This is a genomic window from Caulobacter sp. Root487D2Y (assembly GCF_001427165.1).
In the GTDB taxonomy this organism is placed as follows: domain Bacteria; phylum Pseudomonadota; class Alphaproteobacteria; order Caulobacterales; family Caulobacteraceae; genus Caulobacter.
Genome location: NZ_LMFD01000010.1, coordinates 702,894 through 816,214, shown reverse-complemented (window position 1 = coordinate 816,214; position 113,321 = coordinate 702,894). Strand labels below are relative to the sequence as shown.

Annotated in this window: 103 protein-coding genes, 1 tRNA gene and 2 pseudogenes (2 of these 106 cut by a window edge); 60 read left to right on the top strand and 46 right to left on the bottom strand. The window is 68.9% G+C overall.

The features are described from left to right. From sseA to ASD38_RS13595, 6 genes are all read right to left on the bottom strand, one after another. Positions 1-748, bottom strand: the 5' portion of a protein-coding gene (gene sseA, locus ASD38_RS13620) for a 3-mercaptopyruvate sulfurtransferase (protein ID WP_056460618.1). It extends 113 nt beyond the left edge of the window; 748 of the gene's 861 nt are visible here — the first part of the coding sequence; the start codon lies at positions 746-748; its stop codon lies beyond the left edge, outside the window. Between the two features lie 99 nt (positions 749-847). After that, positions 848-1,420: a peptidoglycan recognition protein family protein gene (locus ASD38_RS13615; protein WP_056460615.1), complete on the bottom strand. Its 573-nt coding sequence runs from the start codon at positions 1,418-1,420 to the stop codon at positions 848-850. A 102-nt stretch (positions 1,421-1,522) separates the two neighbouring features. Next, the gene (locus ASD38_RS13610; RefSeq protein ID WP_056444277.1) at positions 1,523-2,521 is read right to left on the bottom strand and encodes a cysteine synthase A; all 999 of its coding nucleotides are present in this window, start codon (positions 2,519-2,521) and stop codon (positions 1,523-1,525) included. Positions 2,522-2,637: 116 nt separating this feature from the next. After that, the gene (locus tag ASD38_RS13605) at positions 2,638-2,919 is read right to left on the bottom strand and encodes a hypothetical protein (protein ID WP_056461435.1); all 282 of its coding nucleotides are present in this window, start codon (positions 2,917-2,919) and stop codon (positions 2,638-2,640) included. Positions 2,920-3,084: 165 nt separating this feature from the next. Then, the gene (locus ASD38_RS13600; RefSeq protein WP_056460612.1) at positions 3,085-4,320 is read right to left on the bottom strand and encodes an SAM-dependent methyltransferase; all 1,236 of its coding nucleotides are present in this window, start codon (positions 4,318-4,320) and stop codon (positions 3,085-3,087) included. A gap of 88 nt (positions 4,321-4,408) precedes the next feature. Beyond that, positions 4,409-5,845 carry a cryptochrome/photolyase family protein gene (locus ASD38_RS13595; RefSeq protein WP_082560765.1) on the bottom strand — a complete coding sequence of 479 codons (1,437 nt, stop codon included), beginning with the start codon at positions 5,843-5,845 and terminating at the stop codon, positions 4,409-4,411. A gap of 62 nt (positions 5,846-5,907) precedes the next feature. On the opposite strand from ASD38_RS13595, the gene rfaD reads away from it, so the two are divergent. The 4 genes from rfaD (at position 5,908) to ASD38_RS13575 (ending at position 11,044) form a co-directional block, all read left to right on the top strand. Then, complete coding sequence (rfaD, locus tag ASD38_RS13590) at positions 5,908-6,909, top strand: ADP-glyceromanno-heptose 6-epimerase (protein ID WP_056460606.1); 1,002 nt, start codon at positions 5,908-5,910, stop codon at positions 6,907-6,909. Positions 6,910-7,135: 226 nt separating this feature from the next. Then, a complete protein-coding gene (locus ASD38_RS13585; protein ID WP_056460603.1) occupies positions 7,136-8,623 on the top strand; it encodes a hydroxymethylglutaryl-CoA synthase family protein in 1,488 nt (495 codons plus the stop codon). A 12-nt stretch (positions 8,624-8,635) separates the two neighbouring features. Next, positions 8,636-9,838 (top strand): acetyl-CoA acetyltransferase, encoded by a 1,203-nt coding sequence (locus tag ASD38_RS13580; RefSeq protein ID WP_056444258.1) that lies wholly within the window; start codon positions 8,636-8,638, stop codon positions 9,836-9,838. 51 nt (positions 9,839-9,889) lie between these two features. Continuing rightward, on the top strand, positions 9,890-11,044 hold the full coding sequence (locus tag ASD38_RS13575; RefSeq protein ID WP_056460600.1) for a DUF3089 domain-containing protein: 1,155 nt from the start codon (positions 9,890-9,892) through the stop codon (positions 11,042-11,044). Positions 11,045-11,057: 13 nt separating this feature from the next. Here the strand turns inward: ASD38_RS13575 and ASD38_RS13570 are convergent, their stop codons facing one another. The 7 genes from ASD38_RS13570 to tcyJ form a co-directional block, all read right to left on the bottom strand. Then, positions 11,058-11,435, bottom strand: a complete 378-nt coding sequence (locus ASD38_RS13570) for a DUF6285 domain-containing protein (RefSeq protein WP_056460598.1) — start codon at positions 11,433-11,435, stop codon at positions 11,058-11,060. Next, a complete protein-coding gene (locus ASD38_RS13565; RefSeq protein WP_056460596.1) occupies positions 11,432-12,409 on the bottom strand; it encodes a phosphotransferase family protein in 978 nt (325 codons plus the stop codon). Before ASD38_RS13565 ends, ASD38_RS13570 begins: the two co-directional genes overlap by 4 nt. Positions 12,410-12,429: 20 nt before the next feature. Further along, positions 12,430-14,505 (bottom strand): ATP-dependent DNA helicase RecG, encoded by a 2,076-nt coding sequence (gene recG / locus ASD38_RS13560; protein WP_056460593.1) that lies wholly within the window; start codon positions 14,503-14,505, stop codon positions 12,430-12,432. A gap of 146 nt (positions 14,506-14,651) precedes the next feature. Then, positions 14,652-14,954, bottom strand: a complete 303-nt coding sequence (locus ASD38_RS13555; protein WP_056444247.1) for a hypothetical protein — start codon at positions 14,952-14,954, stop codon at positions 14,652-14,654. Positions 14,955-15,017: 63 nt separating this feature from the next. Beyond that, positions 15,018-15,758, bottom strand: coding sequence for an amino acid ABC transporter ATP-binding protein (locus ASD38_RS13550; protein WP_056444244.1), 741 nt, complete (start codon positions 15,756-15,758; stop codon positions 15,018-15,020). Then, positions 15,755-16,411, bottom strand: a complete 657-nt coding sequence (tcyL, locus tag ASD38_RS13545; RefSeq protein WP_056444241.1) for a cystine ABC transporter permease — start codon at positions 16,409-16,411, stop codon at positions 15,755-15,757. The genes ASD38_RS13550 and tcyL overlap by 4 nt, the downstream gene beginning before the upstream one ends. A gap of 28 nt (positions 16,412-16,439) precedes the next feature. Beyond that, positions 16,440-17,240: a cystine ABC transporter substrate-binding protein gene (gene tcyJ, locus ASD38_RS13540; RefSeq protein WP_056460590.1), complete on the bottom strand. Its 801-nt coding sequence runs from the start codon at positions 17,238-17,240 to the stop codon at positions 16,440-16,442. Between the two features lie 171 nt (positions 17,241-17,411). On the opposite strand from tcyJ, the gene ASD38_RS13535 reads away from it, so the two are divergent. After that, positions 17,412-18,599, top strand: a complete 1,188-nt coding sequence (locus ASD38_RS13535; RefSeq protein WP_056460587.1) for a M48 family metalloprotease — start codon at positions 17,412-17,414, stop codon at positions 18,597-18,599. Positions 18,600-18,783: 184 nt separating this feature from the next. Further along, positions 18,784-20,019, top strand: coding sequence for an amidohydrolase family protein (locus ASD38_RS13530; RefSeq protein WP_056460584.1), 1,236 nt, complete (start codon positions 18,784-18,786; stop codon positions 20,017-20,019). A 33-nt stretch (positions 20,020-20,052) separates the two neighbouring features. Here ASD38_RS13530 and ASD38_RS13525 read toward each other — a convergent pair whose 3' ends face one another. Next, a complete protein-coding gene (locus ASD38_RS13525; RefSeq protein WP_056461432.1) occupies positions 20,053-21,168 on the bottom strand; it encodes a beta-ketoacyl-ACP synthase III in 1,116 nt (371 codons plus the stop codon). A gap of 306 nt (positions 21,169-21,474) precedes the next feature. Here ASD38_RS13525 and ASD38_RS13520 point away from each other — a divergent pair, with 306 nt between their 5' ends. Beyond that, on the top strand, positions 21,475-22,008 hold the full coding sequence (locus ASD38_RS13520; protein WP_056444228.1) for a porin family protein: 534 nt from the start codon (positions 21,475-21,477) through the stop codon (positions 22,006-22,008). 66 nt (positions 22,009-22,074) lie between these two features. On the opposite strand, the gene ASD38_RS13515 is transcribed toward ASD38_RS13520, so the two are convergent. Both ASD38_RS13515 and ASD38_RS13510 read right to left on the bottom strand, forming a co-directional pair. Then, complete coding sequence (locus ASD38_RS13515) at positions 22,075-22,494, bottom strand: DUF805 domain-containing protein (protein WP_056460581.1); 420 nt, start codon at positions 22,492-22,494, stop codon at positions 22,075-22,077. A gap of 169 nt (positions 22,495-22,663) precedes the next feature. Then, a complete protein-coding gene (locus tag ASD38_RS13510) occupies positions 22,664-23,152 on the bottom strand; it encodes a DUF805 domain-containing protein (RefSeq protein ID WP_056444221.1) in 489 nt (162 codons plus the stop codon). Between the two features lie 179 nt (positions 23,153-23,331). Between ASD38_RS13510 and ASD38_RS13505 the strand changes: the two genes are divergently transcribed. After that, a complete protein-coding gene (locus ASD38_RS13505; RefSeq protein ID WP_056460578.1) occupies positions 23,332-23,748 on the top strand; it encodes a hypothetical protein in 417 nt (138 codons plus the stop codon). 20 nt (positions 23,749-23,768) lie between these two features. Beyond that, a complete protein-coding gene (locus tag ASD38_RS13500; RefSeq protein WP_056461429.1) occupies positions 23,769-24,680 on the top strand; it encodes a sterol desaturase family protein in 912 nt (303 codons plus the stop codon). On the opposite strand, the gene ASD38_RS13495 is transcribed toward ASD38_RS13500, so the two are convergent. Both ASD38_RS13495 and ASD38_RS13490 read right to left on the bottom strand, forming a co-directional pair. Then, entirely contained in the window at positions 24,677-25,135 is a 459-nt protein-coding gene (locus ASD38_RS13495) for a response regulator (RefSeq protein WP_056444212.1), read from the bottom strand. The two genes, ASD38_RS13500 and ASD38_RS13495, sit on opposite strands and share 4 nt — an antisense overlap. Before the next feature lie 17 nt (positions 25,136-25,152). After that, a complete protein-coding gene (locus ASD38_RS13490) occupies positions 25,153-26,196 on the bottom strand; it encodes a sensor histidine kinase (protein ID WP_235523858.1) in 1,044 nt (347 codons plus the stop codon). A gap of 1,137 nt (positions 26,197-27,333) precedes the next feature. Here ASD38_RS13490 and ASD38_RS13485 point away from each other — a divergent pair. Beyond that, complete coding sequence (locus ASD38_RS13485; RefSeq protein WP_056439996.1) at positions 27,334-27,528, top strand: hypothetical protein; 195 nt, start codon at positions 27,334-27,336, stop codon at positions 27,526-27,528. Between the two features lie 82 nt (positions 27,529-27,610). Continuing rightward, a complete protein-coding gene (locus ASD38_RS13480) occupies positions 27,611-27,997 on the top strand; it encodes a ribonuclease domain-containing protein (RefSeq protein WP_056460572.1) in 387 nt (128 codons plus the stop codon). 33 nt (positions 27,998-28,030) lie between these two features. On the opposite strand, the pseudogene ASD38_RS13475 reads toward ASD38_RS13480, so the two are convergent. Together ASD38_RS13475 and ASD38_RS13470 are read right to left on the bottom strand one after the other, a co-directional pair. Further along, positions 28,031-29,111 (bottom strand): annotated as a pseudogene (locus tag ASD38_RS13475) (NUDIX hydrolase). Then, positions 29,035-29,676, bottom strand: a complete 642-nt coding sequence (locus ASD38_RS13470; protein ID WP_156390702.1) for a YfbR-like 5'-deoxynucleotidase — start codon at positions 29,674-29,676, stop codon at positions 29,035-29,037. The pseudogene ASD38_RS13475 and the gene ASD38_RS13470 overlap by 77 nt, the downstream one beginning before the upstream one ends. A 165-nt stretch (positions 29,677-29,841) precedes the next feature. Between ASD38_RS13470 and ASD38_RS13465 the strand changes: the two genes are divergently transcribed. Then, complete coding sequence (locus tag ASD38_RS13465) at positions 29,842-30,657, top strand: universal stress protein (RefSeq protein ID WP_056439988.1); 816 nt, start codon at positions 29,842-29,844, stop codon at positions 30,655-30,657. A gap of 34 nt (positions 30,658-30,691) precedes the next feature. Continuing rightward, on the top strand, positions 30,692-31,063 hold the full coding sequence (locus ASD38_RS13460) for a hypothetical protein (RefSeq protein ID WP_056439986.1): 372 nt from the start codon (positions 30,692-30,694) through the stop codon (positions 31,061-31,063). A 218-nt stretch (positions 31,064-31,281) separates the two neighbouring features. On the opposite strand, the gene ASD38_RS13455 is transcribed toward ASD38_RS13460, so the two are convergent. From ASD38_RS13455 to ASD38_RS13430, 7 genes are all read right to left on the bottom strand, one after another. Beyond that, positions 31,282-32,076 carry a hypothetical protein gene (locus ASD38_RS13455; protein ID WP_056439985.1) on the bottom strand — a complete coding sequence of 265 codons (795 nt, stop codon included), beginning with the start codon at positions 32,074-32,076 and terminating at the stop codon, positions 31,282-31,284. A gap of 86 nt (positions 32,077-32,162) precedes the next feature. Further along, positions 32,163-33,032 (bottom strand): AAA family ATPase, encoded by an 870-nt coding sequence (locus ASD38_RS13450; protein WP_056439983.1) that lies wholly within the window; start codon positions 33,030-33,032, stop codon positions 32,163-32,165. A gap of 100 nt (positions 33,033-33,132) precedes the next feature. Continuing rightward, positions 33,133-33,300 (bottom strand): hypothetical protein, encoded by a 168-nt coding sequence (locus ASD38_RS24320; protein ID WP_200941416.1) that lies wholly within the window; start codon positions 33,298-33,300, stop codon positions 33,133-33,135. 77 nt (positions 33,301-33,377) lie between these two features. Continuing rightward, a complete protein-coding gene (locus ASD38_RS13445; protein ID WP_056439982.1) occupies positions 33,378-33,764 on the bottom strand; it encodes a hypothetical protein in 387 nt (128 codons plus the stop codon). A 105-nt stretch (positions 33,765-33,869) separates the two neighbouring features. Then, positions 33,870-34,466, bottom strand: a complete 597-nt coding sequence (gene pseH, locus ASD38_RS13440) for a UDP-4-amino-4,6-dideoxy-N-acetyl-beta-L-altrosamine N-acetyltransferase (RefSeq protein ID WP_056460569.1) — start codon at positions 34,464-34,466, stop codon at positions 33,870-33,872. Continuing rightward, positions 34,463-35,182, bottom strand: coding sequence for a cytidylyltransferase domain-containing protein (locus tag ASD38_RS13435; RefSeq protein ID WP_056439978.1), 720 nt, complete (start codon positions 35,180-35,182; stop codon positions 34,463-34,465). The genes pseH (ASD38_RS13440) and ASD38_RS13435 overlap by 4 nt, the downstream gene beginning before the upstream one ends. Positions 35,183-35,276: 94 nt before the next feature. Beyond that, entirely contained in the window at positions 35,277-37,073 is a 1,797-nt protein-coding gene (locus ASD38_RS13430) for a tetratricopeptide repeat protein (RefSeq protein ID WP_056439976.1), read from the bottom strand. Between the two features lie 183 nt (positions 37,074-37,256). On the opposite strand from ASD38_RS13430, the gene flbT reads away from it, so the two are divergent. The 14 genes from flbT to ASD38_RS13360 all read left to right on the top strand — a co-directional run bounded on the left by flbT (position 37,257) and on the right by ASD38_RS13360 (position 51,204). Continuing rightward, positions 37,257-37,652 (top strand): flagellar biosynthesis repressor FlbT, encoded by a 396-nt coding sequence (flbT, locus tag ASD38_RS13425; protein ID WP_056439974.1) that lies wholly within the window; start codon positions 37,257-37,259, stop codon positions 37,650-37,652. Next, entirely contained in the window at positions 37,642-38,004 is a 363-nt protein-coding gene (gene flaF, locus ASD38_RS13420; RefSeq protein ID WP_056439972.1) for a flagellar biosynthesis regulator FlaF, read from the top strand. Before flbT ends, flaF begins: the two co-directional genes overlap by 11 nt. A gap of 247 nt (positions 38,005-38,251) precedes the next feature. Then, complete coding sequence (locus ASD38_RS13415) at positions 38,252-39,070, top strand: flagellin (protein WP_056460567.1); 819 nt, start codon at positions 38,252-38,254, stop codon at positions 39,068-39,070. Positions 39,071-39,390: 320 nt separating this feature from the next. Beyond that, a complete protein-coding gene (locus tag ASD38_RS13410) occupies positions 39,391-40,068 on the top strand; it encodes a flagellin (RefSeq protein ID WP_056460564.1) in 678 nt (225 codons plus the stop codon). Between the two features lie 109 nt (positions 40,069-40,177). Next, entirely contained in the window at positions 40,178-40,498 is a 321-nt protein-coding gene (locus ASD38_RS13405) for a hypothetical protein (protein WP_056436332.1), read from the top strand. Between the two features lie 171 nt (positions 40,499-40,669). Further along, a complete protein-coding gene (locus ASD38_RS13400; RefSeq protein WP_056436335.1) occupies positions 40,670-41,509 on the top strand; it encodes a flagellin in 840 nt (279 codons plus the stop codon). 59 nt (positions 41,510-41,568) lie between these two features. After that, positions 41,569-42,123: a UDP-4-amino-4,6-dideoxy-N-acetyl-beta-L-altrosamine N-acetyltransferase gene (gene pseH / locus ASD38_RS13395; RefSeq protein ID WP_056436338.1), complete on the top strand. Its 555-nt coding sequence runs from the start codon at positions 41,569-41,571 to the stop codon at positions 42,121-42,123. Between the two features lie 121 nt (positions 42,124-42,244). Then, the gene (locus ASD38_RS13390; protein ID WP_056460561.1) at positions 42,245-45,085 is read left to right on the top strand and encodes a hypothetical protein; all 2,841 of its coding nucleotides are present in this window, start codon (positions 42,245-42,247) and stop codon (positions 45,083-45,085) included. Positions 45,086-45,180: 95 nt separating this feature from the next. Beyond that, entirely contained in the window at positions 45,181-45,852 is a 672-nt protein-coding gene (locus tag ASD38_RS13385; protein ID WP_056460559.1) for a hypothetical protein, read from the top strand. A gap of 15 nt (positions 45,853-45,867) precedes the next feature. Next, a complete protein-coding gene (locus ASD38_RS13380; RefSeq protein WP_056436346.1) occupies positions 45,868-46,257 on the top strand; it encodes a hypothetical protein in 390 nt (129 codons plus the stop codon). 140 nt (positions 46,258-46,397) lie between these two features. After that, positions 46,398-46,892: a single-stranded DNA-binding protein gene (ssb, locus tag ASD38_RS13375; RefSeq protein ID WP_056460557.1), complete on the top strand. Its 495-nt coding sequence runs from the start codon at positions 46,398-46,400 to the stop codon at positions 46,890-46,892. Between the two features lie 327 nt (positions 46,893-47,219). Next, positions 47,220-49,478 (top strand): TonB-dependent receptor, encoded by a 2,259-nt coding sequence (locus ASD38_RS13370; protein ID WP_056460554.1) that lies wholly within the window; start codon positions 47,220-47,222, stop codon positions 49,476-49,478. Between the two features lie 154 nt (positions 49,479-49,632). Beyond that, entirely contained in the window at positions 49,633-50,355 is a 723-nt protein-coding gene (locus ASD38_RS13365) for a TetR/AcrR family transcriptional regulator (RefSeq protein ID WP_056436356.1), read from the top strand. A gap of 48 nt (positions 50,356-50,403) precedes the next feature. Continuing rightward, on the top strand, positions 50,404-51,204 hold the full coding sequence (locus ASD38_RS13360; RefSeq protein ID WP_056436359.1) for an SDR family oxidoreductase: 801 nt from the start codon (positions 50,404-50,406) through the stop codon (positions 51,202-51,204). Between the two features lie 40 nt (positions 51,205-51,244). Here ASD38_RS13360 and ASD38_RS13355 read toward each other — a convergent pair whose 3' ends face one another. Further along, positions 51,245-52,579, bottom strand: a complete 1,335-nt coding sequence (locus tag ASD38_RS13355) for a glycoside hydrolase family 1 protein (RefSeq protein ID WP_056461426.1) — start codon at positions 52,577-52,579, stop codon at positions 51,245-51,247. Between the two features lie 77 nt (positions 52,580-52,656). After that, positions 52,657-55,704, bottom strand: a complete 3,048-nt coding sequence (locus ASD38_RS13350; RefSeq protein WP_056436365.1) for a TonB-dependent receptor domain-containing protein — start codon at positions 55,702-55,704, stop codon at positions 52,657-52,659. A gap of 199 nt (positions 55,705-55,903) precedes the next feature. On the opposite strand from ASD38_RS13350, the gene ASD38_RS13345 reads away from it, so the two are divergent. After that, the gene (locus ASD38_RS13345; protein WP_056436370.1) at positions 55,904-56,581 is read left to right on the top strand and encodes a TetR/AcrR family transcriptional regulator; all 678 of its coding nucleotides are present in this window, start codon (positions 55,904-55,906) and stop codon (positions 56,579-56,581) included. A 13-nt stretch (positions 56,582-56,594) separates the two neighbouring features. On the opposite strand, the gene ASD38_RS13340 is transcribed toward ASD38_RS13345, so the two are convergent. Further along, positions 56,595-57,920, bottom strand: a complete 1,326-nt coding sequence (locus tag ASD38_RS13340) for a spinster family MFS transporter (protein WP_056460552.1) — start codon at positions 57,918-57,920, stop codon at positions 56,595-56,597. Positions 57,921-58,179: 259 nt separating this feature from the next. Between ASD38_RS13340 and ASD38_RS13335 the strand changes: the two genes are divergently transcribed. From ASD38_RS13335 to ASD38_RS13320, 4 genes are all read left to right on the top strand, one after another. Then, entirely contained in the window at positions 58,180-59,850 is a 1,671-nt protein-coding gene (locus tag ASD38_RS13335) for a carboxylesterase/lipase family protein (protein ID WP_056460550.1), read from the top strand. 12 nt (positions 59,851-59,862) lie between these two features. Further along, a complete protein-coding gene (locus ASD38_RS13330) occupies positions 59,863-61,446 on the top strand; it encodes an AMP-binding protein (protein ID WP_056460548.1) in 1,584 nt (527 codons plus the stop codon). A 74-nt stretch (positions 61,447-61,520) separates the two neighbouring features. Beyond that, positions 61,521-62,726 (top strand): DUF3089 domain-containing protein, encoded by a 1,206-nt coding sequence (locus ASD38_RS13325; RefSeq protein WP_235523836.1) that lies wholly within the window; start codon positions 61,521-61,523, stop codon positions 62,724-62,726. Positions 62,727-62,935: 209 nt separating this feature from the next. Continuing rightward, on the top strand, positions 62,936-63,973 hold the full coding sequence (locus ASD38_RS13320; RefSeq protein ID WP_327020135.1) for a fatty acid desaturase family protein: 1,038 nt from the start codon (positions 62,936-62,938) through the stop codon (positions 63,971-63,973). Here ASD38_RS13320 and ASD38_RS24190 read toward each other — a convergent pair. Beyond that, a complete protein-coding gene (locus ASD38_RS24190; protein ID WP_056460545.1) occupies positions 63,932-64,699 on the bottom strand; it encodes a DoxX family membrane protein in 768 nt (255 codons plus the stop codon). The two genes, ASD38_RS13320 and ASD38_RS24190, sit on opposite strands and share 42 nt — an antisense overlap. A gap of 144 nt (positions 64,700-64,843) precedes the next feature. On the opposite strand from ASD38_RS24190, the gene ASD38_RS13310 reads away from it, so the two are divergent. Next, entirely contained in the window at positions 64,844-65,656 is an 813-nt protein-coding gene (locus tag ASD38_RS13310; RefSeq protein ID WP_056436389.1) for a helix-turn-helix transcriptional regulator, read from the top strand. On the opposite strand, the gene ASD38_RS13305 is transcribed toward ASD38_RS13310, so the two are convergent. The 3 genes from ASD38_RS13305 to bioF are packed head-to-tail and all read right to left on the bottom strand — an operon-like array spanning position 65,653 to position 68,398. Further along, positions 65,653-66,573, bottom strand: coding sequence for a Gfo/Idh/MocA family protein (locus ASD38_RS13305; RefSeq protein ID WP_056436392.1), 921 nt, complete (start codon positions 66,571-66,573; stop codon positions 65,653-65,655). The genes ASD38_RS13310 and ASD38_RS13305 overlap by 4 nt on opposite strands. Continuing rightward, positions 66,570-67,244: a dethiobiotin synthase gene (bioD, locus tag ASD38_RS13300; RefSeq protein ID WP_056460543.1), complete on the bottom strand. Its 675-nt coding sequence runs from the start codon at positions 67,242-67,244 to the stop codon at positions 66,570-66,572. Before bioD ends, ASD38_RS13305 begins: the two co-directional genes overlap by 4 nt. Then, positions 67,244-68,398 (bottom strand): 8-amino-7-oxononanoate synthase, encoded by a 1,155-nt coding sequence (gene bioF / locus ASD38_RS13295; protein WP_056460541.1) that lies wholly within the window; start codon positions 68,396-68,398, stop codon positions 67,244-67,246. Before bioF ends, bioD begins: the two co-directional genes overlap by 1 nt. 74 nt (positions 68,399-68,472) lie before the next feature. Here bioF and ASD38_RS13290 point away from each other — a divergent pair, with 74 nt between their 5' ends. From ASD38_RS13290 to ASD38_RS24185, 3 genes and pseudogenes are all read left to right on the top strand, one after another. Further along, positions 68,473-69,765, top strand: coding sequence for an adenosylmethionine--8-amino-7-oxononanoate transaminase (locus tag ASD38_RS13290; protein WP_056460539.1), 1,293 nt, complete (start codon positions 68,473-68,475; stop codon positions 69,763-69,765). 12 nt (positions 69,766-69,777) lie between these two features. Continuing rightward, positions 69,778-70,674 carry a DMT family transporter gene (locus tag ASD38_RS13285; RefSeq protein ID WP_056436404.1) on the top strand — a complete coding sequence of 299 codons (897 nt, stop codon included), beginning with the start codon at positions 69,778-69,780 and terminating at the stop codon, positions 70,672-70,674. After that, positions 70,675-70,793: pseudogene (locus tag ASD38_RS24185) on the top strand (hypothetical protein); the annotation flags it as partial. It abuts the gene before it with no gap. Here ASD38_RS24185 and sodC read toward each other — a convergent pair. Continuing rightward, positions 70,792-71,310 (bottom strand): superoxide dismutase[Cu-Zn], encoded by a 519-nt coding sequence (gene sodC / locus ASD38_RS13280; protein WP_056460537.1) that lies wholly within the window; start codon positions 71,308-71,310, stop codon positions 70,792-70,794. The pseudogene ASD38_RS24185 and the gene sodC sit on opposite strands and share 2 nt — an antisense overlap. A gap of 112 nt (positions 71,311-71,422) precedes the next feature. Between sodC and gyrA the strand changes: the two genes are divergently transcribed. Together gyrA and coaD are read left to right on the top strand one after the other, a co-directional pair. Continuing rightward, positions 71,423-74,206, top strand: a complete 2,784-nt coding sequence (gyrA, locus tag ASD38_RS13275) for a DNA gyrase subunit A (RefSeq protein WP_056460535.1) — start codon at positions 71,423-71,425, stop codon at positions 74,204-74,206. Positions 74,207-74,256: 50 nt separating this feature from the next. Beyond that, positions 74,257-74,745: a pantetheine-phosphate adenylyltransferase gene (coaD, locus tag ASD38_RS13270; RefSeq protein WP_056436411.1), complete on the top strand. Its 489-nt coding sequence runs from the start codon at positions 74,257-74,259 to the stop codon at positions 74,743-74,745. 12 nt (positions 74,746-74,757) lie between these two features. On the opposite strand, the gene ASD38_RS13265 is transcribed toward coaD, so the two are convergent. Further along, positions 74,758-76,131: a sensor histidine kinase gene (locus tag ASD38_RS13265; RefSeq protein WP_056460533.1), complete on the bottom strand. Its 1,374-nt coding sequence runs from the start codon at positions 76,129-76,131 to the stop codon at positions 74,758-74,760. 234 nt (positions 76,132-76,365) lie between these two features. Between ASD38_RS13265 and ASD38_RS13260 the strand changes: the two genes are divergently transcribed. From ASD38_RS13260 to ASD38_RS13250, 3 genes are all read left to right on the top strand, one after another. Continuing rightward, on the top strand, positions 76,366-77,181 hold the full coding sequence (locus ASD38_RS13260) for a peptidylprolyl isomerase (RefSeq protein WP_056460531.1): 816 nt from the start codon (positions 76,366-76,368) through the stop codon (positions 77,179-77,181). Then, positions 77,181-78,029, top strand: a complete 849-nt coding sequence (locus ASD38_RS13255) for a peptidylprolyl isomerase (protein ID WP_056460529.1) — start codon at positions 77,181-77,183, stop codon at positions 78,027-78,029. Before ASD38_RS13260 ends, ASD38_RS13255 begins: the two co-directional genes overlap by 1 nt. A gap of 125 nt (positions 78,030-78,154) precedes the next feature. Next, a complete protein-coding gene (locus ASD38_RS13250) occupies positions 78,155-78,622 on the top strand; it encodes a peptidylprolyl isomerase (protein ID WP_056436800.1) in 468 nt (155 codons plus the stop codon). Positions 78,623-78,744: 122 nt separating this feature from the next. Here the strand turns inward: ASD38_RS13250 and ASD38_RS13245 are convergent, their stop codons facing one another. Then, on the bottom strand, positions 78,745-79,722 hold the full coding sequence (locus tag ASD38_RS13245; protein ID WP_056460527.1) for an endonuclease/exonuclease/phosphatase family protein: 978 nt from the start codon (positions 79,720-79,722) through the stop codon (positions 78,745-78,747). 40 nt (positions 79,723-79,762) lie between these two features. Further along, complete coding sequence (locus ASD38_RS13240; protein ID WP_056460526.1) at positions 79,763-80,362, bottom strand: hypothetical protein; 600 nt, start codon at positions 80,360-80,362, stop codon at positions 79,763-79,765. Between the two features lie 130 nt (positions 80,363-80,492). Here ASD38_RS13240 and queA point away from each other — a divergent pair, with 130 nt between their 5' ends. Together queA and tgt are read left to right on the top strand one after the other, a co-directional pair. Beyond that, positions 80,493-81,626 carry a tRNA preQ1(34) S-adenosylmethionine ribosyltransferase-isomerase QueA gene (queA, locus tag ASD38_RS13235; RefSeq protein WP_056460524.1) on the top strand — a complete coding sequence of 378 codons (1,134 nt, stop codon included), beginning with the start codon at positions 80,493-80,495 and terminating at the stop codon, positions 81,624-81,626. After that, positions 81,626-82,741 (top strand): tRNA guanosine(34) transglycosylase Tgt, encoded by a 1,116-nt coding sequence (tgt, locus tag ASD38_RS13230; RefSeq protein WP_056436431.1) that lies wholly within the window; start codon positions 81,626-81,628, stop codon positions 82,739-82,741. Before queA ends, tgt begins: the two co-directional genes overlap by 1 nt. Before the next feature lie 4 nt (positions 82,742-82,745). Here tgt and ASD38_RS13225 read toward each other — a convergent pair whose 3' ends face one another. Both ASD38_RS13225 and ASD38_RS13220 read right to left on the bottom strand, forming a co-directional pair. Next, positions 82,746-83,582, bottom strand: coding sequence for a DUF3626 domain-containing protein (locus tag ASD38_RS13225; protein WP_056460522.1), 837 nt, complete (start codon positions 83,580-83,582; stop codon positions 82,746-82,748). A gap of 48 nt (positions 83,583-83,630) precedes the next feature. Continuing rightward, a complete protein-coding gene (locus ASD38_RS13220; RefSeq protein ID WP_056460520.1) occupies positions 83,631-84,356 on the bottom strand; it encodes a hypothetical protein in 726 nt (241 codons plus the stop codon). A gap of 126 nt (positions 84,357-84,482) precedes the next feature. On the opposite strand from ASD38_RS13220, the gene ASD38_RS13215 reads away from it, so the two are divergent. The 8 genes from ASD38_RS13215 to ASD38_RS13180 all read left to right on the top strand — a co-directional run bounded on the left by ASD38_RS13215 (position 84,483) and on the right by ASD38_RS13180 (position 92,191). After that, a tRNA-Lys gene (locus ASD38_RS13215) sits at positions 84,483-84,557 on the top strand. 261 nt (positions 84,558-84,818) lie between these two features. After that, a complete protein-coding gene (locus tag ASD38_RS13210; protein WP_056460518.1) occupies positions 84,819-85,460 on the top strand; it encodes a hypothetical protein in 642 nt (213 codons plus the stop codon). Continuing rightward, the gene (locus tag ASD38_RS13205; protein ID WP_056460517.1) at positions 85,457-86,767 is read left to right on the top strand and encodes a hypothetical protein; all 1,311 of its coding nucleotides are present in this window, start codon (positions 85,457-85,459) and stop codon (positions 86,765-86,767) included. Before ASD38_RS13210 ends, ASD38_RS13205 begins: the two co-directional genes overlap by 4 nt. After that, positions 86,754-87,710, top strand: a complete 957-nt coding sequence (locus ASD38_RS13200) for an AAA family ATPase (RefSeq protein ID WP_056436445.1) — start codon at positions 86,754-86,756, stop codon at positions 87,708-87,710. Before ASD38_RS13205 ends, ASD38_RS13200 begins: the two co-directional genes overlap by 14 nt. A 38-nt stretch (positions 87,711-87,748) precedes the next feature. Beyond that, positions 87,749-89,065: a DUF58 domain-containing protein gene (locus ASD38_RS13195; RefSeq protein WP_235523835.1), complete on the top strand. Its 1,317-nt coding sequence runs from the start codon at positions 87,749-87,751 to the stop codon at positions 89,063-89,065. Next, positions 89,065-90,075: a stage II sporulation protein M gene (locus ASD38_RS13190; RefSeq protein WP_056436448.1), complete on the top strand. Its 1,011-nt coding sequence runs from the start codon at positions 89,065-89,067 to the stop codon at positions 90,073-90,075. The genes ASD38_RS13195 and ASD38_RS13190 overlap by 1 nt, the downstream gene beginning before the upstream one ends. Continuing rightward, a complete protein-coding gene (locus tag ASD38_RS13185; protein ID WP_082554601.1) occupies positions 90,075-90,983 on the top strand; it encodes an RDD family protein in 909 nt (302 codons plus the stop codon). Before ASD38_RS13190 ends, ASD38_RS13185 begins: the two co-directional genes overlap by 1 nt. A gap of 95 nt (positions 90,984-91,078) precedes the next feature. After that, positions 91,079-92,191 carry a hypothetical protein gene (locus ASD38_RS13180; protein ID WP_156390701.1) on the top strand — a complete coding sequence of 371 codons (1,113 nt, stop codon included), beginning with the start codon at positions 91,079-91,081 and terminating at the stop codon, positions 92,189-92,191. A gap of 5 nt (positions 92,192-92,196) precedes the next feature. Here the strand turns inward: ASD38_RS13180 and ASD38_RS13175 are convergent, their stop codons facing one another. Beyond that, positions 92,197-92,934 (bottom strand): hypothetical protein, encoded by a 738-nt coding sequence (locus tag ASD38_RS13175; protein ID WP_156390700.1) that lies wholly within the window; start codon positions 92,932-92,934, stop codon positions 92,197-92,199. A 2-nt stretch (positions 92,935-92,936) separates the two neighbouring features. Next, positions 92,937-93,740, bottom strand: a complete 804-nt coding sequence (locus ASD38_RS13170; RefSeq protein ID WP_056460513.1) for a hypothetical protein — start codon at positions 93,738-93,740, stop codon at positions 92,937-92,939. Positions 93,741-94,606: 866 nt separating this feature from the next. Here ASD38_RS13170 and cysT point away from each other — a divergent pair. Genes cysT through ASD38_RS13155 form a run of 3 tightly spaced genes read left to right on the top strand, consistent with a single transcriptional unit; the run spans position 94,607 to position 97,395 of the window. After that, positions 94,607-95,491, top strand: coding sequence for a sulfate ABC transporter permease subunit CysT (gene cysT, locus ASD38_RS13165; RefSeq protein WP_056436808.1), 885 nt, complete (start codon positions 94,607-94,609; stop codon positions 95,489-95,491). Further along, a complete protein-coding gene (gene cysW, locus ASD38_RS13160) occupies positions 95,488-96,351 on the top strand; it encodes a sulfate ABC transporter permease subunit CysW (protein WP_156390734.1) in 864 nt (287 codons plus the stop codon). The genes cysT and cysW overlap by 4 nt, the downstream gene beginning before the upstream one ends. Before the next feature lie 24 nt (positions 96,352-96,375). Next, positions 96,376-97,395 carry a sulfate/molybdate ABC transporter ATP-binding protein gene (locus ASD38_RS13155; RefSeq protein WP_056436492.1) on the top strand — a complete coding sequence of 340 codons (1,020 nt, stop codon included), beginning with the start codon at positions 96,376-96,378 and terminating at the stop codon, positions 97,393-97,395. A gap of 28 nt (positions 97,396-97,423) precedes the next feature. Here the strand turns inward: ASD38_RS13155 and ASD38_RS13150 are convergent, their stop codons facing one another. From ASD38_RS13150 to ASD38_RS13135, 4 genes are all read right to left on the bottom strand, one after another. Then, the gene (locus ASD38_RS13150) at positions 97,424-98,602 is read right to left on the bottom strand and encodes a DUF418 domain-containing protein (protein WP_056436495.1); all 1,179 of its coding nucleotides are present in this window, start codon (positions 98,600-98,602) and stop codon (positions 97,424-97,426) included. Positions 98,603-98,664: 62 nt separating this feature from the next. After that, a complete protein-coding gene (locus tag ASD38_RS13145) occupies positions 98,665-99,651 on the bottom strand; it encodes a transglutaminase family protein (protein ID WP_056436498.1) in 987 nt (328 codons plus the stop codon). A 25-nt stretch (positions 99,652-99,676) separates the two neighbouring features. Further along, complete coding sequence (locus ASD38_RS13140; protein ID WP_056460508.1) at positions 99,677-100,612, bottom strand: alpha-E domain-containing protein; 936 nt, start codon at positions 100,610-100,612, stop codon at positions 99,677-99,679. A gap of 34 nt (positions 100,613-100,646) precedes the next feature. Continuing rightward, entirely contained in the window at positions 100,647-102,170 is a 1,524-nt protein-coding gene (locus ASD38_RS13135; protein ID WP_156390699.1) for a circularly permuted type 2 ATP-grasp protein, read from the bottom strand. A 257-nt stretch (positions 102,171-102,427) separates the two neighbouring features. Between ASD38_RS13135 and ASD38_RS13130 the strand changes: the two genes are divergently transcribed. The 6 genes from ASD38_RS13130 to astB form a co-directional block, all read left to right on the top strand. After that, positions 102,428-104,212 carry an autotransporter assembly complex protein TamA gene (locus ASD38_RS13130; protein WP_442857031.1) on the top strand — a complete coding sequence of 595 codons (1,785 nt, stop codon included), beginning with the start codon at positions 102,428-102,430 and terminating at the stop codon, positions 104,210-104,212. Then, complete coding sequence (locus tag ASD38_RS13125; RefSeq protein WP_056460505.1) at positions 104,209-108,399, top strand: translocation/assembly module TamB domain-containing protein; 4,191 nt, start codon at positions 104,209-104,211, stop codon at positions 108,397-108,399. The genes ASD38_RS13130 and ASD38_RS13125 overlap by 4 nt, the downstream gene beginning before the upstream one ends. A gap of 205 nt (positions 108,400-108,604) precedes the next feature. Next, on the top strand, positions 108,605-109,861 hold the full coding sequence (locus tag ASD38_RS13120; protein ID WP_056460502.1) for a hydrolase: 1,257 nt from the start codon (positions 108,605-108,607) through the stop codon (positions 109,859-109,861). Positions 109,862-109,863: 2 nt separating this feature from the next. After that, positions 109,864-110,868, top strand: a complete 1,005-nt coding sequence (locus ASD38_RS13115) for an arginine N-succinyltransferase (RefSeq protein ID WP_056460501.1) — start codon at positions 109,864-109,866, stop codon at positions 110,866-110,868. Further along, positions 110,865-112,316: a succinylglutamate-semialdehyde dehydrogenase gene (gene astD, locus ASD38_RS13110; RefSeq protein WP_056460499.1), complete on the top strand. Its 1,452-nt coding sequence runs from the start codon at positions 110,865-110,867 to the stop codon at positions 112,314-112,316. The genes ASD38_RS13115 and astD overlap by 4 nt, the downstream gene beginning before the upstream one ends. Further along, positions 112,313-113,321 carry the 5' portion of an N-succinylarginine dihydrolase gene (gene astB / locus ASD38_RS13105; protein ID WP_056460497.1) on the top strand. The gene runs 335 nt beyond the window's last position, so 1,009 of the gene's 1,344 nt are visible here — the first part of the coding sequence; the start codon lies at positions 112,313-112,315; the stop codon falls past the right edge of the window. Before astD ends, astB begins: the two co-directional genes overlap by 4 nt.

The following is a 113,321-nucleotide window of genomic DNA, read 5'->3' as shown; positions in this document are numbered from 1 at the left end:
GGGAGACCACGGCCGCCGTGATGCCCGAGCCGCAGGTGGTGGTGATCGGCTTGTCGATGTCGACCCCGGCCGCCGCGAACACCGCGGTCAGCTTGTCGGCCGACAGCAGGGTTCCGTCGGGGGCCAGCAGGGCCGACAGCGGCACGTTGCGCGAACCGGGGATGTGGCCGCCGCGCAGGCCGGCGCGGGGCTCGGGATCCTGGCCGGTGAAGCGGCCGGCGGAACGGGCGTCGATCACCTGCTCGCGCCCGGTCTCCAGGTTGCGCTTCATCTGGTCGATCGAGCGGACGATGTCGGCCTGGAAGCGCGGGGTGAAGTGGCGCTCCTGCGGGGCGACGGGCAGGTCCTCGACCGGCCGGCCCTCGGCGATCCACTTGGGCAGGCCGCCGTCCAGCACCACCACGTCCTCGTGGCCCATGGCCCGGAACTCCCACCAGACCCGAGCGGCCGGCAGGATGCCGCTGGTGTCGTAGACGACGATCCGCGAGCCGTCGCCCAGGCCCAGCTTCTTGACCCGCGAGGCGAACTTGATCGGACTGGGCAGCATGTGCGGCAGGTCCGAGGTCTCGTCGGCGATCTCGTCGATGTCGAAAAACACCGCGCCGGGAATGTGGGCCAGGTCGTATTCGGCCCGCGGGTCGCGCTTGGCGGCGGGCATGTGCCACGAGCCGTCGACGATGCGGACGTCCGGCGCGTCGAGGTGATCGGCCAGCCAGGCGGTCGAGACGAGCGGATCGGCAGGGGTCATGACAAAAGCCTTTCGGGGTCTGACTCGCCCCTTCTAGAAGGCGGGCAAGATCACGCGATCGGCGTTGTGGGGCAAGCCATCCTACGGTTTGAAAAACCCTTAGGGGTGAGCCTCGGTGAGGCTGTGCTCCTGAGCCTCCTGCTCGATCTTGTCCTGAACGCGCTGGATGACCTCGAGCTTCTTGACGTTCTTGCCCGGACAGGCGTGCGTCGTCTTCGGGTCCTCGCGATGCAGGCGCATGGTGTTGGGGTCCAGGCCCAGCACGGCCGAGAGGGTCGCCATGGCGGCCACGACATTGTCGCGCACCTTGGCCCCGCGGCCGGTGTCGAACGCGTCCTTGTCGAAGTCGCCCAGCATCTCGACGCCCAGGGCCACGCTGTTCCAGCTGGGCGAATGGACGCCCGACACGGTCAGGGGCGTGAACACCCAGATCTGCTTGTCATCGACGAACAGGTGCGGGCCCGCGCTCCATTTCTGACTGTCGCGGTAGTAGGCCTCGAGATTGGCGATGTGTTGCTGGGTCAGGCCCTGCGGGCGCTGGTCCAGGGACGGCACGCCGGTATTGTGGAGCACGATGAAGTTGGGCCGCCAGGTCGACCACTTCAAACTCGCGCAATAGGTTTCGAAAGCCTCGGGCGTGAAGCTCTTGCCGACAATACCCTTCCAAGCCATCAGGCCCTCCCGGTGCGACTTCGAGTCGATCCTGCACCGGGCGGTTGAATTCTGCAACTTTTCGGTCAGTGACGGCGCGACGCCCTCATGCCGAGCTTGGCCTTACATCCAGGGCGGGGTCGGCAGACCCTTCTCGGCCAGGAAGGCGGGGTTGAACAGCTTGCTCTGGTAGCGCGAGCCGTGGTCGCAGAGGATGGTCACGATGGTGTGGCCGGGGCCCATGGCCTTGGCCATGCGCACGGCGCCGGCCACGTTGACGCCGGTCGAGCCGCCCAGGCACAGGCCCTCGTGCCGCACCAGGTCGAAGACCTGCTCCAGCATCTCCTCGTCGCTGATCCGGAACGGAAGGTCGACGGCCAGGCCTTCGAGGTTGGCGGTGATCCGGCCCTGGCCGATGCCCTCGCTTATCGAGGTCCCCTCCGACTTCAGCTCGCCGTCGGCGTACCAGCTGTACAGCGCCGCGCCGTGCGGGTCGGCCAGGCCGATCTTCACCGACGGTTTGCGGGCCCGCAGGGCGGCGGCGACGCCGGCCAGGGTGCCGCCCGAGCCGATCGCGCAGATGAAGCCGTCGACCCCGCCGTCGGTCTGCTCGAAGATCTCCGGCCCGGTGGTCTCGAAATGGGCCTGGCGGTTGGCGACGTTGTCGAACTGGTTGGCCCAGATCGCGCCGTTGGGCTCGGTCCTGGCCAGTTCCTCGGCCAGGCGGCCCGAATAACGGACATAGTTGTCGGGGTTGGAATAGGGGACGGCGTCCACCTCGACCAGCTCGGCGCCGAGCAGGCGGATGGCGTCCTTCTTCTCCTGGCTCTGGGTGCGCGGGATGACGATGGTGGTCTTGTAGCCGAGGGCCGAGGCGACCATGGCCAGGCCGATGCCGGTATTGCCGGCCGTGCCCTCGACGATCCGGCCGCCGGGCCGCAGCAAACCTCGCGCCTCGGCGTCGCGGATGATGCCCAGGGCCGCGCGGTCCTTGACCGACTGGCCGGGGTTCATGAACTCGGCCTTGCCGAGAATCTCGCAGCCGGTGGCGTCGCTGGCGCGGTTGAGGCGGATCAGCGGCGTGTCGCCGATAGCATCCAGGACACTGGTCTTTACGGTCATCTGCTCATTCCGGCCGCGCGGGAGGTCGGGATGGTAGATCGTGATGCGCGGCTCACAAGCAAGGCCAGTTTTCCTGAAGGCGTCGCCCGCGGTTTCAGGGTTTGCGAAGGCGGGCTTCAGTCGATCCGCTGGGTGATGATCACGTTCAGCAGGGCCAGGTTGCCGTTGACGGTGGCCGCCGCGCACCAGGCGCCGTGCAGGCCTTCCACCTCGACCAGGTGGTTTTCGATGGCGTCGACCATGATGCCCTCGGCCACGGGGAAGGACGCCTCTCCCAGCAGCTGTTCCTCCTCCAGCTCGCGGCACCAGGCGGCGACCGCGTCGGTCGGCGCCTGCGCCTCGAACTGGGTGATGTAGGTGCCGCCGTGGAAATCCAGGACCAGGGTGTAGAGGTTCATCGGGCCGACCTCGGTTACGCGTTCGCACAGCTTGCGCACACCAGAGGTCGGGACGCGCGCTTCCGTTTGCTAGGGCGTGACAGCCGAAAGTGGATGCCGGTTTCGGCGCCTGTCACGCTCTACGTGTTTGAGCTAGAGCCTTACAGGCTCTAGGGGACGGCTCCGCTAAACCCGGGAAAGCCCCAGCTGGATCACATTGGTGCGTTCGGTCCGGAAGCCGGCCTCGCAATAGCTGAGATAGAACCGCCACAGCCGCCGGAACCGCTCGTCGAAGCCCTGGCCCTTGATGTCGTCCCAGGCGGCCTCGAACCGGGCGGCCCATTCGGCCAGGGTGTCGGCGTAGTTCTGGCCAAAGCGCGTGACGTCGGTCCAGGCAAGGCCGGCGGCGTCGGTCTCCTGGCGCAGGCGGGCCTCGCTGGGCAGCATGCCGCCCGGGAAGACGTAGCGCTGGATGAAGTCGGTGTGGGTGCGATAGCGGGCGAACAGCTCGTCGCGGATGGTGATGATCTGCAGGCCGGCCCGGCCGCCGGGCGACAGCACCTGGCGGATCTTGCCGAAATAGGTCGGCCAGTATTCCTCGCCCACCGCCTCGAACATCTCGATCGAGGCGACGCTGTCGAACTGGCCCTGCACGTCGCGATAGTCGACCAGCCGGATGTCGGCCTTCTCGGCCAGGCCCTGGTCGAACAGGCGCTGCCTGGCGAAGTCGTGCTGGGCCTGGGAGATGGTGATGCCGGTCACCTTGGCGCCGACCTCCTTGGCCGCGAACTCGGCGAAGCCGCCCCAGCCGCAGCCGATCTCCAGCACGTGCTGGCCTGGCTTGAGGGCGATCGACTGGGCCAGGGCCGCGTACTTGGCGCGCTGGGCCTGGTCCAGCGGCTGGCTGGGCGCTTCGTACAGGGCCGAGGAATAGGTCATGCTGGGGTCGAGCCAGCGCGCATAGAAGCTGTTGCCCAGGTCGTAGTGGGCGTGGATGTTCTTGCGCGACCCCTGCCGGTCGTTGCGATGGAACAGGTGATAGAGCTTGTTGATCGTGTGCATGAGCGGGTTGCCGCGCACCAGGGCGGTCAGCCGGTCGAAGTTCAGCGAGAAGGCCTCCAGCACCGCCGACAGGTCGGGCGTGTCCCACTCGCCGGCCATGTAGCCCTCGGCGAAGCCAATGCCGCCGGACGCCAGGGCCCGGCGGATGAATCGATAGTCGTGGACGCGGATCACGGCCTCCGGACCCGGCGCCTTGCCGACGATCCGCAGCGCCTTGCCCGAGGGCAGGACGAAGGTCAGGTTTCCCGCCGTCCAATTCTCCACGGCGAGGCGGAGGGCGGTGCGGAAGGCGGCCGGAGCGCGACGCAGTTCCGGATCGCGGGCCGTGGCCAGCCAGGTCGAAGGCAGGATATCGGTCATCGACGGTCCATCCCTAACGCGAGAACGAAAGTAAGAACTCTCGGAACCGACCTGTAAATGGGGGGGACCACCCAGCCGTGCGAGAGACCTAGTCTCCCCTAAGGCTGCGATAGGCCTCAAGCGCGCGTTCGCGCGCCGCCGAATGCCCCACGATCGGTTCCGCATAGATACGCTTGGCGGCCGCGCTTGGTTGCGGTGAAGCTTTCCAGGGCTCATGGATCAGGGCGTCGGGCAGGTCGGCCAACTCCGGAACCCAGCGGCGGACATAGGCGCCGGCGGGGTCGAACTTCTGGCCTTGGGCGATCGGGTTGAAGATCCTGAAATAGGGCGCGGCGTCGGCCCCGCAGCCCGCGACCCACTGCCAGTTGCCGGCGTTGTTGGCGAGATCCGCGTCGACCAGGGTGTCCCAGAACCAGGCCTCGCCCTCGCGCCAGTCGATCAGCAGGTGCTTGACCAGGAACGAGGCCACGATCATCCGGACACGGTTGTGCATGAACCCGGTCGCCCACAGCTCGCGCATCCCGGCGTCGACGATCGGATAGCCGGTCTCGCCGCGGCTCCAGGTCTGGAAGGCGGCGTCGTCGCGAATCCAGGGAAAGCGGTCGAACTCCGGCCGGAAATTCGCCTTCGGCAGGTCGGGGTCGTGGAACAGGATCGAATGGTTGAACTCCCGCCAGCCGATCTCGGACAGGAACTTATCGACCTGACCCTTGGGCGCGTCGCCGGCCTCGGCGGCGGTGCGGGCCGCGACCCACACCTGGCGCGGGCCGATCTCGCCGAAATGAAGATGCGGCGACAGGCGCGATGTCGCCTCGACCCCGGGCAGGTCGCGCTGGCGGTCATGGGCCTGGACTGGTCCCGACAGGAAATGGTCCAACCGCGCGCGGGCGCCGGCCTCGCCGGGCGTCCACAGGTCGAAGCCCTCGGACCAGTCGGGCTTGGTCGGATGCAGGCCCCAGTCCTCCAGCGACTCGGCGCGCGGCCAGGACTCCGGCGCGGTCAGGCGCTCGGGCGCCGGCTCGAGGTGGACGTGATGCAGCTGCTCGCGAGCGGCCCGCCAGTAAGGCGTGAAAACCTTGTAGGGCTGGCCCGAACCGTTCTTCACCGTCCAGGGCTCGTTCAGCAGGCCGGCGTTGAAGCTCTCGCAGGCGATCCCGTCGTCCTTCAGCCAAGCCTTGATTTCGCTGTCCCGATCGATCGACGCGGCGTCGTACAGCCGGTTCCAGACCACGGCCGCCGCTCCCGTATGGGCGACGACGTCCTCCATCACCGCGCGGGCCGGTCCGCGCCGCAGGATCAACCGCGAGCCGATCGTCCGCAGGGACCCGTCCAGGGCGGCCAGCGACTTGTCCAGCCACCACGCGGTCGCGCCGCCCATCGGGCGCGCGCCGGGCGTCTGGTCCAGGATGTAGAGCGGGATCACCGGCCGGCCGGTCGCCGCCGCCGCCACGAGGGCGGGATTGTCGGCCAGGCGCAGGTCGTGGCGCAGCCAGACGATGATGGGGCCGTCCTGATCGATCCGCACGTTCACTCCGACGCCCAACCCAATACCTTGCCCCCACCGCCCCCTGTGCCATAACGCCTGACATGTCCAGACGCGTCATCCTCGTCACCGGCGGCGCCGGTTTTATCGGCTCCAACATCGTGGCCAAGCTGTGCGAGGACGACAGCCTCGACGTGGTGGTCTGCGATTGGCTGGGCGAGGCGGCCGAGAACAAGTGGCGCAACCTGGCCAAGTCGCCGATCGCCGACTTCGTGCCGCCCGAGGACCTGTTCGAGTGGCTGGCCGAACGCGGCGAGGAGGTCGAGCTTGTCATCCACATGGGCGCGGTCTCCTCGACCACCGAACCGGACGCCGATCTGATCGTGGAGTCCAACTTCGTGCTGTCGCGCGACCTGTGGCGCTGGTGCGCCCTGCACAAGCGCCGGCTGATCTACGCCTCGTCGGCGGCCACCTATGGCGACGGCCAGCAGGGCTTCGACGGCAAGGACGATCTCGACAGCCTCAAGGCCCTGCGGCCGCTGAACGCCTACGGCTGGTCCAAGGCCTTGTTCGACATCTACGCCGTGCGCGAAGCCGCCCGCGGCCACGCCCCGACCCAGTGGGTGGGACTGAAGTTCTTCAACGTCTACGGCCCCAACGAGGACCACAAGGCCGGCATGAAGTCGGTGGTCTGCCAGATCTGGCCCAAGGTGGCGGCGGGCGAGGGCGTGCGGCTGTTCAAGTCGCATCACCCCGACTACGAGGACGGCGGCCAACTGCGCGACTTCGTCTATGTGCGCGACGTGGCCGACGTGGTCGCCTGGCTGGCCAAGAGCCCGCACGTCAACGGCGTCTACAACCTGGGTTCGGGCAAGGCCCGCTCGTTCAAGGCCCTGGCCGAGGCCACCTTCCGCGCCGTGGGCCGCGAGCCCGACATCGACTATTTCGACATGCCCGAAGTGCTGCGCGGCAAGTACCAGTACTTCACCGAGGCCGACATGAGCCGCCTGCGCGCCGCCGGCTACAACGCGCCGATGACCTCGCTGGAGGACGGCGTGGAGGACTATGTGGCGGGGTTCCTGAACACGGATGATCCGTATCGGTAGCTCCGCCGAACGCCCCCTCCGTCACGATGCGTATTCGCATCGCGCCACCTTCCCCGCGATGCGGGTGAGGAGAAGGTCGGCGCGCCATCGGCGACGCGACGGAGGGGGCGTTCGGGCGTCCGCGAATCTCAGATCCCTGACGCCACGTCACACTTGCCGACCCTTTCCGCCGGCGTAAGCTGATCGCCGATAACTCGCCGGGACAGGCGCAGATCGGGAGTGGAACATGGTCGGCATCGCCGCCTGGGGCGCCTATGCGCCGCGCCTTCGCCTCAGCCGCAAGGCGGTGACCGAGGCCAACGCCTGGGTCGCGCCGAACCTGCGCGCCAAGGCCAAGGGCGAGCGGTCGATGGCCAACTGGGACGAGGACGCCCTGACCATGGCGGTCGAGGCGGCCCGCGACGCCCTGGGCCCGGACGACGACCGCTCGGCCGTCGACGCCGTCTATTTCGCCTCGACCACGGCGCCGTTCGTCGATCGCCAGAACGCCGGGATCGTCGCCGCCGCCCTGACGCTGGAAAAGGCCGTCGCCTCGGCCGACGTCACCGGCTCGCAGCGCTGCGGCCTGACCGCCCTGGGCCAGGCCCTGGCGGCGGTGAAGGGCGGGGCGAGCAAGCGGGCTTTGGTGGCGGCCGGTGAGCACCGGCGGGCCCGCGCGGCGTCCAGCCAGGAGCTCGACAACGGCGACGGCGCGGCGGCCTTCGTGGTCACGGCCGAGGGCGGGGCCGCCGAGTTCCTGGGCCGGGGCAGCGTCACCGACGACTTCGTCGACCACTTTCGCGGGGCCGACAGCGACTTCGACTACGGCTGGGAGGAGCGCTGGATCCGCGACGAGGGCATCGTCAAGCTGGTCCCCCCGGCCATCCGGAAGGCTTTGGAGGATTCCGGCCTAAACGCTTCGGATGTCACGCATTTCTGCTTTCCGTCGACGTTCCCCGGCATGGCCGCCAGCCTGGCCAAGGCGGTCGGGATCGCGCCCGAGGCGGTGCGCGACAACCTGGCCCTGACCCTGGGCGAAGCCGGCTGCGCCCACGGCCCGCTGCTGCTGGCCCATGCGCTGGAGCAGGCCAAGCCCGGCGAGGTCGTCCTGGTCGCCCAGTTCGGCCAGGGGGCCGAGGCGCTGGTGTTCCGGGTCGGGAACGAGGCCGGAAACGCCCGCCCGGCGCGCGGCGTCACCGGCTCCCTGGCCGATCGAAAAGGCGAGGACAACTATCTGAAGTTCCTCACCTTCAATGGCCTGGTCGAATGGGACAAGGGCATGCGGGCCGAGAAGGACAACAAGACGGCCCTGACCACGCTCTACCGGAACCAGGACATGATCCTGGGCCTGGTCGGCGGCCGCTGCCGCGAGACCGGCGTGGTCCAGTTCCCGCGCACCCGCATCTCGGTGGCGCCGAACAATCCCGGCGTCGACACCCAGGAGCCGTACCGCTTCGCCGAGCGCAAGGCGTCGGTCCTCAGCTACTCGGCCGACTACCTGACCTTCTCGATGAGCCCGCCCAACCACTACGGCATGATCGTCTTCGAGGGCGGCGGGCGGATCATGATGGACATCACCGATGTCGAGCCCGGCGAGGTCGACAGCGGCCTGGCGGTCAGGATGGTGTTCCGGATCAAGGACGTCGACGAGAAGCGCGGCTTCGCCCGCTACTTCTGGAAGGCCGCGCCGGACCGGGCGGCGATGGCGGGCGACAGCGCCCTGGCGGCGGAATAGGAGAGAGCGACCATGGCCAAGGGCATCCGCGACAAGGTCGCCATCCTGGGGATGGGCTGCAGCAAGTTCGGCGAGCGTTGGGACGCCGGCCCCGACGACCTGATGGTCGAGGCCTATATCGAGGCCATGGCCGACGCCGGCATCGAGCCCAGCCAGCTGGACGCGGCCTGGTTCTCGACCCATGTCGACGAACTGGGCACGGGCAAGGGCGGCACGCCGCTGTCGATCGCCCTGCGCCTGCCCAACATCGCCGTCACCCGGGTGGAGAACTTCTGCGCCTCGGGCTCGGAAGCCTTCCGGGGCGCGGTCTACGCCGTGGCGGCGGGGGCCGCCGACATCGCCATCGCCGTGGGCGTCGAGAAGCTGAAGGACACCGGCTACGGCGGCCTGCCGGTGGGCAATCCCGGCACGCTGGCGCCGCAGATCATCCCCAACGGCTCGGCCCCCGGCAACTTCGCCCAGCTGGCGTCCGCCTACCGCGCCAAGCACGGCGTCTCGCGCGAGGACCTCAAGCGGGCCATCGCCCATGTCTCGGTCAAGAGCCACGCCAACGGCGCCAAGAACCCCAAGGCCCACCTGCGCAAGGCCGTCACCGAGGAGCAGGTGCTGAACGCCCCGATGATCGCCGAGCCGCTGGGCCTGTTCGACTGCTGCGGCGTGTCGGACGGCGCGGCCGCCGCCATCGTCACCACGCCGGAGATCGCCCGGGCGATGGGCAAGCGGAACCTGACCCTGGTCAAGGCCCTGCAGCTGTCGGTCTCCAACGGCTATGAGAGCCAGTACAACGGTTGGGACGGCAGCTACTTCCACACCGCCCGCATCGCCGCCGGCAAGGCCTATCGCGAGGCCGGCATCGAGCGGCCGCGCGAGCAGATCTCGATGATGGAGGTGCACGACTGCTTCTCGATCACCGAGCTGGTGACCATGGAGGATCTGTTCATCTCGCCCGAGGGGCAGGGCTGGCGCGACGTGCTGGACGGCTTCTACGACGCCGACGGCGGCCTGCCGTGCCAGATCGACGGCGGGCTGAAATGCTTCGGCCACCCGATCGGCGCCTCGGGTCTGCGCATGCTCTACGAGATGTATCTGCAGCTCCAGGGCCGCGCGGGCGAGCGCCAGTTGAAGGACCCGGTGTTCGGCATGACCCACAATCTGGGCGGCGCGCCGGCCAGCAACGTCTGCTCGGTGGCGATCATCGGGCAGGAAGGGGCATAAGGCTTTCCGCTGCGTCTCGCGCCGCGCGCCAGCTTCGTGTAACCAAGGCCCATGGCCGACCGTTTCAAGGGTTTCAAGCGCTGGATCTTCGCGGGGGCGGTGCTGTTCCTGGCGCTGGTCCTGGCGGCGGCCTTCTACTGGCGCTACGACATCCTGCGCACCACGCTGGACCCCAAGATCCCGTTCCAGACCTACGATCCGCCGCCGGCGCCGAACTACGCCAACCCCGGGGCCTGGGCGTTGCTGCCGCCGCACGGCGCGGCCGGCCGGGGATCGGCCGACGTCTTCTTCGTCCATCCCACCAGCTATGACGGCGGACGCGATTGGAACGCGCCCTACGACCAGCCCAAGGCGGCGCGCGACCTGGCCCGGGTGATGCTGCCCAACTACGCCGCGCCGTTCGCGCGGGTCGGGCGCATCTTCGCGCCGCATTATCGCCAGGCCAGCCTCTACACCTTCCTGACGCTGCGCGACGACGCCCGGGACGCCCGACGCTTCGCCTATGACGACGTCCGCGACGCGTTTCGCCACTATCTGACGCACGACAACGGCGGGCGGCCGATCGTGCTGGTCGGGGTGGAGCAGGGCGGCATCCTCGCCGATCGCCTGCTGAAAGAGGAAATCGCGCCGAACGCGGCGCTGAGGAGCCGTCTGGCGGGGGTCTATCTGATCGAGACCGTGGTTCCGGCCGACGCGTTCGGCCCAGGCGCGGTCGTGCCGGCCTGCGCCCGCCGCGACGAAGCCGGCTGCGTGGTCGCCTGGGCCTCGCTGACGGACGGCGACTTCCAGCGCGTCCAGGAGCTGAACAACCGGTCGCTGGTCTGGAACGGCGGCGACGAACTGGTGACCCTGGATGGTCGCACGCCGCTCTGCGTCAACCCGCTGCTGGGGGCCCGCGACGAGACCCGCGCCCCGGCCAGGGCGAACCTGGGGGCTGTAAACGCCACGGGGTTGGAGTGGGACTCGCGGCCGGCCCTGCTCAAGCGCCAGGTCTGGGCCCAGTGCGAGGACGGCCTGCTGCACACCGGCCGCCCCAGGTCCCCGTCGCTGCGCGACAGCGGCTCGTGGACCGACCGCCGCAAGGTCGACGGCTTCAACCTGTTCTGGGCCGACATCGAGGCGGACGCCCTGGCGCGGGTGGCGGCGTTGAAAAAGCGGACCGATCAGACCCCCATTCCGGGAACGCCTCCGCAGAAGGCGGGATGACGGTGAACGCGATCTAGCGAGGCGCTTCCAGCGCCGCCAAGCCAGAATATCCCGGCTGGTCGATGGCGATCTGGTCGATCACGCAGGCCCGCAGATGCGCCAACACCACCGGATCCAACGGCGCCAACCGCCCATCGCCTAGCCGCGCGCAAAGCTCGGCGTTCAGCGTCTTGAAATCGCCCTCTAGGCCCAGCAGGGCGCTCAGCCGCGTCACGGCCGCCGCCTCCGCCGACGGTCCCAGGGCCGCCTCACGCTCCAGCGTCGCGCGGGCGTTGTCGGCGACGCGGGCGATGAAGGCGGCGCGAGCGTCGCCGGCCAAAGTCGCTTCGGGCCCGGTCTCGACGGCAGCCAGGGCCTCACGCAACTCTCCGGCGGTCGGATGGGTGATCATGCGGCCCGCTCCATCAGCAGCGCCAGGTCGATCTCGGTCTCGCTGGCCCGCCGGCCGATCATCGCCCGCTCGATCGAACGGTCCGCGCCCGAGGCGAAGCTCAAGTACATCATCAGGCACATGACGCCCCATTTCAGCGAGCCCAGGGCCTGCCAGAACAGCAGCCGATCCAGCGACACCGGCGCGCCGCCGGCCGCCGCGTGGCCGTCCAGCAGGTCCTGGTAGTCGCCGAACCCGCCGACGGGCTTGCGCCATTGCCCGAAGCGCCAGGAATTGACGCAGATCCAGCCCAGGTCCTCGGCCGGGTCGCCCAGGTGGGCCAGCTCCCAGTCCAGCACCCCGACCAGACCCGCCTCTGGCGAGATCATCAGGTTGCCGTTGCGAAAGTCGCCGTGCACCAGCACCGGCCGCTCCAGCGGCGGGGCGCGACCGGCCAGCCAGCGGAAGGCGGCCTCGAACACCGGCCGCTTCGCGTCCGACTGGCGGTAGACCGCCTCGTAGCGAGCCAGCTCGCTGGCGGCGTCGGAGGTCTCCAGCGGCGGCAGGCCGTCCAGCGGCGTGGCGTGGATCGCCGCCAGCACCTGGCCGCAGCGCCGCGCCAAACCGGGACGGACGCCGGCGAAGGCCTCGTCGCGGACGATGCGCTTGCCCAGGGTCTCGCCCGCCAGCCGCCGCATGACATAGGCCTCGCCCAGGCCGTCGGCGGGTTCGCAGACATGGACGACCTCGGGCACGGGCGCGCCTTGGGGGGAGACCGCGGCGAGCAGGGCGGCTTCGGTGGAAAGCGGCAGGGCGGCGGCGCTCATCGATCCGCCGGGCGGGCGGCGACGCAGGATCAGCGGCGTCCCGTCATCGAGATCGAACGCCCAGGTCTCCTGACTGGCCCCGCCCGACAGCCGCCGGGCGCCGATCGTGGTCGTCGCGCCGGGCGACAGGCGAGGGGCCAGGGCGGAAAGAGCGGTGGAGACATCCATGGTCGCCAGCCTCCTTCGCCTCACCCAGCGTCATTCAAGGGGGATGCCGCTTTCCAGTCGAACAGCTCTTGCAGCGTCCGCACCGCCTGGCCGCGCGGCGAGGTCAGGTCCGGGTCGCGGGCCAGGATCAGCCGGGCGTCGTCGGCGGCCACGGCGATCAGGTCGCGGTGGGCGACCGGATCGGCCAGCCTGTAGGCCGGGAAGCCGCTCTGCTTGAGGCCCAGCGGGTCGCCGCCGCCGCGCAACTCCAGGTCCTTCTCGGCGATCTCGAAGCCGTCGTCGCTGCGGCGCAGGATGTCCAGCCGCTGCTGGGCGGTCTCCGACAGCGGCGGGTCGTAGAGCAGCACGCACGAGCTCTCGCGGGCGCCGCGACCCACTCTCCCGCGAAGCTGGTGAAGTTGCGCCAGGCCGAAGCGGTCGGCGTGCTCGATGACCATGATGCTGGCGTTGGGCACGTTGACCCCGACCTCGACCACGGTGGTGGCGACCAGGACCGAGACCTCGCCGTCGACGAACGCCTGCATGACCGCGTCCTTCTCCGCGGCCGGCATCTGGCCGTGGACCAGGCCGACGCTGGGGCCGATGGCCTGGCGCAAGCTGGCGGCGCGCTGCTCGGCGTCGCGCAGGTCGATCTTCTCGGACTCCGAGACCAGCGGGCAGATCCAGAAGGCCTGGGCCCCGGCCTGGGCGGCGGCCTTCAGCCGGGCGATGATCTCGGGGATGCGCGGAGTCGGCGCGGCGCGGGTGGCGACCGGCGTGCGGCCTGGCGGCTTCTCGTCGATCCGCGAGACGTCCAGGTCGCCGAACACCGTCAGCTCCAGGGTGCGCGGGATCGGCGTGGCCGACATGGCGACCAGATGCGCGCCGTCTCCCTTTTCCTGCAGGCGCTTGCGCTCGTTGACCCCGAAGCGGTGCTGCTCGTCGATGATCGTCAGGCCCAGGGCCTGGAACGCGACGTCGTCCTGGAACAGGGCGTGGGTGCCCACCGCCACGGCGGCCGAGCCGTCGGCCAGCTTGGCCAGTTTCGACGCCCGGGCCGAGCCCTTGTCGCGGCCGGTCAGCAGGATCACCGCCAACCCGTGCGCCTCCAGCGGCGGGGCCAGGGTCTCGTAGTGCTGGCGGGCCAGGATCTCGGTCGGGGCCATCAGGGCCGACTGCAGGCCGCTGGAGGCCGCGTCGGCCATGGCCAGCATGGCCACCACGGTCTTGCCCGAGCCGACGTCGCCCTGCAGCAGCCGGCCCATCCGTTCGCCGCTGGCCATGTCGCCGCGCACTTCGGACAGGGCGCGGATCTGGGCGCCGGTCAGCTTGAAGGGCAGGGCCTTCTCGACCGCGTCCGACAGCGGGCCGGCGACGATGCGGGGGGCCGGGTGGGCGCGCTTGCCGGCCTTGCGCTGAGCCAGGGCCAGCTGGTGGGCCAGCAGTTCGTCATAGCCCAGGCGCCGGCGGGCCAGAGACATCGGCGACAGGTCGATCTCGGCCTGCGGATTGTGCAGCAGCGCCAGGGCCTCGCGCCAGGCCGGAAAGCCGCTCTTGGCCAGCCAGGCCGGGTCCTGCCACTCCGGCAGGCCAGCGGCGCGCTCGAGGGCCTCCTGGGCGAACTTGCGGAAGGTGCGCGAGGGCAGGCCGGCCGTGGCGGGATAGACGGGCTCGACCGGCGGGATCTCGCCGGCCTTGTCGGCGTCGAGCAGGTAGTCGGGATGGGCGATCTGGATCTCGCTGCCGTAGCGCTCGACCTTGCCGCTGACCGCCCGCTTGGCGCCGACGGGGTGCTGGCGCTCCAGGTGCGGGCCATGGCCCTTGAACCAGGTCAGGGTGACGAAGCCGTGCTCGTCCCAGGCGCGGATCCGCCAGGGCTGGCCCGCGCGCTGCGGCGGCAGGTGGGCGTCGATGGTCACCAGGAAGGTCTGGACCTGGCCGTCGACCGCGCGGTCCGAGGTGGTGGCCGTGCGGCGGATCAGGCTGGTCGGCGGCGTGAACAGCACGTCGCGGACGATCGGCCCCGCCAGGCGCTCGACCAACGGCGCGACACGCGGCCCCACGCCCTTCAGCGTGGAGACCGGCGTGAACAGCGGAAAGAGAATCTCGGGGCGCATGCTGACGCCACCATAGCGAAGCCTGCGTCAGTTGTGGACGCCGGGACCGTTCTCTTTTCGTGCTGGATTTTCGGGAGGAAGCTCGACCGTAAGAGGTCGAGCGGATCCCGGGGCGACGCTTCTGTCGGCCGGGAAACCGAAAGGGCCTAGTCGCCCTTGTTCATGACCGGCCGCACGGCCGCCACGATGTCCTGCAGCTCGTCCGAGCGCGAGGCGCCCGAGACGTTCAGGCGGGTGTAGAGGTGTTCGGCCTTGTGCTTCAGAGCGGCCTCGGAGAAGCGGGCGCCGGCTCCGTGCAGATTGTTGGCCTCGCCCGCGTAGATGATGGTTCCGTGCGCGTCGACGAACACGAAATTGCCAGCGATCGTCGTCCGAGGATCGCGATCCTCGGCCAGCTTGTAACGGTAGACGGCGCCCGATGCGCCTTGCAGATCGATATAGGGTTTCACTGGGACCTCGCCTCAATGCACACGGCGTCGGCGGCGAGGAGGTGAGGGGCGCCGGAGGCCAAATTATGACCTAAGGCCGCTCACCTTGCTGAGGAATCGCCGCGTGCGATCTTCCTTAGGCGATCCCAGCACGGCGGCGGAAGGGCCTTGTTCAATTATAACGCCGTCATCCATGAACAGCGTCCGATCGGCCACATCGCGCGCGAACTCCATTTGGTGGGTCACGATGACCATCGTGCGCTTCTCGGCGGCCAGGTCGCGGATCACCGTCAGCACCTCGCCGACCAGTTCCGGGTCCAGCGCCGAGGTCGGTTCGTCGAACAGAATGACCTCCGGATCCATGGCCAGGGCGCGGGCGATGGCGCAGCGCTGCTGCTGGCCGCCGGACAGTTCGCGCGGATAGGCGTCGACCCGATGGGCCAGGCCCACCTTGGTCAGCATGGCCCGAGCCTTGTCGTAGGCCAGGGGCGGCTTTTCGCCGCGCACCACGATCAGGCCCTCGGCGACGTTCTGCAGGGCGGTGCGGTGCGGGAAGAGGTTGAAGCTCTGGAACACGAAGCCGACCCGGCCCTTCAGGGCGCGGGCCAGGGGCGGCTTGGCGCCGGCCGTGACGCCGGCCACGGTCAGGGTCCCGCCGTCGATCAGCTCCAGCCCCGCCAGACAGCGCAGCAGGGTGCTCTTGCCCGAGCCGCTGGGGCCGATGACCGCGACCACCTCGCCGGGCGCGACGGTCAGGTCCACGCCGTTCACCACGGCGGTGTCGCCGAAGCGCTTGATCAGGCCCTTGGCGTCGATCGCGCTCATCGGCGGCCCTCCGCCTGGCGTTCCAGCCGGGTCTGGCCCAGGGCCAGGACGCTGGAGAGGATCCAGTAGAGGGCGGCGGCCGCCAGATACATCGCGAAGATCTCGTAGGTGCGGGCGGTGATCAGCTGGGCCTGGCGGAACAGCTCGGGCACCTGGATCGTCGCGGCCAGGGAGGTGTCCTTGACCAGGCTGATGAAGCTGTTGGAAAGGGGCGCGACGGCGGTGCGGGCGGCCTGGGGCAGGATCACCCGGCGCAGGGCCTGGCCGCGGCTCATGCCCAGCACGCTGGCGGCCTCCCACTGGCCCTTGTCGACGGCGGCGATGGCGCTGCGCAGGATCTCGCCGGCATAGGCCCCGATATTGATCGAAAAGCCGATCCCGGCCGCCAGCAACGGCGGCAGCTGGATGCCCAGCTGCGGCAGGCCGTAATAGATCAGGAACAACTGCACCAGCAGCGGCGTGCCGCGGATCGCCGAGACATAGACCGCCGCCGGCCAACGCAGCAGCCGCGTGCGCGACAGCCGCATCAGGGCCAGGCCGAAGCCGATCACCAGTCCCACGCCCATGCCGATCAGGCTGAGCAGCACGGTGTAGCCGGCGCCTTTCAGCAGCAGCGGGGCGGATTGGGCGACGAGGTCGAGGGCGGGGCTCATGCCCTGCCTCCACTCGGAAATCTCATGGTCACTTCGTCACGTCCTGCCCGAACCACTTGATCGAGATCGCCGCCAGCTGGCCGTTGGCGCGCAGGGCCTCGATGGCCTGGTCGATCGTCACCTTCATGGCCGGGTCGCGCAGCATGGCCACGCCCATGCCCTGGCTGGCGAACGGCGGGCCCGAGGCGACGAAGTCGGGCGTGGTCTTGACGAAATCGGCGGCCACCAGCCGGTCGTTGAGCACGGCGTCGATGCGGCCGGCCTTCAGGTCCTGGTACTTGGTCGGGTCGTCGTCATAGGTGCGCACGACGGCGGTGGGGGCGTTCTTGCGCAGCCATGTCTCGTAGTTGGTGCCCAGGCCCACCCCGACCTTCTTGCCCGCCAGGTCGGCCGGAGCCGCGATGCCGGTCTGTCCCTTCCTGACGATGATCTGGATGCCCGAAATGGTGTAGGGCCGCGAGAAATCGTACTTGGCCGCCCGTTCCGGCGTGATGGTGATCTGGTTGATGACCACGTCGATGCGCCTGGATTCCAGCGCGCCCAGCAGGCCGGCGAACGGGGAGGGGTGGAACTCGGCCTTGACCCCCATCTGGGCGGCCAGCGCCTTGGCGAAGTCGACCTCGAAGCCGGCCAGCTGGCCGTCCTTGTCCTGGAAGTTGAACGGCGGGTAGGTGCCCTCCAGCCCGATGCGCAGGGTCTTGGTCGCCTCCACCCGCTTGAGGCCGCTCTCGGCGCCGTCGCCGGCCTTGCCGCCGCAGGCGGCCAGGACGGCCGCCGCCGCGCCGAAGCCAAGGGCGATCAGGAGTTCACGACGAGCGGGGAATCGCATGCGAGCCTCGGAAGACAAAATCATCGGCGCATTTCTATACGCCCCGCGCGCCGCCGCCAGAGGCAAGCGTCGCCGAGGGCCCGCCAAGTCCAACCTGACCGCGATTTAACCTGACGGCGGGCTCCCGCTCTGGCTTCCTGCGAGGCCGTGAAGTTCGCCAGGGGGATTCTAGTGGTTCTGTTCGATCCGGCCGCCGCCACCGCAGCCTATCTGGCGCAACTGCCGCCCGAGGCCCACGCCAAGGCCACGGCCTACACCCAGGGCGGCCACTGGCTGCTGCTGTGGGGTTTCCTGGTCTCGGTCCTGGTCTCGTTCCTGATCGTGCGCAGCGGCGTGCTGGTCGGGCTGCGTCGCCGGCTGGAGCGGCGCAAACCCCGGCCGGTGGTGGTCAGCCTGGTGGTCGGCGTCGTCTATCTGCTGGTCGACAGCCTCCTGAGCCTGCCCTGGGCGGCCTATTCCGGCTGGTGGCGGCAGAAGCAGTACGGCCTGACCAGCCAGGCTTTCGTCGGCTGGTTGGGCGAGGCGGCGATCGGCACCGTGATCAGCGCGGTGGCGTTCGGCCTGTTCCTGGCGGCGCTGTACGCCCTGATCCGCAAGACGCCGCGCACCTGGTGGCTGTGGAGCGGCGGGCTGACGGCGGTGTTCATCACCATCATGATGGTGCTGTCGCCGATCTATATCGAGCCGATCTTCAACCACTACACGCCCGCGCCGGCCGGACCAGTGCGCGACCAGGTGGTCGCCATGGCCAAGGCCAACGGCATCCCGGCCGACAAGATCTTCGTCTACAACGGCTCCAAGCAGTCCAACGCCTACACCGCCAACGTCTCGGGCCTGTTCGGCTCGGCGCGGGTGGCGATGAGCGACACCATGTTCAAGCAGGGCGCCGACCTGGCCGAGGTGCGCGGCGTCGTCGGCCACGAGATGGGTCACTACGCCCACTATCATTCGCTGTGGATCGCCGGCGTGATGAGCGTCCTGGCGGTCATCGCCTTCTTCCTGGTCGACCGCCTGTTCGCGCCGGTCGCCGCCCTGATGGGCGCCGACACGGTCAAGGGCCTGGCCGATCCGGCCGGCCTGCCGGTGCTCAGCGTGATCCTGGCGGTGCTGTCGCTGCTGGGCACGCCCCTGACCAACAGCCTGATCCGCATCGCCGAAAGCGACGCCGACCGCTACAGCCTGGAGCATTTCAACGAGCCGGACGGCCTGTCCAAGGCCCTGGTCAAGACCATCGAGTATCGGGCCGCGACGCCCGGCCGGATCGAGGAGGTGCTGTTCTACGACCACCCGGCCGTGGGCAATCGCATCCGCCGGGCCATGGACTGGAAGGCGGCGCATCCGAAGGCGCCGTCAGCGTGACGATCAGCAGGGCGGGCCGACCCGCCGGCAAGCCGACGCATAGCGCGGCCTTGAAGCGGCAGGCGGCGCCGGGATTCCGATCGCCCCCGTCTGCCGCTACGGTCTGAATTCCGACGCGAAAATGACGGCTCCGCCGTCCGCGCCGATCGAGAATCTGGGCGAACTTTATTGAAGAGATAGAGACATGGTCCGACTGACTTTGATCGCCGCGCTCATGACGCTTGCCTCGACGACGGCGAGCGCGGCCGACCTCGCCATCGTGCACGCCAGGATCTACGCCTCGCCCGGCGCGCCGCCGATCGCGGATGGTTCGGTGATCGTTCGTGACGGCCGCATCACCGCCGTGGGCAGCGCCGCCAAGGTTCGTCCCGGGCACGACGCCCAGGTCATTGACGGCCGCGGCCTGGTGGTGACGGCGGGTTTCTGGAACAGCCACGTCCATTTGATGGGGCCGGCCTTCAGCGCCTCCAAGGGCGTCGATCCGGCCATCGCCTCCCGACAACTGGAGACGATGTTCACCCGCTGGGGCTTCACCACGATCTTCGACATCGCCTCGCTGCCGGGAGATGCGATGGCGCTACGTCGGCGAGTGGCCGCGGGCGAGATCCGTGGGCCCAACATTCTCACGACCGACGCCCCGTTTTATCCGAACAACGGCATGCCCGGCTACGCCAAGGAGATCCTGGCCGGCGCGCCGTCGTTCGAGGTCGGCTCGCCCGAGCAGGCGGCGGCGCGGGCCCGGCGCCAACTGGCGGCCGGAGCCGATGGGGTCAAGATCTTCGCCGGCTCCGCCGTCGGCGGGACCGTCGGCGTGCTTCCCATGCCGCTTGACGCGGCCAAGGCCGTGGTGGACGAGGCGCACCGCGTCGGCAAGCCGGCCTTCGCCCATCCCTCCAACCTGGAGGGCATCAACGTCGCCATAGCCTCCGGCGCCGACGTACTAGCCCACACCACGCCCGACGGCGGCGCCTGGCCGGCTGACACGGCGGCCCGCCTGAAGGCCCGCCATATGGCCCTGATCCCCACCCTGACGCTGTGGCAGGTGGAGCTGAAAAAGGGCGACGCCTCGCCAGCCGAGATAGACCGTTTCATGCGCGTGGCGCAGACGCAGCTGAAGACCTATTCGGACGCCGGTGGCCAGATCCTGTTTGGGACGGACATCGGCTATACCGACGCCGCCGACACGACGGACGAATATCGTCTGATGGCCGCGGCGGGCCTGTCATGGGGCCAGATCCTGGCCTCCCTGACCACCGCGCCGGCGGGGAGATTCGGCTTTCCGAGCAAAGGCCGGATCGCCACCGGGCTGGACGGCGACTTAACCGTTCTATCCGCCGATCCCGCAGCGGACGTGGGGGCCTTCGCCCAGGTCGCCTACACCCTCCGCGGCGGCCAGATCATCTATCGCTCAAAGCCCTAGCGCGCTGAGACCGGGATCGGCGAGACCCGACCCTCACCGTTTCCTGACGAACACCGTGCCCGCCGAATAGCCCGCGCCGAAGCTGCAGATCAGGCCCGTCTCGCCCGCCACGAAGTCGTCGTTGGCGGTGTGGAAGGCGATGATCGAGCCGGCCGAGCTGGTGTTGGCGTAGGTGTCCAGGATGATCACGTTCTCGCCAGGCTCGGGATCGCGGCCCAGCACCTTGCGACCGATCATCTCGTTCATGTTGATGTTGGCCTGGTGAAGCCACAGGCGCTTGAGGCCCGTCGGGTCCACGCCGATGTCGCCGGCGTGCTCGACGATCATCTCGCTGACCATCGGCACCACCTCGCGGAACACCTTGCGGCCTTCCTGCACGAACAGCTTGTCCTTGGCGCCGATCCCCTCGGGGGCGGTGCGGTTGAGGAAGCCGAAATTGTTGCGGATGTTGTTGGAGAACTGCGTCTTCAGCCGCGTGCCCAGGATCTCCCAGCCGCCGCTCGCCTGGCTTTCCTCCTCCAGGATCACGGCCGTGGCCACGTCGCCGAAGATGAAGTGGCTGTCGCGGTCGGTGAAGTTCAGGTGGCCCGAGCAGATCTCGGGATTGACCATCAGCACGGCCTTGGCGCTGCCGGTGGCGATGAAGTCGGCCGCCGTCTTGATGCCGAAGGTGGCCGACGAGCAGGCGACGTTCATGTCGAAGGCGAAGCCATCGATGCCCAGCGCCTGCTGCACCTCGATGGCCATGGCCGGATAGGCTCGCTGCATGTTCGAGGCCGCGCAGATCACCGCGCCGATCTCGCTGACGGGCTTGCCCCAGCGAGCGATCGCCTGTTTGGCGGCCTCGACGGCCATCTCGGCCAGGATCGAGATCTCTTCGTTGGGCCGCTCGGGCAGGATCGGGCGCATGACCTCGGGGTCGATGATCCCCGACTTGTTCATCACGTAGCGGGCCTTGATGCCCGAGGCCTTCTCGATGAATTCGGGCGAGGAGGGGGCCAGCGCGACGACCTCGCCGGCGGCGATCGCCTCGGCGTTGGCGGCGTTGAAGCGCTCGACATAGGCGTTGAAGGCTTCGACCAGCTCGGTGTTCGAAACGCTGAACGGCGGGGTGTAGAGCCCCGTGGCGACGATGACGGCTTTAGGCAAGGCGGCGGTCCCGGTGACGCTGGCGCGCCCTCCCAAAGGTGGGGGGCGTGTCTTTCGGTGTTGCGCGATCAATAGCACGCCTGACGCGGGCGTCACCTTTCCCCGCGCGGCAGGGAAGCCACACCCCGCCGGTTTCGGCCGGAGGAGGGGGAACAAATCCGCGCCGCCACAATCGCCACGGACGTGTCGAGCGCGACACGCAATGGCCTCAAACGAGCCCGCCACGGTCCAAAGGCGGCCCCATGGCAAGGCTACAGGTCAGGCCGAGGCGCTCCCCCAGCCTCGCCAGTACCAAGGAGTACAACAATGAAAACTCTCATGTCGGCGGCCGCTCTGGCCGCCCTTTCGGTCGCCGCCGTTCCCGCCCTGTCGCACGCCCAGGACACGGGGGTCTACGGGACCCTCGGCTATGCCGGCTCCCGCGCCGAGGGCGCCGACACCGGCGCGGTGCAGGGCCGCCTGGGCGCCAGGCTGACCCCGCACTTCGGCGTCGAGGGCGAACTGTCCGGCGGCGTCAAGGACGACAATATCGACCAGGCCGGCGTCCGGTCCAACATCGAGCAGACCCACCAGGCCGCGGTGTATGGCGTGGGCTTCCTGCCGGTGACCCCGAACATCGACCTGATCGGCCGGGTCGGCTACGGCAACAGCCAGTTCAAGCAGACCCTGGCCGGGGTCGAGAACAAGTTCGACGCCGACAGCGTCAACTACGGCGTCGGCGCCCAGTACAAGGTCGACGACAAGAACGGTGTGCGCCTGGACTACACGCGTCAGCAATACCGCGACAACGACGCGGCCGACGCCAACGTGGTGTCGGTGGGCTACGCCCGGAAGTTCTAGGCTCGGGAACCAGAACGAGAGACGCGCGCCTCGTGGAGGGGGCGCGCGTCTTGGTTTTCGGCGGCGCTAGCTGAAGACGCTGGCGGCGGCCTCGCCCGCGCCCTTCGGATCGGCCCCGAACCGATTGGGGCCGGTCGTGCCGGGCAACAGGTAGAAGACCAGCAGCACCAGGCTGCCGATCACGGGAAGCAGGCCGATCAGCAGCCACCAGGCCGAGCGGTTGGTGTCGTGCAGGCGCCGGAAGGTCACGGCGAGGCCGGGAATCAGCATGCCCAGGCAGAACAGCGAGAACAGGCCGGCCAGCGCGACGCCCACGCCGTTCATTTGGGTGTAGCCGGTCGGTTCGAGATTGCCGGTCACGCCCATAAGGACGAAATAGACGATCTCCACGAGGAAGATGAACAGGCCGAACAGCCAGAACTCCGAGCGGCGGGCGCGGCCGGAGAAGTCCGCGTACTTCTTCAGCGGCTGGAACATCAACGACATCCGAAACTCCCTGAAAAGTCGCCCGCTTCCTGGAGGGCGCTAGACCCTGGGCAGGAAATCGCGCGGCGTAAACACCTAAGGCTGACCTCGCGCCGCGGACGAAGGTCGAGACGCAAACGGCGCGCCGATCACGGCGCGCCATTCTTTTTTCCGTCGATCGCCGTGGATTCTAGACGGCGGGCGGAGCGGGTTCCACGCCCGGCGCGTAGTGGTGGTGGTGCACCACCGCGGGCCCGTTTCCATAACCCTCGCGCCCCTTGGGATCGGCCCCGTAGCGATTCGGGCCGGGCGTACCGTCGAGCAGGGTGAAGATAAAGACCACGAAACCGCCGAACGGGATGAAGCTCAGCAGCAGCCACCATCCCGACTTGTCGCTGTCGTGAAGACGCCGGACGCTCACCGCGAGGCTGGGAATGAACAGGCCCAGCCCGACGACGATGAAAAGCAGGCAGATCAGGCCGACCGCGGCGTTCATTGCAGGGTTGTTCGCGGCGCTTTCGGCGCTCGCGCCGCTCACGCTCGCCAGCCCGCCGACCAGGGCGAAAAGGACCATGAAGCCAAACATCAGCAGGACCTGAAGCAAGACGAACAGCCAGTATTCCGACCGTCGTGCGCGGCCTTCGAACTGGGCGTACTTGCGAAGCGCCTCGAACATCATGGTTAGTTTCCCCCGAAAAGCGCGGAACGCGCTTTGACAACTCTACCTGGAACCTATGGTCAGGCTTGGGAGGGGTAAAGCCGATTCCGACGCCCGCCGCGCCGCGACCGCACGTCGCCCTTGACGCTGGGAGCCCGGAGCGTGACGCTGGCGTCAAGATTTCGGGAGGAAGCGTCGCTTTGGACAAGGCGCTGTTGATTCAACTGCTGGGCTCGGCCGTGGCCGTGAGCCTGCTGGTGGCCATAGCGGCCTGGGCGCGGATTCCACGTCCGACCCCGCCGCTCGACGCGCGGAGCGCCCGCGCCCTGCTGGCCGAGGAGTTTCCCGACGACCCCGTCGACACCCTGTGGATCGCCGCCGACGGCGCGGGCCTGATCGCCCGCTCGGGCGAGCGGGCCCTGGTCGCCTGGCGCAAGGGCGACGGCTACGTGGCCCGCGACCTGGCCTGGAGCGCGGCCCTGGCGGCCAAGACCCACAACGGCTTCGTCGTCGTGAAGACCGCCGACGGCGCGCCGCGCCTGGCCCTGAAGGACGGCGTCTGGCCGCCGCCGCAGTTGGTTTCCCCCAACTTCGTCTCCGGGGAGGCCGCCGCGTGAAGACCTTCGACCCCGTGCAGATGGCCATCCCGTTCTTCGTCCTGGCCGTCATCCTCGAGATCGTCCTGGCCCGGATGGGCAAGGCCGACGCTCGCTACGAGGCCAAGGACACCGCCATGTCCCTGACCCTGGGCCTGGGCAGCAGCATCGCCGGGGCCATCCTGGGCGGGGCGATCTTCGCCGCCACGGTCTGGGTGTGGCAGCACCGGATCTTCACGATCCCGATGACCGCGATCTGGGCCTGGGTGATCCTCTTTTTCGCCGAGGACCTGACCTACTATTGGTTCCACCGCATCGCCCACGAGCGGCGGTTCTGGTGGGCCAGCCACGTCAATCACCACACCTCCACCCACTACAACCTGTCGACGGCGCTGCGGCAGACCTGGACGGGCGGGGTGGTCGGCACCTGGCTGCTGTGGCTGCCGCTGTCGTTCCTGGGCTTCCCGCCGGCCATGGTGGCCATCCAGAAGGGGATCAGCCTGATCTACCAGTTCTGGATCCACACCGAGGCGATCAAGCGCATGCCCAAGTGGTTCGAGGCGGTGTTCAACACCCCGTCGCACCACCGGGTGCACCACGCCCGCAACGCCCGCTATCTGGACGCCAACTACGCCGGCATCCTGATCATCTGGGACCGGCTGTTCGGCACCTTCATCCCCGAGGTCGACGAGGAGCCCTGCCGCTACGGGACGGTCAAGAACCTGGCCAGCTTCAACCTGTTCACCAACGTCTTCCACGAGTTCGTCGGCATGGCCAAGGACGTGGCCGGTCATCCCCGCCACGCCCTGGGCTACATCTTCGGCCCGCCCGGCTGGAGCCACGACGGCTCGCGCGACACGTCCCACACGCTGAAGGCCAAGTGGCGGGCACGGCTGGAGCGGGAAGGGGAGGCGGCTTCGCCCTTGAACCAAGAGCCCGCGCCGCGTTCCTAGGCCGCCGGGGCGAGGCCGAAGCCGGCGTCGTCGAACACTTCGAGCCGCTCGGGCCTCGGCAACGAGGCGTCGCCCCCCAGCCGCGCCAGGAGATAGGCCACGGCGAGCACCATGTCGGCGGCGTCATAGGGCTTGGGCAGCGAACCGATCGCCACGGTCTTGGCCGACCTGGCCCGGCTGACCTGCCCGCTGATCAGCAGGACCGGAATGCCCAGCGCCTTCAGATGTTCGGCGAGTTCGATGCCGTCGTCGCGCCCCGCGAGCCTGATATTGACCAGCGCCAGATCCGGCTTTTCAGCCTTGGCGACTTCCAGCGCCTCGGCGTGGCGGTCCGTCAGGTCGAGGACCTTGTATCCCGCGTCGTGCAACTCGTCGCGCAGGATCATCGCCACCAGCGCCTCGTCCTCGACGATCATCAGGGTCTTGTCTGTCTTGCCGTTTTGCCGCGCGGTCATGGTCGTTCCTCTCGTGGTCAGCCGCGGATCGCGTTGGGCTTGGGACGGGCCGCCGCGAGCGGCTCGCCGGCCGTTTCGGGCTCGTCCTGCACCAGGGCGATCTGGGTATGCTTGATGGAAACCTGGGTCCCAGGATGCTCCGGCGTCACTTCGACCGAAGCGTTCAACTGGCCGGCCAGCGCCCTGACGATGTTCGTGCCCAAACCCGTTCGCCTTGGCGTCGCCAGCGAGATGCCGACGCCGTCGTCGCGCACGCAAAGGACCCAGTTGGGTCCATGGAAATTGTAGTCGACCGTGATCTTGCCGGACCGCCCATCGGGAAAGGCGTGTTTCAGCGCGTTGATGACCAACTCCGTGACGATGAGACCCAGGCTGACCGAGACCCTGGCGTCGACCACCCCTTCACCGCCTTCGACGGTCAATGAAATCTGGTCGACGTCGCCGATCATCGAAGTCGCGATGTTTTCGCAAAGGTTCCTGAAGTAGGCCTGCACCTCGATGTCGCCGTCTTCGGAGGTGGACAGCAGCCGTTCGAGGGCGGCGACGGACATCACCCGATGGTGGGCGTCCTTGAGATGGCCGCGCGTCTCGTCCGACCTGGTCTTTCGCGCATTCTGCAGCAGGACGCTGGCGATGATCTGCAGGCTGTTGGCGACCCGGTGCCGGACCTCTTGCAACAGCACGCTGTTTTCATGCAGCGCGTCTTCCTTCGACACGGCGTCGGCGCGCATGTCGGTCACGTCCGACACCGCGACGAGGATGCGCGTCTGCTCGAGATCCAGATAGGTCAGCCGCCTGGCCTGAACGATGAGGTGGCGAACCGGACGCCAGGGCCGGTCGAGATCGATGTCGCGGGCGCCCGGGGTCCCTTCACCGGCCAGGGTCGCGGTCATCAGGGACCTCAGCGCCGGACTGTCCCATTCGCCCGCGTCCAGAGCGTAGAGCGGTTGGCCAGTCAGCTCCGCCGCATCGGCGCCGAAGACCTCGCAGAACGACGTGCTCGCCGCGATGACGGCGAGTTGGTCGTCCAGCAGCAACAGCGGCGCGGGCGAAGAGGTCACGACCGCCAAGGTCAGGCTCAGGGCCACATCTTCGGAAGTCGGCTTTCGAGCAGGCATGGTCAGCCTTCGGAGGTACCGGAGGCTCGCGGAGCGAAAGCCAGGGGCCGGGAGGTCGCGAGGCCGAAACAGACGTGAAAGGACGACGGCTCGGGATGGGTCGCGTGAGTTCATAACGGCTGTCTGACCCCGAGGTTGCGCCTGACCTCGGCCGCTCCGCCCGGCCAGGCTTCGTTCACTATCGATGGCCGGCGCCTGGGGGCGCTGGTCGCATGTGACGGTTGGTTTCGAGAGGCCAATGCACCAGGCGGAAATGTCCCCCGGAGGGGTTCAAAAACTTATCCCCATCGCTCCCGGCGTGTTTCTCCAACGAAAACAACGTCGAAAATCCACTTATCCTCCCTCTCTCCCGCCACGGCATAATCAGACCATCTCGAGGCGATGGGGAGGGCGCTAAGGCCTGCGACCTTCGCGGCCTTGGGGTGCGGTCGAGCGGGCGCGCTCGTCGGCGGGGGGCGGCGTCTCTTCGGGGACGGCGGTCGNCAACGTCGAAAATCCACTTATCCTCCCTCTCTCCCGCCACGGCATAATCAGACCATCTCGAGGCGATGGGGAGGGCGCTAAGGCCTGCGACCTTCGCGGCCTTGGGGTGCGGTCGAGCGGGCGCGCTCGTCGGCGGGGGTCGGCGTCTCTTCGGGGACGGCGGTCGCCAACCTCATCCATCTGGTGCCGGCCGGGCCTGAACACAGATACGGCGTTGGATGAGGGCCGGCGGCGCGACAGGCCTGGAGTGATCCAGGTGTTCCGGGACCGGGCGACGCGAGCCCGGCCCGCCCGTCGGGGGCCAAGACCGGCGAGGCCTGAACAGGGCCGATCGCCGGATCGCTCCTGGATAACGATCGCGCGGAGCGTCGGTCCTGGTCGAAACGGTATTTCTTCACAAAGCTTCCGGGCCTGGCCCGGCGCTCCGCGTCCCTCCCCGAACTTCANGGATAACGATCGCGCGGAGCGTCGGTCCTGGTCGAAACGGTATTTCTTCACAAAGCTTCCGGGCCTGGCCCGGCGCTCCGCGTCCCTCCCCGAACTTCAGCGGCCCGCCGCGTGAGGCGGCCTGGCCGTGTCCGCAAGAGGAGACCTGTCATGCCCCGTTCCCGCACCCGAGCCCGCCTCCGCGCCGCCCGCCCGCCGCTCACCGACAGCACCGACCCGATGGACGACGACAGCGGGCGCACCCCCGCGCGGATGGCCTATCTCCGCCGCAGCATCATCAAGCGGCTAAGGATGGCCGCGGCGAGCCGGGCGGCGAGGGCGGCGGCGCCCTTGAGCGAGGACTGACAACGAGGTGGGGACACGTTGACTTAACGCGAGTTGAGGTCGCAACTCTACCTTTGGGGGAAAAGCCCCAAGGGAGGCTTCAATGAAGATCCGGATGATGACGGCCGTGGTCGTGGCGTTATGCGCCCTAAGCAGCGGCGCGGCGCAAGCCCGGGCCACGATCAAGCCCTGCGGCGCGCTGGGCAAGGACGCCCTGGAGGTCGCGCGCAACTTCAAGTCCTGCGTCACGTCCAACGTGGCCTGCGCCGCGGTGGCCGGCCGCCAGGCGTTCGGCAACGCCGAGAAGATCCTGCCCGCCGCCGCCAAGAACCAGGCCTATCAGGAGGCTCGCGTCGGCGCCGACCGCGCGGGGGCCGGCGGCGTGCGCCGACTGGTGTTCCTGGTCGGCGGGACCCCGCCCGCCAAGCAGAGCGTGGTCAGCCAGTACTATTCCGACGATCATTACAGGACGTTCTGCCTGGTGAACTGACTCGGGCGAGCGCGGTCGTTCGCGCGTCCGCCCTCAGTCCCGCAGCAGAGGCAGGCTCAGCCCGGTGGCTGGCCGCGCCGTCAGGATCTCGCGACGGAAGCGGAACAGCTCGGCGGGGCGGCCGCCGGTGTCGGCGTCCTGGCGGCCCAGGCCCTCGACCAGGTCCTCGCGCTCGACCACGCGGCGGAAGTTCTGCTTGTGCAGCGGCACCCCGGCGATGGCCTCGACCGTGCGTTGCAGGGCCGACAGGGTGAACTCGGCCGGCATCAGCTCGAACACCACCGGACGGTACTTGATCTTGCCCCGGATGCGCGACAGGCCGGTGGCCAGGATGCGGCGGTGATCGGAGATCATCGGCTCGCCCAGGGCGGCCGACAGGGCGGCGGGCTCGGCCGGGTCGTGGCCGTCGGCCCGGGCTCGGTCGCGGGCGGCCTCGGGGGCCAGGCCGGCCTCGTAGAGCAGTTCGTAGCGCTCCAGAACCCGTTCCTCGTTCCACGGCGCGCCGTCCAGGGCGAAGGCCAGCCGTGCGCGAGACCATTTGCCGGCGTCCTCGCCCGCCCAGCGGCGCAGGGCCGGGGCGATGGCCTGGTCCAGCAGGGCGGGGCGGCCGTGGCGCCAGTCCTCCCACGGGAAGAAGGCCGACCACGGGGCCCAGGCGGTGTCGGGAACCTGGGTCTCGACGGCGGTGGGGGTCAGGCCCAGATAGCCGACCGAGACGACACGGGCCGCCCCGGCCCCCATCTCGGCGCGCGGCGCGTCGCGGCCCTCGTCGCCGAACGTGTAGAGCTGCTCGACATAGCCCAGCTGGAAGCGGGTCTGCTCGGTGACGAAGGCCCGCAGGCCCAGCTCGAAGGTGCGGTGGCCGGCCGGGTCGAACGGGCCGAACGGCAGGCCGGGCAGGGGGCTGGCCACGTCGGTGACGGCGTCGTGCGGCCGCACGGTCAGCACCACGGCCTCGCCGTCGCGGATGGCCACCACCACCGCCGACAGGCCGATGACGACCGAGGTGGACGCCCCCTTATGGTCCAGAGGGTCGGTCATTCGGTCTCGAACGCCGCGCCGGGCGCGGATTCGAAGCCGGCCGCGCGGGACAGCACGTGAAAGCGCTGAACATAGCGGGCCTGGGCCTCGAACGGCGGCAGGGGCAGGATCTTCAGGTCGTAGCCGGGCGGCGGCGGCCCGAAGATCGCCAGGGATTCGGCGTGCTCGAACCCGGCCAGCTGGGTGGCCTCGAAGAAGGCGCAGGCCCGGTCGGCCTGCTTGATCAGTTTCTTGATCATCGGCGGCGTCTTCGGCGGCAGGCCGAAGCGGATGTGGATGGCGTCCTCCAGCCGGGCCTCGAAGTCCTTGTAGCTGACGCCCAGGGCCGCCTTGAACGGGCTGATCATGTCGCCGATCACGTACTCGCTGGCGTCGTGCAGCAAGGCGGCCAGCCGCCATTTCGGCTCGAGGTCGGGGCGGATGTGGGCGGCGATCTCCTCGACCACGACGCTGTGCTGGGCCACCGAGAAGCCGTGCTCGCCGGTGGTCTGGCCGTTCCAGCGCGCCACCCGGGCCAGGCCGTGGGCGATGTCCTCGATCTCGATGTCCATCGGCGAGGGATCCAGCAGGTCGAGCCTGCGTCCCGACAGCATGCGCTGCCACGCCCGGGGCGGAGTTTTATGCAGCCCTTTGGCCACGAGATCGTTCCTTACGGTGAAGGTGCAGGCCTTACCGAGTCTGGACTGGCCCATTGGTTGACAAAGATCAATGAGGGGCGGGTCGTTGCTTGTGGATATGGACCTGTGGAAACGCCTTCGCCGTTTGGAAGGCTTGGCCATTGAGGCATGAGTGAGAGGTCGATCATGAGCTGGGCGAGAATCATGGCGCCGTTGGCAGGCGCGGCCAGCGACCGGGGGCTCCTGGAGTCGGCCAGGGTGCTGGCCGAGGGCTTCGACGCCCAGCTGGTCTGCGTCCACGCCCCGGCCGACATGGCCGACCTGATGCCCTGGATGGGCGAGGGCTTCATGGGCGGCGTGCAGGTCACGGCCCTGGAAAGCCTGAAGGAAGCCGCCATCGAGGGCCACCACGCGGTCGACAAGATGGTGGCCGAGCTGGGCTATGCCCGCAGCACGGCGATCAGCCTGGACTCGCCGGTCTGGGCGGGCCTGGCCATGGAGGGACGGCTGTCGGACGTGATCGTCTTCGACAGCGCCGCCGCGCGCGGCAAGGGCCCTCTGGCCGAGGCGTTCCAGCAGATGATCGCCGACGAGCAGCGGCCCGTGGTCGTCGCGCGTCCGGGGTTGAAGGTCGGCGGAACCGTCATGGTGGCGTGGGACGGCGGCAAGGAGGCCAGCCGGGCCATGCGCACCGCGCTGCCGCTGCTGCAGAAGGCCGCCAAGGTCGTCGTGGCCGGCGCGCCGGGCGCCTCGTCGCGGAGTTTCGCCCTGGAGCGCCTGATCGAATTCCTGGCCGCGCGCGGCGTGACGGCCACGGCCAAGCTCGTGGAGGGTTCGGGCGGCGACGCAGCGAGCCTGCTGCTGGGGGCGGCCAAGGAGGTCGGGGCCGACTTCCTGGTGGCCGGCGCCTTCGGCCATCCGCGCCTGCAAGAGTTTATCTTCGGGGGCACCACCCGAAGCCTGCTGAACAGCGACGGGCCCTCGCTGTTCCTGTCTCACTAGAGTGTTGTTTTCGTCGAAGAAGGAGGACGTTCGAATGTCCCTGTCACGCATCGTCATGCGCCTGGCCCGCAATCCCGGCACCGAGTTCGCGGGGGGCGACGATCACCGGGGCTACGCCCTGACCGCGCCGCTCACCGCGGATGGCCTGCTGGACGCGGCCGCCTACGCCAAGGCCAAGGACGAGTGCGTGGTGCGCCGCTTCGCCCCGGACGAGGAGGCCGCCGACGGCCGCCTGAACCGTCGCGGCGAGCGCTGGTTCTTCGACTATGACGAAAGCGAGGAGATCGACGACGAGCCCGTCCACCGCCTGGGCCAGCACCGCTTCGCCCTGGGCGAATACGTCACCGTCACCGACGAGGACGGCCGGCCGCTGACCTACAAGGTGATGGAGGTGACGCCGGTCTGAGGGCGCGTTGGCTGCTAGCATCTGCGCTTCGACCTTTTCCCGCCACCTCTCAGCCGTCCCCGGGCCTTGTGCCCGGGACCCCTCTATCCGTCGCAAGTGCGGAAGAGTGGCGCGCCAGCGCGCCATTGCGCTTCACCGTCAGCTGAACCAGGGGTCCCGGGCACAAGGCCCGGGATGACGGTGTGAAGAGGGAATGGGTTCTCGCCATCGGGAAGGGATCAGCCGCCGACGTTGTGTCTCACCAGCGTCTTCATGTCCTCGAAGATGTCGTGGTCGCTGCCGTCGCGGCCCTTGGCCTTGACCACGGCCACGGCCAGCGGACCGCCCTTGGGGCCGCGGGCTTCGTAGCCGACGACGCGGTAGCCGCTGGCCGCCTTGTCGCTGGCCAGGATCAGGGTGGCGCGCACGCCGTCGCCGCCGCGGCGCTGGCGGATCTGGGCGCCGTCGTCGGTGGCGTGGATCTCGGTGTCGCCCTCGTCGTCGTTGCTGGAGTTGACGCTGACCGTCGAATTGTCGCCCCGCTCGGTGACGTTCTTGGCGACCTTCACCTCGGCCGAGCCGTCGTTGGCGTTGATCGTCAGGCCGCCGATCCGGATGTCGGCGCCCTTGTCGTGGGCGTCGATCTTGACGCCGGGCAGGCGGATGCGGGCGCTGTCGTGGCCTCGCGTCCCGGGCGGCGGCGGGGGCGGGGGCGCCTTCATGGCCGGCATCAGGGTCTTCAGGTCGGCCTCGATCGGCGCCAGGGCGGCCTCGGCGTCGCCGCCGTTCAGGGCGACCAGGCTCAGGGTCACCTCTGCGTTCTGGCCGGCATAGAGGCAGCTCTGGCCGTCGGCGGCGGCGCTGACGCGGGTCAGCTCGCCCTGCCGGTCGGGGCAATCCAGCCGGCTGATCGCCCGTAGCGCCGCGTGCTTGCCGGGCGGCTTGCGCTCGTCGTGCTTGACGTCGATCTTGGGTGAGCAGGCGGCCAGCGAGCAGGCGGCCAGGCTCAGGGCCAGCAGCGGCAGGTGTCGCATCAGAGGAATCTCCCGTTCGGCGCGAACGTGATCTGGCGGCGGTCGGAAATCCAATGAAATCGCGGTAACGGCCGCTACTGTCCCGCCTACTGGCCTGGGCGGGCCCCCGAACCCTCGCGGCGGGCCAGGAAGGCCAGGCGCTCGAACAGGTGGACGTCCTGCTCGTTCTTCAGCAGGGCGCCGTGCAGCGGCGGGATCAGCTTGGTCGGATCCTTCTCGCGCAGGGTGGTCTCGTCGATGTCCTCGACTAGCAGCAATTTCAGCCAGTCCAGCAGCTCCGAGGTCGAGGGCTTCTTCTTCAGGCCCGGCACCTTGCGCATGTCGTAGAAGATCCGCAGGGCCTCGGCGACCAGCTTCTGCTTGATGCCCGGGAAGTGCACGTCGACGATGGCCTGCATCGTCGCCTCCTCCGGGAAGCGGATGTAGTGGAAGAAACAGCGGCGCAGGAAGGCGTCCGGCAGCTCCTTCTCGTTGTTCGAGGTGATGATGATGATCGGCCGGACCTTGGCGGCGATCGTCTCGTTGGTCTCGTAGACGTAGAACTCGTTGCGATCGAGCTCCTGCAGCAGGTCGTTGGGGAACTCGATGTCGGCCTTGTCGATCTCGTCGATCAGCAGAACGGGGCGGGACGGAGCCTCGAAGGCCTCCCACAGCTTGCCCTTCTTGATGTAGTTGCGGACGTCCTTGACCCGCTCGTCGCCCAGCTGGCTGTCGCGCAGGCGGGTCACGGCGTCATACTCGTAGAGGCCCTGCTGGGCCTTGGTGGTCGACTTGATGTGCCAGGTCAGCAGCGGCGCGTTCATCGCCTTGGCCACCTCGTAGGCCAGCACCGTCTTGCCGGTGCCGGGTTCGCCCTTGATCAGCAGGGGACGTTCCAATGCGACGGCGGCGTTGACGGCCACCTTCAGGTCATCGGTTGCGACGTAATCGGCGGTGCCTTCGAAGCGCGAGCTCATACGGTTTCCTGACGGCGGCTCCAGCGAACCGCCTCGAACAGTTGTTCAAATCAGGACTAACCTACAGACCAACGGTCGGCCGGATCAAGCCGGCTTGTGGTCACGCTTCGTCGCGGGGTTTCAACGGCTCGGACGGCGGTTTGCGGTGGCGGCGGGCGACCGACGGAGGATCGCTGGCCGGAAAGCTATCCTCCAGCCCCTCTTCCAGCTGATCCTCGAGGTTTTCGACCTGGTCGTCGATGTCGGAGTCGGGCTTGGCGTCGGACATGGTCGCTCTCCAGTCACCCTCCGAATCTAGGCGTCGAACGATCCGGTTTCAATCTTGGCCGGGCCGCCATGGCGGCCTCAGCTTTCGTCGGCGTAGCCGAGGGATTCGATGTCGTCGTCCGCCAGTTCGGTGGATTCGAAGTCGGCGGCGCTTGCGTCGTCGTCCGAGACGGCGCTCTCGAGATCCTCGTCGTCGCCGGCGATCGCGCTGAGCGGCTCGCGCTCGATGTCCAGACCCTCGTCGTCGCGTTCGCCTTCGAGGTCGTCGTCGAGATCGTCGGCGTCCTCGTCGTCGAAGTCGTCGAAGTCCTCATCGTCCTCGTCGTCGTCGCCCTCGACCTGGGTGACGTCGTAGACGTCGTCCAGCTCGTCGAAATTGGCGATGTCCTCGCCGTCGTCGGTCAGGTTGGTCTCGTCCAGGACCTCGGCGCCGTCCTGGTCGTCGCGGTCGATGTCGGTGGGCATGGCGGGCTCCCTGAGACCTAGAAGGGCGAGGGCGGCGCGCCCTCGCGGTCCCGGAGTCAACCCGCCGTTCGCGACGATTGTTCCGTGAATTTCAGGTGAAGGCCCCTAGGCGAAGGGGAGGGCGTAGCCCTTGGCCGTCAGGCGCTGGGCCATCTCCTCGCGGCGGGCCGGCCAATCCTGGGCCAGCAGACCCAGCCCCACCACGTCGGCCGGCGCGCCGTCCTTGACCACGTGGTGGCGGAACAACGCCTCGCGCTGGAAGCCGTAGCGCTCGTGCAGCTTCCAGACGCTCTCGTTGGACAGCAGCACCTCGCACCACAGCTTGTCGAAACCCAAGGTCCCGAAGACGTATTCGATCATCCAGAATTCGATATAGGACCCGACCCCCAGGCCGCGCACGGACGGGCTGGCCAGGTAGTAGGCCCAGGCGCATCGGCGGTTGCGCGTGTCGATATCGGCCAGATTGGCCTGGCCCACCGGCTCGCCGTCGACCTCGATCACCCAGTAGCGTCGCCGGGCGTCGCCGGCCATGCCGTCGAACCAGCGGTCATGCTCGGCCTGGCCGATCTTGTGGTCGGAATACATGAAGGCCGCGACCTCCGGACTGTTGCGCCAGTCCAAGAGCCTTTGACGGTCGCCTTCGGTCACGTCGCGCAGGACAATCTTGTGCAAGAGGGGGGCGTGCGAGGCTTGCGTGGTCATACGCGGCGATCTCCCCCCAAGGCGGCCAGGTCCGGCCGGTTTCGCACGAAGGCGCGGACGTCGTCCGAGGTAAAGGTCGGATTGGCCGCGTAGAGTCCATCGTACACGGCGCGAACGAAGTCCAGATCGTCGGGCCGATCCACCGTCCAGCGCACGTCGCCTTCGTCCGCGGTCTGTTCCAGGCCCTCGATCTTGAAGCGGTTGGGATGACGGTACAGGAACGGCGTGACGTGCTCGTGATCGTACGGATCGACGGTCTCGCTGGCGGCGATCTTCAGCGCCACGGATTCGAAGACCTCGACGTCCAGCCCCTTGGCGAAACTGCGTCGGACCGGCGTGTTGGACGTGTAGTCGGCGTTCGAGCGCTCATGAAGGGCGAGGGTCTGGTCGATCACCTCCGGATCAGCGAGGGGGCAGTCGGCCGTGAGGCGCACGACTGTGCGGATCGGTCCGAAGGCTTCGATCGCGCCGATATAGCGGGCCAGCACGTCGTCCAGCGGTCCGCGGAACACGGAAACGCCGGCGGCGATCAGGCAAACGGCCAGCGGGTCGTCGCTGGCCTGGTCCGAGGTGGCGACGACGATCCGTTCCAGCCGGGCGGCGCGCTTGAGCCGCTCGATCTGCCGCAGGATCATCGGCGCCCCGGCCACGTCGGCCAGCACCTTTCCGGGGAGTCGCGTCGACGACATGCGAGCTTGAAGTATGGCGAGCGGCAATGGCGTACCCAAGGTTAGGACGGAATCTCGAAGCTCGAACACCGGTGTCCGTCTACCGCTGAAATACGGTGGGCTCGTGGCGAAGCCTTATGGGTCAACCGGTCGGGAAGCGCTCGCGCAAGGCGGCCCCGACATTCTGCATGGTCGGATTCCAGTCGTTGTAGTCCGGCGTGATGAAGCAGCGGGTCTGGGGGTACCAGGGATAGGTCTGGGCGCCGAGGCGGGTCCAGGATGAGGCGCCGGTCAGCATCCAGATCGGCGCGCCGCACGCTCCGGCCAGATTGGTGGTGGCGTTCGAGAAGCCGACGATCAGGTCCATGGCGCAGCACAGGGCGGCGACGTCGTCGAGGTCGTACTTCAGGTCGATGCCCGGCGGCTGCCAGATGTCGACACCGAACTCCTCCTTGGCCAGGGCGATCTCCTCGCTGCAATCGCCGTACTGGAGATTGACGAAGGTGAGGCCCGGAACCTCGAAAACCGGCCGCCACAGCATGAAGGGCGAAAACTGCCGGGCGCGTTCGCCGTTCAGTTTCAGGCTCTTCCACAGCAACCCGATCTTGGGGCCCGCGGGCGCGCTTTCCAGGACTCGCCGCCAATGCTGGACGCGGGCCGGATCGGCCTGGAGGAAGTTCGGCCGGTCGGGGAACGAGGCCACGCTGGGACGGAAGACCTCAAGCAGGACGCCCATCGGCGTCCAGAAGTCGACGCCGCTCCAGTCCTCGATCTCCGGCGCGCCGCGATAGACCCGGCCCTCGTACGAGACCGTCTTGTGCGGGAAGACGTCGGCCTTGGGGAACGAGCGCTTGAACAGCGGGACCAGCCGACGTTCGACGGCCAGGGTGAGCTTGCCGTCGGACCCCAGGGCCTCGATCACGTCGGGCAGCATGTTGGCGAACATGACCTCGTCGCCCAGGCCCTGTTCGGCGCAGATCATCAGGGACTTGCCGGCCAGGGCCATGCCCGGCCGCCAGCGCGGCGCCTCGATCGTGAAGCGCGGAGCCTCGACCAGGTCCTTGGAGAACCGGGCCTCGTAGATCCTCCAGCCTTCCTCGACGCGGCCCAGCGCGAGCAGGATGGTGGCGCGCCCGAACTGCATCGTCGCCAGGTCTTCGGCTGATTCGACCGCGGCGATCGCCAGGTCGCAGTCGGCCAGGGCGCCCTCGACGTCGCCGAGGTCGATCTTGGCGTAGGCGCGATTGTGGTAGGCCTTGCCGAAATCCGGGGCCAGCCGCAGGGTTTCGTCGAAGAAGGTCAGGGCCGTCTTGCCGTCGCCCAGGCTGCACATGATCGTGCCCAGGGTGTTCCACAACAGCGGCTGCTCGGGATTGTCGTTGATCGCCGGGCGCAGGACCTCGATGGCCTCCTCGCAGCGATTGAGGTCGCGCAGGGCGCAGGCCAGGTTGTTGACGGCCTCCAGGTCGCCGGGGCGGGCCTTCATGTAGTGCATGAAGAACTTGGCGGCGATCTCCGGCATGTCCATGCGGAAGGCCAGGCGTCCCAGGTCGCCGGCGACGGCGCCGTGGTCGGGCAGCAGCTTGAGCGCGGCTTCGTAGCAGCGCATCGAGCCGGCGAAGTCGCCGATCTTCTCGCGGGCGATGCCCAGCACGTGCCAGGCCACGCCCAGCTTGTCGTCGCGCTCCAGGGCCTCCAGCGCCAGCTTTTCGCCCTTGGCGAAATCGCGGTTCTGCATGGCGTGGATCGACTGGGCCAGCAGCCGGGCGGTTTCCTGGTTGCGGACTTCGTTGGTCAGACGGTCCAGCCGCGCCAGGGCTTCGGTGGAGGCCGAGTCGCCGGCCGCGGTCTTGAAACCGAGGTTAACGGCCTGGGCGACGGATTCCTGGGCGATCGCCAGGGCGCTGGCCGAGATCTGGGTGTCGCGACTGCTGGACATCTATTGAAGCCTTGGCGATTGGAGAGAGTCATCCTCTGGGTCAGTATGCTTAATTGTATCCTAAGCTGCGGCTCACGGTCGCAGGCTTGGCAAGGGGACGTTAACCGCCTCCGCCTAGCTTCTGCTCCGAACCGTCATTCCCGGCGGGTGGGGCGACGCAGCAATGCAAGAGGGAGCGGCCTTGTGCCATTGAAGCTGTCGCTGAAACCCGGCGAGAAATTCGTGCTGAACGGCGCGGTGGTCCAGAACGGCGACCGTCGCGGCGTCTTGGTGCTTCAGAACAAGGCCTCGGTGCTGCGTGAGAAGGACATCATGCAGCCCGACGAAGCCACCACGCCGGCGCGTCGGATATATTTCCCGGTCATGATGATGTACCTGGATGAGGCCGCCGCCGAGCGCCAGTACGAGGAATTCGCGACCCGCCTGACCGAATTCATGGGCGTGGTGCGCAATCCCGACGTGCTGAGCGACTGCATCGCCATCTCCAAACACGTGATGGCCCGCGAGCACTACAAGGCGCTCATGCTGAGCCGTAAGCTAATCGAATACGAAGATCAGAGGTTGGGGCATGTCTCTTAGGGCCTATCAGCAGACGGCGACGCGGACCGAAAACCCGCGCGAGATGGAATATCGTCTGTTCGGCCAGGTCACGCGCGCGCTGCTGGCCGCCTCCGAAGCGCCGGCCGACGACATCGCCACGCGCATCGACGCCCTGGACTGGAACCGGCGCGTGTGGTCGGCCCTGGCGACCGATTGCTCGCTGCCGGAAAACACCCTGCCGGTGCAACTGCGCGCCAGCATCATCTCGCTCAGCCTTTGGGTCGGCCGCCACTCCAGCGCCGTGATGCGCAAGGAGGAGAATTTCGAGCCGCTGATCGAGATCAACCGCATGATCATGCAAGGCCTGGCGGGTCGCGCCGACGTCGGCTGACCCTGACCGGGGAGGGCGCTTTCGTCCCCCGGCAAACCTTTCCGGAAAAACCTGCCGCCCGGCGAATTCTGCATTCGCCGGGCGGTTTCGTATCTGGGGTTACGACAGAATATATCCAGTAAAATCAGCGATCTAAAAATCTCGCCAAGCTGGCGCCGAGTGGCCCGGCGCTTGCGATGGGTTCCGTGGGCAAAACGCCCGACCGGCAAAACGCCGGGGCAATCCTCCCAAAATGGCGAGAACCACCATGCTGAACTCGATCAACACCAATGTCGGCGCGATGATCGCGCTGCAAAACCTGAACACCACCAACTCGGAGCTCCAAAGCACCCAGCAACGCATCAACACCGGCAAGAAGATCGCCAACGCCAAGGATAACGGCGCGATCTGGTCGATGGCCAAGATGCAAAGCACGACTTCGAGCTCGCTGAACGCGGTGAAGGATTCCCTCCAGCGCGGTCAATCGACGATCGATGTCGGCCTTGCCGCTGGCGACACCATCACCGATCTGCTCGGCAAGATGAAGGAAAAGGCCCTGGCCGCTTCCGACACCTCGCTGAACACCGCTTCGTTCAACGCCCTGGTTTCGGACTTCACCTCGCTGCGTGACCAGATCACCAAGGCTGTCACCAACGCCAAGTTCAACGGCGTCAGCCTCGTCGACGGCACCACCACCAAGCTGCAGTTCCTCAGCAACTCGGACGGTGTCGCCTACACGGTGAACGCCAAGACCCTGTCGCTCGTCGGCCTGGGTCTGACCGCTACCTCGTCGTTCACCACGGCGGCCGCGGCCAAGACGATGATCACCACGATCACGTCGGCCATGACCACGGCGACGAACAAGTTGGCGAACCTGGGCACCAGCTCGACCGGCCTGGACATGCACCTGACCTTCACGGGTAAGCTGCAGGACAGCCTGGACGCGGGTGTCGGCAATCTGGTCGATGCGGACCTGGCCAAGGAAAGCGCCAAGCTGCAATCGCTGCAGACCAAGCAGCAACTGGGTGTTCAAGCCCTGTCGATCGCCAACCAGACGCCTCAGTCGATCCTTTCGCTGTTCAAGTGATCGGCGACTAGGCTTCAAGAAGCGATCAAAGCCGGACGGCCCAAGGGCCGTCCGGCATTTCTTTTTAAGGGACCAAGGTTCGTTGAGTTATCCGAGCCTGGACCTCAAATTGCCCGGCAAATTTTACCTAGACCGGGCCGCGCTCGGCAAATAGTGCCGATCAAATACATGGTAAACAAAGGTATAACGTTGATATTTCAAGGCGTTGACCATTTCTGCCTAGTCGGCAGTTTTGGCCCGATCTTTGCTGCCTAGGTTCTCGAGCAAAATGCTCCCGGCAGTCAAAATGACGTCGGAACCCTTGAATAGGAAAAGTCGCGATGCCGCTGAATAGCATCAACACGAACGCTGGCGCGATGATCGCGCTGCAAAACCTGAACGCCACCAACAGCGAGCTGGGTGTTACGCAACAGCGTATCAACACCGGCAAGAAGGTCGGTAACGCCAAGGACAACGGCGCGATCTGGGCGATGGCGAAGAACCAATCGACCACCGCCAATTCGCTGAACGCCGTGAAGGACTCGCTGCAACGCGGTCAGTCGACCATCGACGTGGCCCTGGCCGCCGGCGACACCGTCACCGACCTGCTGGGCAAGATGAAGGAAAAGGCGCTCGCCGCTTCCGACACCTCGCTGAACACCGCTTCGTTCAACGCCCTGAAGTCCGACTTCGACAGCCTGCGCGACCAGATCACCAAGGCCGTCACCAACGCCAAGTTCAACGGCGTCTCGATCGCCGACGGCTCGACCACCAAGCTGGCCTTCCTGGCCAACTCGGACGGTTCGCTGGGCACCAGCTCGACCGGCCTGGACACCCACCTGACCTTCGTCGGCAAGCTGCAAGACAGCCTCGACGCCGGCGTGGGCAACCTGGTCGACGCCGACCTGGCCAAGGAAAGCGCCAAGCTGCAGTCGCTGCAAACCAAGCAGCAGCTGGGCATCCAGGCGCTCTCGATCGCCAACCAGTCGACCGGCTCGATCCTGAGCCTGTTCCGATAGGAACGAGAAGGGGGCGGGCCTTCGGGTCCGCCCCCACCTTCCGCTGGGACCTTGGTCGTAGAGGAGGGGTAACCAGAGGCGCCGCCGTAATCCGGCGACGACAGGAGTAATGGAAACAAAAGCCGCACTCACACCGTCGATACCAGAACCGTCCGCGCCGACTCCGGTCGCCACCTTCACCGTCCCGGGGCAGCCCGCGGGCGGTCATGACGTTTCAGGCCCCAAGGAAAAGCCCGCCACCGCCGCGGGACCCCAGCCGGGCGACCTGCGACTGGTGATCGAGGAGGACCCGGTCTCCGGCGCCTACGTCTACAAGACGGTGGACCGCCGGACCGGCGATGTTCTGCAGCAGTTCCCGCGTGAGGACGTGCTCCGCTTCAAGCAGGCCGAGCATTACGATCCGGGCGAAGTCTTCGACGGCTTGACCTAAAGCCGCCGACCCGCGCGTCATGCCCGCCGCGACGCAGCGTCGCAGGCGGAACATGGTTTACGCGCGTTAACCATATTCTTACTCCCTCAGCCCCAATTTCACGGCCGACCTGCTCGGCCGCCGAATCGCGTCCCGAGCCACATTGGCAAGAACCGCCGTTCGGAGACCGTGATGACGCTGAGCGTGAACACCAATCAGCCTGCGCTGATCGCCTTGCAAAATCTGAACAAGACCAACGACGAGATGGGGGGCGTGCAGTCCCGCATCAACACCGGTCTCGCGATCTCCAGCGCCAAGGACAACGCCGCCGTCTGGTCGATCGCCCAGGACCAGCGCGCCGACCGCTCGGCCCTGAACGCCGTGAAGATGAGCCTGGATCGCGCGACCTCGATCACCGACGTGGCCCTGGCAGCCGGGGAATCGGTCTCGGATCTGCTGACCCAGATGCGCGAAAAGGTGGTCGCGGCCAAGGACACCTCGCTGTCGACCTCGTCGCGCACCGCCCTGAACGCCGACTTCCAGGGGCTGCTGAAGAACCTGACCCAGGTGATCAACAGCGCCACCTTCGACGGCGCCAACATCCTCAACGGCAGCGAACCGACCAACATCACGTTCCTGGCCGACGCGGACGCCGCGACGGTGATCACGCTGGCCCTGCAGAACCTGTCGCTGGGCGGCGCGATCAACACCCTGGCGGCGAGCGACACGATCAACACCCAGACCCTGGCCTCCGCCGTGCTGGCGCGCCTGGACGCCTCGATGACCCGGGTGAACCAGGCGGTCGGCTCGATCGGCTCGCAAGCCAAGCAGATCGAGGCCCACAACACCTTCGTGGCGAAGCTGAACGACGTGCTCGAAACCGGCGTGGGCAACCTCGTCGACGCCGACATGGCTAAGGAAAGCGCGCGCCTGCAAGCTTTGCAGGTCAAGCAACAGCTCGGCGCGCAGGCGCTGTCGATCGCCAACCAGGCGCCGCAGATCATCCTGTCGCTGTTCAACGGCGGCAACTAGGCCTGACGCGATCGGCGGGGTAGACTTTCCGCAATGACGTGTGGAGGAATCGGCCCGGTATGATCGAGCTTCGCGATTTGACGGACGGCGACGAGGCGGTCCTGTTCCAGTGGCGGGGCGAACCGGAAGTCGATCGATGGATGTCCGACGCGGCTTTTCCGAGCCGCGAAGCCCACGCCGCCTGGTTCCATGCCCTTCGCTCCGATCCCGACATGCGCGGCTGGATGATCGTCCGGGCCGGCGAGCCTTCCGGCCTGCTGACCCTGACGGGCCTGCTCAGCCATCACCGGCGGGCCGGCTGGAACTGGTTCCTCGGTTCGGCCGAGGCGCGGGGCAGGGGCGTGGGACGCGCCGCCCAAGTGCTGGGCCTGGACCGCGCCTTCGGCGAACTGGGCCTGCACAAGGTGTTCGCCGAGGTCATGGCCGACAACGACGCGGCGCTGAAAGCCCAGGCCGCTTCCGGTTTCCGTCGCGAAGGCTATCTGCGCGGCCACGTGCTGAAGGACGGCCAGCCGCGCGACGTCGTCCTGCTGGGCATTCTGGCCGACGAATGGCGCGAGCTGCGGGGCGAGGTCCGGCGCTCGCTGACCGACGCCCACCTGATCGCCGCCTAGGGACCCGAGGCCGCTCACGCTTTCAGTCGTCACACTCCGGATTCATACGTCTTAACGAAACGTCAGCGTTGTTCGCCGACAATGGAATCTAGGGGCGTAGTGCGTCCCGATAGGACCCGCTGTGATCACCTTCGATTCCAGTCTGCTGCTCGGTTACTATCAGGCCAAGACCGCGGGTCAGGCCGCGAACGCGGCTGCGACCACCGGCTCGTCCTCTTCCTCGTCGTCCTCGACCGGCAAGACGGTGCCCAGCGCGCCCTGGACCGGCAAGGCGACCGAGCCGAGCGAACTGGTGAAGGCCGCCCTGAACGGCCGCAAGTTCGTCGACGAAGGCGCGGCCCAGGCCGCCGCCCCGACGATCAGCGGCGACTACAAGAAGCTGTTCGCCGCCTACCAGGCGCTCAACACCCTGTCGGCGATCGCCAACCGATCGGCCGAGAAGGGCGTCACCGACAGCGAGATCAAGCGGCTGCAGGCCGCGTTCAGCAAGGGGCTGAACGAGGTCAACGGCTATGTCCAGAACCTCAGCACCGACGGCATGCGGCTGACGACCGGCGCGGTCATGACCAGCGACAAGTCCAGCGTCGGCGTGCCCAAGAACAACTACGGCTACGTCACCAACAAGATCTACAGCGGCCAGGTCGACGACGAGGTCCCCACCTTCCAGGGCGCCGTCAGCTTCACGATGTCGGTCAAGAAGTTCGGGGTCTCCTCCGACGTGACGATGGACCTGTCGGAGATGGGGTCGACGCCGCGGACGATGTCCAACGTGGTGACTTTCTTCAACGGCAAGCTGGCCGCCGCAGGGTTCGACACCCAGTTCGCGGTCGAGCGCACGGTGGGCGCGGAGCGGACCACCACGGTCAACGGCCAGACCGTCAAGCTGCCGCCCACCGGCGACGACTTCGCGCTGCGCATCCGCGGCGATTCGACCGAGGCCCTGACCTTCTCGGCGCCTGCCCCCAAGCCGGCGGTCTACATCACGACCGCCGCCGGCAATCCTGACCCGGACAAGAAGCCCGAGACCGACGACGCGGTGATCGAAAACACCCTGACCAAGTACGGCCCCGGCACGGCCGGCACGCCGGGGACCAAGGTGTTCTCCGACACGCTGGAAGGCACGATCAGCAGCGTCCACAAGACCATGACCGGGCCGGACGGCTCGCTCTATGTGCTGGCCGACGTCGACGGCACGACCAGCAGCCAGACGATCAAGGGCGACCAGGACGTCGCCCTGCTGAAATACGATTCCGCCGGCAAGCTGCTCTATGCCCGCACCCTGGGGGCGGCCAACACGGCCACCGGCTACAACATGGCCATCTCGGCCGACGGCCAGGTGGCCATCGCCGGTTCGGTGGCCGGCGGGCTTTCCGGCGCGGCCAACGGCCCGATCAACTCCGACTCCGCCGGCACGGTCACCGACAGCTTCGTCACCCTCTACAACGCCCAGGGCGACGAGACCTGGACGGTGCGGCGCGGCGGCATGCTGGAGGACGAGGCCACCGCCGTGGCCTTCGGTCAGGACGGCGTCGTCTATGTGGGCGGCCGCACCAAATCGGACATTCCGGGCTCGGCCACCGGCGCCACGGCCGGCGGCTATGACAGCTACCTGACCGGTTTCGCCACCGACATCGCCGGCACGCCCAAGGCGCTGTTCACCACCCATTTCGGCAGCGAGAACGAGGACACCGTCGCCGGCATCGTCGTCAACGGCACGCAGGTGGTGGTGGCCAGCAAGGAAGGCAGCGAGGCGATGCTTCGCAGCTTCGACGTCACGAGCAGCATCGTGACCGAAGACCGCACCTACCTGAACGACAAGGAAGTCTGGGTCACCGCGCCGGTCACCTACACCAAGTCGGCCACGTTCACCGAGGGCTCGACCCGCGACCTGGGCACGCTGAAGGGCGGCAACCTCGCCGGTCTGACGATCGACAACGGCCAGCTCTATGTCGGCGGCTCGACCACCAACGGCGCGCTCGACGTCAACAACCAGACCACGGCCGCCTCGGGCGGCTCGGACGGTTTCGTGGCGCGGATGTCGCTGGACCTGACCGACAAGAGCCAGGACACCCTGGCCTATTACGGCGGCACGGGCGACGACACGGTCACCGGCATGGCGGTCTCCAACGGCCAGGCCTGGCTGGTGGGCTCGGCCGGCAAGGACCTGGCGGGCCAGCCGACGGTCGGCGACAAGGACGGCTATGTCGCCCAGATCGACGTCGCGACGGGCGCGGCGACCTGGGAGCAACGGCTGACCGGCAAGGACGGCTACGCCACCCCGACCTCGATCGCCGTCGACGCCTCCGGCTCCAGCGCGCTGGACATCTTCGGCATTCCGCGCGGCAAGATGGAGTTCACCCAGTCCGACAAGATTGTCTCGTCGACCTCGGCGCGGGCGGGCGACACCTTCCAGGTCCGCACCCGGGCCCGCGGCACGCTGACGACGATCAAGATCGCGGCCGAGGACACGCTGGACACCCTGGCCGACAAGATCCGCAAGGCGACGGGCTTCGCCGCCAAGGTGGAGTTCGCCAGCAGCGGCAACAGCCGCATGCTGCGGATCAGCCCGTCCCAGACCACCTCGACCGTCGAGATCCTGCCCGGCAAGGGCGGCACCGACGTGCTGGAGGCCCTGGGCCTGAAGCCCGGCATCGTGCGCAACACCAAGACCGACCACGGCCAGACCGTCTCGGCCGACGGCAAGGGCCCGATCTACGGCTTCTCGCTGGACACCGGCTTGGATCTCACCGACGACGCCGGCCGCAAGCTGGCGACGGCGGCCATGACCAAGGCCCTGTCGGCGGTGCGCACCGCCTATCGCGAGATGGCCGACACCGCCAACGGCGTGAAGCGAGACGACGCGACCAAATCGAGCCATGTCGACGGCAAGGTTCCGACCTATCTGACCAACCAGATCGCCAACTACCAGGCGGCCCTCAATCGCCTGACCGGCGGCGGGTAGGGCGCGGGGGCCCTTTGAGGCTCCCTCGACAGCCCCTTGGGGCCTTCTGCGCGCCTGGACTTGAAAGCGTCATCAGCGCGTCGTAGCCAGGGATCATGGAACTTCTCAAAGATCGACGCGTGTTGCTGGGCGGCGGCGCCGCCCTGGCCCTGATCGCGGGCCTCGGCATCGCCCTGGCCCTGATGCACGGCGCCAAGTCGCCCACCGAGGCTCCGCCGGCCTCGCGCGGCGGACTGGTGGTCGAGACTGGCCGGGCCGACGACACCAAGCTCGATCCCGCGCGGCCGCTGCGCTGCTTCGTCGGCGGCCAGTTCGTCGGCGAGACCACCCTGGCCGAGTGCGCCAACAAGAACGGCGTGGCGACCGGCGCCCTTGACGTCGGCGTCGACGAGACCGGCGCCCTGGCCGCCGCCGACCAGGCCGGCCTGGTGCTGACCCCGTTGCCGCCCCCCGCCGAGGCGCCGACCGTGCCCGCGCCGGCCGCGACCCCGGCCGCCCAGACCCCGGCCGTTTCGAGCACGCCCCTGGCTGTCTGCTGGCGCTACGCCGGCGGCGAGTGGCGCAAGCTGCCCGGCGAGATCACCGTCAACGCCTGCGCCCAGCAAATCTCGGGCGGCAAGTGCGAGAGGGCGGGCGGGGCGACCTACGGCCGCTGGGGCGACGAGACCCTCCGGCTGGTGCCGGGCCGGGTCGAATCCTCGTCCGACAACCGCACCTTCCATTCGATCATCGAGCTGGGGCCCAACTGCTCCATTCCGTCGGCCTAGAGAGACTTTAAGACCATGCGCCTTCCCGTCGTCGCCCTCTCGCTCATCGCCGCCGCCGCCACCGTCGGCCTGGCCGGCTGCGAAAAACAGACCAAGGCCCCGTTCGAGACCGGCGTCTGCATGCACGTGATCGAGCAGAAGGACGGCACGCTGAAGTTCAACCCGGTGGCGCGCAACGTGCCGAGCCTGGAGTTCTGCGCCGCCGAGCTGGAAGGCATGCGCCTGCGCTTCGCCCGCCTGGGCAGCCCCAGCCGCGAAATGACCGGCGCCTATCAGGGCAAGTTCATCTTCCTGCAGAAGGAGGGCATCTATCTGGGCGACACCTACGAAGGCGCCCGGTTCATGTCGCTGGTCCGCACGGGCGACGGACGCCTGGCCGTTCCAGGGGCGATGCCGGCCCAGTAGGGCGTCGCAAACCTGGGGAGAACCCGGGTGGTCCACAGGAACATTTGTGGAACAAAGCTTGATTTCAGTTTTAAGAACCCGTTAACGTCCGCCCAGATGCCGGCGCGATGGGTCGCCGGGCGTGAACAGGAAACTTCCCCATGGCGGGCAGCGTCAACAAGGTCATTCTGGTCGGCAACCTCGGGGCCGACCCCGAAATCCGCACCCTCAGCTCCGGCGACCGCGTCGCCAATCTGCGTCTGGCCACCTCGGAGAGCTGGCGCGACCGCACCTCGGGCGAGCGCAAGGAAAAGACCGAATGGCACCGCGTGGTGATCTTTAACGATAACCTCGTGAAGGTGGCCGAAAGCTATCTGCGCAAGGGCTCGACGGTCTATATCGAGGGCGCGATCCAGACCCGCAAATGGGCCGACGCCTCGGGCGTCGAGAAGTACTCGACCGAGATCGTGCTGCAGAAGTTCCGCGGCGAACTGACCATGCTGGGCGGTCGCGGCGACAACGCGGGCGCCGGCGCCCCGGGCGGCGGCTATGACGAAGGCTACGCCGGCGGCGGCGGTGGCGGCGCCCCGCGCAGCCAGCCGAGCGGCCCGCGCGAGAGCTTCTCGGCCGACCTGGACGACGAAATTCCGTTCTGATCGCCCTCTACGGTTCGGTTGTAAACAAGTGGCCGGTTCCCTTTGGAATCGGTCACTTTTTTCTTGCGCCGGCTGCGGTGCCGCGGTTGGGCGCCAACGTGGTGAACCCCTTGGACCGGGTCGCGAATGGACAACTCCGCGACCGTTCAGGCGCCGCCCATCAAAAGCGGGAGCCGGGACGGGTCCATGGAAGGCGCGGGCGGCTCGCCTTGGTCAATACTGACTTACTCGTAAGTCAGTATTGACTCCCCCGAAAAGGCGGTGCGATGGTTCCGTCGTTCGTCGAACAGCGTCATCAAGGGCGCGGCGGCGACAGGGGAGGGAATCATGAGCCGTCTTGCCTATACGGCGTCGCTGCTCGCGTTGATGGCCGCGACCACGCCGGCCTTCGCGCAGACCAACGCCGCGCCGCGCGAAACCGCCAACGTCAACAGCGTCGATGAAGTCGTCGTCACCGCGACCCGCCGGAGCGAACGCCTCCAGGACGTGCCGCTCAGCATCACCGCCTTTTCGCAGGCCGAACTGACCCAGAAGGGCGTGGTCGGTTTCGAGGGGATCGCCCGGGAAACGCCCGGCGTCGTGCTCAACCGGGCCAGCGACAACAACGCCCGCTTCACCGTCCGGGGCATCTCCACCAACGGCTGGGGCGCCGGCCTGCAGACGACCACCACCATCTATCTCGACGAACTGCCGCTCAGCACGATCGGCAACACGGTGACCCTCGACCCCGCCCTGTACGACGTCGAGCGCGTCGAGTTCCTACGCGGTCCGCAGGGCACGCTGTTCGGCTCGGGGTCGCTGTCGGGCGCTTTGCGCGTCCTGACCAAGAGCCCGGACCTGACCGCCTACGACGCCTCCGTCCTGGCCGACATCGGCTACACGCCGGACGGCGAGGGCGTACGCCAGCGCTACAACGCCATGGTCAATGTCCCGCTGGTGGAGCACACCCTGGGCCTGCGCGTGGTCGGCTTCTATCGCAACGAGGACGGCTTCGTCGACAACCTGGGGACGGGGGTCAAGAACGCCAACGCCCTGACCGACTGGGGCGGGCGCGCGATCCTGCTATGGAAGCCGAACGATCGGCTTAGCGTCCGGCTGCTGGCCTCCTACGAGGACAGCGATCCCATGGACTCCTCGCTGACGACGCCGTCGCTAGGCGATCGCAAGCGCTACAGTACGATCCCCGACCAGTACACGTCGAAGACCCAGATCTATAACGGCACCCTGGAATACCAGTTCGACGGCGCGCGCCTGACCAGCTCGTCGACCTATTCGATCGCCGACAGCCTGTTCAACGTCGACCTGGCCGGCACCTTCAACCTGGCGGTGCCCTTCTATCTCTATGACGGCTTCCAATCGAAGACCTTCGTCCAGGAGACGCGGCTGGCCTCCGATACGGGCGGCCGGTTCGACTGGGTGGCGGGCGGCTTCTACCTGCACCGCGACACCGACCTCAACGGCGAGGACCGGTCGAGCGCGGTCTACCTCGCCGCCCACCACATCGCCGGCCTGCCGGGAACCACCTTCGCCAAGTTCGGCAGCGACACGCGCACCTACGAACTGGCCGCGTTCGGCGAGCTGACCTATCACCTGACCGACAAGCTGTCGGCCACCGGCGGCCTGCGCTACGGCAAGTACGGCGGCGAGGTGGACGTCTATCCGGGCTTCAACACGGCCTATTTCACTTATGCGCTGTTCGGCATTTCCGGGCCGCTGACCCTGGCGCCCAGCGCGGCGTCGACCGCCAAATATCCCTCGGCCGAAAAGGCCTCCTGGAAGGCCAGCCTCAGCTACAGGCCGTCGCGCGGCCTGACGACCTACGCCACCGTGTCCACGGGCTACCGGACCCCCGTCTACAACGGGCGCGCCGGCAGCGTCAGCACGGTCGATCCGACCGACCTGGTCATTCCGACCGGGGCGGGCTCGGACAACCTGATCAACTACGAGGTCGGGGTGAAGGGGCGCTGGCTGGACGGCAAGCTGACCGCCAACCTGGCCGCCTACTATATCGACTGGAAGAACATCCAGGTTCAGGCGAACCGGCAGTCGGACTCGGTTCAGTTCGCGACCAATGTCGGCCGCGCCGCCAGCAAGGGGCTCGAGGCCGAGGTCACCTTCGCGCCGGCCCCGGGTTGGGTGCTGGGCGTCAACGGCTCGCTCAACAACGCCAAGGTCACCGAGCTGAGCCCTCAGGAGGCGACGATCTCCGGGGCCGTGGACGGCGCGCGCCTGGCCTCGCCGCATGTGCAGGGGTCGCTCTTCGGCACGTACTCCTACGCCCTTGGCGGTCAGGCCACCGGCTTCACCAGCATCCAGGTCCAGCACGTCGGCTCGTTCCCGAACGGTTTTCCCAACACGCCGGGCAAGGCCGGGGTCCGCAGCCCGCTGTACGACACCACCGACAGCTACACCTACGTCAACCTCCAGACCGGGACGCGGTTCGGCAAGTGGAACGCGATGCTTTACGGCGAGAACCTCGGCAACAGCCGCGCGACGACCTACATCCATCCCGAGGCCTTCGTTTACAGCCGCTACGCGATCGTTCGCCCGCGCACGTTCGGCGTGCGGCTCGGCTACGAGTATTGAACGGGATCATGACGACAAGAGCGATCCTTGCCTGCCCGCCCTCCGTCGCCGTTCCGGCGGCGGGGGGCCACCCGCCCCGGCGGTCGACCCTTTCGACGCCCGGACAGGCGGGTCCCGTTGACGCGCCCGTCGCCAAGCCGTTACGCCAAGACCGATGACCAGCACCGATCAAGTCAAGCCGAAGACCGCCTCGACCCCGGAGCGCGCCGTCGCCCGAAACCACAAGGCGCGGGTCCGCGAGGAATCGATCGAGCGCATTCTCGACGCCGCCGAGCAGCTGTTCGCCGAGTTCGGCTATCACGGCGTCACGTTGAAGGACGTGGCCGCGCGGGTCGGCGTCAGCTCGACGCTGATCCACTATCACTTCAACGGCAAGGAGAGCCTCTACGAGGCGGTGTGGGCGCGGCGCGCGCCGATTTCCGCGCGCAACCGGCTCGAGGCGATGCGGCGCTACGCCGAGGAAGTTGGCGACAAGGTCACGGTGGAGGGCGCGCTCCATGCCTGGATCGACACCGATCTGAACGTGCAGATCCACGACACCGAACAGTGGATCGCGTTCGGCAAGATCAGCGCCCAGGCCAACAGCGCCGCCGGCTGGGGCGCCGAGAAGATGACCAAGTACTTCAATCCGGTCGTCCTGGCGCTGATCGACCTGCTCAAGAAGGCGATGCCCGACTGCGACGAGGCGACGATCTTCTGGGGCTATCACTTCGTGTCCGGCGCGATGACCCACAACATGGCCCGCACAGGCCGCCTCGACGAGCTGTCGCACGGCCTGTGCTCGTCCGACGATTTCATTTCGATCCGCCGACACATGGCCAGGTTCATGGCCGCGGGCTTCGAGGCGATCTGCCGAGGCTCGGCCGCCGAAGGCTAGCGAACGCGGCGGCGAACGGCGTCTTTCAAAACGGCGAGGGGACAGGTGATGAAGGCTGCTGAGCGGAGCTCCGGGGTGCTGGCCGGCTTGTTCGATCTCGAGGGCAGGGTGGCCATCGTCACCGGTGGATCGCGCGGCCTGGGTCTGCAGATCGCCGGCGCACTCGGCGAATTCGGCGCGACCGTGGTGCTGGTCGCCCGCAAGCAGGTCGAGCTCGAGGCCGCCGTCGCCGAACTCCGCGGGCAGGGCGTCTCGGCGTTCGGCTTCGCCGCCGACCTCGGCGCGCCGGACGGGGCTTCCGTCCTGACCGACTGGGTCCTCGAACACTTCGGCCGGATCGACATCCTCGTGAACAACGCCGGCACGGTCTGGGGCGCTCCGGCCGAGGACTATCCGTTGGAGGGATGGAGCAAGGTCATCGACCTGAACGTGACCGGCCTGTTCCTGCTGACCCAGGCGGTGGCCAAGGCGGCCTTCCTCGAGCAGGGCAAGGGCGCCGTGATCAACATCGCCTCGATCGAAGGCCTGCAGGGTCATCATCCTGATCGACCCGGCACGATCGCCTACAACACCGCCAAGGGCGCGGTCATCAACATGACCCGGGCGCTGGCGGCCGAATGGGGGCCGCGCAACATCCGCGTCAACGCGCTGGCCCCGGGCTACTTCCCCTCGAAGATGACGGCGGCGACGGTCGAAGCGCACGGCGACGAGATGCTGCGCTGGACGCCGCTGGGGAAGCTCGGCGGTCCGACCGACCTGATGGGGGCGGCGCTGCTGCTGGCCTCCGACGCCGGCGGCCACATCACGGGTCAGACGCTGGTGATCGACGGCGGCGCGACGATCATCTGAAGGGCGGGCATCTGAAGGCCGTGCATCTGAAGGCTCGGCCTCAGATCAGGTTCGCGCGGGCGATCCGGCCAAGGTGCAGGGCGCTCGGCTTCAGCGTCCGCTTGAAGGTCTGGCGGTTCACGGCGACCAGCCCGAACGGCACGCCGTAGCCGGAGGTCCATTCGAAGTTGTCCAGCAGCGACCAGTAGAGATAGCTGTGAACGGGGATGCCCTCGTCCAGGCATTGCCGCACGCCGTCCAGCGCCTGGTCGATGAAGGCGATCCGGCGGGCGTCGTCGTTCGTGCCGATGCCGCTCTCGGTCACATAGATCGGCTTGCCGATCGCCCCGTGAGCCCAGCGGATCGTGTTGGCCAGGGCCTGGGGGTAGAACTCGTAGCCGGAAAGGGTGAGCTCGGCGCCGGCCGGCGGCGGCCTCACGCCGTTCTCGTCGACGATGAAGCGGGTGTAGGTCTGGACGCCGAAGAAGTCGGCGTGGGTCCGCGCGACCTCGACCCAATCGCCGTAGAGGCGGCGCTGAAAGATCTCGACCAGGGCCGGGTCGGCGACCGACTGGATGTCCTGGGTGGTCAAGGTCACGCCCACGGGCAGCTCGGGACGGACCTGCTTGATCGCGTCGTAGGCGCGGCGGTGGGCCTCCTGCATGATCGGGGTGGCCACCAGCGGGTCGGCATAGGCCAGGCGGGAGAACCGCGGGGCGTCGGTGGCCTTGGCGGCCGCGGCGACGGCGGCCTTGACGGCCGGGATCGCGGCCTGGATCCCCGGCATCAGGTCGACCAGCAGCCGGATGTTGGCCTCGTTGAAGGTGGTGACCTTGTCCATCAGCCCGCCCAGGCGCTCGACCACCTTGGTGCAATAGCGGGCGAAGAGGGCCGGCGCGTCGGGGGCCTCGAAGCCGCCCCGCTTGGCGAACCACAGCGGCGTCGTGAAATGGTTCAGCGTCACCATCGGCTTGAGGCCGCGCGCGCGGCACGCCTCCAGCATGCGGGCGTAGTGGTCGAGTTCGGCTTCGGAGAAGCTGCCTTCGCTGGGCTCGATCCGAGCCCATTCCACGCCCATGCGATAGCAGTTGAAGCCCAGGCCGCCGGCGATCGCGAAGTCCTCGGCATAGCGATGATAGCTGTCGCAGGCGTCGCCCGAGCGCTCCTTGAACATGCTGGGCCGCAGGTTCTCCATCAGCCAGGCGTCGCTGTTGGTGTTGCCGCCCTCGCTTTGGTAGGCCGAGATCGCTGTCCCCCACAGAAAGCCCGGCGGCGCGGGACGTCTGGATTTGGACTTGTCGGTGGCGTTGGCGAGCCCCGGCGAAAGGGCCAGCGCCGCGCCCGCGCCGGCAAGAATGTCGCGACGTCCGACGCCCGGCGGTTCCTGGGTGCTCATGCTCATCTCCCTCGCGGCGGCGTCGTTCAAAAAAAGAGGGGCGGACGGCCAGGCCGTCCGCCCCAGGGAGGAAGGAACTAGAACGATTTCTTGAGGCCGAACTCGATCGTGCGGCCCAGCGGGTTGCCGGTCCACGGGTCGTAGCCGAACTCCTCCTGGGCGGGCGGCGGGTCCTTGTCGAACATGTTGGCCACCGTCGCCGTCAGAGCCAGGTCGCCGTCCAGCTCAAGCCGGTAGGTGAAGTCGGTGGTGACCCAGTTCTTGCCGTCCTCGCCATACTGAACGCCGGCCCGCTCGTCCTTGACGGCCGAGACGAAGTTGACCCCGAGACGGAAGTTCTGGGCGCCGAGGCTGTAGTTGACGCCTAGGTTGGCGCGCCACTTGGGAGCCGCCTGCGCGAAGGTCGCGAAGTTCAGCGTGCCCAGGCGGTCGTCGCCCGTCGAGATCGTCACGCCGTCCAGAGTGGTCGGGCCGGTCTTCAGCTCGGTCACCCGGGTGGCGGTGAGATTGACGTCGAGGTTGCCCGGTCCCGCCGGCAGGCCGTAGTTGGCCTGGATGTCGAAGCCGTTGGTGGTCTGGCCCGGGCCGTTGCCGTAGCGGGTGGACACCGCCGAGAAGGTCCCGACGCCGCTCATCCCCACCGCGCAACCGGCGTTGAAGGTGATGCGGCGCAGCAGCGGTTGGACGGCGGGATCGCAGGTGGTGATCGTCCCGCCGGCCCCGTTGAACACCAGGCTGGCGATCTGGTTGGGATCGGCGACCTGGCCGATCTGGTCCTTGGTGCGGATGTCGAAATAGTCGACGATCAGGCGGAAGTTGTGATCGTCGGCGAAGCCGCGGCTTTGCCAGATCGCGCCGATGTTCGCGGTCTTGGCGGTTTCCGGCTTGAGGTCGGCGTCGGTGACGAACTGGGCCGCCAGCCAGTTGCTGGCCGCCACCGTGTAGGTGCGGGCGGCCACGGTGATCGCGCCGGGCGTCACGCCCAGGGGCGGGGTCTGGTAGTTGGTGCCGTACGACCCGCGGATAGTCAGCGGACCCCAGACGTTCCACTTGCCCGACACCTTGTAGACGGTCGCGCCGAGATCGTTGGAGAACTCCTCGTGGCGGGCGGCCAGCTGGAAGTTTAGGTTCGACAGCACGGGCACCTGCAGTTCGCCGAACAACGAATACTGGCTCTGGTCGGCCTGGGCCGGGATGGTCGGAGCGAACAGGACGAACGGCCCCGGCGCGTCGGGGGTGCAGCCTCGGAAGTTGGGATCGGTGGTGGCCGTCGGGTTGGCCTCCAGGTTCGGTGAGCCGGCGCCGTTGGCGCTGGTGGTGCCGTGCGGCCATTCGCACTGGACCGTGCCGTTGTTGAACGCGCTGGTGACGATCTGACGGCTCTCGAACGTGCGGTACTGGGCGCCCAGGGCCCAGCCGATCTCGCCGCCGGGCAGCTTGAGCCCCGACTGGCCGTTGAACACCAGGTCGGCGGTGAAGTTGTTGCTCTTGGTCTCGACGGCGCGCGGGTCGAACATCCAGAGGCTCAGGTCCTCGGGGTTCTCGTGGCCAGGGAGGTAGTTGGGGTTGGCCAGGCCCCGGACCGGCTGGCCCTTGAACGAGCTGGAGAAGGGATTCCACCACATGCAGCCGTTCTTGCCGGCCGCGGCGGCGTTCTGGGTGCCGAAGCGGGTGGGGTCGAGATCGGTGGCGTGACAGTTGGGACCGCCGAAACCGTTCAGGGCCTCTTCCAGCCGATAGCCGATCGTGTCGGCGTGGGTGTTGTAGTTGTAGGCGTCGTTATAGGTCAGGGCGAAGTCGTAGCCGACCTTCTTGGCGAACGGCGCCAGGTCGCCGAGATCGCCGGTGATCCCGCCCGACACCCGCCAGACCTTGTTGTCGATCCGGTCCGCGACGCCGAAGCCGTCGCCGCCCGAATAGTAGGGATTGCCGCCGTGACCGAACAGTCGGTAGGTGATCGGCGTGAAGCCCTGGGCGCCGACGATGCCGTGGGCTGCGGCGAACTCGGCCGCGAAGGGGTTGGTGATCGGCACGTAGAACTGGTTGACGGCCCCGGTCGTCAGGGCCGGGCCGCGCGTCACCGGCTGGGCTGGCGAGCCCATCACCTGCGGCAGGGTCACCCGGCCGTAGGACGCGTCGGCGTGGAACTTCATGTGGTCGGTGACGTCCGCCTTCAACTGGGCGTAGAGGCGGTAGGTGTCCTGGTTCTCCACCAGGCGATAATAGGGGATGTAGTTGTAGGCGCAGGTGTAGGCGTTATCGACGCGACCGCCGACGGCGGCGCAGCTGGACGCCGAGAAGTCCGAGACGATCCCGGCGACGGGCGCGCCCCATTCGCCGACGTCCGTGGCGCTGGGAACGGCGGGCAGGGCGCCGCGCGGCAGCCAGCCGGTCAGGTTTGTCAGGGTCGACCACGGCGCGGGATTGTAGCCCGCTCCCGGCGTCAGCGACGGCTTGGTGAAGTCGCGCTCCAAGGTGCCCAGGCGCGAGCGGTGCTCGTATTCAGCCGAAACCAGCAGGTTGACCCGGTCCTCGCCGACCCCGGCCATGACGCCGACCGAATAGTCGCCCTTGGAGCCGTCGATGTACTTGTACTGCGCCTGGGTCTCCAGGCCGACGAACCGGTCCCGGGTGATGAAGTTGACGACGCCGCCGGTGGCGTCGGCGCCGTAGATCACGGCCGCGCCGTCCTTGAGGATCTCGGTGCGGGCCAGGGCGATCGACGGCACGTTGGCCGTGTTCTGGTTCATCCGCCGGCCGTTCAGCAGGACCAGGGTCTTGTCCGCGCCGAGACCGCGCAGATTGTAGTTCACCGAGCCGACCAGGGCCGGGCCGCCGAAATAGTAGGACTCGCCGGTCGTCGGGCCCGAGATCGTCAGGCTCTTGGCGAACTCCAGGGCCGTGGGCGAGCCCTGCTTCTCCAGCGACTGCTGCGAATAGACCTCGACGGGGAGGGCGGCGTCGAGCGCCGAGCCCCGGATGTTGGAGCCGGTGACGATGATCTCCTCGACCTGCGTGACCTTGTCCGACGGCTTCTGCGCGTCCTGCGACCATGCCGGCGACGCGAGACCGGTCATGCCGATCAGAAGCGCAACGCCCGATACGCTCGTAAGCCCGATTTTCATTTGGCTGCCTCCCCATGAATGAGTCTCTTAACGCTCATTCTCACAAGAGTGAGTGTTGCCCATTCGTCGCGACAGCGTCAATCGATCATTGTTCCGTGATCCCGTTTCGAGGCGCGGACGGAGCGACTGCCGTCACGGGAACGATTGACAGGAGCGCGTCGCGCCCCGACTACGCGCAGGCTGGGACCAGGAGGACGGTTTGGCTGGAGCTACGGTTGAAGAGACCAGGGCGGGTCGGCGCACCAAGGCCGAACAGCGCGCCCAGAGCCTCGAGCAGATTCTGGACGCGGCCGAATATCTGTTCTCGCAGAACGGCCTCTACGGCGTGACGCTGCGCGACGTGGCCGAGCGGGTGGGCATCCACACGACGCTGCTGAACTACTACTTCAAGGACAAGGTGAACCTGTTCGAGGCGGTGTTCGCGCGCCGGGCCGGCGTGACCGCGGGGCGGCGGATGGTGGCCCTGGAGCACTACGAGCGGGCGGCGGGCGACAACCCGACCGTGGAGGGCGCGTTGCACGCGTTCCTCGATACGGACCTGGACCTCTATTACGAGGGCGGCGAGCACTGGATGAACTACGCCGCCTTCTGCGCGCGCGTCAGCAACACCCCCGAAGGCGCGGCGCTGATGGACGAGCACTTCGACCCCGTCGTGCTGAAGCTGGTCGGCATCCTGAAGAGGGCCCTGCCGAACTACGCCGACGAGGAGATCTTCTGGGGCTACCACTTTGTCAGCGGCGCCCTGATGAACACCTTGGCGCGGACGGGCCGGATCGACCGGCTGTCGAGCGGCGCCTGCCATTCCGACGACTTCCCGGCGGTCAAGAAGCGAATCGCCCGGTTCATGGCCGCGGGCTTCATCGCTCTGAAGGCGTGAAGCCCGCGAGCCGTCAGGCGCCGCGTTCGGCCCTCTCCTTGCGTTCGGTTCGGGCGAAGGTCCGGGCCAGCCACAGGAACAGCGCCACCGCCAGCACGTAGAACGGCACGAGCGTGTAGAGCGCCATCTGCAGGGAGTTGTGCGGATGGCTGGCGTGGAAGAAGTCGCTGGCCGCCCCGACATAGGTGGGGCCCAGGCCCAGGCCGATGAAGTTCATGATCAGCAGCAGCAGCGCGCCGGACATGACCCGCTGTTCGGGGCGCACCTCCTGCTGCACCAGCGTCACCGCCGACGACAGATAGAAGTAGTTCAGGAAGGTCGGGCCGATCAGGAAGGCCAGGGCCACCGGCCAGGTCGGGGCCCAGACGAAGCCGATATAGAACGGGATGGCCAGGGTCAGCGAGATGACCGGCGCCATGGCGTAAGCGACCTTGGACTTTTGGGTGAAGCGATCGATCACCCGGCCGGAGACGAAGATCCCCGCGCTCATGCCGATCCCCACCACCAGCGCGTACCACAGCGCCACGTCGCCCAGCGCCATGCCTTTCTCGCGCATCAGGAACAGGGTGGTGAAGTTGCCCAGCCCATAGGTGACGAATTGGGTCGCCCCGCTGCCCAGGGCCGCCAGCACCAGGGTCGGGCGCGAGAAGAACATCTTCAGCGTCGACCAGAAACCGGCCTTCACGGGCGCCGCGCCGGCCAGGCCGTCCAGGCCGCCGCGCGGCGGTTCCTTGACGATGAACGGCAGGATGCCCGCCGTCACGACCCCCACCGCGCCCAGCAGAACGAAGGCATGGCGCCAGTCGAAGGCCGCCGCGATCGCCGCGCCGAAGGCGATTCCCAGCGCCGCCCCGACGGGCGGGCCGAGATTATAGATCCCCAGCGCCGTGCCGCGCCTGCCCGGCGGGAAGTAGTCGGAGATGATGGCGTAGGAAGGCGGCACGCCGCCGGCCTCGCCGAAGCCGACCGTCATCCGCGACACGGCGAACTGAGCGTAGTTGGCGGAAAATCCGCAGGCCGCCGTCGCCGCGCTCCAGATCCCGCAGGCCAGGGACAGCACCGCGACGCGGTTGGTGCGGTCGGCCAGCCAGCCGACCGGAATGGCGATGAAGCAGTAGAACATCGCGAAATAGAGACCGCCGATCAGGCCCAGCTGGCCGTCGGTCACGTGCAGGCTGTCCTGGATCGGCTTGGCCAGGATCGACATCAGCTGCCGGTCCAGGAAGTTCAGGACGTAGACGAACCACAGGGCGCCCAGGACGAGCCAGGCGCGGCCGCTTACGGCGGTCGGGGGCGCGGCCTGGTCTGGCTGGACGGCGGGGGAGGGCGAGGCGGTCATCGACGAGCCACCGGGACGACGTCAAGCTTGATTGGGGCGCGCGAACAGGGTCGCGGCGCTTTCGCGCACATGGTCTTCAAGGGTCATCCTCCCAGCCGCCGTTTTTCCAGCTTGGCTTTCTCCAAGCATGCGCTCAAACAGGATCAAAGATCAATATTCACACGCACGATAGTGAACGTTGACAGGCGCCGGGATCGTCGTCACGCTGGGTTCGCAAACGTCGGCGCGAACGACCGACGCTGATCCGGGGAGAAACGTCATGAAAGCTCGGGCAAGGTCCCTGGATTCGCTGGTTTCCCGAGCATTCGTCCTCACCCTGACCCTTTCGGCGCTGACCGCGGCGCCGGTCGCGGCATGGGCGGATCAGCCCGTCGTCCGCGCGCCGGCCGGCGCGCTGCGCGGCGTCGACCAGGACGGCCTGCGGGTCTTCAAGGGCGTGCCCTACGCCGCCGCCCCCGTCGGCGCGCTGCGCTGGAAGCCGCCCGCCGCCGCGCCGGCCTGGAGCGGCGTGCGCGACGCGCTCGACTTCGGCCCGGCCTGTTATCAGCGCAAGCCGCGTCCCGGCGGCATCTATAGCTCGCCGCTGAAGGCGATGAGCGAGGACTGCCTGTCGCTGAACATCTGGGCGCCCGAAAAGATCAGGAAGGCCCCGGTGCTGGTCTGGATCCACGGCGGTTCGCTGACCGGCGGCGCCAGCAGCGAGGGGATGTACGACGGGGCGGCCTTGGCCAGGCAGGGTCTGGTCGTGGTTTCGATCAACTATCGCCTTGGCGTCCTGGGCTACATGGCCCATCCCGAGCTCAGCGCGGAGTCGCCGGACCACGTCTCGGGCAACTACGGCCTGCTCGACCAGATCGCCGCCCTGCGCTGGGTCCAAAGCAACATCGCCGCCTTCGGGGGCGACCCGAAGAACGTCACCATCGCCGGGGAGTCGGCGGGGGGCTTGAGCGTCATGTACCTGATGGCCTCGCCGCCGGCCCGCGGCCTGTTCCAGAAGGCGATCGCCCAGAGCGCCTACATGGTCTCGACGCCCGACCTGCGCGAGCCGAGGTTCGGCCATGTCCCGGCCGAGGCCATGGGCGCGGCGACAGCCGCCAAGCTGGGCGCCAAGAGCCTGGCCGATCTGCGGGCCATGGACGCCGAGACCCTGACGACTTCGGCCCTGATGGCCGGCTTCCAGACCTTCGGCGCCGTCGACGGCAAGGTGCTGCCGGCCCAGCTGGTCGACGCCTTCGATCGCGGGGAACAAGCCCGCGTGCCGATCCTGGCCGGCTTCAACAGCGGCGAGATCCGCTCGCTGCGCGTGCTGGCCCCGCCGCCGCCCGCCGACGCGGCGACCTACGAGGCCGAGATCCGCAAGCGCTATGGCGACCTGGCCGACGATTTCCTCAAGCTCTACCCGTCCAGCGACCTAGCCGAGAGCGTGCTGCTGACGACCCGCGACGCGCTCTACGGCTGGACCGCTGAGCGGCTGGTCGCCAAGCAGACGGCCGCCGGCGCGCCGGGCTATCTCTACCTGTTCGACCACGGCTATCCGGCGGCGGACGCGGCGGGGCTGCACGGCTTCCACGCCAGCGAGATTCCCTACGTCTTCGGCACGGCGAACATGACCCCGCCGGCCTGGCCGAAGAACCCGGACACGCCTGTCGAGGCCAGGCTGTCGACGGCCATGATCCGCTATTGGTCCTCGTTCGCCCGCGACGGCGTCCCGAAGGCGGCCGGCGAGCCCGCCTGGAAGCCCTATGGAAGCGAGCGCGCCTACATGGCCTTCGTCGAGGGACCCCAGCCGGGCGTCCATCTGCGGCCTGGCATGTACGAACTGAACGAAACCGTCATGTGCCGTCGCCGGGCCCAGGGCGACACCCCGTGGAACTGGAACGTCGGCGTCGTCTCGCCGCCGCTTCCGCCCAAGACCGGCCAGTGCGGATAACGAGTACGCCCGATGATCGATGGTGAGATGCAGGCGTTCGCGTTGACGCTCGACAAGTTCCTGGAGCACGCGGCCAAGTGGCGCCCTGACGCGCAGGTCGTGACGGCGCGGGACGGGGGCGGGACCGACCGGATCGGCTACGCGGACCTGATGGTCCGCTGCCGGCGGACCTCGGCGATGCTGGCGGGCCTGGGCGTCGGGACCGGCGATCGCGTGGCCACCCTGGCCTGGAACACCCAGGCCCATGTCGAGGTCTGGTACGGCGTCATGGGCATGGGCGCGGTCTGCCACACGCTCAATCCCCGCCTGACCGCCGACCACCTGGCGTCGATGATCGTGCAGTCGGAGGCCCGCGTCCTGATCGCGTCCGCCGACCTCGCGCCGCTCGCCCGCCAGATCCTGGAGGGCGCTCCCGCGGTCGAGCACCTGTTGATCATCGACGCCGCGGGCGGGGCGATCCCGGATGGCCTGGGCGCGCGCCCGGCCGTCCTGCTGGAGTCGCTGCTGGCCCAAGCGACCGGCGAGGTGGTCTGGGGCGACTTCGAAGAGACCGCGCCCTGCGGCCTGTGCTTCACCTCCGGCACCACCGGGGCGCCCAAGGGGGTGACCTACACCCACCGTTCCAGCTTCCTGCACACCCTGAGGGCGCTGCAGGCCGACGTGATGGCGATCTCGGGCGCGGACAGCATCCTGGCCGTGGTGCCGATGTTCCACGCCAACGCCTGGGGACTGCCGTTCGCCGCCCCGGCCGTCGGCGCCAAGCTGGTCCTGCCCGGACGCATGGCCGACGGCGCCAGCCTAGCCCGCCTGATCGCCGCCGAGGACGTCACGATCGGCGTCGGCGTGCCGACCGTCTGGCTGGGTCTGGTCGAGCATCTGGAAGCGACCGCCGGCGAACTGCCGTCGCTCAAGCGCATCATCGTCGGCGGCGCGCCGATGGCTCCGGCCCTGATGGAGCGCATCGAGCAGCGCCTGGGCGTGCGGGTGCAGACCAGCTGGGGCATGACCGAGCTGTCGCCCTCCGGCACGGTGGCGCCGTTGAGCGCGCCGTCCCACGCCGCGCTTTCGGGCCGACCGGCCATCGGCGTGGACCTGCTGCTGACCGACGCCGACGGGACGCCGCTGGCCCAGCAGCGCGACGTCGAGGGCCACCTGCGGGTGCGCGGGGCGGCGGTGATCGAGCGTTATTTCGGCCACGACGCGCCGGCGACCGACGCCGAGGGCTGGTTCCCCACCGGCGACCTGGCGCGCATCGACGCCGAGGGCAACCTGATGATCACCGGCCGAGCCAAGGACCTGATCAAGTCCGGCGGCGAATGGATCAATCCCGCCGAGATCGAGGCGGTGATCGGGGCGCTGCCCGAGGTCTCGCTGGCCGCCGTCATCGGCCGGTCCGACGCCAAGTGGGGCGAGCGCCCGATCCTGCTGGTCGAGACGCTGGGCGAGGTTAGCGACGAGATCCTGCTGGCCTCGCTGCGCGGCCGCGTCGCCCCGTGGTGGATCCCCGACGCCGTCTACCGGCTGCCGCGCATGCCCTTGGCCGCCACCGGCAAGATCGACAAGATTCGGCTGCGATCGGAGTACGGCGGCGGGTGATCCAAGGGCGCGCGCTCCCGCGCCGATCTTCGATTCCAAGAGCGCCACGACGCTCGTCCAGGGGAATGTCGCCGATGAAGGTTCTGTCCAACATGGTCCGCGGGCTGCTGGGTTTGGCGGCGCTGGTCGTCGTGCAGGGCGTCGCCCTGGCCCAGGCGCCGGATCCGAACGTCCAGCATCCCGACTACGCCGACCCGGCGCTCTGGCTGTGCCGTCCGGACCTGAAGGACAACCGCTGCGAGGTCGATCTCGACGCCACCGTCATCGCGCCCAGCGGCGGGATGACGGTCGAGCGCTATGTCGCCGCCAAGGATCCGAAGATCGACTGCTTCTTCGTCTATCCCACCGTCTCCAATGATCCCGGCTGGGTTTCGGACTTCTCGCCCGACGCGGCCGAGTGGGACGACATCAAGGTGCAGTTCGCCCGGTTCGGATCGGTCTGCCGGCAGTTCGCGCCGCTCTATCGCCAGGGGACGCTGCGGCGGCTGCGGGCCCCGAGCGGCGGCCCGGCCCCGGTGGGGGCGCAGCCGCCCCCCGGCTTCGGCGGGTTTTCCGACGTCGTCGAGGCCTGGAACTGGTACCTGTCCCACGAGAACAAGGGGCGCGGCGTCGTCCTGATCGGCCACAGCCAGGGCGGGGCCATGATCACCCGGCTGATCACCCAGGAGATCGACGGCAAGCCCGTCCAGAAACAACTGGTCTCGGCCCTGATTCTGGGCGCGCCGGTCATGGTCCCGCCCGGCAAGGACGTCGGCGGCGCGTTCAAGTCGGTTCCGCTGTGCCGGGCCGCCGACCAGACCGGCTGCGTGATCACCTACGCGACCTTCCGTGACCGCCTGCCGCCGCCGGCCAACTCCCGCTTCGGCAAGGCCCGTGACGGCCTGCGCGCGGCCTGTGTCAATCCGGCCAACCTGGGCGGCGGCAAGGGCGAGCCGGAGTCCTATTTCATCACCCAGGGCTTCCTGAACGGCTCCGGCGGCGACATCCGACCGGAGTGGGTGCGGCCCATGCGGCCGATCGAGACCTTCTTCGTGAAGACGCCGGGCCTGGTTTCCACCGAATGCGTCGAGAGCGGCGACTTCAACTACCTGGCCCTGCACGTGAACGCCGTCCCGGCCGATCCGCGCACCGACGAGCTGGGCGGCCAGATCATCCGGCGTACGGGCGTGGATCTTTCGTGGGGCCTGCACCTGCTCGACGTCGACCACTCGATCGGCACGCTGATCCGCGTGGTCCGAAAGCAGGGCGAGGCCTACGTGGCTCATCCGCCGCAGGGCTGATCTCTTCACATCCCGCGACAACGGCCGGCGTTTCGACGTCGGCCGTTTTGCTTTATGCCCGTCAGGGCGTCTTTCGTCCGTATTGGCATTGAATTTCGAAAGACGCGGCGCCACGTCGGGGGCGCTGAAGGCGAGCCGTCGGAGCGCTCAAGTCGGAATCGGGGATTTAGAAGACCGTGGGATCATCCCAGAAAGACGAGCCGGGCCTGGTGCGCCAAGCCCATGGCCTGACCGCCGACCTGACGACGCCTGATCGCACGATCTATTGGCTGGATCTGGTCCTGACGGCGACGGTCGCCTGGAGCGGCCTGTGGCTGGCGGCCACCGCCCGCCATCCGGACGTGATCGCCGCCGCCGGCCTGGTCGGCCTGCTGGCCCTGTACCGCGGCCTGAGCTTCATCCACGAGATCAGCCACCTGCGGCCCAAGGACGTGCCGGGTTTCCGCCTGGGCTGGAATCTGCTGATCGGCGTGCCGCTGATGACCCCCTCGATGATGTACGAGGGCGTGCACAACCTGCACCACGCCAAGCATCGCTTCGGCACCGCCAAGGATCCGGAATATCTGCCGCTGGGCCGCTATTCGCCGTTCAAGCTGGGACTGTTCGCGGCGATCTCGCTGCTGGCGCCGCTGGGCGTGATTCTGCGTTCAGGGATCCTGATCCCGCTGTCGTTCGTGATCCCGCCCGTGCGCCGTTTCGTCAGGACCAAGCTGTCGGCCCTGGTGATCAATCCCGACTTCGTGCGCGAGGACAACGACAAGACCCGGCCCGACTGGCTCGCCCAAGAGATCGGCTGCTGGCTGTGGTGCTGGGGCGTCGCGGCCTTGACCGTCGCCGGCGTCGTGCCCGTGCGCGTGGTCCTGACCTGGTTCGCCCTGTTCTCGCTGGCCACCTTCGTCAACCAGTTGCGCACCCTGGTGGCGCACTATTGGGAGAACGACGGCGAGATGATGAGCTTCGAGGACCAGTTCCTCGACTCGGTCAACGTGCCGCCGCCGGCCCTGCTGCCGTTCCTGTGGGCGCCGGTCGGCCTGCGCTACCACGCCCTGCACCATCTGCTGCCGCGCCTGCCTTACCACAACCTGGGCAAGGCCCATGCGCGGCTGTCGGCCCAGCTGGCGGCGACCTCGCCCTATCACCGGGTCGAGGAGAAGGGGCTATTCATGGCGCTGGGCAAGCTGTTCCGCCGCGCCGGCGTGACCCCGCTAACGGTCGAGGCCGACCCGGTCGAACGCCAGAGCGCCTGAGGGCTCAGAACGCGGCAGGGACTGGCGCAGGGCCCAGGCCGCGCCGGTCAGCGACAGGGCGACGGCCGTCATCGTCCATTCCAGCTGGCTGCCCGGCGCGGCGATCACGCGCGGGATGTGCAGCAGCACGACGAAGCTTCCCATCATCGCCGTCAGCAGGGTCGCCGCCAGCCGGGGCGCCACGCCGAACAGGATCGCCAGCCCGGCCGCCAGGTGGCCGGCGCCGGTCGCATAGGCCCAGAACAGCGGGTAGGGGATCCAGCCGGGCACCATCTTGGCCGTGAAGTCGGCATAGGCGAAGTGGCTCAGGCCGAAGACCAGCGGGCAGAGGCCGTAGATCAGCCGCGCGGCCAGCCGCAGCCGGTCATTGGGCGGCTGGGTCGACAGGGTGAACAGCGCCAGCCCCCCGGCCGACAGCGACAGGATCTCGGCCAGGCCCAGCCACGAGCCGACGCTGGCGGGCGCGGCGACGGGTTCGGGGCCATGCAAGGCCACCCAGCCCAGATAGACCGCGGCCAGCGCCGCCGAGGCGGGGCGGGCGGTGCGCGACCACAGGACGCCCAGGCCCAGGACCAGCATGACCACGGCGCTGACCAGGGCCAGGAGGTGATGGCCGGGCAGGTCCTTGGGCACGGGCTGCCACTGCAGCGCGAAGTCGCCGAAGACCAGGCCGATGATCCCCAGCGCCGTCGCGCCGAGGCCGTAGGGAACGCCGTCGCGGTTCATGAATCCTCCCGTTCGAGACGGCGAGCTTGGCCCGCCGGCCGTTGGCTGGCTTGGGGTTTGTTGCGCGGAGCGTGTTGCTCGAGACCCGTTGCCTAGAGGCGGCGAGGCGGGTTCTATGGGCGCGCACCCTGACGGAGGCGTTGCATGTTCCGCGTCGAGACCCACGGCCCCGCCTTGGCCGCCCGTTCGCCGCTGTACGGCGCCGGCGAGGCGCGCTGCGCCACCGACGACTCGGCCCCGATCGAGAAGTGCTACGCCGGCCCCGTGATCGGCGTCGTCGTGGCGGGCGCCTTCGACTACGGCGGCCGCCACGGCCGGACCCGCGCCACGCCCGGCGCGATCCTGCTGGGCAACGCCGGAGAGAGCTTCGACTGCCGCCACCTGGACGCCAGCGGCAATCGCCGGGCGGTGATCGCCCTGCATGCGGACCTGCTGGCCGAGGTCGCCAACGATCACGGGCTGGACGATCCCGCCTTCGCCGTCTCGGCCCTGGCTCCGTCGCGCGAGACCGCGCCGCTCTATGGCGCGGTGCGGCGGGCGGCGGGCGGACTGCGTCTCGGCGAGGAGGAGGTGATCGATCTGACGGCCCGCGCCCTGACACTGGGGCGTCGCACGCGGCGGGCCGCGCCGACCCAGGTCGAGCGTCGGCGCATCCGCGAGGTGGTCCGGCATCTGGATGTCGCTTACGCGGAGCCTTGCGGGCTGGAGACCCTGGCCGCCATGGGCCAGGTCAGCCGTTTCCACTTCATCCGGCTGTTTCGGGCGGTGACCGGCGAAAGCCCGCGCCAATATCTGATCGGCGCGCGTCTGCGGGCCGCCGCCGACCGATTGACCGATACGGCCGAGCCGATCACCCGCATCGCCTTCGACATCGGCTTCAACGACATCTCGCACTTCAACGCCACGTTCCGCCGGGCGTTCGGCCTGTCGCCCACGGCGTGGAGACGGACGGCCTAGGCGTCCAACGCTCGCACCACCGTCTCGCACAGCCGGTGCGTCCCCAACGCGTCCAGCGCCGAAAGCCGTCGCCCGTCGCGCACGGCGCTCAGGAAATGGTCGCACAGACCCTCGAACCCCCGCTGGCGGCCGACCGGGGTCCAGTCGCCGCGCCGGGTCAGGTGGTCCTGGGCCGACTGGTCGACGACCTGGGCCATGTCGACGATCCGCCGCTTGGCGCCGGCGCCCGAGACCTCCCCCGAGACTTCCAGCGTCTCTTCGTTCGCGCCGCTGACCCGGTTCATGACGCCCAGGGCGTCGCGGCCGTCGCCCGACAGCGACAGGGCCACATGCTGCAGCAGGCCGTCCACGACCCGGCCATGCACCCGCGCGTCGCCCGCGCCGGGGGCCAGGAACCGCAGGGTGTCCACCACGTGGATGAAGTCGTCGAACACCACCCGGCGCGGATGGTCGGCCTGGTCGGCGCGGTTCTTCTGCATGACCGTCAGCGGCAGGCCCAGGGCGGCGGCGTCGCGATAGACCGGAGCGAAACGGCGGTTGAAACCGACCATCAGCGAGACGCCGCGCGTCTCGGCCAGGTCGACCAGGGCCTCGCTGTCGGCGGCGTTGTCGGCCAGCGGCTTGTCGACCAGGGTCGGCACGCCGGCCTCCAGCAGGCGGCGGACGATGTCCGGATGCGCCGCCGTGGCCGCGTGGACCAGGGCGCCGTCCAGGCCTTCCGCCAGGGCCGTGTCCAGTTGGGCGTGCAGCCGCTCGACCCGCCAGGCCGCGCCCAGCGCCGCCAGGGTCTGGGCATCGCGGGTGACGAAGACCAGATCGAGGTCCGCGCGAGGACCCAGCACGGGCAGGTAGGCCTTCCTGGCGATGTCGCCCAGGCCGATCATCGCGATACGGAGAGGGGCGATGCGCAGGGTCATGAAGTCCCCAAGAGGTTGAGCAGGTGGTCGGCGAGGGCGGCGGCGTTCCAGGCGTCGGCCCGGGGCGCGAGAAACAATGGAACATCTTCCAGGAACGGCGCCAGGGCCTGGGCGGTCTGGGCCAGATCCGGGGCGTCCAGGCTCTCGCTCATCACCACGGCCGCGACCTCCGCCTTGGCGGCGCGCAGGGCGACCAGGGCCGTCAGGACGTGGCTGATCGTGCCGAGGTACGAGCCCGCCACCAGCAGGACCGGCGCGCCGAGGGCGGCGATCATGTCCAGATTGGTCTCGCCGTCGGTCAGGGGCGACATCACCCCGCCGGCCCCTTCGACCAGCAGCAGGCCGTCGCGAAGCTCGGCGGCGCGGGCCACGGCGTCGATGACCATGTCGTCCAGGACCAGGGCCTGGCCCTCGAGCCGGGCGGCGATGTTGGGCGACAGCGGGGCCCGGTAGCGGCGCGGGGCGATGCGGAACACGTCGCCGGGCGCGCCCAGGGCGGCGGCCAGCCGGGCCGGATCGCTGCCGGCCGCGTCCCTGGGATCGAAGCCGCTGACCACCGGCTTGAAGGCGTCGACGACCGCGCCCCGGGCTTTCAGGGCGCGGATCAGGGCGCAGCTGACATAGGTCTTGCCGATGTCCGTGCCCGTGCCGGTGACGAACAGGGCGGGCATCAGGGGGCGGCCTTGACGTAGGGCTTCACCAGGGCCGCCAGGCGGGCGACCTCGGCGTCGGGGTGCTCGGCGCTGAAGGCGATGCGCAGGCGGGCCGCGCCGGTCGGCACGGTGGGCGGACGGATGGCCACGACCAGGAAGCCCTCGGCCTCCAGGGCGCGCGAGGCGTCCAGGGCGTCCTGCGCCTCGCCGATGATCACCGGCACGATCGGGCTGGCCGCCTTGGCCAGGCCGACGGCCTTGGTGAAGGCCTGGGCCTTGGCCAGGGGCAGGGCGGTCAGGGCGGGCTCGGCCTCGATGATGTCGAGCGCGGCCAGGGCGGCGGCGGCGGCGGCCGGCGGCAGGCCGGTGGTGTAGACCAGGGTGCGGGCCCGGGTCTTGATCAGGTCGACCACGGCCCGCGAGCCGCAGATATAGCCGCCGTATGAGCCGAGGGCCTTGGACAGGGTGCCCATCTGGAACGGGATCTGGGCCTCGGGGAACAGAGCCGCCGAGCCGCGGCCTTCGGCCAGCACGCCCACGCCATGGGCGTCGTCGGACAGCAGCCAGGCGTCGTTGGCTTCGCAGACCGCCGACAGCCAGTCCAGCGGGGCGATGTCGCCGTCCATCGAGAACACCCCGTCGGTGGCGACGACGGCGTGGCGCGCGCCGGCGCGGTGCTCGGCCAGCAGCTCGGCCAGGTGGTCGGTGTCGTTGTGGGCGAAGGGGATGATCCGCGCGCCCGACAGCTGGGCCCCAGCCCAGATGCAGGCGTGGGCCAGTTCGTCGACCAGCACGATGTCGCCCTTGCCCGCGAAGGTGGGGATCACGCCGGTGTTGGCCAGGTAGCCCGAGCCGAACACCACGCAGGCTTCCGCGCCCTTCAACCGCGCCAGCCGCGCCTCCAGTTCGGAGAGCAGCGGGTGGTCGCCGGTCACCAGCCGGGAGGCGCCGGAGCCGGCTCCGTAGGTCTGGATCGCCGCCTGGGCGGCGGCCTTGACCGCCGGATGGTGGGCCAGGCCCAGATAGTCGTTGCAGGAGAAGGACAGCAGCCTGCGGCCGTCGCGCTCGACGAGGGCTCCGGCGGAACGCTGGGTGGGCTTCAGACGGCGCAGCAGGCTGGCGGCCTCAAGGCGCTCGATCTTGTCGGTGGCGTAGGTGTCCAGACTGTGCATCACGGTTCCTGTTTGCCCCTCGCAGCGGGAGGGCATAGGCAGTGCGCCCCCGCTAGGCAACGAAGGATCGCGCGATGACTGTCGAAAGCCCCGACTGGCTTGTCGCCGGCGCGCCCCACGTCTGGCGGCCGTACTGCCAGATGAAGACCGCCCGGCCGCCGCTGCCGGTCGTGGCCACGCGTGGTTCGCGGCTGATTCTGGACGACGGGCGCGAACTGGTCGACGGCCTGGCCTCGTGGTGGACCGCCTGCCACGGCTACAACCACCCCCACATCGCCGCCGCCGTCCGCGACCAGCTGGAGCGCATGCCGCACGTGATGTTCGGCGGGCTGGCGCACGAACCGGTTTACCGCCTGGCCAAGCGCCTGGCCGACCTGCTGCCCGGCGACCTGAACCACGCCTTCTTCGCCGAATCCGGCTCGGTGTCGGTCGAGATCGCCATGAAGATGGCGCTGCAGTTTCACATCAACCAGGGGCGGGCGGGACGCACCAAGTTCCTGTCGTTTCGGGGCGGCTATCACGGCGACACCCTGGCGACGATGACGGTCTGCGACCCTGAAGAGGGCATGCACAGCCTGTTCTCCGGCGTGATGCCTAGCCAGGTGATCGCCGACCTGCCGGTGGACGCGGCGTCGGAGGCGGCGCTGGACGCCCTGCTGGCCGAGCGGAGCGGGGAGATCGCCGCCATCCTGACCGAGCCGCTGGTCCAGGGCGCGGGCGGCATGCTGTTCCACGACCCCGAAGTGTTGCGCACCCTGCGCCGCCTGGCCGACAGGCATGGCGTGCTGCTGATCTTCGACGAGATCTTCACGGGCTTCGGGCGCACCGGCGAGCTGTTCGCCATGCAGGCGGCGGGCGTCGAGCCCGACATCGTCACCCTGTCCAAGGCCCTGACCGGCGGGACCCTGCCGCTGTCGGCGGCGGTGGCCTCGACCCGGGTGTTCGAGGCCTTCTGGTCCGACGACGCCGGGGCGGCCCTGATGCACGGCCCGACCTATATGGGCAACGCCCTGGCCTGCGCGGCCGCCAACGCCTCGCTGGACCTGTTCGAGGGCGGCGCCTGGCGGGCGGACGTGGCGCGGGTGTCGGCGGCGCTGACGGCTGGGCTGGAGCCGGCGCGCGGCGCGCCGGGCGTGGTCGACGTCCGGGTGCTGGGCGCGATCGGGGTGGTGGAGTTCGACCGGCCGGTGGCGGTCGGCGCCCTGTGCGACGCCTTCGCCGCCGAGGGGGCGTGGATCCGGCCGATGGGTAGGACGGTCTATCTGACGCCGGCCTTCACGACGCCGGACGTCGACCTGGCGATCCTGACGGCCGCCATTCGCAAGGTCGTGGGCGCTGGCGGGGTTGAAGGAAGCGGCGGGGTCTGATCCAAGCGGGGCATGTCGTCGAACACGCCCCTGACCGGCCTCGAGCGCCTAGCCATCGCGGCCATCATCCTGACCTGGGGCCTGAACAACGCCGCGGCCAAGGTGGCGACCGCCGAGCTGCCGCCGATGATGGTCGGGGCCCTGCGCTTCGCCCTGGCGTTGGCGTTCCTGGTCCCGTTCCTGAAGCCGCCGTTCCCGTGGTCGAGGCGGCTGATGGCCATCTGCCTGCTGTCGGGACCGATCCACTTCGGGATCATCTACATCGCCTTCGGCCTGGCCAAGTCGCTGAGCCCGCTGGTGGTGGCCACCCAGCTGTGGATCCCGTTCACGGCCCTGTTCGCCTGGAAGATGCTGGGCGAGACCATGAAGCCCCTGGCCGTCGCCGGCCTGGTGGTGGCCTTCGTCGGGGTGGCGTGGATGAGCCTGGACCCGCACGGGGCGGCCGACCTGCCGGCCATCGTGCTGGGCGTGGTCGCCAGCGCCTGCTGGGCCCTGGCCACGGTGTTCGTGCGCCAGACGCCGGGCGCCAAGCCGCTGCAGGTCCAGGCCCTGACCGCCGTCGTCGCCGCGCCGGTGCTGCTGGTGATGTCGTTCGGCTTCGAGGACAACGTCGTCGAACGCGTGAAGACCGCCGCGCCGATCGCCTGGGCCTGCGTGGCCTTCGCCGGGGTGGTCTCGACCATCGGGGCCAGCGCCCTGCTGTTCTGGCTGGTCCAGCGGCGCGAGGCGGGCCGGGTGACGCCCTATTTCCTGCTGACGCCCTTGGTCTCGTGCACGATCGGCGTGCTGTTCATGGGCGACAAGCTGTCGCCGCAGCTGGTGATCGGCGCGGCGGCCACCATGGCCGGGGTGGCGCTGGTGGCGCTGACCGCGAAGAAGGTCGTGCCGGCCGAGGGCGAGGCGACTTAGCGCTTTGCGTCCTTCGAGGCTCGGCTTCGCCTCACACCTCAGGATGAGGAATTCAGCAAAAAGCCCCTCATCCTGAGGCGCCCGCGCAGCGGACCTCGAAGGACGCAGTGCGTTCGCCTACTTCACCACCCCGCAGGCCACGCGCGCCCCGGCCCCGCCGATCGGCTGGGTCTTGTAGTCGTCGGGGCTGGCGTGGACGACGATCGACGAGCCGTCGGGGTCGAGCAGGGCGGGGCGGCCGCCCGCGCCGTTCAGCGACACCAGCGGCGAGAACAGCTCGGCCGTGGCCGCGCCGTCGGCGGCGGCGAACAGGTTGGGCAGGTCGCCGTTGTCGTTGCCGTCCGGGTTCAGCAGGCCGTGGACCACGGCGGTCGTGGTGTGGACGTGGGCGCCGGCCGACTTGAAGTCGGGCGCGCCGCAATCGCCCTTCTCGTGGAAGTGCAGGCCGTGCCAGCCGGGGGTCAGGCCCTTGACCTCGACGCGCAGCAGCACGCCGTGCGGCGCCTCGGTCAGGGTGGCCGTCCCGACCGTCTTGCCGTCGGCGCCCTTGAGTTCGGCCGTGGCGGTCGTCGCGGCGGCGGAGGCCTGGGTGGCGACCAGCAGGCCGGCGGACAGGGCAAGGGCGGTCAAACGCATGGGAAAACTCCTGGAAAGCCAAGGGCTGGGGCCGCGAAGGTGGCGTCTTGGCGAGGGGAATGCTAACTGTTTTTGACGGTTCCGTGTTCGATTCTGACGGCGAAAAATTCCCTTGAGCGACGATCAAAACACCATCCCCGGGTCCCCGGCCTCGCCGGCGTCCCGCGGGGACGTTACCCCCATCAATATCGAAGACGAGCTGCGGCGTTCGTATCTCGACTATGCGATGAGCGTGATCGTCAGCCGCGCGCTGCCCGACGCGCGCGACGGCCTCAAGCCGGTGCACCGCCGCGTGCTGTTCTCGATGCACGAGCAGGGCCAGACGCCCGAGCGGCCCTACGTCAAGTCGGCCCGCGTGGTCGGCGACGTGATGGGTAAGTACCACCCGCACGGCGACGCCTCGATCTACTTCACCCTGGTGCGCATGACCCAGTCGTTCTCGATGGGCCTGGTGCTCATCGACGGCCAGGGCAACTTCGGCTCGGTCGACGGCGATATGCCCGCCGCCATGCGTTACACTGAGTGCCGCATGGCCCCGCCGGCCATGTCGCTACTGGCCGACCTCGACAAGGACACGGTCGACTTCCAGGACAACTACGACGGCAAGGAGCAGGAGCCCGTCGTCCTGCCGTCGCGGATCCCCAATCTGCTGGTCAACGGCGCCGGCGGCATCGCCGTCGGCATGGCCACCAACATCCCGCCGCATAATCTGGGCGAGATCATCGACGCCTGCCTGCTGATGATCGATCAGCCCGACGTCACCACCGACCAGCTGCTGGACCTGGTGCCGGGCCCCGACTTCCCGACCGGCGGCGAGATCATCGGCCGGGCCGGCCCGCGCCAGGCGCTGCTGACCGGCCGCGGCTCGGTGATCATGCGCGGCCTGGCCACGGTGGAAGAGATCCGCACCGGCCGCGAAGCCATCGTCATCACCGCCATCCCCTACCAGGTGAACAAGTCCAACCTGGTCGAGTACATCGCCGAAATGGTCCGCGATAAGCGGATCGAGGGCATCTCCGACATCCGCGACGAATCCAACCGCGACGGCATGCGCATCGTGGTCGAACTGAAGCGCGACGCCTCGGGCGAGGTGATCCTCAACCAGCTCTACCGTTACACGGCGCTGCAAAGCTCGTTCGGCGTCAACATGCTGGCCCTCAACCGCGGCCGGCCCTCGCAGATGGGCCTGCGCGAGCTGATCGACATCTTCGTCAAGTTCCGCGAAGAGGTCGTGGTCCGGCGGACCAAGTTCGAGCTGAGCAAGGCGCGCGACCGCGGCCACGTCCTGGTCGGCCTGACCATCGCCGTCGCCAATATCGACGAATTCATCCACATCATCCGCTCGTCCAAGGATCCGACCGAGGCCCGCGAGCGCCTGGTGGCCAAGTCCTGGCCGGCCGGCGACATGCTGCCGCTGGTCGAACTGATCGCCGACCCGCGCACCGTGCAGGAAGACGGCGGCCTGATCCGCCTGACCGACGAGCAGGCCCGCGCCATCCTGGCCCTGACCCTGTCGCGCCTGACGGGCCTGGGCCGCGACGAGATCGGCAACGAGGCCGCCACCCTGGCCGAAGCCATCAAGGGCTATCTGGACCTGCTGTCGGACCGCGCCAACATCATGGCCGTGGTTCGCGAGGAACTGGTCGAGGTGCGCGAGAAGTTCGCCATCCCGCGCCGCTGCGCGATCGTCGACGGCGACGCCGACATGGAAGACGAGGACCTGATCGTCCGCGAGGACATGGTCATCACCGTCACCCTGGGCGGCTATGTGAAGCGCACGCCGCTGGCCGCCTATCGCACCCAGCACCGGGGCGGCAAGGGCAAGTCGGGCATGTCCACCAAGACCGAGGACGCCGTCACCCGCGTGTTCTCGGCCTCGACCCACGCCCCGCTGCTGTTCTTCACCTCGGGCGGCAAGGTCTACAAGATGAAGGTCTGGCGTCTGCCACAGGGCGTCGCCAACAGCCGCGGCAAGGCGTTCGTCAACCTGCTGCCGATCGAGCCGGGCGAAACCATCACCTCGATCCTGACGCTTCCGGAGGACGAGGCCACCTGGGACGGCCTGGACGTGATGTTCGCCACCCGCTCGGGCAGCGTGCGCCGCAACAAGCTGAGCGACTTCGTGGACGTGCGCCGCAACGGCAAGATCGCCATGAAGCTCGATGAAGGCGACGGCATCGTCGGCGTGGCCGTCTGCGACAGCCAGAAGGACATCCTGCTCAACACCGCCTCGGGTCGCTGCATCCGCTTCTCGACCGACGAGGTGCGGGTGTTCGCCAGCCGCGACTCCACCGGCGTGCGCGGCGTGCGCCTGGCCGAGGGCGACAGCGTCATCTCGATGAGCGTGCTGCGCAATGTCGACGCCACGCCGGCCGAGCGCGCCGCCTATCTCAAGCACCAGCGGGCCCTGGCCCGGGCCATGGGCGAGGAAGGCGAGGAAGCGCCCGCCGCGCCGGAAGAGGCCGAGGAGGAGGGCGCCGAGGCCAGCCTGACGCCCGAGCGCATCGCCGAACTGGGCGCGGCCGAGGAAATCCTGCTGACCGTGTCGTCGGAGGGCTTCGGCAAGCGCACCAGCGCCTACGACTATCGCCGCACCGGCCGCGGCGGCCAGGGCCTGACGGCCCAGGATCTCAGCAAGCGCGGCGGCAAGCTGGTGGGTTCGTTCCCCGTCGAGGAGGGCGACCAGATCCTGCTGGTCACCGACGCCGGCCAGATGATCCGGGTGCCCGTTTCGCAAATTCGTGTTGCAGCGCGGAATACCCAAGGGGTAACCATCTTCCGCACCGCCGCCGACGAGCACGTCGTCAGCGTCGAGCGTCTCGCCGAAGCCGGCGGCGACGACAGCACGGGCGACGACAACACGGGCGACGAAAACGGGGCGGACGAGACCTCGTAAGCGACCCAAAGAGCAGGGGGCCACGGGCATTGCCCGGGTGAGGGAAAAGCATGCGGATTGGTCTCTATCCGGGAACGTTCGACCCGGTCACCAACGGCCACCTCGACATCATCGGTCGGGCGGTCAAGCTGGTCGACAGGCTGGTGATCGGGGTGGCGGTGAATATCGGCAAGGGGCCGCTGTTCTCGCTGGAGGAACGGGTGGAGATGGTGCGCCGCGAGACGGCCCACCTGACCAAGATCGCCGAGATCGAGGTCCTACCGTTCGACAGCCTGCTGATGCATTTCGCCCGCGAGGTCGGGGCCCAGATGATCGTGCGCGGCCTGCGGGCCGTGGCCGACTTCGAATACGAATTCCAGATGACGGCCATGAACCAGCAGCTCGATCGCGAGATCGAGACGGTGTTCCTGATGGCCGACCCGCGCCACCAAGCCATCGCCTCGCGCCTGGTCAAGGAGATCGCGGCCCTGGGCGGCGACGTCCACAAGTTCGTGCCGCCGGGCGTGGCCGAGCAACTGCTGGGCAAGCTGACGAAGTAGGCGCGGCTTGCTCTAGTTGGAGCGCGGCGGAAGGCCCGCCGCCTCCGGTTCGATGACCGGCGCCCAGAGCCGGCAGACCAGGCCGTCCGGGGTGAAGCTCAGCTCGGCGGGACGCCCCAGTTCGCCGGCCATCACCCGGCTCAGGACCACGGAGCCAAATCCTGCCAGGGCCTGCTCGGCGTCGCCGGCCCCGCCGCGTTCGCGCCATTCCAGCACGGCCAGGTCGCCCTCCAGCCGCCACTGCAGCCGAACACGACGGTGATCGGCGGACCCTGCGTCCGGCCGATTCGCGACATTGGCCAGCTCATGCAACGCCATGGCGACGGCGATTGCGCTCTTCGGAGACAGCCGCGCCTTGGGGCCGATGATCGTGTAGCGATCGGGAAAGTCGTAGGGGCGCAGCAGTTCGCTGGCGATCTCGGCCAGATCGGCGCCGGTCCAGAGTTCGCGGTTGAGCACGTTGTGGGCGGCGGACAGGGCCATCAGGCGGGCGGCGACGGCCGGTTCCGCGTCCCTGGCCGACTCATGGTCCCGTAGCGTCTGGCGAACCAGCGACTGCACGGTCGTGAGCGTGTTCTTGACCCGGTGATTGAGCTCGTTGATCAGCAGGGTGCGCTGGTGCTCGAACCGGCGGGCCTCGGTCACGTCGGCCGCGATGCCGATATGACCGCAGAACCTGCCTCGCGCGTCGAACCGCGGCCGCCCGTAGAGCTCGATCACCCGCACCGCGCCGCCCGGCCGGCGAAAGCGGCCTTCGAAACTGACCGCGCCGTGGGCCGCGCGCGCCGCGTCCCGGGCGGCCAGCAGCCGAGGCCTGTCCTCCGGATCGATCCAATGCAGCCAGCCTTCGCCCAGCAGCTCCCGGCGCGGACGCCCCAGGGCGTCGACCATCGCCTGGTTGATGAACACCAGCTTGCCGTCGGCGCGGCTCAGCCACGCGGCCGTGGGCGCACCGTCCGCGACCTCGCGATGCCGCTCCTCGCTCAGGGCCAGCCGGCGCTGCGCGGCCCGCGCCGCGGTCACGTCGGTCCAGGTGGCGGCGACGCCGTCGTCATAGGCGAAGGCCCGAACGGCCAGCAGCCGGGCGCGATCGCCGCTTCGGAAACGCAGCTCGGCCTCGGCGGGCCGCCCGGTCGCCGCGACCTTCTCCACCAGTTCGGCGAACGCGCTGTCGGGCCCGAGCCCGGCTAGGTCGCAATAGCCGCGGCCGATCAGGTCCTCCCGGTCCTGGCCAAAGAGGCGTTCGGCCGCCGCGTTGCAGTCGGAAATCCGCCAATCGGAATCCAGGCCGATGAACCCTCCGGGCAACCCCTCCGCCAGCTGGCGCGAGCGAGACCTGTGTCTGGCGGTGTCGGCTTGCAGGCCTTCGGGCGCGCCGGCGAACATGGCAACTCTCCGCTACGCCGCGGTCGGTCCGGGCCCCATCGCGCCAAGCTGGTTGGCGACCCCATTGTTTCGGGGCTTCAGGGGCGGTCAATCGGGCGGAATCAGGAGACGGCGCATCGGCGGTCTTGCGCCGGCCACCCCAAACTCGCCGGAATCGTCCGTTCTAACGCGGCGCTACTTGTCGTTGGCGCGGCGGCGTTCTACGCCGTCAGACCAGTTCTTTCGGGGATCTCCATGAAGCTTGCGTCCATCGCCGCCGTCCTGGCGCTCACCGCGGCCTCCGCCGCCAGCGCCCAGCAGGCCTCCGATTGGCGGACGCCCGACCCCGAGAACATCCTGGTGGTCGACACCAACAAGGGCCGGATCATCGTCGAGCTGGCGCCCGAGGCCGCCCCGAACCACGTGGCGCGGGTGCGCCAGCTGGCCAAGGCCCACTTCTACGACGGCCAGACCTTCTTCCGGGTCATCGACGGCTTCATGGCCCAGACGGGCGACCCGAAGAACGACGGCACCGGCGGCTCCGACCAGCCGAACCTGGCCGCCGAGTTCCTGTTCCGCCGCGGCCCCGGCTACGCGCCGGCCGGCAAGGCGGGGACGGTGGAAATGGGCTTCGTCGGTTCTCTGCCGGTCTACAGTCAAAACAGCGCCTTGGCGGCGATGACCGCCGACGGCAGGGTGGCCGCCTGGGGCGCCTTCTGCCCCGGCGTGCTGGGCATGGCCCGCGCGGGCGATCCCGACAGCGCCAACAGCCAGTTCTTCTTCATGCGCCAGCACTACGCCTCGCTGGAAAAGACCTACACGGCGTTCGCCCGCGCCCTGACCGGCCTGGAGACCATCCGCGCCATCAAGGCCGGCGAACCGGTGCCCGATCCGCAGGACAAGATGCTGACCGTCCGGGTACTGTCCGACATGCCCGCCAGCCAGCGGCCGAGCATCCAGGTGATGGACACCCGCTCGGCCGCCTTCTCGGCCCTGGTCGAGAAGAAGCGGGCCGAAATGGGCGGGGCCTTCGGGCCCTGCGACATCGCCGTGCCCGTACAGGTGAAATAATGATCCGTCCGCTGGTCGCCTCGATCGCTGTTCTTTCCGGCCTCGTCTTGGCCGGCGGCGCGCAGACCGCGCCGAAGGTCGCCCCACCCAAGGCGGCGGAATGGCGAACGCCCGCGCCCGAGGACGTGGTGGTCATCGACACCAGCAAGGGCCGGATCGTCCTGGAGCTGATCCCCGAGGTCGCGCCCGGTCACGTCGCCCGCTACCAGGAACTGACCCGCGAGGGCGTCTATGACGGCCGCACCTTCTTCCGGGTGATCGACCGTTTCATGGCCCAGACCGGCGATCCGGACGACACGGGGGAGGGCGGCACGAAGAAGCCCAACCTGAAGGCCGAGTTCACCTTCCGCCGCGATGCGTCGACGCCGTTCGCGCCCGCCGCGGCCCCGGCCGGAACCGAGGTCGGCTTCCTCAAGTCGCTGCCCGTCGTCAGCCAGGCCTGGAGCTGGGCCGAGGTCACCTCCGACAAGAAGGTCTCCGCCTGGGGGACCTACTGCCCCGGCGTGGTCGGCGAGGCCCGAGACGAGGACGTCAACTCGGCCAACAGCCAGTTCTTCCTGATGCGCCAGCCCTATCCGTCGCTGGACAAGCGCTACACGGCCTTCGGCCGGGTTCTGACCGGCCTCGACGTCGTGCGGGCCATCAAGACCGGCGAGCCGGTGGAGAAGCCGCAGGACCGGATGACCAAGGTGCGCCTGCTGGCCGACATCCCGCCGGCCGAGCGCCCGACCGTGCGGGTGGTCGATACGGCCAGCGCCTGGTTCAAGGCCGAGATCGCCCGCAAGCGCGCGGCCCGGGGCGCCGACTTCTCGGTTTGCGACGTCGATCTGGCGGTCGACATCCGATAGTTGCAAGCTGGGCTGTGACGATTGATCCGCCCTCGGGATCCAACCGAACGGTTTCCCCCTTATGGAAAGCGGGCTAGAAGCCTTCCGACTCCTTTCCCCCTTCTCCAAACCCCCAAGGGATGACCATGTCGGCCGACCTCGAAAACACCCTGCTGCTGACGCTCGAGACCGGGCCCGTCACGATCAAGATGCGTCCCGACCTGGCCCCCGGCCACGTCGAGCGGATCAAGGAACTGGTCCGCGAAGGCTTTTATGACGGCGTGGTCTTCCACCGCGTGATCCCGGGCTTCATGGCCCAGGGCGGCGATCCGACCGGCACCGGCCGCGGCGGTTCGGCCAAGCCGGACATCAAGGCCGAGTTCTCCAAGGAGCCGCACGTGCGCGGCGTCTGCTCGATGGCCCGCACCCCCGATCCGAACTCGGCCAACAGCCAATTCTTCATCGTGTTCGACGAAGCCACCTTCCTGGACAACCAGTACACCGTCTGGGGCCAGGTGGTCGAAGGCATGGAAAACGTCGACGCCCTGCCGACCGGCGAGCCGCCGCGCGCGCCGGGCAAGATCCTCAGCGCCAAGATCGCCGCCGACGAATAGGCGTCGACCTCGACGTTGAAACAGAGGGCCTCGGGAAACCGGGGCCCTTTTTCGTGGCTCTAGATCTTTGTTTTAACGCACTTTCTTCACGCGAACCGGACGCCACTTCGCTCGAAAATGCTCTAGCGGGCCAGGGTCACCACGACCGGCCGATGGTCCGAGCCCAGGTTCGGACCGCGCTCGACCTTGACGGTCTTCCAGGCCTTGCCGGCATAGACATGGTCGATCGGCAGGATCGGGAACGGCGCGCGGGCGACCCGCGAGAAGTCGCCGCTGGGCCAGCTGGCCAGGGCGCGGGTGCGCCGCTCCAGGCCCAGGGCCTTGTCCTGCCGGCGCAGGGAGAAGGACCACGGGGTGGAGTTGAAATCGCCGGCGACGATGAGGTTTTGGCGCGGAAACGGCGCCAGTCTCGAGACCAGCAGCCGGCTCTGAGCCTGCTGCCGGCCCGCGGGGATGGGCCAGACATAGTGGACGGCGGCCAATGGGAAGGCGCCGCCGGGGGCTTGCACGACCGCGGTGGCCCCCGCCAGAGGCAGGCCCTCCTTGAGGAAGCCGCGCTTCTGGGTCATCGGCCATCGACTGAAGATCCAGGTGTCGCAAGTGCGCGCGCCATCGCAGCTGACGCGGTAGGGGTAGGCCTTCAGCAGACCGGCGACGACCGGCCAGGCCGCGCCGCCCGCCTCCTGGATGGTCACCACGTCGGCCTTCTGGGCGAGAATCCAGGCCAAGGTGGCTTCGGGGTGGTGATTTCCGGCCCAGAGGTTGAACTGTACGAGCTTCAGGGCCGGCGTGGCCTTGGGCTTGGTCTTCTGGAACCACGACCCGGCGATTTCGGGGGTCATCAGTCCGCCCGTGGCGAGGACGGCGACCAGCGACAGGCCGACGATGGCCTTGCGCTCGGTGTCGCGCGCGAAGGCCGCGCCGAGCACCAGGCCCGCCACGCCGCAAGCCAACCAGATCACGGCCCAGTGGGTCAGAGCGTCGAGCTTGTCGTTGAAGACGCCGCCCAGGCAAAGCAGCCCCGTGGTCGCGCCGACCAGGGCGAACATCAACGCGGTGCCGCGAACGAACAGACTTCCGAGATTCAGGACCAGACGCATCGCCTCGCCTTAGCACGACCGCATGACGTTCGCGCCAGGCTTAGTCGCCGCCGAAATACAGGAAGCCGATATTGCGGAATTGTCGGTCGCCGACCAGCAAGTCACCCTTCATGACGGGTTTGGGTTCGCCCGGGCCGGCGGCCTTCGCGGCTTTCAGGGCCTCCAGGTCGAAGGCGCCGGTGAAGGTCACCTGCCCAAGGCGCGGATCGACGCCGTGGAAGCTGAGCTCCCGGTCGTCCACCCGATAGGCGGTCGGCATCACCCGCACCGAGACCGTATGGACGATCTGGCCCAACTCGTTCTCGACGGTCGGGCTGGCGACATCGTCGAACGACATGAAGATCGGCGCATAGGTGGCGGACCGCCCGCCGGCCTCCCAGTCGGCGAAGTCGCTGGCCTGGCCGATGTTCAGCGAAGTCAGCTTGAGGTCGCCCGACTGTATGGCCTTGTCGGGCAAATAGAAGCCGAAGCTGTCCAGCGCCGGATCGTGCGAGAAGGTCACCGGCGCCGGCGGCGTCGCGGCCGGCGCGGTGGACGGCGCCGGGGCGGTCTCGGCCTTCCTGATCTCCACGGCGGGCTTGCAGGCGGTCAGGAAAAGGCAGGCGCAGAGCACCGACAGCCTATGAATGGTGACGGTCATGGTTCCCCCCGTGATGCGTCGAGCGGGCAGGATGGTGGCGGAAGACGCGGTTTGTCCATCGATGCTTGACCGGAGACGCGGCGTCTCGACGCTTGACCTCGACGTCCCGTCGTGGCCTTGAAGCCGCCCCATGCGCCTGTCCGACTTCGATTTCCATCTGCCCGAGGAGGCGATCGCCCTGCGGCCGGCCGAGCCGCGGGATTCCGCGCGCCTGCTCGTCGTCCGACCCGATGGGGCGGGGGGGCAAGGCCTGGAAGACCGGATCGTCCGCGAGCTGCCGAACTTCCTGCGGCCGGGCGACGCCCTGGTCTTCAACGACACCCGCGTGATCCCGGCCCGGCTGATGGGCCTGAGGGCGGGACGCGAGACCGGCGGCGGCGACGGATCGCCGGTGGCGGTCGAGGCCACCCTGCACCGCCGCGTCGCGCCCGACCGCTGGGTCGCCTTCATGCGGCCCGGCAAGCGCCTGAAGGAGGGCGACCGCATCGCCTTCGGCCACGGCCAGGATCGCGCCTGCCAGGGCGGCATGCTGGACGCCACCGTGATCGCCAAGCACGAGGGCGGCGAGATCGAACTGGCCTTCGACTTCGCCGGCGTCGACCTGGACCTGGCCGTCGCCGCCCACGGCGAGATGCCGCTGCCGCCCTATATCGCCGCCAAGCGGCCCGAGGACGACCGCGACCGCGCCGACTACCAGACCGTCTACGCCCGCGAGGACGGCTCGGTGGCTGCCCCGACCGCCGGCCTGCATTTCACGCCCGACCTGCTGGACCGGCTGAGGGCCCGGGGCGTCTCCCTGCACTTCGTCACCCTGCACGTCGGCGCGGGCACCTTCCTGCCGGTCAAGACCGACGTGGTCTCCGAGCACAGGATGCACGCCGAGTTCGGCGAGGTGCCCGCCGAGGTCGCCGACGCCCTGAACGCCGCCCGCGCCGCAGGCGGCCGCATCGTCTGCGTGGGCACCACCAGCCTGCGCCTGCTGGAGAGCGCCACCGGCGAAGACGGCGTCGTGCGGCCGTTCGCCGACGAGACCGCGATCTTCATCACCCCCGGCTACCGCTTCCGCGCCGCCGACGTGCTGATGACCAATTTTCACCTGCCCAAATCGACCCTGTTCATGCTGGTCAGCGCCTTCGCCGGCCAGGCGACGATGAAGGCGGCCTATGAGCACGCGATCGCCACCGGCTATCGCTTCTATTCCTACGGCGACGGCAGTCTGCTGTTCCGCGCCCCCACTAACAAGAATGGGCTCGAGCAAAGCTGATGGCCGCCTTTCCCTTCGAGATCTCGGCCACCGACGGCGCGGCCCGGACGGGCGTGCTGAAGACTCCGCGCGGCGACATCCGCACGCCGGCCTTCATGCCGGTCGGCACCGCCGCCACGGTCAAGGCGATGACGGTCGACCAGGTCAAGGACACCGGCGCCGACATCATCCTGGGCAACACCTACCACCTGATGCTGCGCCCCACGGCCGAGCGGGTGAAGCGCCTGGGCGGGCTGCACAGGTTCATGCGCTGGGACAAGCCGATCCTGACCGACAGCGGCGGCTTCCAGGTGATGAGCCTGTCGGGGATCAGCAAGGTCACCGAGGAGGCCGTCACCTTCTCCAGCCATATCGACGGCTCCAAGCACGTGCTCAGCCCCGAGCGGTCGATGGAAATCCAGGCCGACCTGCTGGGCAGCGACATCGTCATGCAGCTGGACGAGTGCGTGGCCTGGCCGGCGGAAGAGGCGAGGGCGCGCCAGGGCATGGAGCTGTCGGCCCGCTGGGGCGAGCGCTCCAAGGCCGCCTTCGGGACGCGCGACACCCAGGCCTTGTTCGGCATCCAGCAGGGCTCGACCTTCCGGAACCTGCGCCAGGAGTCGTCCGAGCGGCTGCGGGAGATCGGCTTCGACGGCTACGCCCTGGGCGGGCTGGCCGTCGGGGAGGGGCACGAAGCCATGTGCGAGGTGCTGGACTACGCGCCGGCCATGCTGCCCGCCGACAAGCCGCGCTACCTGATGGGCGTGGGCAAGCCGATCGATCTGGTCGAGGCGGTCTATCGCGGCGTCGACATGTTCGACTGCGTGCTGCCCACCCGCTCGGGTCGTCACGGCCAGGCCTGGACCTGGGACGGGGCGATCAACATCAAGAACGCCCGCTACGCCGACGACGAGGACCCGCTGGACCCGACCAGCGACTGCCCGGCCAGCCGCGATTATTCCAGGGCCTATCTGCGCCACCTGTTCAAGGCCGAGGAGATCCTGGGCCAGGTGCTGCTGTCCTGGCACAACATCGCCTTCTTCCAGGCCCTGACGGCGGCCATGCGGGCGGCCATCGCCGAAGGCCGGTTCGAGCAGTTCCGCCGGGACTTCGCGGCGCGTCAGCAGGGCGGCTGACGCCCTAGGACGCGGCCCCGAAGCGGGCGACGCAGTGCCAGGCCCATTTGGCCAACTGGTAGTCCAGACCGTTCCGGCGGGCTTGGCCGATGTCCGCGGGCGTGAGAAAGCCGTCGACCTCCAGGGCCTCCAGCGTCCTGGCCGCGTCAGGTCCTCGATATCGTTCGCAATCGGCGAGGCGCTCGCGCGGCAATCGAAAGCCGTCGTGCCACTCCACGGCGCAGGGCAGGCTCCGGGCCGCCGTTTCGATCGTGGTTCCGCGATAGCTGGGATCGAGCACGATCGCGGCCACATCGTCGGCGACGCTCAATCGGCCGTGAACGTGGGCCTCGATATAGTCGTCGAGCAGATCCAACGCCGCCTCGTTCGCGACGGCCAGGGCGATCAGCGCCATGCGGTCCGCCGTCCCGAAGCGTTCGGGCGTCATGAAGCTGTCCGGATAGCAAAAGGTCGTGCGCCCCAGGACGCCGGGGTTCAGGCGCAGGTGGCAGGATCCAAAACGGTGTGAGCCGCCGTGGGGGCGGTCGAGATAGTTGAGCGCCCCGTACTTGGGCCGCATTTCCACGACGGCCCCATGGTCGTCGTCATAGGCTCCTCCGAAGAGCCGGCTCTCCCACCGCCACCGATCGCCGCCGGGATAAGCGGTGAGTCCTCCGTTGCTGGTGCGGGTTTCGAACTGCGAGCGATAGACGCCTTCCCGGGCCAGCTGCTCGATCATCGTTCCGTCCGGCGAAGGGGTGTCGGGATGGAAGTTCAGGGTCACGGCCAGCCCGGGCGGCATCGGCGCTCCGTCGGACCGCCGTCGGACATGCTCGACCGCCAGGGAAACAAGGTCATCCATGGTGCGGCCACGTTCCCCGATCGAGCGGCTCAAGGGTGAATTCGCCGGCTACCAGATCTTGTAGATCGGCTTTTTCTTCTTCTTCGCCGTCGATGTCGGCTGGGCGGGGGCGGCGTCCACCGGCGTCGCGTCGACTTCCGACGACTGGACGGCGGGCGTCTCTTCCGCCGGCTGGTCTTTCTCCCAGGGGAAGCGCTTTTCGACGATCGGCGCGGCCGGCTTGGCCAGGTGCTGTGGCGTGGCTGGCGGGTTGCAGCCGCGCGCCTCGCCCAGGCCCTTCAGATAGGCGCGGCGGATCGCGCCCGAGGCCATGGCGTGCTGCACCAGCTTGTCGTGCTTCTCGGCGCCGCTGAGCTTGCGGACCCAGCCGCGCATCGGGATCAGGTCCTGGGCGGCGCTGGCCATGGCGCCGAAGGCGGCCGAGCCGGCCATGCGCTTGCCGCGGTCCAACAGATCCTCGTTGTCTTCCGGCGGACGACGGTCGACGTCCTCGCCCAGCGCCAGGTCCAGCGGGGCGACCATCATGATCAGCGTCTCGCAGCTGATCTTCTTGCCGGGCGGACGGGCATAGGGGTCGGCCATCGCCTCCAGCAGGACCGCCGGGATCTTGGTGCGCAGCAGGTTCATGTCGCGCAGCGGTGCGCCGGCCGCGCCGCTGATGCCCTCCTTGTTGGCGTCCGAGGTGGTCTGGATCTTCTGCGGCGGAGGCTCTGACTTGGACGCGCAGGCGGCCAGCAGGGGAACGACGACGGCGAAAAGCACGAGACTGCGCATGCCGCCAGCCTAACGCCAGTAAGGCGCGTTCGTCATCTCCCTCTCGGTGCGAAAGCGCGCTTGCGACGCGAGCGCCCCCCGACTATGGTCCGCGCCGCTTCCACCGGCCTCCCGCCGTGTCGATGCGGGCCGGTAGCTCAGTGGTAGAGCATTCGACTTTTAATCGAATGGTCCTGGGTTCGAATCCCAGCCGGCCCACCAACCTCTCCCTTGAAATGATTGACTAAAATCACCGCTTCGGCGGAGCCCGGCAGCGTTGGCGACGCGGGTTGGGACCAATGCGGCGAGGCCGGCGGCCACGGACCTTCGACGCGCGGCGCGGCCGCGACGAATCGACTCCCGCGAGCGCGGTCGAAACGAGATGACCGTCGGCGTTCGGTTCAAGGCGACACCGAAAGTTGAATCGTCTAGCTGTAGCGGCGGGGCAGTTCAGGGGCGGGCGTTTTGACGGCGGGGAGTGGTGTGGATCGCAACGCGGCGTCGCCGGGTTTCGACGGCGCGTCGGACGCTTTGGCGCGCGCCCATGACGCCCTGCTGCGCGGCAAGGATCTGCAGTTCGAGCCGACCGCCGCGCCCAAGCCGCCGAATGTGCCCGACTGGCTGCTGGCGATCGGCAAGGTCCTTGGAGCCGCCGCGCCCTACCTGGCCTACGTGTTCTGGGGCTGCCTGATCCTGGGCGCGGTGATCATTCTGTATTTCCTGGCCCGCGAGCTGATCGGCACGCGCTGGCCGTCCTTCAGGCCGAACAAGGGTCCCGTCCTGGGCGACGAGGCCTGGCGGCCCACCGCCGCCAAGGCGCGGACGCTGCTGGAGGACGCCGACAAGCTGGCCGCCGCCGGCCGTTTCGCCGAGGCGGTGCACCTGATCCTGTTCCGCAGCATCGAGGACATCGAGGGCAAGCGCCCGGACCTGATCAAGCCCGCCCTGACCAGCCGCGACATCGCCCAGCTGGACGGCGTGCCCGAGCGCGTGCGCCGCACCTTCAGCGAGATCGCCCGTGTGGTGGAGCGCAGCTTCTTCGGCGGCCGCTCGGTCGGGGCCGACGAATTCGCCGCCTGCCGCAAGGCTTATGAGGGCTTCGCCTTCACCGAGGCCTGGCGATGAGCGACGCCCAGACAATCACCACGGCGGACATCCCGCGCGACGGCGACGGGCGGCTGTTCTCGCCCAAGATCGTGCTGGGCATGATCCTGGCCGGGGTCTTCGCCTTCTCGGCCTTCGTGGTGCTGTCGACCTACGCGCCGGACCTGCAGTCGGGCGACAACGGCCAGGCCCACGCCCTGTCGAAGTCGGCCGTCGGCTATGGCGGCATGGTGCGCCTGCTGCGGGGCCTGGACGAGCCGGTGGTGGTCAGCCGGCGCGACCTCAGCCGCGACCAGCCGGCGCTGATCATCTTCACGCCCGGCCCCAATGTTTCACGCGACGCCTACATCAAGGCCGCCCAGCTGTCCTCGCGCACCCTGGTGGTGCTGCCCAAATGGCGAGGCGGGCTGGATCCCAAGCATCCGGGCTGGGTCAGCGACCTGAAACCCATCGCCCCGCGGGATCAGACAGACCTGCTGAAGGCGATCGGAACCCCCAAGGCGACGACGGCGATCGCGAAGGGCGCCGGCCCGCGCCGGCTGGTCGGCGCGCCGGGAAGTCTGGCGGAAGGGATGTCGGTCGACACCGGCCCGATCCGCGACCTGCAGAGCGTGTCAGGGCCGGGCCTGGTCCCGGTCCTGACCGACGCGCAAGGGCGGATCGTGCTGGCCCGGCGGATGCCGACCGAGACCTACATCCTGGCCGATCCGGACCTGATCAACACCATGGGCCTGAAGGACATCCGCACGGCGCGCGCCGGCGTCGGGATCCTGCGGACGCTGCGCGACGACGGCGCCGTCGGGCGGGCCTATCGTCAGGACGCCGGCCGGACCATCGCCTTCGACGTCACCCTCAACGGCTTCGCCCGCTCGCGCAGCGTGCTGAAGCTGGCCTTCGAGGCGCCGTTCGTCGGGGCGACCCTGTGCCTGGTGGCCGCCGCCCTGCTGATGGGCCTGCACGCCGCCGCGCGGTTCCGGGCGGTGCGGCGCGGCGAGCGGGCCCTGGCCCTGGGCAAGGACGCCCTGATCGACAATTCCGCCGGCCTGATCCGGATGGCCAAGCGCGAGCCGGCCCTGGCCCCGCGCTACGCCGAGCTGCAGCGCGCCGCCGCGACCAAGGCCCTCGGCGGCGCGCGCGCCGGCGGCTCGCGGCTCGAGGGCCAGGCCCTGACCGATTTCCTGGATCGCCAGGGCGAGCGCTTCGGCGCGGCCGACAGCGCATCAAACCTGGACGAAGAAACCCGAATGGTCCGTTCGTTGGGCGACCTGATGAAGGTCGCCGCTAAATGGCATCAGTGGAGACTGGAGATGACCCGTGAACGTCGCTGAGGTGCAGGCGCTCGCCGGCCGAATCCGAGCGCAGACGGCCAAGGCCGTGGTCGGCCAGAACGACACCATCGACCTGATGCTGACGGCCCTGTTCGCCGGCGGCCACGTGCTGCTGGAAGGTCCGCCCGGCACGGCCAAGACCTTCCTGGCCCAGTGTTTCGCCCAGGCGGTGAACCTTCGGTTCGGCCGCATCCAGTTCACCCCCGACCTGATGCCGGGCGACATCCTGGGCGCCAACCTGTTCAACTTCCAGACCAGCGCCTTCACCCTGGTCAAGGGGCCGATCTTCTGCGAGCTGCTGCTGGCCGACGAGATCAACCGCACCCCGCCCAAGACCCAGGCGGCGCTGCTGGAAGCCATGCAGGAGCGCAACGTCACCCTGGACGGCGAGCGCCACCCGCTCAGCGACCGCTTCATGGTGGTGGCCACCCAGAACCCCCTGGAGCAGCAGGGCACCTATCCGCTGCCCGAGGCCCAGCTTGACCGCTTCCTGTTCAAGCACGTGCTGGCCTGGCCCAGCCTGGCCGAGGAGACCGCGATCGTCTCCAGCCATGGCGGCCGCACCGGCCAGCCTTCGCCTGAAGCGTTCGGCGTCGAGGCGGCCGGCGACAGCGCCACCATCGCCCAGGCCGTGGCGGCGGTGGCGACCGTGCGCCTGACCGACGACATCGTCCGCTACATCGTCGGCGTGGTGCGGGCGACCCGCGACACCGGCGAGCTGTCGGGCGGAGCCTCGCCGCGCTGCGCGGCCATGCTGGCCGTGGCCGCCCGGGCCCGCGCGGCGCTGGAAGGCCGCGACTACGTGATCCCCGACGACGTCAAGGCCCTGGCGCTGCCGGCCCTGCGCCACCGGGTGATCCTGTCGCCGGCCGCCGAGATCGAGGGCCGCAAGGTCGACGACGTGGTGCGCGGCCTGGTCGACCAGGTCGAGGCTCCGCGATGAGCCTGCCCACGATGAATCTGGAAGCCTAGGGACCGGCCTTGCGGATCTATCCCACAGCCAGAGCGATCTTCCTGATGGTCCTGGGCGCGCCCCTGGCCCTGGCGGCGGCGCTCGTCTCGGCGCGGCTGTGGCTGGTGGGGCCGGCCTGGATCGCCCTGGTCGCGGCCCTGCTGTTCGTCGACGTCCTGCTGGCCCCCGGCCGGCGCCGAATGCAGCTGACCCTGACCGCGCCCGGCTCTATGGCCAGCGGCGCGACCCGGCCGGCGCTGCTGCGGGCCGTGTTCCCGCGGGGCGTGGCGCCGGGGGGCGTGGAGTTCGCCGTCGACCTGGACGACCGCCTGACGGCCGAGCCCGCCCACGGCCGGGCCCGTGTCCATGAACGCCAGGCCGGCCTGCCGCTGAGCCTGACCGCCGTCCGGCGCGGGGAGGGCAGGGTGCATCGCGTCTCGGCCCGCTGGCGCGGCCCGCTGGGCCTGATGTGGAAGCAGCGCGACGACGCGCTGGACCAGGTGATCCCGGTCACCCTCGACATCGCCGGCGTCAAGGAGGAGGCCCTGCGGCTGTTCTCCCGCGACCCGTCCGTGGGCCATCGGCTGCAGCTGGACCTGGGCGGCGGCAGCGACTTCCACGCCCTGACCGACTTTCGCCCCGGCATGAACCGCCGGGCCATCGACTGGAAGCAGTCGGCCCGCCACGGCGCGCTGCTGGCCAAGGAGTTCCATGTCGAGCGCAACCACCACATCGTGGCGGCCATCGACACCGGCCGGTTGATGAGCCAGTCGCTGCTGGGCCGCCCGCGCCTGGACCACGCCCTGAACGCCACCCTGCTGCTGGCCTATGTGGGCCTGAAGATGGGCGACAAGGTCGGGCTGTTCGGCTTCGACGCCAAGCCCAACGTGATGAGCGGCGTCACCTCCGGCCCCAACGCCTTCGGCGCCCTGCAGCGCCTGGCCGCCAAGATCGACTACTCGACCGAAGAGACCAACTACACCCTGGGCCTGACCCAGCTGTCGGGCCAGCTGTCGCGGCGATCGCTGATCGTGGTCTTCACCGACATCGCCGACTCCACCAGCGCCGAGCTGATGCTGGAGAACGTCGGCCGGCTGCTGCGCCAGCACCTGGTGCTGTTCGTGATGATGCGCGACGAGGAGCTGGAGGCGATCGAGCGCAAGGCGCCCGAGAGCGGCGACGACGTCTCGCGCGCCGTGGTCGCCGCCTCGCTGCTGCGCGAGCGCGACGTGGTGGTGGCTCGCCTGCGCCGCATGGGCGTGGAAATCGTCGAGGCGCCGGCCGACCAGGTCGGACCGGCCCTGCTGGCGAGTTATCTGGACCTCAAACGCCGGGACCTGCTCTGATGGCCGAGCTGCACCTGAAGAGCTACCGCTTCCGCGCCGAGCGCGAGGACGACTGGCGCCGGCTGGAGAAGCTGCTGACCAAGGTCGGCAAGGGCTCGCCCCGGGCGTTGAGCGACGAGGAGCTGTTGGCCATGCCGGTGCTCTACCGCCAAGCCCTGTCGTCGCTGTCGGTGGCCCGCGCCACCTCGCTGGACCAGGGTCTGGTCGACTATCTGGAGAGCCTGAGCACCCGGGCCTATTTCCTGGTCTACGGCACGCGGTCGAACCTGGTCGAGCGGGTGGGGGGCTTCTTCGCCCGGGCCTGGCCCGAGGCCGCCAAGGCGCTGTGGCGCGAGACCCTGGCCAGCTTCCTGCTGACCCTGGCCGGCGTGCTGGCCGCCTATTTCCTGACCCTGCACGACCCCGACTGGTTCAGCGCCTTCGTGCCCGACGGCCTGGCCAACGGGCGCGGGCCGACGGCCTCGGTCGAGGCGATGCGGGCGACGCTCTACGACAAGGGCAAACATGACGGCCTGTCGGTGTTCGCCGCCTTCCTGTTCACCCACAATTCGGGCGTGGCGATCTTCGCCTTCGCCCTGGGGTTCGCCTTCTGCCTGCCGACCGCCATGCTGATGGCCTATAACGGCGCGATGCTGGGGGCCTTCCTGGCGGTGTTCGGCATGCGGGGGTTGGGCTTCGAGGCCGGCGGCTGGCTGGCGATCCACGGGGTGACCGAGATCTCGGCCGTGATCCTGGCCGGCGCGGCGGGCCTGCGGATCGGCTGGACCCTGGCCTTCCCCGGCGACCTCAGCCGTCCGGCCGCCATGGCCCAGGCGGGCCGGCAGTCGGCGACCCTGATGGCCGGGGTCGTGGTGATGCTGTTCTGCGCCGGCATCCTGGAGGGCGTCGGGCGGCAGGTGATCCAGAACGATTTCGCCCGCTACGGCGTCGCCCTGGCCACCCTGGTCGCCTGGCCGGCCTATCTGTACCTGCCGCGCCGCCAATCGTCGCGCGGGGGGAGCGTCGCCTGATGAAGTCCGCGCGCAAGACGGCCAAGGCCGCCGCCGCGGCGATCGCCGAACCGGGTCCTCGCGAGGACGACCGGGCCCGGTCGCTGGTCACGCCGGAGGGCGTCGACCTGAAGCTGCGCCTGGGCGACGCGGGCGAACGCGCCGCCGCCCTGCTGATCGACCTGGCGATCATGCTGGGCGTGCTGATCGCCTTCGCCCTGTTGGCCCTGCTGGCCATGATCGGCTCGAAGGGCAAGGGCTGGGAGGTGATCGGCACGGCGGCGCTGCTGGTGTTCTTCGTGCTGCGGAACCTCTATTTCGTGCTGTTCGAGCTGACCCCCGGGGCGGCGACGCCAGGCAAGCGGGCCATGGGCCTGCGGGTGGCGGCCCGCAACGGCGGACGCCTGACCGCCGACGCCATCTTCGCCCGCAACGCCATGCGCGAGATCGAGCTCTATCTGCCGCTCAGCTTCCTGGCGTCCAACGGCGACCAGGTGGGGGCCTGGGTCAATCTGGCGGGCCTGGTGTGGTGCGGCGTCTTCGTGCTGTTCCCGCTGTTCAACCGCGACCGCCTGCGGGTGGGCGACCTAGTGGCCGGCACCTGGGTGGTCAAGGCGCCGACCCGCAAGCTGGCGCCCGACCTGGTCGAGACCTCGCGGCCTTCGGTCGGACGCTTCAAGTTCACCATGGCCCAGCTGGACGCCTACGGGGTCAAGGAACTGCACGTGCTGGAGGACGTGCTGCGCCGCTACGAGATCAAGACCATCGCCCTGGTCGCCGCCCGCATCCGCCTGAAGATCGGCTGGCAGGCCGCGCCCGACGAGTCGGACGGCGACTTCCTGGCCGCCTACTACGCCGCCCTGCGCGGTCGCCTGGAGTCGCGGCTGCTGCTGGGCAAGCGCCGCAAGGACAAGCACGACAAGAGCTGAACCCACCCACGCGCCAACGTTGCGGTGGAGGTATTTTCTGCCACAATCTGAAGTGGCGGTGTTCTTCCGGACGCCGCCGTCAGGGGCGGGCAGGCATGGATTCTCGTTGGGTTCGGATCGTCAACCGGGTGTTGCTGGGATTTGTCTGGTTCGTCTGCGTGCCGGCGATCTTCGCCTTCTTCTACACCGTCATCGAGACCCAGTCGGCGGCGCGCGTGGCGGTCGGCGCGAACTCGCGGCTGGCGCCGTTCACGATCAGCCGGCTGGCCGATCGCCTGGACGCCCTGGAGGCCGAGATCGCCCGGGCCAGCGCCGAACTGACCGCGCTCGACGAGAAGATCAGGGCGTCCCAGGAGAAGGTCGACAGCGCCAAGCACAAGAGCACCGCGGCCATCAATTCGGTGTGGATCACCCTTCACAACACCCAGCCGACCTGCGACCCGATCGAGAAATGCCTGGACGACATCGTCACCGAGAACGAGCAGCGCTCCTGGCCCGACGGCGCCGAGATCCCCAAGCGGGTCGCGCTGGCCCAGGAGCTTTACGAGGACTACCGCGGCGCCCTGTTCATCACCAACGACCTGCAGGACAGGAACGGTCACGCCGAAGCCGCGCTCGCCGCCGCCAAGGCCGAGTATCTGGGGACGCAGGCCCCCGCGGCCGCGGGCCGGCCGGACCCGAAGGCCGATGACGCGAGCGACGGCGACGCGGTGCTCGAGGCCGCATCGCTCGGCGACGGGTCGATCGACGACCAGAAGGCCGTCGCGCTCAGCTACAACAAGCAGCGCGCCATTCCGCTGTTCGAGTTCGCCTTCTTTCTGCCGTCGGGCGTCATCGTCGCCAGCTTCACCGGGTTGATGGGGGCCATCGGGGCGGCGGTCTACTCGCTGTATATCGAGCTCGGCGTCCTGGCGGCGCCGAGGCGGGCGCCGGCGTCGGATCGAACCTGGATGGCGTTCGGCGTCAGGCCGCTGCTGGGGGCGCTGGCCGGTTTCACGGTCTTCTTCGTCATCTCGGCGGGCGCCAGTTTCCTGATCCAGCCCCAGGCCGCCGAGGCCACCCAGGCGGTGAACCAGCTGTCGCCGCCCGCACTGGCCTCGCTAGGCCTGTTCGCCGGACTGGCCTCGGAGCGAGCGCTCAAATGGCTGATCGAGAAGGCCAACAGCTTCTTCAAGTCGTCGGGCGAGGACGGCGCGGCGGCGGGCTGACGGTCCTAGGCGAAGACCTTGACCAGGCGGTCCGTCGACGTGCCTTCCTTGTTCACGCGCAGTTCCTGGTAGATCGCCACGGCGACGGTCGCGCTGAACAGGCCGGTCAAGGTCTGGAGCGCGGGAGAGGCGATCAGGTTGACGAAGGCGATGTCCAGGGCGTCGGTGATCAGGGTGACAAGCCAGGCGGCCAGCCATCCGACCAGACCGATCGCGACCAGCAAGCCAAAGATGTCTCCCCTGGCGTTTTCCGTCAGCGCGTTGCTGCGGCGAATGGAGTTCATCACGCCCAGGCGTTCGGTCACCATGGCGGGGACCACCACCACCCAGGCCAGCGAAAGAACGACTCCTGGAATGATCAGCAGGATGAAACCGGCGACGGTCCCCAGGGTGGTGACAAGCCCGAGGGCCACTAAGGTCAGGTAGTCGTTCAAACCGCCGAAAGGCGCACGCCCGCCCGTGTCATCTCGTACGGCGTGGCGCGCGACCACCGCCTGGAGCGCGACCAGGCCGAGCATGGAGACCAGAACGGTGGCGACGAGCAGGAGCCAGCTTTCCAGCGAGGTGAAGGCCGTATCGGGCTTGAACAGGTGCGCGCTGAGGTAGGTGGTGGCCGCGTCCGGCAGGCCGGAGAAGGCGGCCGACCACAAGAGGAGTCTGACGGGGTCGCGTTTCAGGAGCGCCAAAGCGCCCCTGAGGACGCGACCCGTGTCGAACCGGGCGTGAACGGCGATGTCGTTCATGCCTAGTCGAACACCGACGCCAGGGCGTCGGGACCGACGCCTTCGCGCGTGCCGCGAAGCTCGGAATAGAGCGTCGCGCCGCCGGCCGTGGTGATCAGGGTGCTGATGGTGGCGATCAGCGGGGAGGCGACCAGCGAGACGATGTTGATCGAGCTGGCGAAACCGGCCGTCGCCTCCGGGGTGGGCAGGCCTTTGGACAGCACGAAGGGCATGAAGGCGGCCATGATCACCGCCTCCAGAATCCACACGGCGATCACATAGATCACGAACAGGCCGAAAATCGCCCAGCGGCGGCCGCGGGTCAGGTCACGGCTGCGTTGGAGGGCGTCCATCACGCCGATCTTCTCCACGACCTTGGCCGGCACGGCGACCGACCACATCACGGCCAGCATGATCCCCGGAACGATCAGCAGGACGAACCCGATCATCAGGCCCAGGCCCATCAGGATCGCCAGGCCGAGCAGCGGCAGCCAGTTGCGCAGGCCGACCTTCAGGCTCTCGCCGACGACGACGCGACGGCCGTTCAGGTCCGCCACCGTGGCGTGGACGATCGCGGCCTGCAGCACGAAGGCGGCGACGATCATGACCACCAGGCCCACGAGGGTGCCGGCGACCGCCTGCGGCGAGAAGGTCTGCTGCTGACTGACGAACGAGATCTGGGCCAGGCTGACCAGCAGGTTGGGCAAGCCGCCCAGGATCAGCGCCAGAAGGGCGAAGGGACCGAAATTGCGGCCGATGACGGAAAAGGTGCCTGAGATGACGCGGCCGATCTCGAATCGGCGCGGAACCACGGTCGTATCGGTCATGTTGGATTGCCCCCAAAAGCTACGCTTCCGTTCAACCATGCGGTGAACCTTGTGTCCATCTCCGGAGCGTCCATCCCCGCTCGCGCCTGAGCAGAGTGAAGCGAAATCAGTGCTTTAGAGGAAAACGCGCGTTTCCGATCCTTGGGTTCCCGGCCTGCCGCATAATGCTTGCACCTGAGAGCACGGGGAGGGCGCACGTACGGCGACCGATGCGGCTTTCGGGGGTGGTCGAGCGGGAAGGCTTGTTCGCCGTGTCTTCTTCGGAAGACGCCTAAGGTTGGTTCGGAGCAGGTTCGCCTTAGTCGCGACGAAGCTCCGGCGCCCAGGGTAGGCGGATCGGGCCAGCAGGCATGCGGGGGTTACGCATGCGGTCCGGGACCGGGGTTCGTCGCCCTGGCCCGGACCGCTCCCGATTAACGGCTCCACGCGAAGCGCTCGTCTTCGTCGAAACGGTACATCATTTGCAAAACCTCCGGGCGGAGCCCGGGCGCTTCGCGACCCTCCCCATCAACTCAGCGGGCTTCCGCGTGAGATCGCGATGCCGTGCCGGTGGACACTTGCCCCCACCTGACCGCTTCGCGGTCTGTCCGCCCCCACAGGGGGCGGAGGACGCGCGTCTTCTTCTTCCCCCTGTGGGGGAAGACGGTCGCGAAGCGACCCGTAGGGGGCAAGTGCGTGAGCCGCTGATTCAGTCCCACAGTTTTTCTGTCCACCGCCTTCGACGAACTCAATTGACCCGACCGGCCGTGTAGGGATTTAAGCCGCCTCAGCTTCACCACGCCTTCGCCGATTTCCCGGCTTGGCGCGTTCTTGTTTTCATGGCTCCGTTCCAGGAGCCGACGCGGATGCTGGACGACGATCACCCGATGACCGCCGAGACGATTTCCGCGCGCCCACGCCCTTCGTCCGCGAACAGGGGACCAAGACGGCCGCTGTTCCGCCGGCGCTCGGCGATCCCGGGCTTTGGCCTGACCCTGGGCGTGACCCTGACGATCCTGTCGCTGATCGTGCTGATCCCGCTGTCGGCGGTGGCCATCAAGGCTTCGGCGCTGTCGCCGGGGGAGTTCGTCGCCGCCGCCTTCTCCGAGCGCGCCCTGGCCGCCTATCGCCTGACCTTCGGCGCGGCCTTCGTGGCGGCGGTGATCAACGGGGTGTTCGGCGTGCTGACCACCTGGGCCCTGGTGCGCTACGAGTTTCCCGGCAAGGCCGTGGTCAACGCCCTGGTCGACCTGCCGTTCGCCCTGCCGACCGCCGTGGCCGGCATCGCCCTGGCCACGCTCTACGCCCCCAACGGCTGGGTCGGGCAGTACCTGACGCCGCTCGGGATCAAGGCGGCCTACAACCCGATCGGCGTCACCATCGCCCTGATCTTCATCGGCCTGCCGTTCGTGGTCCGCACCCTGGAGCCGGTGATGCGCGACCTCTCCGCGGATGTCGAAGAGGCCGCGGCCAGCCTGGGCGCGGACCGCGTCGCCACCATCGCCCGGATCATCCTGCCGGCCCTGGGCCCGGCGTGGCTGACCGGCTTCGCCCTGGCCTTCGCCCGGGGCGTCGGCGAATACGGCTCGGTGATCTTCATCGCCGGCAACATGCCCTACAAGTCCGAGATCGCGCCGCTGCTGATCATCATCCAGCTGGAGCAGTTCGAATACGCCAACGCCGCGGCCATCGCCCTGGTCATGCTGGGCGTCTCGTTCCTGATGTTGCTGGTCATCAACGCCATCCAGGCCTGGTCGCGGAGATTCGTCTGATGGCCGCCCCGACCAAGGCGCAATTCCGTCATCCGACCGACGATCCGGCCTGGGCCAAGGCCGTGGTCATCGGCCTGGTCCTGGCCTTCCTGGGCCTGGTGCTGATCCTGCCCCTGGCGGCGGTGTTCGCCGAGGCGCTGCGCAAGGGCCTGGCCCCCGCCATCGAGGCGATCTCGACGCCGGACGCCTGGGCGGCGATCAAGCTGACCCTGATCACCGCCGGCATCGCGGTGCCGTTCAACGCCGTGTTCGGCCTGTGCGCCGCCTGGGCGATCGCCAAGCACGAGTTTCCCGGCAAGCCGCTGCTGATCACCCTGATCGACCTGCCGTTCTCGGTGTCGCCGGTGGTGGCGGGCCTGATCTACGTGCTGGTCTTCGGCCTGCAGGGCTGGTTCGGCGACCGCCTGGTCGACCATGACATCAAGATCATCTTCGCCGTGCCGGGCATCGTGCTGGCGACGATCTTCGTGACCTTCCCGTTCATCGCCCGCGAGCTGATCCCGCTGATGCAGGAGCAGGGCGTGTCGGAGGAGGAGGCCGCCGTCTCGATGGGCGCCTCTGGCCTCTACACCTTCTGGCGGGTGACCGCGCCCAACGTGCGCTGGGGCCTGCTCTACGGGGTGCTGCTGTGCAACGCCCGGGCCATGGGCGAGTTCGGCGCCGTCTCGGTGGTCAGCGGTCACATCCGCGGCCTGACCAACACCATGCCGCTGCACGTCGAGATTCTGTACAACGAATACGACTTCGTCGCCGCCTTCGCCGTCGCCGCCTTGCTTTGCCTGTTGGCGATCGTGACCCTGGTGCTCAAGAGCCTGCTCGAGATCGCCCAACCCGACGTCAAGCGCGGCGGCGGACACTAGATTGACCGGAACGAAGATACTCCCATGACCATCTCCATCCGTTCCGTCGAAAAGAAGTTCGGGCGCTATCCGGCCCTGAACCACGTCGATCTGGAGATCGCCGACGGCGAGCTCGTGGCGCTGCTGGGCCCGTCGGGCTCGGGCAAGACGACCCTGCTGCGCACCATCGCCGGCCTGGAGTTCCCCGACGCCGGCCAGGTGCTGTTCGAGGGCCAGGACGTGACCTTCGCTTCGGCCGCCGCCCGCCGCGTCGGTTTCGTGTTCCAGCAGTACGCGCTGTTCAAGCACATGACCGTGGCCCGCAACATCGCGTTCGGCCTGGACGTCCGCAAAGGCAAGGACAAGCCGCCCAAGGCCGAGATCGCCCGCCGCGTCGAGGAGCTGCTGAATCTGGTCGAGCTGGAGGGCCTGGGCAAGCGCTACCCCTCGCAGCTGTCGGGCGGCCAGCGCCAGCGCGTGGCCCTGTCGCGCGCCCTGGCCGTGCAGCCCAGCGTGCTGCTGCTGGACGAGCCGTTCGGCGCCCTGGACGCCACCGTCCGCAAGTCGCTGCGCAAGGAGCTGCGCCGCGTCCACGACGCCACCGGCGTCACCACCATCTTCGTCACCCACGACCAGGAAGAGGCGCTTGGCCTCGCCGACAGGGTCGCGATCCTCAACGCCGGCCGCATCGAGCAGATCGGCACGCCGGACGAGGTGCACGACAACCCCGCCACGCCGTTCGTCTGCGGCTTCGTGGGCGAGGCCAACCGCTTCGAGGGGACGGTCTCCGGCGGGCGCTTCACCTCCGGCGCGCTGTCGTTCGCGGCCAACGGCGCCGGCGACGGCCCGGCCGTGGCGTTCGTGCGGCCGCACGACTTCGCGCTGGACGACGGCGGCTTCGAGGTCCGGGTCGTCCGGGCCCATGTGCAGGGCGCCCTGACCGCCGTGTCCGCCACGACCGCCGACGGCCGCCACATCGAGATCAGCGCCTCGCGCGCCGAAGCGGCCCGGTTCGCCGGCGCCATCAAGATCGCGGCCCGCAGGAGCCATGTCTATTCGCTCTAAGGACTGGCAGCTCTAAGGACTGGCCGCTCTAGACCGGCTTCGGCTCCGGCTTGCGCCGGAACGGGATGTCGAACGACAGCCGCGTCCCGCACCGCCACAGCCACTCCAGCGGACCATAGTGGAAGGCCTTGAACCAGGCCGCGGCCAGCAACAGCTGCACCGCCACGGCGGCCACGCCGATCCCCAGGGCCAGGGACGGGGTCATCCGTTCGTAGAGGCCCAGGCCCAGCGGATAGAACAGCGGGATGAAGACCAACGACTGTCCGACATAGAGGGTCAGGGTCATTCGCCCGACCGGGACCAGGACCCGCAAGACCCGCTCGCCGCCGACGCGCCACAACTGGACGAAGATCAGCACCGACGCGGCCATGCACGACAGGTCGAACCAGCCGCCGACCAGCGTGTTGGTCCAGAACACCGGGCCGCTGTCGTGGCCCGCGGTCTTGGCTTTCAGCACGTGACAAACGGCGGCGACCAGGGCGACGGCGACCAGGGCGACCACGCGGCCCCGGCGGAAGCGTCCAGGATCGGCGAAGAAGCCGATCCGGCCCAGCACCAGTCCGATCAGGAACAGGCCCAGCACCTGCACGCAGCGGCCGGTCTCGATGAAGAACCACCACTTGTTGACCTGGCCGTCCCAGAGATTGGCGCGGAACACCTGGCCGACGTCGCCGGTCAGATAGGTGGCCATAGCGGGGTCGGTGAAGTAGTGCGGCGACTTCAGCGCCCAGGGCGCGCCGGCGGCGCCCGCCGCGATCCACAGCAGGATGTAGGGCTGCAGGAAGCAGAGCGCGGCCACGGTCAGCAGGACGCGGTTGGACCGGACCTTGTCGAACGGGATCAGGACGAAGCCGGCCAGGGCCAGCACCACGATGATGTCGCCGCGATAGACCAGGCCGTGCAGCAGGCCGATCCCCGCCAGCAGCGTCAGGCGCCAGGCGAACCGGCCGGCGAACGGCTGGCCCCGACGCGCGGCGCCGTCCATCATCACGAAGAAGCTGAAGCCGAAACAGAGGGCCAGCAGCGAGAAGGTCTTGCCCATGAACAGGGTGAAGACCGCTGTGGTCACGGGGTTGGTGACCGGGTGAGCCCAGTAGAGCTCGAAATATTCCAGCATGTGGACCAGGAACAGGCCCATCAGGGCGTAGCCCCGCAAGCCGTCCACGATCGCGAGGCGCGGCGACGCCCCGTTCGGCCCTTCTGACATTCGCGCCCTCCCCAGGTCGTCGCTGTGTTAGCGCTAACCTAGGGTGCGTCGCCCTCGGAGGTCTACTGCTGTTGCTGCTGGCGCTGCTGCTGTTCGCGGATGGCGTCGGCGCTGGCCCGGCGACGGTTGGCCGAGCCGAACGGGGCCGAGGGGCGGGGCAGGCGCAGGAACTCGGGCTCGGCCACCGCCGCCCGGGCCCGGCGCACGGACACCCCGACCGCCAGGTGGCTCTCGGAATCGCCCTTGTAGACGCCCCGCGACGGGGTGACGTCGCTGTAGTCGCGGCCCACGGCCACGGCGACGTGGCGCTCGCCGGTCATGACATTGTTGGTCGGGTCGAACCCCACCCATCGATAGCTGGGCAGGAACACCTCGACCCAGGCGTGGGTCGCGTCGGGGTCGGAGCGGTCGCCGGCCTCGCGGTCGGTGAACAGGTAGCCTGAGACGTAGCGGGCCGGGATGCCCCAGGCGCGGCAGACCGCCAGCATGATGTGGGCGAAGTCCTGGCAGACCCCGCGTCCGGCCTCCAGCGCCAGGTCGATCGGGCTGTCGGCGTCGGTGACCCCCGGCTGGTATTCGAACGCCTTGTAGATCGTGTCGCACAGGGCCTGGGCCGCCGAGAACGGATCGCGGCGACGCAGGGAATCGATGTCCTGCTCGAGGATGAAGGTCTCCAGGGCGGACGTCATCTGGACGAAGCCGTGGGGCTGGAGATAGTCGAAGCATTCGCCCCGCACGAACGCGCTCTTCAGCCGCTCCCACTCGCCCATGTCCAGCGGCAGAGGCCATTCGTGCACCGGCTCGGTCTCGACGGCCGAGCGGGCGATGATCGTCAGGCCGTCATGCGGCTGGGGCACGTCGAAATGGTAGACGGCGTTGCCGAAGCTGTCGGCGTAGGAGAACACCTGGGCGGCCGGCTCGATGTCCAGCTCGAAGCTGACCAGCCGCTGGCGCGCGCCCTTCTGGGGCTGCATCCACAGCTCCATCAGGCTTTCGCGGACGGGCCGCTCGTAATGGTACTGGGTGACGTGGCGGATCTCGAGCAGCACGGGCGGTCTTCCTAAGCGGTCCTCCCTAGGCGGGGAGGCGCATTTCCAGCGGATAGGCGACGAAGGTCTCGTAGATCGCCTGATGGATGCGGGCGCATTCGTTGGCGACGGTGGTCAGAAGTTCGCCCGCGCCCTGGCTCTCCAGCTCGCCGACGTCGGCGAACTCCAACCGGGCCTTCAGCCGGCCGGCCAGCCGTTCGGGGGCCGCGCGGCCGGTGGCCTCGACGTGGCGGGCCAGTTCGCTGAGATGCTTCTCGATCTGGCTGGTGGCGAAGCGGATCGAGCGCGGGAAGTCCTCGTCGAAGACCATGAACTCCAGGATGTGCCGCGGCTCGATCTCGGCGGTGTAGACCCGCAGATAGGGCTCCAGCGCGCAGCCCATCCTCAGCAGGCTGACCAGGGCCAGGTGGTCGTTGACCTTGGGACTGTCCTCGGCGAAGCAGGCCTCCAGCAGGCTGGCGATCAGCTGGGCTCGCTCCAGATACATGCCCACCATCATGAACCGCCAGCTCTCGCCGTGGCTCATCGTGGTGTCGGCCGCGCCCTTGAACAGGTGCACGTCGGCGATGATGTCGTGCAGGAAGGTCACCGAATTGTCGGCGAACTCGCGGCCGGCGTTGTGGTCGATGACCTTCAGGTACAGCAGGTTCAGCCGCTCCCAGGTCTCGGTCGTGATCTGGTCGCGGACCTGGCGGGCGTTCTCCCGGGCCCTCGACAGCGACGAGACAACGGAGTTGGGATCGGAGCGGTCCAGGACCAGGCCGTTGGCCGCCTCGAAGGCGCCGGCCGCCAGTTCGGTCTCGCCCACGGCGGACAGGGCGATCCGCACGGCCTCGGCGCCGGTGTCGGTCTGGTCGAGGGTGGCGTTCAGCATCACCGTCGACAGCCGCGACAGGTGCTCGGCGCGTTCAATGTAGCGGCCCAGCCAGTAGAGGCTGTCGGCGACCCGAGCGAGCATCATGCGAGCGACCTCTTGTTGAAGGAGAGTGCGAGCATTATTGGCCGGCTCCCTTTTCATGGCCGTTGCCGTTGTGGCCGTTCTCCTCGGCCAGCACCCAGGTGTCCTTCGACCCGCCGCCCTGGCTGGAATTGACCACCAGCGAGCCGCGCTTCAGCGCCACGCGGGTCAGGGCGCCGGGGGTGACGACGGTTTTCTCGCCCGACAGGATGAAGGGCCGCAGGTCGACGTGGCGGGGCTCGATCCGGCCGTCCACCAGGCAAGGGGCGGTCGACAGCTGGATGGTCGGCTGGGCGATGTAGTTGGCCGGGTCGGCCTTCAGGGCGTCGGCGAACTCCGACCGCTCCCTGGCCGAGGCGTGGGGCCCCACAAGCATGCCGTAACCGCCCGAAGCGCCCACCGCCTTGACCACCAGCTTGTCCAGATTGTCCAGCACGTGGCTCAGCTGGGCCGGCTCGCGGCACAGGAAGGTCTCGATGTTCGGCAGGATCGGATCCTCGCCGAGATAGTAGCGGACGATGTCGGGCACGAAGGCGTAAACCGCCTTGTCGTCGGCCACCCCGGTGCCCGGCGCGTTGCAGATCACTACGTTGCCGGCCCGATAGGCGTTGAACAGCCCCGCAGCGCCCAGCGATGAATCGCGCCGGAAGGTGAGGGGATCGATGAAGTCATCGTCGACCCGCCGGTAGATCACGTCCACGCGGCGCAGGCCGGTCGTGGTGCGCATGTAGATCATGTTGTCATGGACCACCAGATCGCGGCCCTCGACCAGCGGCACCCCCATCAGGCGCGCCAGATAGGCGTGCTCGTAATAGGCCGAGTTGTAGACGCCGGGGGTCAGCACGACGACCTGCGGATTGGAGCGCCAGTCGGCGCTCATGCTCTTGAGCGTGGCCAGCAGCAGGTCGGGATAGCGCTCGACCGGCCGCACCCCGGCCTCGCGATAGGCGCTGGGGAAGGTGCGCTTGGAGGCGTCGCGGTTGGCCAGCATGTAGGACACGCCGGACGGCACGCGCAGGTTGTCTTCCAGCACGGCGAACTCGCCGTCCGGGCCGCGGATCAGGTCGCTGCCGCAGACATTGGCGTAGGCCTTGTGCGGCACATAGAGGTTCTGCATCTCGCGACGGTACGAGGGCGCGCCCAGCACCAGCTCGCGCGGCACCACCCCGTCCATCAGGATCTGCTGTTCGCCGTAGATGTCGGCCAGGAACATGTTCAGCGCCTGCAGGCGCTGGGTCAGCCCGGCCTCGATCTTGGCCCATTCCTGGGCCGGCAGGATGCGGGGGAAAAGGTCGGTCGGGATGATCCGCTCGGTGGCGCTGTCGGCTCCGTAGACGGTGAAGGTGATGCCTTGCAGCAGGAACGAGCGCTCGAGCATCCGCTGCCGGTCCGCCAGTTCGCTGGCCCCGAGCGTGGAGATTCGGCTCTGCAGCGCCGCGTAGTGGGTCCGCACGTCGCCGCCCTGGGCGATCATCTCGTCGTAAGGCGCGCCGGGCAGATAGGCCGCACCGGTCATCGGGAGGCTGGGAGTATCGTCGATGTCCTGGATTTTCGCCGCCACGCCCGTGTCCACTTTGTCCACCCTGCGCGCCGGATTGAGGCGGCGCGTCCCGATCCAGCCTAGAACGCGCGAAGTCCGGAAGCGGTGCTTTTCGGCTCGCGATGATCCGATGCGCGGGACTGCTCAACATTTGGGCGCCCTTCTGATGATCGAAGGAGCCGGGCGCTGAAGCGGTTCCGGAATTTCACCGCGTGACAGTCGGCGGGGGGGCGACTACAGGGGTTCAGGGACGCTGCGCGCGGGGACTGGAAGGCTTGGTGCGTAAGAGATCTGTCCTCGGCATGACCACGGCGGCCCTGTTGGCCGCCGGCCACGCCAATGCGGCCGAGCCCGCGGCCATCGTCACCGGCGTCGAGGACAAGGCGCTGCGTGAAGCGATCCAGCGCGCCATGACCGAAGCCAAGGCGCCGCCGCGCAGCCGTTCGGAGGCCCGCCGCCGCGCCAGGGACGCCGGCGACGACGCCGTCGCCGTGCTGCGCTCGGAGGGCTACTACGCCTATGTCGTCGAACCCGATGTCTCGGAAGCCGAGCCGCCGCGCGCGATTCTCAAGATCACCCCCGGTCCGGTTTTCGTGATCGCCGACCCCAGGCTGGCCTGGAGCGGACCCGAGCCGGACGAGGGAGTCGTCAAGCGGGCCGAAAGCGTCATCCGCCTGACGCCGGGCGCGCCTGGCCGGGCCGTCGAGGTGCTGGCGGCCGAGGGGCGCGTCGTCTCCCAGGTTCAGCAGCTGGGCTATGCCGACGCCGCCGCCGAGCCGCGCGAGGTGGTGGTCGATCACGCCGATCACACGGTGCGTCCGGTGTTCCACATCGCGGCGGGCGACCTGACCCATGTCGACGGGATCCAGGTGGTGACCCAGGGGCGATCGAATCCCGCCTGGATCAAGCATCTGGCCCCGTGGACGTCCGGAGACATCTACGAGCCCGACGATATCGCCGAACTGGAGCGCCGGTTGCGGGACACCGGGGTCTACGACACCGTCTCGGTCTCGCTGGCCCCCAAGGACAAGGCGCTGCCCGACGGGTTGCGGCCGGTGATCGTCACCGTGTCCGACCGCAAGGCCAGGACCGTGGAGCTGGCCGCCAGCTATTCGACCACCGACGGGCCGGGCGCGGACGCCAAGTGGATCCACTACAATCGCTTTCACCGGGCTGACACCACGACCCTGTCGGCGCGGCTGGCCAGGGTGGACAGTCGTCTGGAAGCCGAGCTGGCCCTGCCGCATTGGCGGCGCAGCCAGCAGACCCTGAAGCTCAACACCGCCATCTTCCACGACGACACCGACGCCTATGTCGAAACCGGCGCCCACATCGGCGCGGACCTGACCCGAAAGCTGCGCACGACCGTCTATCGGACCTACGGCGTCTCGCTGGACCTGTCGCAGGTCGATTCACCCCTCACCACCAACGGCGTGACCACCCGGGTCGAGCAGAACTTCGCCACCCTCACCCTGCTGGGCGCCCAGGCCTGGGACCGATCCGACAACGTGCTGGACCCGACCAAGGGCTGGCGGCTGGATGTGCGGGCCGAGCCCACCGCCATTACCGGCGACCTGACCATGGCCTTCCTGAAGATTCAGGCCCAGACGTCGGCCTACCTGCCGTTCGGCCAGGGCGCGCGCACCGTGCTGGCTGGGCGGTTCAAGGCCGGGCAGATCGTCGGCGGAACCATGCCCGAGGTGCCGGCCTCCAAGCGGCTCTACGCCGGCGGCGGCGGTTCGGTGCGCGGCTATGCCTACCAGGCCATCGGTCCGCGGATCGACAACACCACCACGCCCCAGGGCGGCCTGTCGTTGCTGGAATCCTCGATCGAGCTGCGCCACAAGTTCACCGACCGTTGGGGCGCCGTGGCCTTTGTCGACGCAGGCGGGGTGGGCGTCGACAAGTGGCCGGGCGGCGATGATTTCGGCGTGGGCGTCGGGGTCGGCGTGCGCTACGACCTGGGCTTCGGACCGATCCGGGCCGACATCGCCGTGCCGATAAGCAAGCGCGAGGGCGATCCGGCGTTCCAGGTCTATATCAGCATCGGGCAGGCCTTTTGACCGACGCCCAAGAACCACCTGGCGGGCCGCCGCCCGAGGACATGCCGGAAGTCGTCGCCGAGGCGGCGACCAAGGTCGCGCGCAAGATCGGCTGGCCGGGCCTGATCATCATCGTTTCGGTGAGCCTGGTGGTGCTGATCGCCGTGCTGTTGGGCGGCGTGCGCTTCGGCGCGATCACTCCGCAGGGCCGCGCCTTCCTGGAGGCCCGCACCAGCGGCCTGAAACTGGGCCGCATCGGCCGCCTGAAGATCGAAGGCCTGACGGGCGACATCTGGAACGCGTTCGGCGTTCGTCGCCTGACGATCAGCGACGAGAAGGGCGTCTGGCTGGAGGCCGCCGACCTCTATGTCGACTGGCGGCCGGCCGAGCTGTTCTACCGCCGCTTCCACGCCGACAAGATCACCGCCCGCCAGGTCGTCGTGCTGCGCCGCCCGACCCTGACCCCCAAGGGCAAGTCCAGCGCCGCGCCGCTGTCGGTGGACCTTGACCATGTCGCCCTGCGCCTGATCACCCGGCCCGCGTTCAGCCGACAGGCCGGCGACTTCGACCTGAGCGGCGATTACGAGTCCGCGAGGCTGGGCGGCCAGAAGGGCAATCTGCGGGCGCTTAGCCGCATGCACGTCGGCGACCACCTGACGCTGGTCTTCGACCTTGGTCGCGACAAGACCCTGTTGCTGGACGCCGAGGCCCAGGAGGCCAATGGCGGGGCCCTGGCCGGGGCGATGGGCCTGTCGCCCGACCGGCCCTTCGATCTGAACGCCAAGGCCCACGGGACCACCAGCCAGGGCGCGTTCACCGTCCTGGCTCGGTCCGGCGACGCCACGCCGCTGAAGGCTGGCGGCGCCTGGACCCCGCAGGGCGGTTCGGCGGCCGGCCATATCGACCTCGCGGCTTCGACATTGACCGACCGAGAGGAGCGGATGTTCGGCGCCGACGCCCGCTTTTCGATCGTCGGCCGCAAGGCCGGGGCGTTCAGCGATCTCGACCTGAAGATCGACAGCCAGAACCTGGTCCTGGCCGCTCACGGCCCCGCCGATCTGGGCAAGCGGATCACCGCCCCCGCCGGCCTGACCTTCTCCGCCAAGATCGGAAATCTCTCCCGCGTCACGCCGCTGCCGACCCTAGGGGCGGGCGTCGCGGACGGGGTCTTCCATCTGACCGGCGACGGCTTCCTGGTCGACGGCCGCGTCGACGTCCGGGATCTTTCCTGGCTGGGCTATCGTTTGGCGCGCGCCAAGGGACCGGCGACCGTCGGCTGGAAACGCGGCGAACTGAGCATCAAGGCCGAGGCCACGACCGAGGGCGGCGGCGGGCAGGGTCTGCTGGCCGTGCTCGGACGCTCTCCCTCGGCCCAGTTCGAGGGGACGCGGTTGAAGGACGGCCGCTTCCTGATCCGCTCGGCGAAGGTCCAGGCCCCGAATCTGGCCGTCGTCGCCCAAGGCGAGCGCGGCGTTCTCGGCGGCCTGTCCTTCAAGGGTGAGGCCAAGGTCGCTTCGCTGGCCCCGATCCACGCCGGGATGGCGGGACAGGCGAGCGTGAAATGGTCGGCCAGCCAGGGCGCCGGCAAGCCCTGGATGCTGACCGCCGACGCGCGCGGCGGCAATTTCGCCACAGGCCTGCCGGAACTGGACCGCTTGCTGGGCAAGACGCCGCGCCTCGAGGCCCGCGGCTCCTGGGCCAACGAGCGGCTGTCGATCGCCGACGCCAAGCTGGATGGGACGGCCGCATCGGTGCGGTCTTCCGGCGTGCTCGGCCCGGCCACGGCCCTGGCCTTCAAGCTTGATTGGTCCGCCACGGGTCCCTTCGTCGCCGGCCCGGTCGAGGTCGCCGGCAAGGCCAAGGGGACGGGGGCCGTGACCGGAACCCTGTCGGCGCCCAAGGCCGACCTGATCGCCGACTTCGACTCCATCGACGTGCCGCGCCTGCCGCTGAAGGACGCCCACGTGGTGCTGTCCTTCGCCAAGCGTCCCGACGGCGGCGACGGCACGGCGTCGATCGAGGCCGGCAGCAAGTACGGCCCGGCCAAGGGGCGCACGGCCTTCAATTTCGCGACCGGCGGGCTGGAGCTTTCCGACCTGGACGTCGACGCCGGCGGGGCCAAGGCCAAGGGCGCGGTTTCCCTGCGCAGCGGTCGTCCGGCCACGGCCGACCTGACGTTGGCGATCGGGCCTGGCGCGTTCCTCACTCAGGGGCGAGTCGCCGGCACGGCCAAGATCACCGACAGCGCGGCCGGACCGGTGGCGCAGCTCGACCTGGCCGTCGACGACATCGTCGACGGGGCGTGGAAGGTCCGGCACGCGGCGGTGAAGGCCTCCGGCCCGATGGCCCGTCTGCCCCTGACGATCGGCGCGCGGGGCGAGGCCCCGTCCGGTCACTGGAATTTGAACGGTTCGGGCGTGCTGACTCAGTCTGGTCCGGAATACCTGCTGGCCCTCGACGCCGCCGGAGCCATGGCGCGCACCGAGGTCAAGACCCGGGAGGCCGCCCAGATCCGGTTCGGCGGCCCGCGCACCGGGGCCCGCCTGCGGCTGTCGGTCGGCGACGGCGCGGCCGATCTCGACGCCGACGTGGGCGGAGACCTGGCCACGCTCCGGGCGCAGCTGACCGGCGTCAGCCTGACCGCGCTCAATCCCGACATGGCCGGCAAGGTCGACGCCCATGTGACGCTCAGCGGGTCGGGCCCGACCCTGACCGGCGAGTTCGACGCCAACCTGATCGGGGCCCGCGAACGCGGCTCGCGCACCGACCGCTCGCTGAACGCCGAGATCCGCGGCGTTCTGCGCGACAACCTGATGACCATCAACGCCAGCAGCTCCAACAGCCAGGGCCTGCAGGCCAAGGCCGAGGTGACGCTGCCGACCGAGGCCTCGGCCAAGCCGTTCCACCTGGCGATCGATCGTCGGCGGCCGGTGCGCGGCCAGTTCGCGGCCCAGGGCGAGATCAAGCCGCTGTGGGACCTGCTGGGCAGCTCCGAGCGCAGCGTGTCGGGCAAGATCGACGCCGAGGGCGAGCTGGCCGGCACCCTGGCCGATCCGCGCCTGACCGGCCGCGCCAGCCTGGAGGGCGGCAGGGTCGACGACGGTCAGACCGGCCTCAGTCTGCGCGATGTCATCGTGCGCGTGGCCCTGGCCGACAACGCCATCGACGTCAGCCAGGTGTCCGCGGGCGACGGGCAGGGCGGAACGATGTCGGGCTCGGGTCGGATCAGCCTGATGCGCGGCGGGCTGGGCAGCTTCAAGCTCGACCTGAAGGGTTTCCGGGTCATCGACAACGAGCTGGCCACGGCCGCGGCCAGCGGCCAGACCACGGTCAATCGCGGGGCCGATGGCAAGGTCAAGATGGTCGGCGCCCTGACCATCGACCGGGCCGACGTCTCGGCCCAGACCAAGACCCCGGCCGGCGTGGTCTCGCTCGATGTGATCGAGCGCAATCGCCCGGACGAGATGGATCAGGGCATCGAGGTCCGCAAGGTCGCGCCGGGCAGTGGCATGCTGCTGGATGTCACCCTGACCGCTCCGCGGCGGATCTTCGTGCGGGGCCGGGGCCTGGACGTGGAGCTGTCGCTGAACGCCCATGTCGGCGGTTCGACCAACAGCCCGATTCTGGACGGCGAGGCGCGGGTGGTGCGCGGCGAATACGATTTCGCCGGCAAGCGCTTCGAGTTCGAGGAGACCGGCACGGTGCGCCTGGCCACCCAGCTGGACCGCGTCCGGCTGAACCTGACCGCGGTGCGCGAGGACCCGGCCCTGACCGCCGTGGTCAAGGTTGAGGGCACCGCCGCCAAGCCGGAAATCACCCTGACCTCCAAGCCGGAACTGCCTCAGGACGAGGTGCTGTCGCAGGTGCTGTTCGGCTCGTCGGCCGCCAACCTGACCCCGATCGAGGCCGCGCAGCTGGCCTCGGCCCTGGCGGCCCTGGCCGGCGGCGGCGGCTTCGACGTGATGGGCAACCTGCGCAACCTGGCCAGGCTGGACCGGCTGTCCTTCGCCGACAGCGCCGCGGGCATGACCGTGGCCGGCGGCAAGTACGTGACCGACGACGTCTATGTCGAGATCATCGGCGGCGGCCGGGAAGGGCCCTCGGCCCAGGTGGAGTGGCGTGTCCGGCGGGCGCTGTCGCTGGTCTCCAAGCTCGGCAGCCAGGGCGACGCCCAGCTTTCGGTTCGCTGGCGAAAGGACTACAACTAATCCGCTTCCGTCCGTTCCGCGCCGCGAACCCGGACATGACGGCGGAAGCACGCAGTGACAGATCCGGATTCCGATCCTGGCCGCGACCGGGGCCGGACGCTGTTCGGAGCAAGGCTGTTGCGCGGGCTACCGGTTTCCTCGACCGAGGAAGCACGAATTGCCCGCGGCCCTTGGTTTAGTTTGAACTGAGGGAGACAGTGGATTCATGCGACTCAACGACGAGGATCGCGCCGTCCTGCGACACCTGGCCGACCAAGGCCCGCTGATCATCGATCGGGCGGTGGCCTGGTGCGCCATCAACTCCGGAAGCCGGCATCTGGGCGGTCTGGAGCGCCAGCGGCAAGTTTTGCTCGACGCCTTCGGAAACCTGCCGGCCGCGCCCACCGACATCCCGCTGGGCGCCTCGCCCGAGGTCGGGGCGGACGGCCGGATCGGCGAGCAGGCCCATCCGGCGGCCATCGCCGTGGTCGTGCGGCCCGAGGCTCCGGTCCAGGTCGTCCTGACCGGCCACTACGACACCGTCTATCCCGAGACCACTAGCTTCCGGAGCGTCACCACTCGGCCCGACGGCGCCCTGCACGGACCGGGGATCGCCGACATGAAGGGCGGCATCTCGGTGATGTTGGCGGCGCTGGAGGCCTTCGAGCGCCATCCGTTGGCCGCGCGGGTCGGCTATCGCGTGCTGCTGTCGCCGGACGAGGAGATCGGCTCGGTGGCCTCGGCCCCGATTCTGGCGCAGTTCGCGCACCTGGGCCATGTGGGCCTGACCTACGAGCCGGCCCTGGCCGACGGGGCCCTGGCCAGCGCCCGCAAGGGCTCGGGCAATTTCCATATCGTGGTTCACGGCAAGGCCGCCCACGCCGGTCGCGACTTCGCCGCCGGCCGCAACGCGGTGATGGAGGCCGCGCGGATCGCCCAGGCCCTGCACGCCTTGAACGGAGCGCGCGAGGGCGTGACTTGCAACATCGCCAAGATCGACGGCGGTTCGCCCCTGAACATGGTCCCGGACGTGGCCGTGGTCCGTTTCAACGTCCGCTTCCCCACGGCCGACGACGCGGCCTGGTTCGAGGACGAGGTCGCCAAGATCGTAGCGTCGCCCAGAGAGGGCCTGCACGCCCATCTGCATGGTCGCATCACCCGCGGCGCCAAGCCGTTCAACGCCGCTCAACGGCGGCTGTTCGGGGCGGTGAAGGAGGCCGGCGCTCTGCTGGGTCAGGACATCGCCTGGAAGCCGTCCGGCGGGGTCTGCGAGGGCAACAACCTGTTCGCCTCGGGCCTGCCCAATGTCGACACCCTGGGGGTGCGCGGCGGCGACATCCACAGCGAGGCCGAGCACGCTTGGCCCGACAGCTTCGTCGAGCGCGCCCAGCTGTCGGCCCTGATCCTGATGAAGCTGGCCAGCGGCGAGATCGACGGACCCGCCCTGCGCGCCGCCATGACCGACCTCGCGGAGACCCACTGAGCATGCTTGTCGTCCGTCCCGCGACGCCCGCCGATTTCGACAGCCTGATGGAGCTGGCCGTCCTGTCGGGCCGCGGCTTCACCAGCCTGCCGGAGGACGAGCAGACCCTGCGCGCCCGCCTGGACCTGTCGCAGGCCAGCTTCAACTCCGAGGTCGCTTCGCCCGCCGCCTGGTACACCCTGATGCTCGAGGACCTGGAGGCCGGCGACGTGGTCGGCGTGGCCGGGGTCAAGGCGGGGGTGGGTTTGAAGCGGCCGCATTTCTCGTTCCGCGTCGTGACCTTGGCCCAGTCTTCTCCCACCCTGGACAAGCGGTTCGACCACCGGGCCCTGGTGCTGGTCAACGAATGCGCCGGCTGGTCGGAGGTTGGCTCGCTGTTTCTCAAACCGGAACGGCGCAAGGGCGGGGCCGGACGCCTGCTGGCCCAGTCGCGCTACATGCTGATCGGGCTGGAGCCGCAGCGCTTCGCCGAGATGGTGCTGGCCGAGCTGCGCGGCTGGTTCGACGAGGACGGCGGCTGTCCGTTCTGGGACCACGTGGCCAGCAAGTTCTTCCGGCTGGAATTCGACGAGGCCGACATGATGAGCGCCTCGACCGACGGCCAGTTCATCCTCGACTTGGCACCGCGCCATCCGATCTATGCCGAGCTTCTGCCCCAGGCGGCCTCGGAGACCATCGGCCGGGTGCACCGCGAGGGCGAGGCGGCGCGGGCGATGCTGGAGACCGAAGGCTTCCGCTTCTCGGGCCTGGTCGACATCTTCGACGCCGGCCCGACGGTGGCGGCGCGGCGCGACGACATCAAGACGGTGCGCGAGGGCCGCCGGCTGCGGGCGCGGCTGGGCGAGGACGCCTATGGCGAGGAGGCGCTGATCTGCTCCGGCGCGGTGGCGCGTTTCCGGGCGGTGCGCGCCCCGGTGCTGATCGACGGCGAGAGCGCGATCATCGGTCGGGACGCCGCGGCGGCCCTGGGCGTCAAGGACGGTGAAATGGTGCGGGTGAAGGCATGAGCGGCGTGTTCATCGACGGCGTCTGGCGGGTGGGCGCGGGTTCCGAGGCGACCTCGGTCGATCCGACCACCGGCGAGGTGATCTGGCGCCAGGCGACCGCCGGGGCGGCCGACGTGGCGGCGGCGGTCGAGGCCGCGCGCAAGGCCTTCCCCGCCTGGGCCGACCTGCCGCGCGAAGAGCGGATCGCGATCCTGCGCCGCTACAAGGACGTGCTGGTGGCCCGCACGGCGACCTTCGCCGAGGCCCTGAGCCGCGAGACCGGCAAGGCGCTGTGGGAGACCAAGGCCGAGCTGGGCTCGATGGCCGGCAAGGTCGAGGCCTCGATCAAGGCCTATGACGAGCGCACCGGCGAACACGCCAGCGACATGGCCTTTGGCCGCGCGGTGCTGCGCCATCGGCCGCATGGCGTGATGGCGGTGCTGGGGCCGTTCAACTTCCCGGGCCACCTTCCCAACGGCCACATCGTGCCGGCCCTGCTGGCCGGCGACACGGTGGTGTTCAAGCCGTCGGAAGAAACGCCCCTGGCCGGACAGTTGCTGGTCGAGGCCCTGGAGGCGGCCGGCGTGCCGCCGGGCGTGGTCAATCTGGTGCAGGGCGGCCGCGAGGTCGGCCAGGCGCTGATCGACCAGGAAATCGACGGCCTGCTGTTTACCGGCTCGGCCGCGGCCGGGGCCTTCTTCCGCCGCCGCTTCGCCGACCGGCCGGACGTGATCCTGGCCCTGGAGTTGGGCGGCAACAACCCCCTGGTGGTCTGGGACGCGGGCGACGCCGAGGCCGTGGCGGCCCTGGTGGTGCAGTCGGCCTTCATCACCACCGGCCAGCGCTGCTCATGCGCCCGGCGGCTGATCGTCTCGGACGACGCGGCGGGGCGGGCGGTGATCGACGCCGTGGCGGCGCTTTCGGAGCGTCTCGTGATCGGCGCGTGGAACGGCCGCGAGGAGCCGTTCATGGGGCCGCTGATCTCCGACCGCGCCGCCGCCATGGCCCTGTCCGGGGCCAAGGCCATGCCCGGCCGGGCCGTGCGCGCCATGACGGCCGTCGACGGGTTGAGCGGGGCCTTCGTCTCGCCGGGCCTGGTGGACGTGACGGGCGAAACGGTCGCTGACGAGGAGGTGTTCGCGCCGTTGCTGCAGGTGCGCCGGGTCGGCGCGTTCGACGAGGCGATCGCCGCCGCCAACGCCACGCGGTACGGGCTGTCGGCGGGCCTTATCTCCAATGAAACAGGGCGTTGGGATCATTTCCTGAAGCGCATCCGGGCCGGCGTCGTCAACTGGAACCGTCCGACCACCGGCGCGGCCGGGACCATGCCGTTCGGCGGGCTGGGCAGCTCGGGCAACCACCGGCCCAGCGCCTATTACGCCGCCGACTACTGCGCCTATCCGGTGGCCAGTTTCGAGGCGCAGGACGTGGCCAATACCGTGAGCGATATCAAAGGTCTGCGAGAATGAACTCGCGCGCGGTCGAGGCCAATTGCGACGGGCTGGTCGGGCCGACGCACTCGTATGTCGGCCTGTCGCCGGGCAACATCGCCAGCCAGACCAACGCCGGCGAGGTCTCCAATCCTCGCGCCGCGGTGCTGGAGGGGCTGACCAAGATGCGCAAGCTGGCCGACTGGGGCGTGCCGCAGTTCGTGCTGCCGCCGCACGAACGGCCGGACCTGGCGCTGCTGCGGGCGATCGGCTTCTCCGGTTCCGACGCCCAGGTGCTGGAAAAGGCCTGGAAGACCGCGCCGGCCCTGGCGGCCGCCGCCTGTTCGGCTTCGCCGATGTGGGCCGCCAACGCCGCCACCGTCACGCCCAGCGCCGACGCCGCCGACGGCCGCGTGCACTTCACGCCGGCCAATCTGCTGACCAACCTGCACCGCAGCCTGGAGGGTCCGCAAACGGCCCGCGGCCTGCGCCGGTTGTTCCCGGACGAGGCCCGGTTCGCCGTGCACGATCCGCTGTCGGCCCAGTCCCACTTCGCCGACGAGGGCGCGGCCAACCATGTGCGGCTGTGCGCCGACCATGGCGAGCCCGGGGTCAATCTGTTCGTCTGGGGCCGCGAGGCCTGGGAGCGCTGGGACGGCCAATATCCGGCCCGCCAGACGCGCGAGGCCTTCGAGGCGATCGAGCGCCGCCACGGCGCGGCGCGCGGCGTCTTCGCCCGCCAGGCCAAGGCGGCGATCAACGCCGGGGCGTTTCATAACGACGTGGTCTGCGTCGGCACGCGCGACTGCCTGCTGTTCCACGAGCGCGCCTTCGAGGATCGCGCGGCCATGGAAGACGACATCCGCCGCGCCGCCGAGGGTCTGTTCGAGCCGGTCTTCATCGAGATCAGCGAGACCGACCTGCCGATGGACGACCTGGTGAAGAGCTATCTGTTCAATTCCCAGCTTCTGGTCCTGCCGGGCGAGGACCGCCTGGTGCTGCTGGCGCCGGGCGAGACGCGCGACAACCCGCGGGCCCACGCGG

Coding starts and splice junctions, on each gene's coding strand:
- ASD38_RS13615 (WP_056460615.1), bottom strand. CDS start 1,420: ATGGCTTGGAAGGGTATTGTCGGCAAGAGCTTCACGCCCGAGGCTTTC.
- ASD38_RS13610 (WP_056444277.1), bottom strand. CDS start 2,521: ATGACCGTAAAGACCAGTGTCCTGGATGCTATCGGCGACACGCCGCTG.
- ASD38_RS13605 (WP_056461435.1), bottom strand. CDS start 2,919: ATGAACCTCTACACCCTGGTCCTGGATTTCCACGGCGGCACCTACATC.
- ASD38_RS13600 (WP_056460612.1), bottom strand. CDS start 4,320: ATGACCGATATCCTGCCTTCGACCTGGCTGGCCACGGCCCGCGATCCG.
- rfaD (WP_056460606.1), top strand. CDS start 5,908: ATGTCCAGACGCGTCATCCTCGTCACCGGCGGCGCCGGTTTTATCGGC.
- ASD38_RS13585 (WP_056460603.1), top strand. CDS start 7,136: ATGGTCGGCATCGCCGCCTGGGGCGCCTATGCGCCGCGCCTTCGCCTC.
- ASD38_RS13580 (WP_056444258.1), top strand. CDS start 8,636: ATGGCCAAGGGCATCCGCGACAAGGTCGCCATCCTGGGGATGGGCTGC.
- ASD38_RS13575 (WP_056460600.1), top strand. CDS start 9,890: ATGGCCGACCGTTTCAAGGGTTTCAAGCGCTGGATCTTCGCGGGGGCG.
- ASD38_RS13570 (WP_056460598.1), bottom strand. CDS start 11,435: ATGATCACCCATCCGACCGCCGGAGAGTTGCGTGAGGCCCTGGCTGCC.
- ASD38_RS13565 (WP_056460596.1), bottom strand. CDS start 12,409: ATGGATGTCTCCACCGCTCTTTCCGCCCTGGCCCCTCGCCTGTCGCCC.
- recG (WP_056460593.1), bottom strand. CDS start 14,505: ATGCGCCCCGAGATTCTCTTTCCGCTGTTCACGCCGGTCTCCACGCTG.
- ASD38_RS13550 (WP_056444244.1), bottom strand. CDS start 15,758: ATGAGCGCGATCGACGCCAAGGGCCTGATCAAGCGCTTCGGCGACACC.
- tcyL (WP_056444241.1), bottom strand. CDS start 16,411: ATGAGCCCCGCCCTCGACCTCGTCGCCCAATCCGCCCCGCTGCTGCTG.
- tcyJ (WP_056460590.1), bottom strand. CDS start 17,240: ATGCGATTCCCCGCTCGTCGTGAACTCCTGATCGCCCTTGGCTTCGGC.
- ASD38_RS13530 (WP_056460584.1), top strand. CDS start 18,784: ATGGTCCGACTGACTTTGATCGCCGCGCTCATGACGCTTGCCTCGACG.
- ASD38_RS13520 (WP_056444228.1), top strand. CDS start 21,475: ATGAAAACTCTCATGTCGGCGGCCGCTCTGGCCGCCCTTTCGGTCGCC.
- ASD38_RS13515 (WP_056460581.1), bottom strand. CDS start 22,494: ATGTCGTTGATGTTCCAGCCGCTGAAGAAGTACGCGGACTTCTCCGGC.
- ASD38_RS13510 (WP_056444221.1), bottom strand. CDS start 23,152: ATGATGTTCGAGGCGCTTCGCAAGTACGCCCAGTTCGAAGGCCGCGCA.
- ASD38_RS13500 (WP_056461429.1), top strand. CDS start 23,769: ATGGCCATCCCGTTCTTCGTCCTGGCCGTCATCCTCGAGATCGTCCTG.
- ASD38_RS13495 (WP_056444212.1), bottom strand. CDS start 25,135: ATGACCGCGCGGCAAAACGGCAAGACAGACAAGACCCTGATGATCGTC.
- ASD38_RS13485 (WP_056439996.1), top strand. CDS start 27,334: ATGCCCCGTTCCCGCACCCGAGCCCGCCTCCGCGCCGCCCGCCCGCCG.
- ASD38_RS13480 (WP_056460572.1), top strand. CDS start 27,611: ATGAAGATCCGGATGATGACGGCCGTGGTCGTGGCGTTATGCGCCCTA.
- ASD38_RS13465 (WP_056439988.1), top strand. CDS start 29,842: ATGAGCTGGGCGAGAATCATGGCGCCGTTGGCAGGCGCGGCCAGCGAC.
- ASD38_RS13460 (WP_056439986.1), top strand. CDS start 30,692: ATGTCCCTGTCACGCATCGTCATGCGCCTGGCCCGCAATCCCGGCACC.
- ASD38_RS13455 (WP_056439985.1), bottom strand. CDS start 32,076: ATGCGACACCTGCCGCTGCTGGCCCTGAGCCTGGCCGCCTGCTCGCTG.
- ASD38_RS13450 (WP_056439983.1), bottom strand. CDS start 33,032: ATGAGCTCGCGCTTCGAAGGCACCGCCGATTACGTCGCAACCGATGAC.
- ASD38_RS24320 (WP_200941416.1), bottom strand. CDS start 33,300: ATGTCCGACGCCAAGCCCGACTCCGACATCGACGACCAGGTCGAAAAC.
- ASD38_RS13445 (WP_056439982.1), bottom strand. CDS start 33,764: ATGCCCACCGACATCGACCGCGACGACCAGGACGGCGCCGAGGTCCTG.
- pseH (WP_056460569.1), bottom strand. CDS start 34,466: ATGACCACGCAAGCCTCGCACGCCCCCCTCTTGCACAAGATTGTCCTG.
- ASD38_RS13430 (WP_056439976.1), bottom strand. CDS start 37,073: ATGTCCAGCAGTCGCGACACCCAGATCTCGGCCAGCGCCCTGGCGATC.
- flaF (WP_056439972.1), top strand. CDS start 37,642: ATGTCTCTTAGGGCCTATCAGCAGACGGCGACGCGGACCGAAAACCCG.
- ASD38_RS13415 (WP_056460567.1), top strand. CDS start 38,252: ATGCTGAACTCGATCAACACCAATGTCGGCGCGATGATCGCGCTGCAA.
- ASD38_RS13410 (WP_056460564.1), top strand. CDS start 39,391: ATGCCGCTGAATAGCATCAACACGAACGCTGGCGCGATGATCGCGCTG.
- ASD38_RS13405 (WP_056436332.1), top strand. CDS start 40,178: ATGGAAACAAAAGCCGCACTCACACCGTCGATACCAGAACCGTCCGCG.
- ASD38_RS13400 (WP_056436335.1), top strand. CDS start 40,670: ATGACGCTGAGCGTGAACACCAATCAGCCTGCGCTGATCGCCTTGCAA.
- pseH (WP_056436338.1), top strand. CDS start 41,569: ATGATCGAGCTTCGCGATTTGACGGACGGCGACGAGGCGGTCCTGTTC.
- ASD38_RS13385 (WP_056460559.1), top strand. CDS start 45,181: ATGGAACTTCTCAAAGATCGACGCGTGTTGCTGGGCGGCGGCGCCGCC.
- ASD38_RS13380 (WP_056436346.1), top strand. CDS start 45,868: ATGCGCCTTCCCGTCGTCGCCCTCTCGCTCATCGCCGCCGCCGCCACC.
- ssb (WP_056460557.1), top strand. CDS start 46,398: ATGGCGGGCAGCGTCAACAAGGTCATTCTGGTCGGCAACCTCGGGGCC.
- ASD38_RS13370 (WP_056460554.1), top strand. CDS start 47,220: ATGAGCCGTCTTGCCTATACGGCGTCGCTGCTCGCGTTGATGGCCGCG.
- ASD38_RS13365 (WP_056436356.1), top strand. CDS start 49,633: ATGACCAGCACCGATCAAGTCAAGCCGAAGACCGCCTCGACCCCGGAG.
- ASD38_RS13360 (WP_056436359.1), top strand. CDS start 50,404: ATGAAGGCTGCTGAGCGGAGCTCCGGGGTGCTGGCCGGCTTGTTCGAT.
- ASD38_RS13355 (WP_056461426.1), bottom strand. CDS start 52,579: ATGAGCACCCAGGAACCGCCGGGCGTCGGACGTCGCGACATTCTTGCC.
- ASD38_RS13350 (WP_056436365.1), bottom strand. CDS start 55,704: ATGAAAATCGGGCTTACGAGCGTATCGGGCGTTGCGCTTCTGATCGGC.
- ASD38_RS13340 (WP_056460552.1), bottom strand. CDS start 57,920: ATGACCGCCTCGCCCTCCCCCGCCGTCCAGCCAGACCAGGCCGCGCCC.
- ASD38_RS13335 (WP_056460550.1), top strand. CDS start 58,180: ATGAAAGCTCGGGCAAGGTCCCTGGATTCGCTGGTTTCCCGAGCATTC.
- ASD38_RS13330 (WP_056460548.1), top strand. CDS start 59,863: ATGATCGATGGTGAGATGCAGGCGTTCGCGTTGACGCTCGACAAGTTC.
- ASD38_RS13325 (WP_235523836.1), top strand. CDS start 61,521: ATGAAGGTTCTGTCCAACATGGTCCGCGGGCTGCTGGGTTTGGCGGCG.
- ASD38_RS24190 (WP_056460545.1), bottom strand. CDS start 64,699: ATGAACCGCGACGGCGTTCCCTACGGCCTCGGCGCGACGGCGCTGGGG.
- ASD38_RS13310 (WP_056436389.1), top strand. CDS start 64,844: ATGTTCCGCGTCGAGACCCACGGCCCCGCCTTGGCCGCCCGTTCGCCG.
- ASD38_RS13305 (WP_056436392.1), bottom strand. CDS start 66,573: ATGACCCTGCGCATCGCCCCTCTCCGTATCGCGATGATCGGCCTGGGC.
- bioD (WP_056460543.1), bottom strand. CDS start 67,244: ATGCCCGCCCTGTTCGTCACCGGCACGGGCACGGACATCGGCAAGACC.
- bioF (WP_056460541.1), bottom strand. CDS start 68,398: ATGCACAGTCTGGACACCTACGCCACCGACAAGATCGAGCGCCTTGAG.
- ASD38_RS13290 (WP_056460539.1), top strand. CDS start 68,473: ATGACTGTCGAAAGCCCCGACTGGCTTGTCGCCGGCGCGCCCCACGTC.
- ASD38_RS13285 (WP_056436404.1), top strand. CDS start 69,778: ATGTCGTCGAACACGCCCCTGACCGGCCTCGAGCGCCTAGCCATCGCG.
- sodC (WP_056460537.1), bottom strand. CDS start 71,310: ATGCGTTTGACCGCCCTTGCCCTGTCCGCCGGCCTGCTGGTCGCCACC.
- coaD (WP_056436411.1), top strand. CDS start 74,257: ATGCGGATTGGTCTCTATCCGGGAACGTTCGACCCGGTCACCAACGGC.
- ASD38_RS13265 (WP_056460533.1), bottom strand. CDS start 76,131: ATGTTCGCCGGCGCGCCCGAAGGCCTGCAAGCCGACACCGCCAGACAC.
- ASD38_RS13260 (WP_056460531.1), top strand. CDS start 76,366: ATGAAGCTTGCGTCCATCGCCGCCGTCCTGGCGCTCACCGCGGCCTCC.
- ASD38_RS13255 (WP_056460529.1), top strand. CDS start 77,181: ATGATCCGTCCGCTGGTCGCCTCGATCGCTGTTCTTTCCGGCCTCGTC.
- ASD38_RS13250 (WP_056436800.1), top strand. CDS start 78,155: ATGTCGGCCGACCTCGAAAACACCCTGCTGCTGACGCTCGAGACCGGG.
- ASD38_RS13245 (WP_056460527.1), bottom strand. CDS start 79,722: ATGCGTCTGGTCCTGAATCTCGGAAGTCTGTTCGTTCGCGGCACCGCG.
- ASD38_RS13240 (WP_056460526.1), bottom strand. CDS start 80,362: ATGACCGTCACCATTCATAGGCTGTCGGTGCTCTGCGCCTGCCTTTTC.
- queA (WP_056460524.1), top strand. CDS start 80,493: ATGCGCCTGTCCGACTTCGATTTCCATCTGCCCGAGGAGGCGATCGCC.
- tgt (WP_056436431.1), top strand. CDS start 81,626: ATGGCCGCCTTTCCCTTCGAGATCTCGGCCACCGACGGCGCGGCCCGG.
- ASD38_RS13225 (WP_056460522.1), bottom strand. CDS start 83,582: ATGGATGACCTTGTTTCCCTGGCGGTCGAGCATGTCCGACGGCGGTCC.
- ASD38_RS13220 (WP_056460520.1), bottom strand. CDS start 84,356: ATGCGCAGTCTCGTGCTTTTCGCCGTCGTCGTTCCCCTGCTGGCCGCC.
- ASD38_RS13205 (WP_056460517.1), top strand. CDS start 85,457: ATGAGCGACGCCCAGACAATCACCACGGCGGACATCCCGCGCGACGGC.
- ASD38_RS13190 (WP_056436448.1), top strand. CDS start 89,065: ATGGCCGAGCTGCACCTGAAGAGCTACCGCTTCCGCGCCGAGCGCGAG.
- ASD38_RS13185 (WP_082554601.1), top strand. CDS start 90,075: ATGAAGTCCGCGCGCAAGACGGCCAAGGCCGCCGCCGCGGCGATCGCC.
- ASD38_RS13180 (WP_156390701.1), top strand. CDS start 91,079: ATGGATTCTCGTTGGGTTCGGATCGTCAACCGGGTGTTGCTGGGATTT.
- ASD38_RS13175 (WP_156390700.1), bottom strand. CDS start 92,934: ATGAACGACATCGCCGTTCACGCCCGGTTCGACACGGGTCGCGTCCTC.
- ASD38_RS13170 (WP_056460513.1), bottom strand. CDS start 93,740: ATGACCGATACGACCGTGGTTCCGCGCCGATTCGAGATCGGCCGCGTC.
- cysT (WP_056436808.1), top strand. CDS start 94,607: ATGACCGCCGAGACGATTTCCGCGCGCCCACGCCCTTCGTCCGCGAAC.
- ASD38_RS13155 (WP_056436492.1), top strand. CDS start 96,376: ATGACCATCTCCATCCGTTCCGTCGAAAAGAAGTTCGGGCGCTATCCG.
- ASD38_RS13150 (WP_056436495.1), bottom strand. CDS start 98,602: ATGTCAGAAGGGCCGAACGGGGCGTCGCCGCGCCTCGCGATCGTGGAC.
- ASD38_RS13140 (WP_056460508.1), bottom strand. CDS start 100,612: ATGATGCTCGCTCGGGTCGCCGACAGCCTCTACTGGCTGGGCCGCTAC.
- ASD38_RS13120 (WP_056460502.1), top strand. CDS start 108,605: ATGCGACTCAACGACGAGGATCGCGCCGTCCTGCGACACCTGGCCGAC.
- ASD38_RS13115 (WP_056460501.1), top strand. CDS start 109,864: ATGCTTGTCGTCCGTCCCGCGACGCCCGCCGATTTCGACAGCCTGATG.
- astD (WP_056460499.1), top strand. CDS start 110,865: ATGAGCGGCGTGTTCATCGACGGCGTCTGGCGGGTGGGCGCGGGTTCC.